We start from the raw sequence: 111,871 nt of genomic DNA on the forward strand, positions 1-111,871 counted from the left end.
TTGATCGGGAATTCTACCGTCTCGCCGGTTTCCGTTTTTTGGGCAAACGCGCTGTGCGCATCGACATTCTCGAGCGGTTGGCCGACCTGATCCGTCCAGCGCTGCAATGGAAACCGGGCGCTCAGGGCGCGCGGCCGGAAGCGGCCTATGATGGCCGCCGCTTCATCACCACCACGGGTATGCTGTCGATCCTCGGGGCGACACAGGACGATATCGAGGAAATTCTCAAGGGGCTGGGCTATCGTGCCGATGCTGTGCCCGCCGAGGAGGCGCAGACCTATATGGCCGGACTTGATGCCGCACAGGTGGAAACCGGCGCTGCGACTGGCACCGGACCTGTGGTGGAAGTCGTGGTCTCACGCACTGCCGCTGACCGTCCGCACAAGCTGACGGCGCCTGCTGCCAAGGACGATGCCGCACAGGCAGAGACGGCATCGCCGGTTGAAGCGACTGCTGCTGATACTTCAAACGAGGTTGCTGCTCAGACAGCTGCACCTGAAGAAACGGCTGAGCCGTCCACGCAAATGGCCGTGGAAGCCCCGGCTGAAGTTTCTGAAACGGCAGCTGCTGATGCGGCTCCGGCTGCAGCGACAGCGGCTGAAGAGCCGAAAGCCGAGGCAGCCGCAGAGACCGGCGCAGAAGTCGAAGCGCCGCGTCCGGTGCTGTTGTGGCGGCCAGGTGGCCGGCAGGACGGCCAGCGCGGTCCACGTCAGGCTCCCGGCGAAGGCCGTGGCCGGCGTGAAGGTGGCAATCGCAATCCCCGCTCCGACACCAAGCCGGTCGGCGAGGCCGGTGCGGAGGCTGACGCGCGGCCCAAAAAGGGCCGTCGCGGCAAGCCGGATCATTCCGGCAAGCCGCCACATGGCAAGGGTGGCCAGGGCAAGGGCGGTCCCGGCAGAGGCGACGACGCCAATCGTGGCAACCGGACGGAACGGCCACCGCAGCGCAAGGAGCGGCCGATTGACCCCGATTCTCCGTTCGCAGCCTTGGCGGCGTTGCGCGACAAACTCAAGAAATAGGCATTACTCTGGTGGATCAGCCGGCGCGACAGCGGATAGACAAATGGCTGTTTTTCGCGCGCGTCGTCAAATCCCGAACCCTGGCGGGCAAGTTTGTCGGCAGCGGCAATGTCAGGGTCAACCGGGAAAAGATCGATCAGGCCAGTTTCCTGGTCAAGCCGGATGATGTGCTGACAATTTCACTGGACCGGCGCATTGTGGTTCTGAAAATTCTGGGCTGTGGCCTTCGTCGCGGCCCGGCACCGGAAGCGCAACTTCTGTATGAGGATGTTACCCCCAAACCCGCCGACCCCGGTCAGGCGCCAACGGTTCCTGCACAGCGAGAGCCTGGCGCGGGTCGGCCGACCAAGCGGGACCGGCGAAAAATAGATCAATTCAACAACCCGGATTCTGACGCATAATTTTGTCTTGACCGGCGCCTGTTTGGGCAAAGTCATGCGCAAATAGGTCCGGCTGCCGCGAGCTTCGTCCCTGATCAACCAGGTGCGGCGCCATGGCGAAACCAGATGTCTTGCAAAGTGCTGGCAAAGCCGGTACCTCACCGCCGTTGTTTGCAGCCGTGTAGCGAGTCTGTCCTGACCCGCTCGGTCGGCTTCAACGCTCGAAAATGACGCATGCGTTTCGGCCAGAATGAAACCGCCCGCCGCGCCATGCATGAAGCTTCAGGAGAGACGTATGACCTATGTGGTGACTGACAATTGCATTCGCTGCAAATACATGGATTGCGTTGAGGTCTGCCCCGTGGATTGCTTCTACGAGGGTGACAACATGCTGGTCATTCATCCTGATGAATGCATCGACTGCGGTGTTTGCGAGCCCGAATGCCCGGCGGAGGCGATCAAGCCGGATACCGAGCCGGGTCTGGAAAAATGGCTCGAGGTCAACACCGAGTATGCCGACAAATGGCCCAATATCACCATCAAGCGTGAGGCCCCGGAAGACGCGAAGAAGTTCGACGGAGAGGCAGGCAAGTTCGAGAAGTACTTCTCGGAGGCTCCCGGCGAAGGCGATTAATCACTACTGCATGTCGCGTTGAAATGAATTCATCTGAACGATAACGCACATGCATTGATTGAGAGCGTTACAGCGGCCTTTGCGCATCCAATTATAGGTGCGGCGCTGGAGCGCGTGCCGATGCCGCAGCAGTTGAGTTTAGCCGGATGACAGGTACGTGCGCATTAATGAACAAGCGTGGTGACTTGCGGACGCCGGATGGAACCCACGGCGTTGCAATGGAAATTGGTGTCGCATCGCAGCAATATGGTGGTTGCGCTGCCGCATGGATCAGCGAGCCATGACGGAGTTTTGCCGCAGGTTCTGCAGCCTCTCGCGCAAATCATTGATTTACCCCATATTTTGTGGTACACATCTTATTACTGACATCTTCAAGGCGCCGTCCGGGCGAAACAAGAAGCAAAAACGGAAGCAAACGTCCCTTACAGCGGTTTCCCTTTCCTTGCAGCGCAACGCTGCCGGATGACCTTAATTCCGCGCGGTGTTCGCCTCTGAAATTTGCCTCGTATTGTTTGAACGGCGTAGTCAGTGCGATTGCCTTCCGGCCTTCGCAGGACCTGTCCGGACAACCCATGTCCGGCTGCCAGTGTCCGTTTCCGTAACAGGGAGTTTTGAAAACGCATGACAACCCAGCAGAAAAAGCCTTCACAGAGACAGGGTTTCAAGACCGGTGAATCGATTGTCTATCCCGCCCACGGCGTCGGACAGATTGTTGCCATCGAAGAGCAGGAAGTTGCGGGCCACAAACTTGAGTTGTTTGTGATTGATTTCGAAAAAGACAAGATGCGCCTCAAGGTGCCGGTCGCCAAGGCGTCAGTCATCGGCATGCGCAAATTGTCCGAAACGGATTTCGTCGAACGCGCGCTGAAAGTGGTTCAGGGCCGCGCCCGGGTCAAGCGGACCATGTGGTCCCGCCGTGCACAGGAATATGATGCGAAGATCAATTCCGGCGATCTGATTTCGATCGCGGAAGTGGTTCGGGATCTGTATCGCGCCGAGAACCAGCCTGAGCAGTCCTATTCGGAGCGTCAGCTTTATGAGGCCGCACTCGACCGGATGGCGCGCGAACTCGCCGCCGTCAACAAGATGTCGGACACCGAGTCGGTGCGCTTGATCGAGGTAAACCTGAACAAGGGTCCCAAGCGCGGCAAAGCCGGTGAAGAAGAAGGCGCGCAGGAAGAAGCCGCCTGATTTCCAATACCCGCTAAGATCTGATCAAGCCCGGGCCGCCTAGCGTGCCCGGGCTTTTTTGCGTTTTTTTTTGCCAGATGCAGGGGTATTTTCAGTGAGGTTCGGTGCTGTGGTCATGGCTGTTCGATTTGTGCGTGCACATGGATCACAGCAAATTTATCCGTCTTGATGAACCAATTGGCGTCTTGGTGCGTAGAGTCAGTGAACACAGCAACAATCTCAGGAGGGTGTCATGGTCACGAAAGCTATCACAGCAAATCGGCAAATGGTTCGTGCCGCCATGGCTGCCCCTTATCTTGAACGCGACCAAGAGCATGATCTGGCTGTGCGCTGGAAAGACAACAAGGACCAGGAGGCGCTCCACCAGATCACCATGGCGCATATGCGGCTGGTGATTTCGATGGCGGCAAAATTCCGCAACTACGGTTTGCCGATGAGCGATCTGATCCAGGAAGGCCATGTAGGACTGCTGGAGGCGGCCGCCAGGTTCGACCCCGAGCGCGAGGTCCGCTTCTCCACCTACGCCACCTGGTGGATCAGGGCATCGGTTCAGGATTATGTCTTGCGCAACTGGTCGATCGTGCGTGGAGGCACCAGTTCTGCGCAGAAGTCGCTGTTTTTCAATTTACGCCGGTTGCGGATGCGGCTGGCGCAAGACGATCCCGATATGACAGAGAGTGCGATCCATACCAAGATCGCCGATACACTTGGCGTTCGCGCCAAGGATGTGGCGGTAATGGACGCGCGGCTGTCCGGGTCGGATTCATCGCTGAACGCACCAATGTCAAACGGCGAGTCGGGCGGGTCCTCGGACCGGATGGACTTTCTCAAAAGCGACGAACCTTTGCCCGATGAGCAGGTTTCAACGATGATTGACGAGGAACGTCGTCATCTCTGGCTCAGCGATGCGCTCGACACCCTCAATCCGCGTGAATTGCGCATCATTCGAGAGCGCCGACTGGCCGAAGATGGAGCGACGCTTGAATCGCTCGGCGCGGTTCTGGGTATTTCCAAGGAGCGGGTGCGCCAGATCGAGAATCGGGCGCTTGAAAAATTGCGGATGGTGCTGACAACACGGACCCCGGAAATCGCCAGTCTCTGATCTGACAGACCTTACTGGTCAGTGATGATCTTGACCTTCTCGCCTGGGGTGAGGTTCGCCCCCTGTGCGATGGCGTTGAGCAACATGAACAGCTCGACCTTGCGTTCAACGCCCCTCATCTGTCCCGCCAATGAGGTGACCGTGTCGCCCTGTTTGATGGTGACGATACGGACGCGCAGGGGCTGAAGCGCCTTGATGTCACGCGCCGACATTTTCTTGAAACTGGCCCGAACGACCGCCGCAGTGGCGTCAAGGTCGGCGCTGTTGCGTGGCGCGGCAGTCAGAAACCGGTAAATCCGGTCTTTCAGGCGAATGACGGTGATGTCGAAGTCCCATTCGTCGGCGCTGGCCCGGGCTGTTACCGCGGGCAGGCCGTTGATGCGGGTTTCCCGGATCGAGTTGGCGTCGAGTCCGGTGACCCAGCCGCTTGCCATGTACTGTTCCAACGACCGGCGGCTATTGTCCGTCACCCCGTCAAAGCGGATCGCCAGGTCATTCGGGCCGGTTGCGACCACTGCTTCGGCAGTGTTGTCTATCCGGAAGCCCTCAGGCACCGAAAAGCGGACGCCCAGCACCGGATGAAGAAATTCGGTGCCGCGGACATATCCTTCATTGGGACTGTCGCCAAACAGCAAGCCGTCGATGCCGTCGAGATAATAGTCGCGGCCGCGGTTTCCGACACCCTCCTGCCCGAACGCCCGGGCATGACTTCTGGCGAGGTCGATCCGCTGCGGCGGATTGGGGTGACTTGCAAGGAAGTCGAGGCTGACATCCGCGCCGGGATCGATCGCGCCAAAGCGCTGGTTGGCATTCATCGATTCGAGGAACCGCGGCGCGGCATAGGGGTCATAGCCGGCTTCACCCAGCATCCGGACACCGATCACGTCGGCCTGAAGCTCCTGGTTGCGGGAGAATGCCGCGAGCGACAATTTGTTGCGCGCGACCGCCTGGCGTCCGGCGATGGAATTGGCAAACAGTTCCTCCGCCACCTGGCCGGCAATCTCGACCTCTTTCTCGCGGCGCTGCCGTTCAAGACCGTGATTGGCGGTGACGTGCGCCATTTCATGCGACAGAACCGCGGCAACCTCGGAGGCGTCATTGGCCAGCGCCAACAGGCCGCGGGTCACATAGAGATAGCCACCGGGCAAGGCAAAGGCGTTGACCGCAGGCGAATTGAGCACTGTGATGCGATAGGCTTGGCTCGGATTTTCCGAGACCAGCGTCAGGGCGCCGACGATGCGGGCCACCAGCCGTTCGGTCTTGGCGTCACGAAATTCACCACCATAACTTGCGATGATGCGCGGGTGCTCATTTGCGCCGATCCGCGTGCGTGGATCGGATGCGCCGGCTTTTTCGGCGGTTTGCGGTGAATTCGAAGGGCTGACGCTTGGCTCATAGACATCGACACCCAGTGTCTGACAGCCGGACAGCACCAAAACGCCACCCAAAACCGCCATGGCGATCGGGAGCATTATCTTGCCTGAGGCTGTCTTTCGGGAATGGGGCGCTGCAATCTTGGCCATGGTCCGGTTATATGCTCGATGGTTATCATGCCGGTACGAAGGCTTGGTGTTTCGCAAGCCGGGCGAAGGCTCACGGTCTATCTGACTTTGCGGCGGTTCTCCAGTGCCAAAAGCTCGCGTCGAAATTGTGGCAAGGCTTCAGTCGCCGGACGTTTTGCCGAGATAGGTCACGAGTTCGGGCAAGTCGAGTCGCTCGAAAAATCCCACCGCCGGCGCGTCAGCGGCGATTCGGCCCCTGGAGATGAACAGGATTTCACCGGCTGCAGCACGAGCCTCGTCGGGGTCGTGGGTAACCATCAGCACAGTTGCGCCGACGTCAGCGCTTATCTCGAGCATCAGGCTCAGCATGTCTGCGGCGAGGCCAGGTCCGAGGCCATCGAAGGGCTCGTCCAGCAGCAGCAATGGCTGGCGGCGGACAAAGGCGCGGGCCAGAGCCACACGCTGCCGCTCACCACCTGACAGCGAACCGGGCATGCGTCGGCCCAACCCGGCGAGGCCGACCCGTTCGAGCGCGGCCTCGACCCTGGTCCAGTCGGAGGCGGAGAGCCGCAAAGCGGGATTGAGCCCCAGTCCGATATTGGTGCGGATGTCGAGATGGGCAAACAGGTTGTTGTCCTGAAAGACCATCGAGACGCCGCGCTCGGAGGGCGGCAGTTGGTTCATCAGCTTGCCGTTGAGCAGGATCTGGCCGCTGCGTGGGGCGAGGAACCCGGCGGCGAGATTGAGCAGGGTCGATTTGCCCGCACCCGACGCGCCAAGAATGGCGGTCACGCTTCCGGCCTGGCGGCTGAAGGTGAATTCGGCGCTGAGTTCGCCGATCCCGTAGGCGACGGCTTCTAAGGCGATTGCGGGCTGTTGTGTCATCGCTGCTGGTTTCCGTTCCAATTGCCGAGCCGGTCGGCGGCAAGCATCAGCCCCATGGTAATTCCGCCCAGAAGCAGAGCCAGTCCGGCGGCATCATCGGTCCGGTAACTGCCCAGTTTTTGATACAGCAACCAAGGCAGGGTGATGATGCGGTCACTGCCAAACAGCGCGATGGCGCCAAGATCGCCCAGAGACAGGGCGATGGCAAAGACAAAACCTGTGGTCAGCGGCAGAGCCATGGCGGGAATGTCGATCTGCCGGAGACGGGAAATACCGGTGATGCCCAGTGAAAGGGCGAGGCGGGAATTGCGCTCCATGGCGCTGCGGTGCGCAGGCTCGATCACCCGCATGACAAAGGGCAGCGCCATCAGCGCATTGACCGTGACAATGACGCACAGCGGCGCCAACAATTGTCCGACACCACCGCCGAGCATCAGGAACCAGCCGGCGCCAAGCACGACGGGGGGAACCAGAAGGGTCAGCGACCCGGCGGCACCCGACAGGCCCGACAACAGGCCCAATGCCGGCGAAGCGAGAACGTTGTCTGCGGAATAGCGCGCCCGGACCAACACGCCGGCCAGCAACACGGCGAGCATTGCCGCTGAAACACCGATCAGCAGACTGGTCGTCGCTGCCCGCCAGAACAGTGGATCGGCAAGAAGGCGGCTCAGGTCGGCTCCAAGTCCGGAGGCAACCACAGCCACCATAGGCGTGCAGACAAACAGGCCCACCAATCCGATCAGAATAGCGTCAGGCAAGGCCCGGAGACCGCCGGGGGCATCGGGGCGGCTGGTGCGGCCGCCGCTGGTGCTCCCAGCCTCGGAGGGCGCAGAGATCAGTTTGAGCCCCAGCATCACCGCGAGGGTCAGGCCGATCTGGATCGCCGCCAGCAACACCGCGCGGCCGGGATCGAAATCGAACCGCAGCGCCTGGTAGATGGCCACTTCCAGGGTGGTGGCGGCCGGACCGCCGCCGAGCACCAGGACGAGGGTGAATGAAGTGGCGCAGAGCATGAACACCAGCCCGGCGGCGCCTGCCGCAGAACGCCGCATGGCCGGCCATTCGATCAGCCGGAACAGGCTGAGACCGCCCATGCCGAGATTGGCGGCGGTCTTCCAGTATTCCGATGGCAACCGCTCGAGCGCCGGCAGAATGAATCGCACAGCCAGCGGCAGATTGAAAAACACATGGGCGAGCAGAATGCCGCTGAGGCCGTAAATCGAGAACGGGGTCTGGACTCCCAAAAACTCCAGACCCTTGTTGACCACGCCATTGCGGCCCCAGACCTCGATCAGACCCAGCGCTGCGACCAGCGGCGGCAGGCCAAGCGGAACAGCAAACAGGCTGACAAGCCAGCGCCGCCCGAGAAATGCGGGGCGGCGGGCCAGGGCCCGGGCCAGCGGGATCGCAATCAGCAGGCTCAGCAAAGTCGACAGGCCGGCCTGCATCAGGGTGAAGCGGGTGATCCGCACCAGATAGTCAGTTTGCGTGGAGGATAGGCCCGTCGCCGCGCCGTGCAGCAAAAGCACGGACACGGGGACGGCCAGGGCCAGGCCGACTGCGAGCAAGGCGGCAAAGCCGCTTGCCCGTGCGGCGCGATGTTCGGCCCTGGTCAGCATCAGGTCAGGTTCACCGGCTCATGGCGCCGAGCCATTCCTCGATCCAGGCGGCGCGATTTTCAGCCACTTCGTCGGAGCTGTAGAGGAATGTCTTTTCAGGCGAGACCAGCTTCGAGAACGCCTCCGGCAGATCCATGCTGACGGGGGCTGCCGGCATCATCCAGTTGTTGGTCGGGATCTCGTTCTGGAAGGCCGGCGTCATCATGAAACTCAAGAATTGGCGTGCCAGATCCTTGTCAGGCGCATTGGCCAGCAAGCCAGCGACCTCGATTTGCAGATAATGGCCTTCGGCAAATTCGGCGGCCTGATAGCGGTCTGTCTCCTCAGCCACCATGTGATAGGCCGGAGATGTTGTGTAGGACAGAACCATTGGCGCTTCGCCCGAGGTGAACAGGCCATAGGATTCCGACCAGCCCGGGGTGACGGTCAGAACCCGCTTGCCCAGCTTCTCCCAGGCTGCCGCGGCATCATCGCCATAGACGGATTTCATCCACAACAGCAGCCCCAGACCAGGGGTCGAGGTGCGTGGGTCCTGAATGACGATCTTTTGTTTGGGATCGCCCTCAACCAGATCATTGAGGCTTTTTGGCGGATTGCTGATTGTCTCGGTGTCGTAGATCACGGCGAAATGGCCGTAATCATAGGGTATGAACACGTCATCGCTATAGCCGCCGGGAACCGAGACGGCGTCCGTGTCTAGGCCATGGGCCTCGAACAGGCCAGTGGCCTTGGCTTCAGTGACCAGATTGGTGTCGAGGCCAAGCACGATGCCGGCTTCGGCGTTTTTGCCCTCGAGCTTGAGGCGGTTTAAAAGTGCAACGCCATCGGCGACGCCGACCCATTTGAGATCGCAATCACAATTGGCTTCAAACGCCGCTTCGATCTTGGGGCCGGGGCCCCATTCGGAGGTGAAGCTGTCATAGGTGTAGATGGTCAGTGTCTTGTCGGCACTGGCTGCAGCATTGGGTAAAAAGGGGAGAATGGCTGCCAGGGCAACGGGAAGATAACGAGATATGCGCATTGTTCGCGCCTCCTTTTGGTCAAAAAAACAGGAATAGGCGCGATGTGCACGTCTAATCCCTCCGCCGGTACAAACCGGATCAGGTTCTTCGGGTTGGCCATCTGGCCTCTCAGCCCGGCGAAAACGCCAGGCACCCCGTTAGAGCGAGACAAGACATAGAATTTCTTCCAGACGCTGGCAAGTGGGCGCAAAGCTGCTATTGGCATGCGCCATGACATCTATTCCAACATTTGCAATCCTGCTTGGCGGGGCGCTCGAAATTGATGACCGCGTCCGCGCGCTGATCAAGGACGCGCGCGCCATCGCAGCTGATGGCGGCATGGCGCATGCCCGGGCGTTGGGGATCACGCCCGAATTGTGGGTCGGCGATTTCGATTCCACTTCGCCCGAGCTGACGGAGGCCTTTGCCGCCACGCCGCGGTTGCCGTTCCCTGCGGAGAAGAATTTCACCGATGGTGAACTTGCCATTGAGCAGGCGATCGAGCGCGGGGCCCGACGGCTGGTGCTGGTCGGCGCTTTTGGCGGTGAGCGCACCGACCATGCGCTGTCTCATTTGCTGCAGGCCGTCACGCTTGCCGAGCGTGGTCTGGATGTGGTGCTGACCTCCGGCATTGAAGAAGCGGTGCCGCTTCTGCCGGGCTCGCTCGACTTCGATCTGCCGGCCGGATCGCTGTTTTCGGTGATCGCGTTCACGGCGCTCAGCGGGCTCAGCCTGACCGGTGTCAAATATCCGCTTGATGCCGCCGACATTGCGTTCGGCGCGTCACGCACCATTTCGAATGTGGCTGAGGGTCGAATGACCGTCAGCCTCCTCTCTGGGCGCGCGCTTGTCGTCGCCCGTCCTCATGATTTTTCCGGAGCCTGACCATGGCGCCTCCCATTCTGAAACTTGACGATATCGCACTCTCCTTTGGTGGAGCGCCGCTGCTTGACGGCGTCCAGATGCAGGTTGAACCGGGAGACAGGATCTGTCTTGTCGGCCGCAATGGCTCGGGCAAATCGACCTTGCTGAAGATTGCCGCTGGCCAGGTCGAGCCGCAATCGGGCGAGATCTTCCGGCATCCGTCCTCGACCATCCGCTATCTGCCGCAGGCGCCGGATTTCGAGGGTTTTACCACCGTTCAGGCCTATGCCGAGGCAGGACTTGGTCCCAATGACGATGTGCACCGGGTCAATTACCTGCTCGAGCATCTCGGTCTTGATGGCGAAGCCGATCCGCAGACATTGTCGGGCGGCGAGGCGCGGCGCGCCGCGCTGGCACGTGTGCTGGCGCCGGAGCCCGACATTCTGCTTCTTGATGAGCCGACCAACCATCTTGACCTGCCGACGATCGAATGGCTGGAAGAAGAACTGTCACGCAGCCGCGGCGCGCTTCTGGTGATCTCGCATGACCGGCGGTTTCTCGAGCGGGTCAGCCGGGCGACGATGTGGCTGGACCGGGGGAAATCGCTGAGGCTCGACCGCGGGTTCGAGCATTTCGAGGCATGGCGCGACCAGACGCTGGAAGCCGAAGAGATCGAGCAGCACAAGCTTGGACGGCAGATCGAGCGGGAAGAACACTGGCTGCGCTATGGCGTCACGGCGCGCCGCAAGCGCAATATGCGGCGGCTGTCCGAGCTCAATACCATGCGCGCCGATCACCGCAGCCACAAGGGTGCGCAAGGCCGGATCAATGCCCAGGTTGCCGAAGGCCGCGATTCGGGCAAGCTGGTGATCGAGGCCGAAGGGATCAGCAAGACCTATGGCGACACGCCGGTGGTGCGCGACTTCTCGATGCGCATCAACCGCGGCGACTGCATCGGCATCGTCGGCCCCAACGGCGCCGGCAAGACCACGCTGCTGAAAATGCTGATCGGCGAGCTGGAGACTGACACCGGCTTTGTGCGGCACGGGTCAAAACTCGACATAGCCGTGCTCGACCAGCGCCGCGAAGTGCTTAACCCGGAGGAAACGCTGGCGCATTACCTCACCGATGGTCGCGGCGACAGCCTGATCATTAATGGCGAGGCCAAGCATGTCACCGGCTACATGAAGGATTTCCTGTTCCAGCCGGAACAGGCGCGAACGCCGATACGCAACCTCTCGGGCGGTGAAAAGGCCCGGCTGGTGCTGGCCCGCATCCTGTCGCAGCCGTCCAATCTACTGATTCTTGATGAGCCGACGAACGACCTCGACATGGAGACGCTGGACCTGTTGCAGGAAGTCGTGACGTCCTATCCCGGTACAGTGATCCTGGTCAGCCATGACCGCGATTTCCTCGACCGCACTGTCACCTCGACACTGGCGCCGGCCAATCCCAAGGATCCCGATGGGCGCTGGATTGCCTATGCCGGAGGCTATTCCGACATGTTGACCCAGCGCAGTGCAGAGGCGCGCGAGAAGAAGGCACGATCAGCCCAGGAAGCGGCAAACCGTCCGGCATCGGCTCCGAAGTCGCAGCCAGCCAACAAGGTTTCCGCAGCCAAGCTCTCCTTCAAGCAGAAATTCGCGCTGGAAACGCTGCCGGTGAAGATCGAGGAAGCGCAAGCCAAGCTGGCGGAAATCGAGGCGGAGATGGCCGATCCGGCGATGTTTGCGAAAAACCCCGACGGCTTCGCCGCCCGCGCCAAGGCCCATGACGCACTCAAGGCCGAGATTGCGAAGATGGAAGGCGAATGGCTGGAGCTCGAGATGCTGCGCGAGGGCATCGAGGGCAGCTGAAGCAGGTATGCGGCTTGAATATGCGTGTTGCGCTCAGATGGTAACATCCGAGCGCAACATCGATCAAATCAAGGCGCTGTTGCTTCAATCTGCCTTTGTCACTGACGCGATGACGAAAGTGTGCAGTTCGTCAGCGCCGTGGTCGCGGACCGAGATGTATTCGCCGGTCTTGAAGATGTGATTGGAAAGCCGGTAGCCGGTCTCGTCGTCAGCCTCGTCGGTGGGATCATAGTCAAAGGCCCAGCCGCCTTTTGGATGGTGGATCAGATAGCCCAGTTCGGAGCGCTCGCCGTCCCAGAAACGCACCACGGTCGATGAAGAAGGTGATTTCTCCCAGGCTGCCTTGTCCAGATGGCCATCTGCGTCGAGCGGCGCATGGATATCGTAGCCACGGTTGACGTTGCCCTCGGGAAATTCCTTGTTGCGGGCCATGACAAGATGGATGTGATATAGCGTCATAATTATCTCCGATTGATGCGACGGGCAATTTCATGTGCATTCTGGCCCGTGAGGGGTGCTAACGCCTTGATCTGACGCAAACCGTCCCGCCCTTGTGGGTTGCGTCCCGGGCCGGATTATGGTGTTGAGAATAATATCGAACCAAGCCGCCGGAATTGCGGCACGTGGAGGGCATATGCAGTTTGAAGGCACGTCGACCTATGTGGCGGAAAAGGATCTCACCGTCGCAGTCAATGCGGCAATCCGGCTTGAACGGCCGTTGCTGGTCAAGGGTGAGCCGGGTACCGGCAAAACCGAACTGGCCCACCAGATTGCCGAATCACTTGGGCTTGATCTGATTGAATGGTCAGTGAAATCGACGACGAAGGCACAGCAGGGCCTTTACGAATATGATGCGGTGAGCCGATTGCGCGACAGCCAGCTCGGCGATGAGCGCGTCAATGACGTGGCCAATTACATTCGTCGCGGCAAGTTGTGGGAAGCCTTTGCGGCCGACAAGAAAACGGTGCTGCTGATTGACGAGATCGACAAGGCGGATATCGAGTTTCCCAACGATCTGCTGCAGGAACTCGATCGTATGGAGTTCTTTGTCTACGAGACTGGCGAAACCATTCAGGCCCGACAGCGGCCAATCGTTATCATCACGTCCAACAATGAGAAGGAGCTGCCCGACGCGTTCCTGCGCCGCTGTTTCTTCCACTATATCCGCTTTCCCGAAATGGCGACCTTGCAGCGTATTGTCGATGTGCATTATCCCGGCATCAAGCAGGCGTTGGTGCGCGAGGCCCTGACCCAGTTTTACGCCATCCGTGAAACAACAGGCCTGAAGAAAAAGCCTTCGACCTCGGAAGCTCTCGACTGGATCAGGCTGCTGGTGTCCGACGATGTCGAGCCGGATACCCTGCGTGGTGACGCCAAAAACGCGTTGCCGAAACTGCATGGAGCGCTGTTGAAAAACGAACAGGATGTGCATCTTTTCGAGCGGCTGGCATTTCTGGCGCGGCAACGCGGTAACTGATGCTGCTGGTAAGCAATTGGCCACCTTTTGCTGCCATATTGCGTTGCATCAACAATGCACAGGGCGTCGGTTTTTGATTTTTCCCAATCTGACATATCAATGGCTCGGGCCAACGATTATCGTGACCGCCGGCGTCGCGTTCTTGTCGCTGTTTTTCTATGATCGCAAGCAATTGCCAGCGCTCAGACTGGCCGGCGCATATTTCTTTGCCGCAATCGGGTATACCCTGATCATGTTGGCCGAGGGCGATTTGCCTCCGGCCTACCGAGCATCAATCCAGCTCTCTTTGTTCACCAGTCATTTTCTGCTGATCTGGGGCGTGGCCTCGCTGTATGGCGTGAAATTTCCACGATTGGCTTTTGGGCTGACCGCCGGCGTCGCGTTCGGCATTATCATCTACACCTATTCGGACCCCTCGCTGTTCTGGCTGCGGTTTACCGCAACCAGCGGATTCGTCGTCCTTGTCGACATTTTTTGCGGTTTGCTGGTCTGGCGGGCCAGAAAATATCGCGTTGACATGACCATTGCCGCGATTCTGATCGCCCAGGCGTCGTTGACGTTCTACCGGATCATCGAGATCAATCTGTCCGGACCCAAGCCGCTGACACTGGATGCCTTCAATGGATCGCAGTTTGCGTCGTCCATGCAGACAGAGAATGCGATTTTTGCGGTTGTTATAGGTGTCGCGCTGTTTGCCCGTTACTCGGTCAAGCTGGTGACGCGTCTGATCCGCCTGGCGGAAACAGATCCATTGACAGGTCTGCTCAATCGCCGCGCCTTCGAGACCAGGGTGCAGCGGTTGCGGGCCGCATCGGCACCGTTTCCGACAGGCCTGATCCTCTGTGATATCGACCACTTCAAGCGGGTCAATGACACCCATGGTCATGACGCCGGGGATGTTGCCTTGAAAGCCGTGGCACAGCTTTTGATGGATGTGTCAGGCGAGACATGTGTCTGCGCACGGCTCGGGGGTGAAGAGTTCTGCATTGTGCTGCCGGAAGCCAACGAAGAAATGACCCGGCTGGCGGCGACAAGACTACGGATCTCGGTCGAATCGCAGCAAATTCCATCCACCGGCGACGATCTGAGACTAACGGCGAGTTTCGGCTACTGCGTGCTCGCGCCCGGTGATGATTTCGGTGTTGCCATGGCTGGAGTGGATGCGGCTGTCTATCAGTCCAAGAATGATGGTCGCAACCGTGTGCGTTTGGCGGAAGCAGGAAAGCCGGATCGGGCGCTTTATGTTGACCAGGCCGAGGCAACCGGGTAAATTCCAGCCATTGTGGTGATTTGGCCGGCCGGCTTGCAGCCACGTTAAACAACTTGCTAAATGGCCGACGGGATTGCTTCCCACCGGACCGGCAGCGTTGTTTTCGCGGCCGGTTTTTTGTTGGAGGTCAGTGCGTCATGCCGATCCGTATCCCCGATGGTCTTCCTGCCCGAAACGCGCTGGTGCGCGAAGGTGTGCAAATCCTCGATGAATCGATTGCCGTGCGGCAGGATATTCGCCCGTTGCACATCGGGCTTTTGAACCTGATGCCCAACAAGATCGCTACGGAAACACAGATTGCCCGACTCATCGGGGCGTCGCCGTTGCAGGTGGAATTGACGTTGGTGCGGATCGGGTCGCACGTCGCCAAAAACACTTCCGAAGAGCATCTGATCAATTTCTATCATACCTGGGACGAGGTGAAGCACCGCAAGTTCGACGGCTTCATCATCACCGGTGCGCCGATCGAAACCCTGCCATTTGAAGATGTGACCTATTGGCCTGAAATGCAGCAAATCCTCGATTGGACAACCACCCATGTGCATTCGAGTTTCTTCGTCTGTTGGGGGGCGATGGCTGCGGCGTGGCATTTTCATCAGGTTCCCAAACAGCCACTGCTGGAGAAGGCCTTCGGGGTCTATCGCCACCGCAATCTCAATCCGGCCTCGCCTTACCTTATGGGGTTCTCCGATGATTTCCAGGTTTCGGTCTCGCGCTGGACCGAGGTGCGGCGGGAAGACCTGACACCGCATTTTGAGGTGCTGATGGAAAGCGAACAGACCGGATTGTGTTTGCTGCACGAGGCTTTCGCCAACCGGCTCTATATCTTTAATCACATCGAATATGATTCAGGCACTCTCGCGGAAGAGTATTTTCGCGACGTGAAGGCAGGAACGCCGGTTGCTCCGCCGCAGAATTACTTTCCCGACAACAATCCGGAGAACAAACCGTCAAATCGCTGGCGCAGCCATGCTTTTTTGTTGTTTGGTAACTGGATCAATCAGGTCTACCAGACCACGCCGTTTGACATTGAGGACATTGGCGAGGATCGGTTGGAGACAAGGGGAGAAAACGGATGAGTGGCACTGTCGAAATCCGGCCGATCACGGCTGCCGATGAACCCGAATGGCGCCGGCTCTGGACGCTTTATCTGGAGTTCTACGAAGCGACTGTCCCCGAAGAAGTCTACCAGACCACGCTGGGCCGCATTGTTGGCGAACATGTTGCCGGGGAGGCGTCATTTTATGAACCGCGCGGATTGCTGGCTCTCAGCGATGGCAAGCCGGTCGGTCTGGTGCACTATATATACCATCGGCATGGCTGGAAGGTGGAATCGGTGTGCTACCTTCAGGATCTCTACGCCGCGCCCGAAGTTCGTGGCACCGGCGTTGGCAGGGCTCTGATCGAGGCTGTCTATGCGCAGGCCGATGCGGATGGCTGTCCTGCGGTTTACTGGATGACGCAGGAGTTCAACGCCGAGGCGCGCAAGCTCTATGACCGGATCGCCACGCTGACGCCATTCGTCAAATACAGCCGTTAGCCAAGATCGTCGCCGGATATTGACCAGATGAGCCAAACTGGCTGTTTTGTCCAAAATGTCCAATTGTGGTTTTGACCATGAGGAGAGCGGCGATGAAAGTCATGTAGGCGAGCGAAGCCAAGAACCGGTTCGGCGAATTGCTGGAAGCGTCGGGCAATGAGCCTGTTGCCATCCGCAAAAATGGTCGTGATATCAGGGTCGTTCTCTCGACTGAAGAGTATGAACGGCTCACCGGCGGCAGTTCGGTCGACCCGAAGGTTCAGACCTCGTTGGAGCGCAGTATGAAGCACTGGAACAGGGTGTACGAAGCATTGGCCAGGTAAGATCATGCGCTATGTAACCCTGCAAGAGGCGCTCCATATCCACGCCGTGTTGTTCAAGGTCTATGGCGGCGCGGCCGGCATTCACGATCGCGGACTTATCGCGGCGGCGCTATTGCGGCCGCAGACGGGCTACTACACAGACTTGATGGAGGAGGCGTCAGCGCTCTGGGAGAGTCTCGCTATGAATCAAGGCTTTGTTGATGGCAACAAGCGCGTGGCATTTGCCTGCATTTTCCTGGATCTCAATGGTTTCGAGCTTACTGCAGGCGAGGAGGAAACGATTAAGTTCATCTGTGGCCGGCTTGAATCCGGAAGCTTCACAAAAGACACGCTTGACGCATGGCTTCGTGCCAATACGGCTCCCTCCTGAACCGGCGATAAAACGAGCCTCCTGTGCCCGGCAAGTGACCGGAGAGCGGCATTCAAATCAATCTGGCGTGTTGGCTGAGAATGTGAGAAAATCCCGTCTCAGGGACAGGATCGGTCAACGGCTTGAAAGCTGCGGGCATGGCTGTACGCGAAGACAGGATATTCGAAAAAGTGGTCGCTGCGGCCGTGGCCGTGGCGATGGTGTTGTTCGGGATCGGGTGGGTGACGCGCGATGATCCGGCGGAAAAGCCCTATATCAAAATCGCCGGCGGCGGCTTCATTTTCAATTACCGCGAGGCGGACGTGTTTTATGGCTTCACCGCGCATGTCCTCAAACCAGTTCCAATCTGGGCCTGGCTGATTGCCGAGTTCGAAGATCCCGGCGGCGGGCCACCGCTCACCGTCGAAACCCGATTGCACGCGCGCAGCGTTCGCTACGGGGTTCGTTCGCCTAGCCTTCGCGGGGTGAAAGCAGGCAAGCCCTATCGGGTCTCCATCCGACTGTATGACCGAACCCGCACAGAGTTATTCTGGAGCGGTGAGCGGGAGTATACAAGCCAGATCGACGATACGGTGGTGCCAGACAAGCCCTTGACCATCGGGCCGGGTTATTTCCCCAATCCGGCATTGAAAGGAAGCTAGAGCGGTTGGCAACCGGTGCACATTGCGTCTAATGTCGGCGCATGTTTCTACCATTTTTTCTAGAACTCAAAGCCGCCAAAGTACCGGTGACGCTGCGCGAATTCCTCACCCTGATCGAAGGGCTTGAGGCCGGGCTGGCGCGCTATGACGTCGAGGCATTCTATTATCTCGCCAGATCTGCTCTGGTGAAGGACGAACGTCATATCGACCGCTTTGATCAGGTGTTTGCGCATCACTTTCGCGGCGTTGAGGCGATTGCCGGCGAGGGTGGTGTGGATGTCCGCAATCTGCCTGAAGAGTGGCTGCGGCGTATGGCCGAGAAACACCTGAGCGCGGACGAGAAAAAGCTGATCGAAAGTCTCGGTGGTTTCGAGAAGCTGATTGAAACGCTCAAGCAGCGGCTTGAGGAGCAGCAGGACCGGCATCAGGGGGGCTCGAAATGGATCGGGACAGCGGGAACATCGCCTTTCGGCGCCTATGGCTACAATCCGGAAGGCGTGCGGATCGGACAGGATGAAAGCCGCCATCGCCGGGCGGTCAAGGTCTGGGACAAGCGTGAGTTCAAGAACCTCGACGACACGGTCGAGCTTGGCACACGCAACATCAAGGTGGCGCTGAGGCGGCTGAGGCGCTGGGTGCGTGAGGGTGCGGCGGAGGAATTCGACCTTCCTGGAACCATTCAGGCAACTGCGGAACATGGCTGGCTGGACGTCAAGACCAGGCCAGAGCGGCGAAATGCTGTCAAGCTGCTGATGTTCTTCGATGTTGGCGGCTCGATGGATGATCACATCAAGGTGGTGGAAGAGCTGTTTTCCGCCGCCCGGGCCGAGTTCAGGCACATGGAGTATTTTTATTTCCACAACTGCCTCTATGAAGGCGTCTGGCGCGACAATCGCCGTCGCCGTCAGGAACTGCTGCCGACCGAGGAGGTCTTGCGTACCTATGGCTCGGACTACCGGGTGATTTTTGTTGGTGATGCGGCCATGAGCCCCTACGAGATTGTCACTGCAGGCGGCTCGGTCGAGCATTGGAATGACGAGCCGGGCCAGGTCTGGCTGTCGCGGATGCTGGATCATTTTCACAAGATTGCCTGGCTCAATCCGACGCCCGAGGCCTACTGGTCACACACCCATTCCACCGCGCTGATCCAGCAATTGTTTGCCGACCGGATGTTTCCGATGACGCTTGCGGGCCTTGAAGCCGCGACGCGGCAACTGACTCGGTAATGTGGGGCCGCACCGCATGGCGACCGGGGCAGGCGCTGTTTCTGGAGCAGACCAATCTTTTGACGGGAGATATGCATGGCAATTGAAGCTTTCGGCCAGACTGCAGATGGCGAGACCGTGCACAGGGTGACTCTTGAGGCTGGCGGACTTACGGCAAGGATCATGACCTGGGGTGCGACGCTGCAGGATCTCAGGCTGGAAGGCTACGCGCAGCCGTTGACACTGGGATTCTCTGATTTTGCGAGTTATCCCGCCTCTCCCTATTTTGGTCAGACAGTCGGCCGGCATGCAAACCGGATTGCCGGCGGGCGGTTCACGCTGGACAATGTCAGCCATCAGCTTGAATGCAACGAGGGCGGAATCACCCACCTGCATGGCGGCAGCGCCGGCATTGCCAAGCGAATCTGGACGCTCGACAGTCATGACACGGATCATGCGATTTTCTCGATTGTCGATCCGGATGGCCAGTCAGGTTACCCGGGCACCGTGAAAATCGAAGCTCGCTATGAGCTGCGTCCCGGAGGCTGCATGGCCATCACCTATACCAGCGTCACCGACCGGCCAACGCTCGCCAACATTGCCCATCACAGCTATTTCAATCTCGATGGCTCCGACAGCATTCTCGACCACGATATGATGATCGCAGCCGATTACTATCTGCCGGTTGATGCAAGGCTGATCCCGACCGGTGAAATCAGGGCGGTCGAAGGCACGGATTATGACTTCCGCGAGCTGCGGCCGATCCGGCGTGAGGGGCCGGACGGGCAAGTGCCCTACGACCATAATTTTTGCATCTCGCCGCAACGTGAGGCTGTCCGCACGATTGCGCTGGTGCGCTCGATGCAGTCAGGTGTCGCCATGGAGCTGCGCTCGACCGAGCCGGGTTTGCAATTCTACAGTGGTTTCAAGATCAACCCGTCGGGGCCCGGGCTGACAGGCAAACCCTATTCAGCCAACGCCGGGTTCTGTCTTGAAACCCAGAGTTGGCCTGACAGCCTGAACCATGAAGGCTTCACCGGCGCCGTGCTTCGGCCCGGCGAGAAACTGGTTCAGCATACCGAACATGTGTTCATGCGCAGCTGAGCGCGAACCAGGGTGGATCGAAGGCTTCAGTCCAGCAACAAACGGTTGATGACGCGCGGTTTGTCGCCCGGGGCCAACCCCGGAGCGATGATCACTGCCTCGCCCTCGCGCGGAATGGTGCCGGAAATGGCGAGGATCAGCGCAGGATGCGTGACCATCAGCAGATTGCCGACTCCGTAAAATTGCTCGATTTCGGTGATCAGTTCCGCTGGGATCTCATTGGGATCGGCGCCGCCGACAATTGAATTGAGGTAGGCTTTGGTCTCGACATCCCTGCGTCCGAAAGCCAGCGTCGCGGTCTCCACTGCACGGCAGAATTCGCCGGAATAGATCGCATCAATGGAGACGGCCCGTGCGGCAAACCGCATGCCGATGCGGCGCGCCTCCTGAATGCCGCGGTCGGTCAGGCTTTTGCGTTTGTCGCAATCACCCATATCCGGTCTGAGCGGTTCGCCGCCGCCGGGTGTGCGCGAATATCCCAGCAGGATCGTATATCCGCCTTGCGCCAGTCGCGCCCAGGCTGCTTCCGTCGCAAAGCTTTTGGTGGGCAGGGCAAGGGCAATGATGGCCAATGCAAGAACTAGGGCCACTGGCCAATCATTTTTGATCAATTTCATCCCTGCAATCTAGTGGTTTTGGCGAGTGATGTAAGGGGGCATCGCAATGTCGGGTGAAACTCTCATGATCGGAATGCTGGCGCTCGGACGTTCGAGCCACGTTATTGCCTTCGGACCCGGAGGCTCCGCGCGAATCGGGCTGATGGCAGACACTGAAGGCTGAGCAGCTTGCCGGACGCAGGCGTCGGCAGATCCACAGCGATTATCTCAAAGACGAAATTTTCGCGGACGGCAATCTGGCCTAATCAATCCGCGCCATCGGCACATGAGCCGTGCCGTGCCTGCCGGATTTCAATCTGGAAGACGTCAATAAAGCAGCCTGACGGCGACCAGGGTGATGGCCGGGAACATGGTCAGGATGGCGACCCGGACAATGTCTGTCAGCACGAAGGGGAAGACGCCGCGATAGGTTGCCGACAGCGGCGTGTCCTTGGCCATGGAATTGATGACGAACAGGTTCATGCCCACCGGTGGTGTTATCAATCCAACCTCCACGACGATCAGCACGATGATGCCGAACCAGAGCGCGAATTCTTCGGGCGTCAGGCCGAAATCCAGCGCCGACATGATCGGGAAGAAGATCGGAACGGTCAGAAGGATCATCGACAGCGAGTCCATGATGCAGCCGAAAATTAGATAGAGCAGCAGCACCGCAATCATCACCAGCCAGGGATTGAAGCCTTGGCTGCCGACATAGGCGGCAGCGGTTTGCGGCAATTGGCTGAGCGCCAGAAAGGCATTGTAAACGCCGGCGCCGAAAACGATGAGGAAGATCATCCCGGTGGCGCTGGCGGTTGCCAGGATCGATGTTTTCAAGGTGGCGCGGCTCAAGCCGCCATTGGCAAAGGCGATCACGCCTGTGCCGAAGGCGCCGACAGCTGCGGCCTCGGTGGGGGTGAAAATGCCGCCATAGATGCCGCCGACCACGGCGATGAAGACAATCAGCACCGGCCACACCGCAATCAGGCTCTTGAAGCGTTCGGAATAGGGCGCACGCTCGCGGTGGCCGGCCGATTCAGGTTTGAGCCGGACATAGATGGCGATGGCGATCATATAGCCAATGGCTGCGAGAATGCCGGGAATGAAGGCGGCAACAAACAGTTTGGCGATGTTCTGCTCGGTCAGGATGGCGTAGATGACGAGGATCACCGAGGGCGGGATCAGAATACCGAGCGTGCCGCCGGCCGCCAGCGCGCCTGTCGCCAGTTCGCCGGAATAGCCGTAGCGCTTGAGTTCGGGCAGGGCGACCTGGCCCATGGTGGCGGCAGTGGCCAGAGACGAGCCGCAAATGGCGCCAAATCCGGCACAAGCGCCGACGGCTGCCATGGCGACGCCGCCTTTCTTGTGCCCCATCCAGGTTTCAGCTGCCTTGAAGAGGGCCTGCGACATGCCCCCCAGGGTGGCGAACTGACCCATCAGCAGGAACAGCGGGATGATCGACAGCGAGTAGCTGGAAAACGTGCCCCAGGTCAGGTTCTTGAGTTGCGCGAAAATCATCAGGAAAGAGCCATTGATGAAATAGCTGCCGCCAATGCCGGCGATCAACATCGCGAGCCCGATCGGGATCCGCAGAAAAATCAGGATCAGCAGCACCGGAAAGGATATCAGCGCGATGTCGATATTGCTCAATGCATGAACTCCCCGTGCGCCTGATCCTGCCCGGTCATAAGCGCCCGAGCGCTCAGGATCACGCACCAGAAACTTATCAAGACAAACCCAAACGCACCGAGCAGGCCTGACGCATAGGCCCACCAGATCGGATACTGGATGATGAAGGTGGTTTCGCCATAGGCCAGCTTGTCCAGCGTTCCGGCCCAGTGCTTCCACGCCAGCAACACGGCAATGGACAACATCAGCAGATCGGCAATCATGTCGATCACCCGGTTGATCCGGTCGCCCATATGCATGGTCAGAATTTCCACCGATGCATGCTGGCGGTTGATCTGCACCCAGGGCAGGAAGGCAAACACTGCGAAGCCGGTGCCGAGTTCGACCAGCTCGAAATCCCCGCGGATCGGCGAAAGCCCGAAGGCCAGCAAAGCCCGGCCGGAGACCGACATCACGGTGGCGAGTATCACCGCAATCAGCGCCAGGCCGCCTAAAATTGCAAGAAAGGCGGCCAGCGTCCGCATCAAGCGGTCAATCCGGTCAAACATGAAAAACCTCCCCGGCGGGGCCGCGAAAAACCCGCAGCAAACATCAATGGCGGGCTTGAAGCGATCTTGCAGAAGCTTTGGTCAGCACCTCGGATAAAGCCGCAGTCCCGTTCCCGGCTCAGTCTAACCGGACCGGCGGTCTGGCGACAGGGCGAATCCAAGCCTATTCCTGCAAGATCAGGACGAGCAAAAAGATGTGATCATCCACGACACCAGAACATGGAGCCGGCGGGGAGAGCCGTTTGGCAGGCCCCGCCGGCAGCTAAAAGCCAGTCGATTTACATCGTGTTCTTGGCAATCAGATCCTTGGCCTTGCCGTAAAGGGCTTCTCCGTCGATGCCCTTTTCCTTCATTTCGGCAAACCAGTTGTCGCGCACCTTCTCGGCGACCGTGCCCCAGCGCGCCACTTCTTCGGCATCCAGAACAACAATCTCGTTGTCGGTGGCTTCGGCGATCTTGCGGCCCGGAGCGTCAAACGAAGCCTGGGTCTTGCCGGCGAAGGCCGAGAAGTCTGCCCCGGTGTTGTCGTCGAGGACCTTCTTGAGGTCATCGGGAAGGCTGTCGTATTTGGCCTGGTTCATGGCCAGTACGAAGGCCGCGGTGTAGAGCGCATGGTCACCGGAGAACTCGGTATGGGTATTGACCAGTTCGGCGATCTTCAGCGCCGGTGTGACTTCCCACGGAATGACGGTGCCGTCGATGACGCCCTTGGACAGGGCTTCCGGGATTGCCGGAACCGGCATACCGACCGGCTCGGCGCCGAGTTCGGAAAGCAGCCCGTTGATGACGCGGGTCGGGCCACGCAGTTTCTTGTTCTGCATGTCTTCGAGCTTGCGGACACCTTCGCCCTTGGCGTGAATGACGCCGGGGCCGTGCACCCAGGTGGCAAGGATCTTGATGCCCTGGAATTCCTGGGCTTCCATGTCGGATTTGAACAAGTCCCAATAGGCGCGCGAGGTGGCCTCGGCATTGGTCATCATGAAGGGAAGTTCGAACACTTCGGCGCGCGGGAAGCGGCCAGGCGTATAGCCGGGAAGGGTCCAGACGATGTCCACCACGCCATCGCGGGCCTGATCCATCAATTGCGGCGGCGTGCCGCCAAGTGACATGGATGAAAAGACTTCGATCTTGATCCGGCCGCCGGATTCGGTGCCGACTTTTTCGGCCCATGGAATCAGCAACTCAGCCGGTACATTTGCCTGCGCGGGCAGGAACTGGTGCATGCGCAGAGTGACTTCCTGTGCGGCGGCGCTGAGCGACGTCGCGCCAACGGCGGACAGTGCAAGAGCTGCCACTGCGGCGGACTTCAGGAAATTGCGTTTTTTCATTGTATCCTCCCAGATAGATTTTTGCGGGTTCGATACCGCGGGTCCCCATGAAACTAGGGGTATTTTTTGTAACTGCCTAGGACCGTTGCGGATCATTGCGCGGATGCGGTCACTAGGGCTCTCCCAAACGGTCTTCAAGGTGTATTCACAAATTAACCGACCGCCCGGTCACTTAATAATTGGAAAAGCCCGGCCCGACAACTGTTTTCTTGCTGGATAAACGAAGGTTGAATGGGCAGCCGGCATCTGATTGCGCGACAAGTGCAAGCAGACTGTGACAATGCGCAGCACCATTCGAGCCAACGACCGCAGGGTGGCGCGCATTTCGTCAGAAATCTCCGCGCCGGATCACTCGCGTTGACGGGCAGCCTGCACTCGCTGGCGCATTATTCAAAGTTTCACAGTTGATCCTTTTGCAAAAAAAGAAAATGATGCGGCGGGGCAGGAGAAGGTATTGCACCCCAGGGAGGTATTTATGACGAATGTTTCGATGACCGTGAACGGGCGATCCGTTTCCGGCCAATGCGAGGACCGGATGCTTCTGGTCCAGTTCATCCGCGAAAATCTCGGTCTGACCGGAACCCATGTCGGGTGCGACACGTCCCAATGCGGCGCCTGCGTCGTTCATGTGGACGGCAAGGCGGTCAAATCCTGCACCATGCTTGCCGCGCAAGCCGATGGATCAGAGGTGTTGACAATTGAAGGTCTGGCATCCGGTGGCGAGTTGCATCCCGTACAGGCGGCGTTTCGTGAGCATCACGGCCTGCAGTGCGGATTTTGTACGCCCGGCATGATCATGTCGGCAGTCGACATGATTTCGCGCCATGGCGGCAAACTCGATGAGAAGACGGTTCGGGCAGAGCTGGAAGGCAATATCTGCCGCTGTACCGGCTACCACAACATCGTCAAGGCCATTCTCGATGCCGCGTCCAAAATGGACGACGGGGCGAGGGTCGCAGCTCAATAGGCATGCCTGAACAGGCAATGGCGAAAGGCGGCGGACTTTGAACAGGCAGACACGGTGTCGGTGATCGGGACGGCGAGGCGGGATGAAAAATCCGGCGTTTCCAGACCTTCGATTTCAGACAACAGCGATCCTGCCCAAACATTTCCCACCGGCTTTTCTCCACACTCAACCGGAGGAGTTTGAGACATGGGATTGGAAGGCATCGGCGCCAGCGTGGCGCGCAAGGAAGACAAGCGGTTTATCACCGGCAAGGGGCGCTACACCGACGACATGGTGGTTCCGGGCATGAAACATGCTCATTTCGTCCGCTCGCCGCATGCGCATGCGAATATCAGGGGGATCGACACATCGGCCGCTATGAAGATGCCGGGGGTCATCGGTATTCTGGCTGGTGACGAACTTGCCACGGACGGCATTGGGTCGCTGATCTGCGGCTGGATGATCCATTCCAAGGACGGCTCGCCGATGAACATGGGTGACTGGCGTCCATTGGCGCAGACCAAGGTGCGCTATGTCGGTGATGCGGTGGCAGTGGTTGTTGCCGACACCAAGGCCCAGGCACGCGACGCTGCCGAGGCGGTGGTTATCGATTACGAAGTGTTGCCAGCGGTCACTGAAGCTGTCGATGCGCTGAAGCCCGGCGCGCCGCTGATCCATGACAATGCGCCTGGAAACCTGATTTACGATTGGGAGATTGGTGACGGCGCCGCAGTCGATGCAGCTATCGCCGGGGCTGCCCATGTGACCCGGCTCGACCTCGTCAACAACCGCCTCGTGCCCAATGCCATGGAGCCGCGCGCTGCGCTTGGTCACTATGACGAGGGTGAAGACCATTACACCTGCTGGACCACATCGCAGAACCCGCATGTGGCGCGGCTGGTGATGAGCGCTTTTTACAATGTTGCGCCGGAAAACAAGCTGCGGGTGATTGCGCCCGATGTCGGCGGCGGTTTCGGCTCGAAGATCTATATCTATCCGGAAGAAATTGTCTGTCTGTGGGCATCCAAAAAAACCGGCGTACCGGTCAAGTGGGTTGCCGACCGGACCGAGAGCTTTCTCACCGACGCGCATGGCCGCGACCATGTGACGACCATCCAGATGGCGTTTGACGCGAACAACAAGATGCTTGCGGTGAAAGCCGACACGGTCGCCAATCTGGGTGCTTACATGTCGCTGTTTTCGTCGGTGGTTCCGACCTTCCTGCATGCGATCCTGTATTCCGGGCAATATGTCATTCCGGCGATCCACTGCAACATGCGCACCGTCTACACCAACACCGCGCCAGTCGATGCCTATCGTGGCGCCGGGCGGCCAGAAACAACCTATGCACTGGAACGGGTTGTGGAGACTGCGGCGCGGGAACTGGGTGTGTCTCCGGCTGAATTGCGCCGTCAAAACTACATCCGCGAGTTCCCCTACCAGACGCCGGTGATCCTTTGCTATGATTCCGGCGACTACGAAGCCTCGCTGGATGCGGCGATGGCTGCCGCGGATTACAACGGCTTTCCCGGCCGCAAGGCGGAAGCCGAAGCGCGCGGCATGAAGCGCGGTATCGGTATAAGCAGTTATATCGAGGCCTGCGGTATCGCGCCGTCGGCAGCGGTGGGATCGCTTGGCGCCGGAGTGGGGCTTTGGGAATCTGCGGAAGTCCGGGTCAATGCGGTCGGAACGATCGAAGTGCTGACCGGGTCGCACAGCCATGGCCAGGGCCATGAAACAACCTTCGCCCAGCTCGTTGCAGAGCGTTTCGGCGTCGGCATCGACAGCGTCTCCATCGTCCATGGTGATACCGACAAGGTGCAGATGGGCATGGGCACCTACGGCTCACGTTCTGGTGCCGTCGGCATGTCGGCGGTGGTCAAGGCGCTCGACAAGGTCGAAGCCAAGGCCAAGAAGATCGCCGCGCATCTGATGGAGGCTGATGAAGCCGACATCGTCATAGAAGGCGGTCAGGTCAAGGTTGCGGGCACCGACAAGTCGCTCGGTTGGCACGAAGTGTCGCTCAGCGCCTACACCGCTCACAACCTGCCGGAGGGCATGGAACCGGGGCTGAAGGAAGGTGCTTTCTTCGATCCGACCAACTTCTCGTTCCCGGCCGGCTGCCACATCTGCGAGGTCGAGGTCGATCCGGAAACGGGCAAGACGGAAATCGTCCAGTTTGTTGCCGCCGATGATTTCGGCAACATCATCAACCCGATGGTTGTCGAGGGGCAGGTGCATGGCGGCGTTGCGCAGGGCATCGGCCAGGCGCTGCTTGAAGGCACGCATTACGATCCGGAAACGGGGCAGTTGCTGACGGCGAGCTACATGGATTACACCATGCCGCGGGCCGACGATCTGCCGGGTTACACCGTCTCCAATACGGTGACGCCTGCGACGTCGAACCCGCTCGGGATCAAGGGCTGCGGCGAGGCAGGCGCCATCGGCGCGCCTCCGGCGGTGATCAACGCCATCACTGACGCAATCGGCAACAATGACCTGACAATGCCTGCGACCCCCGAGCGGGTCTGGGCAGCGCTCCGGTCGGCACAATAGGAAAGGGAGGCAGACATCATGTATGCAACCAATTATCACCGCGCCTCCTCGGTCGAGGACGCAGTCAATCTGGTTTCGGCAAATGACGAAGCCAAGTTCCTGTCGGGAGGGCAGACGCTGCTTCCGACCATGAAGCAACGGCTTGCAGCCCCCTCGGATCTGGTGGATCTCAGGCATGTCGCAGGGATGAAAGGCATCTCGGTGAATGGCAGTTCGATCCGGATCGGCGCTGCAACGACCCACGCGGAAGTGGCGGGCTCTTCGGAGATTGCTGCAGCCTGTCCAGGGCTCAGCCATCTCGCCGCCCATATCGGCGATCCGCATGTGCGGCACATGGGCACCATTGGCGGCTCGATCGCCAACAATGACCCGGCGGCGGATTATCCGGCGGGCTTGCTTGCGCTCAACGCCACAATCGTCACCAACACGCGCTCGATCAGCGCCGATGATTTCTTCACCGGCATGTTCGATACCGCGCTGGACGATGGCGAATTGATCGTTGCGGTCGAAATCACCGCGCCGGCCAAATGCGGTTACGCCAAATTCCCCAACCCGGCCTCGCGCTATGCGATGACCGGCGTCTTTGTCGCCAGACAGGGTGACGGGTCGGTACGGGTGGCTGTCACCGGCGCCGGTTCGGACGGGGTGTTCCGGGAGGCGGACATGGAACAGGCGCTGGCTTCGAACTTTTCGGCAGGGGCGCTTGATGGCGTCACCGTGGACCCCTCCGACCTGATGGCGGATATCCATGCCTCGTCGGTCTACCGCGCCAATCTGGTCAAGGTGATGGCCAAGCGGGCAGTTACCGCGGCGGGCTGACCGGTTCGGTCCCTGTGACGTGAATAGTCATACTGAAAACAGAAAGGGCGGTTCTTCGGATCCGCCCTTGTTTCATTGGCGGATCAGGCCGATTTGCGCAGCAGCGATGCCGCCACTGCCCGGGCGTCTTTATCCGCCGCATAGACGTCTTCGATGGATTGTGCCACGCGGCCGTCATCGAGCCGATCCATCGTGGCGGCGACGATATCGGCCATGCCGAGAAAACCGATCTGCCCGGCGATGAAGGCTTCAAGGGCTGCTTCCTTTGCACCGTTGAGGACTGCACCCTGCAGGCCGCCGCGCTGCATGGCGGTGCGGGCCAGCGTCAGGGCCGGAAAACGCTCCTCATCCGGCGCACTGAAATCGAGCCGGGCGAGTGCTGCGAAATCAAGCCGTTCGACGGGAAGATTGGCGCGGCGGGGATGGGAAATGGCATAGCCGATGGCGTGACGCATATCCGGAACGCCGAGTTGGGCCAGAACCGAACCATCACAATAACCGACCATGGAATGGATGATGGATTGCGGATGAACGATGACTTCGATCTGTTCCGGCTCTATGCCGAACAGGTGACGCGCCTCGATCATCTCCAGAGCCTTGTTGAACATCGATGCGCTGTCGATCGAGATTTTGAGACCCATGGAATAGTTCGGGTGGGCGGCTGCAATTTCGGGCGTTACCGCAGCCATCTGGGCGCGGGTGTAGTTGCGGAAAGGGCCGCCGGATGCGGTCAGAATGATGCGCTGGATGGCGTGGCGCTGGTTTTCCTCAAGTACCTGAAAAATGGCATTGTGCTCGCTGTCGACCGGTAGCAGCTTGCCGCCACCTTTGGTGATTGCAGCGGTAAACAGATCTCCGGCGGAGACCAGGCATTCCTTGTTGGCCAGTCCGATGTCGGCGCCACGCGCCACAGCGGCCAGAGTCGGCGCCAATCCGGCAATGCCGACGATGCCCGCCATCACCAGGTCGGTGTCGCGCTCGCCCGCCTCAACAAGTGCTGCGGGACCGGCACCGACTTCAATGCCAGTTCCGGCAAGCGCCGATTTCAGTTCGTGATAGCGATCGGGATCTGCGGTCACGGCAAAGCCCGCGCCGGTCTGCCGGGCCTGCTGGGCCAGAAGGCCGATATTGCCCATCCCGGTAATGGCGGGCACAGCAAAGGCCTCGCGGCCGCCGAGATGCGACATCACTTCGAGCGTGTTGCAGCCAATGGAGCCGGTAGCGCCGAGAATGGAGATGCGGCGCCGTTCCGTCTGGGGGGGCGATACTGGGAGCGATGCGGGGGCATGGGTCATGGCGACACCTTCATGGGCTCGGGCTGTGCGGTCAAGCTGCGTTCAAAGCCCGGTGCGGCCATTGAGATCAAGGAGTTCGATGAAAAGCGCCGAATGATCAAGATTGCCGCCGTCCAGATCGTCCTGTAGCCGGACGAAGCGGTCGCGAATGGCCTGAACCAGCGGCAGTTGGATACCAAGCTCCTGCGCTTCGGAGAGCACGTTGTTGAGGTCCTTGATCTGTACGGAGACGCGCCCGCGCGACTCGAAGTCACCATTTTGCATGCGTTCGCCATGCAGTTGAAGAATTGTTGAATCGGCGAAGCCGCCGCTCAGTGCTGTCCGGAATGCCGCCAGATCACCGCCACCCGCAGACACCAGAAGCGTGGCCTCCGAGACTGCGCCAATGGCAATGCCGACAATGGCCTGATTGGCGAGCTTGGCGAGTTGACCCGAACCGGAGGGACCGACGCGAACCGGACGTCCCATCGCCTTGAACAGATCAACCGCGTCGTCAAACACCTGCTGGTCACCACCGGCCATGATTGCCAGTGTCCCGGCCTCAGCACCCTTGGTGCCGCCGCTGACCGGCGCGTCGAGGTGGCGGATGCCAAGTTTGGAAAGCCGTGCAGCGTGTGAACGGGCCTCGGACGGACGGATCGAGCTCATGTCGATGAGCGTTGCGCCAGGGCTGATGGCCTTTGCCGCGCCGGTGGTGAACAGAACGTGCTCCACAGTCGCGCCATCGGTCAGCATGGTGATGATGTGAGTTGCGCCGGCAACTGCGTCGGCGGCGCTGCCGGCAATCCTTGCACTTTCGTTAGCCAACGGGGCTGATTTTGATGGATCGCGATTCCAGACCGTGAGCTTGAACCCGGCGCCAAGCAGCCGCCGCGCCATCGGCAGTCCCATAAGTCCGACACCAAGCAATGCAATCGAGGTGGTCATGTCCGGTTTTCTCCCGCGTTCCGATGCCCGGTGCGAAGCCTTACAGAAGCGGAAAGAAAATCGCAATTTTGTGTGATCAGCCTACAGGTAGCAGACCCATGAATTCGTCCTGGTGCCGCTGCAGAGCAGCGCCGCGCATCCAATCGGATGGCGGCGCCGCAACACTCTATAGAATCAGGATTTGCGCAGGCCTGCCTGGTGCAGCAGCGATGTCCAGCTGTTCATCGAAGCGAGGTGGCAGTAGATCGTCGCCAAGGCGTCGGCCTTGCGCAGCTTGAGGAAGTCCTCATCGCTCATGGACAGCAGCTTGGCTTCATCGACCAGATGAAACCCGGTGATGTTGAAACTCTGGCCATCGCCAAGAGTGATCTTGCTGGTTCGCTCGGCCAGAAGGCCACTTTCGGCAATCACCTTCATGATTTGCCGGGTTTTGACAAACATGCCCTGATACTGCTCGCAAAATGCCAGGGCGCTGGTGATGACCTCACCCTGCTTGCCGTCTTCGAACAAAGGTTTGACGTCCGGCTTGGCCTTGGCGCCCAGGCTGACCAGCCGGGCGGGATCATTTTCGATGCACAAGGTGAGCCGTTCGTCGGTTTCGCCGCCCGCAAGAATAAAGGGGTAACGCCTGACATAGGCAGGCACATAATGTGGCTCGGCCCATTTTCCTTTGGCATCTATAAACAGGTTTTCGCCTTCCTTGATTCCGGTCACCACCATGGGCATGAAATCGGGTCCGGAAAACACGATCGGGTAAGAGCGCATTGCCGCCGGCATTTCGGCAGCCATCAAGGGGATGACGATTGCGTTCGCGGCAAAGCCGTAGTCACCGGTCAGCGCAAGTCCGTTCTTGCCGTGGCGTTCCGGACTGACCGCTTCGGGAGCCTTGTAGAAAAGTGGCAGCGTGTTTGGTGAGTTATCCGTTGAACCAGCCAATGATGTGTCCCCTCGCGTGTATCTTTGTTGCGACAGATTTTTGGCGCGTGTGGAAATGTTTTACAAGTGCAATCTGTCCTAATCTTTAATACTGGCGGGGGTAACGCCAAGTCATCACCGGAACGGACAATGCCAAGCCGGCGGCATCTGCCTTAAACCGCTATACTTCTTCTGCAGCCGTCAATAACGTGGCCCGATGTGTGAGTCTGATATCCTTGATAGCCGTTATTCGTGGATGCGGCTTGCCGCAACACTGGCGATCGCGGTTCTTGGCAATGTCGGAATGTGGGCGATCATCGTCATCATGCCGGCGGTGCAGAGCGAGTTCGGAATTGACCGGGCTGATGCCTCCTTGCCCTATACCTTGACCATGGTCGGTTTTGCGCTGGGCAATCTGGTGATCGGCCGTGCCGTTGACCGCTACGGGGTCACCGTGGCGCTGATCGGGTCAGCAATCGCCATGGCCACAGGCTTTGCGCTTGCCGCAGTCAGCAACTCTATTGTGATGCTGTCGGCGATGCAGTTTATCATCGGTTTCGGCTCGGCGGCGGGGTTTGGACCGCTGATTGCGGATATCTCGCACTGGTTTCACCGTCGACGGGGTATTGCCGTGGCGATCACGGCCAGCGGCAACTATTTGTCGGGGGCGATATGGCCGCTCTTGTTGAGCGGGGTGCTGACGGATTATGGCTGGCGCACCGCCTATGTGATTCTGGCGATTGTGCCAGTCGCGCTGATCATTCCGCTGACCTTCCTGCTCAGGCGCCGGGTTCCCGACGATGCCACGGCCCACGCCAACCGATTGTCGCTCGCCAATGCGCAGTCGGTCAGTTTTTCGCCAACTTCGCTGCAATGGATGCTGGTGCTGGCCGGCATCGGATGTTGCGTGGCGATGTCGATGCCGCAGGTGCACATCGTTTCCTATTGCACCGATCTTGGCTATGGCCCGACGGTCGGTGCCGAAATGCTGTCACTGATGCTGATGGGTGGCGTGGTTTCGCGGCTGATCTCCGGGTTGATCGCCGACCGGCTGGGTGGTGTCAAAACCCTGCTGATCGGATCCACCCTGCAATGCATTGCGCTGTTTTTGTATCTGCCCTTTGACGCCATGGTGCCGCTCTATGTCGTCAGTCTGATCTTTGGTCTGTCGCAGGGCGGGATTGTTCCGAGCTATGCCCTGATCGTGCGCGAATATCTGCCGGCCAGGGAAGCCGGGGCCCGGGTCGGCTTCGTCATCATGGCGACCATCATCGGCATGGCGCTGGGTGGCTGGATGTCAGGCTGGATTTACGATTTGACCGGATCCTACCGTGCCGCATTCCTCAACGGCATCGCCTGGAACTTTCTCAACATCGCAATCATGGTGCTGCTTTTGTTCAAGTCGCGGGCACGGCGCGGGCAAGCTGTGCCAGCGTAACGCCAATGTGGACAATTTTCAGAAAGTTGAGCGTCGCCACATAAGTTCGGATTCGGCTTCGTTGATTTCATTGGCAAAAATCGGCGTCGCCACTTTTCGTATTCGGACTCGTCGCCACACAAGTTCGGATTCAGGGTGGCCATCGCCACATGAGTTCGGACTCATAAAAATCGCTCTTGGTGGACGCGCATTCTTACGAGGTTTTTCCTGTACTATTTCGTAACGGCCCAGTTGTCCTGTCAAACAGTGTCCACTTGAAAATGTAGCCTCGGTTCGGATACTAATTTTGCGTGTTCAACCCATCGAGTATGAGCGTGACGGAGGACGGCAGAGACGAACTCGCGCGACGACTATCACGCCTCGCTGAAATCGACGAGGAGCGGAACCGATTAGCTTGCGAAATTGCCGCCCTGTCGGAGCATCGGCCGAGCAAGCCCTATCCCACAGAGTTACAAGGTCTGCCATTGTTTAGCCCGCTGGCAAAACAACGGCCCTGGGTAACACAGCACTCTGATTCATCCGACAAGATCGATCTCTTCCTCGATTTGTTTACAGGAAGGCGTGACGTCTATGCGGTACGATGGGAGAACTCCGACGGTAGTAGGAAGGGATACTCGTTCCACTGTGCCAACTTCTGGAAAAATGGCTGCCAGAAGAAGACAAAGGGAGGCAAATGCAAAGGCTGTCAAATGAGGGAATATATCCCATTCGACGGCCATACCGTACGTAATCATCTGCGCGGGACAGAGAACGACCACCGCGACAAAGAGTTCGTCGCGGGAGCGTACGCGCTACTCATGGATGAGACCTGCAGGTTCGTAGTCGCCGACTTCGACAAAGCGGATTACAAGGAAGATGCCAAGGCTTTCAAAGTGGCATGCACCGCATCTGGTATTCCCACTTATCTCGAACGATCCCGATCAGGGAACGGATGTCATGTGTGGGTATTCTTCACTTCTCCCGTTCCAGCGCGCCACGCCCGACGCATGATGCTGGCAACGCTTACGAAGACCATGGAAGCTAGGCCTGATATCGGGTTCGACTCTTACGACAGATTGATCCCAAACCAGGACAAGATGCCCAAAGGAGGACTGGGCAATCTGATTGGCCTTCCCCTCCAGCAAAGATCGCGCGTCGACGGGAACAGCGTTTTCGTGGATGACGAATGGCAACCGTATGACGACCAATGGGCCATCCTTTCTGGCATCAGAAGGATGACACCGTCTGAGGTAGAGGCGTTGTCAGAGGAAGGTACCGGCGCTGGAGCGGTTTTGGGGTTACAGGTTCCTCAGTCAGAGGAGCATGCCGACGAGCCTTGGAAGATGAAGCCATCGAGGCCTATTACCTCTCCGAGCGCCGTGGGTCTTACTGGCAAAACCATAAAAATGAAGCTTGGCAACCAGCTATACATTGAGCGCAAGGACCTTCCGTCTCCCGCTGCCGCGCAGTTCGCAAGGATAGGGGCATTCCAGAATCCCAAGTTTTACAGCGCTCAGGCAATGGGGCTGTGGACTGGGGAAATCCCTCGGGTCATATCCGCCGCCGAGATTTTTCCCGAGCACATCGGATTACCGCGCGGTTGCTTAGAGGAAGCCCGCGACCTGGCCAAGCTCTACAACGCCGAGATCGACTTTGAGGATTGAATAGCCCCTAGATTTGTAGACGCCTTCTTCCCTAAATTTGAGGCAAGGAGGCCATCATGAGCACAGCCAAATTCAGTGACGATTTTAAACGCGATGCTGTTCATCAGATCGTTGAGCGCGGTTATCCAGTTGCGGAGGTTTCACAGCGGCTGGGCGTCAGCCCGCATTCGCTCTACGCGTGGAAGAAGAGGTTCTCACAGCCATCGGGCGGCGACGACAAAGATGCCGAGATCAGACGGCTGAAACGCGAACTGACCAGGGTCATCGAGGAGCGCGACATCCTAAAAAAAGCCACCGCGTATTTCGCCAGGGATGCAAAGTGAGATACGCGTTCGTGGCCGAGCATCGCCCGCTGTTCTCTGTGCGGGCGATGTGCCGGTGTCTGCGCATCCAACCTAGCGGCTTCTATGCCTGGCTGAAGCACCCGTTGAGCAAACGGGCTCGCGAAGACGTGCGCCAGACCGAGCTCATTCACAAAGCATGGAAGGACAGCGGCAAGGTTTATGGCTATCGCAAACTCCACGATGATCTGCTGGATCAGGGCGAAACGTGCTGTCCGAACCGCGTTGCACGTCTGGCCACACTGGCGGGCATCACAGCGCAGATCGGTTACAAGCGTAGGCCGGGCAGCTACGGCGGCAAACCGTCATTGGTGGTGGACAACACGCTAGACCGGCAGTTCGACGTGGACGTGCCAGACAGGGCCTGGGTCACTGACATCACCTACATCCGTACTCAAGAAGGTTTCGCCTACCTCGCCGTCGTTATCGATCTCTACTCCCGCCGTGTCGTCGGCTGGTCGATGCAAAGCCGCCAGACAACGGATGTTGTCCTGCAAGCATTGCTCATGGCCGTTTGGCGAAGGAAGCCGAAGAACAGGGTGCTGATCCATTCGGACCAGGGCTCGCAGTTCACCAGCATGGACTGGGCTGCGTTTCTGCGCGCCCATAATCTTGAGCACTCAATGAGCCGGCGCGGCAACTGTCACGACAACGCTGTTGCCGAGAGCTTCTTCAACTTGCTCAAGCGCGAGCGGATACGACGACGGACTTACAAAACCCGAACCGAAGCGAGGCAGGATGTGTTCGACTACATCGAGATGTTCTACAATCCCACGCGCAAGCATGTGAGGAACGGGATGCTGTCACCCGTCGAGTTCGAACGGCAGCAGAGAACGAAGACAGAGGGTGTCTAGAAAACTCGGGGCTATTCACTGCTCTCTACTCTTACGTACCCGATATACGTCATTGCTGGCTTTTCAAAGGACTGGAACTTCTTTTCAGAAGAACCGTAGCTGTTAAAAAAGCTTCGAGTACCAGCAGCGCTTACAAACGGGATTGCGACTATTTTGTCATCGCTCCTTGCGTTCACGGCAGCAGCAGCGATCTTTTTTCCTTCGGTGGAATTGATCCAAATTTTTGCGAAAAAGAGCGCTACGAACGAAAGTCCAAAAGTTGGTATCGCGGTAACTACAGCGACGATGAATAGGATACCAAACAGAGACAAGATGTAACCCCAAGAATTTTTGCGCTCACCACACGGATAGGAGGTCTTATTAAGTTAGGCAATACTACTTGCAAAAATCAAAGTTTTTGCAACGGTTTTTCACGGCTTATGATTTCAAGGGCTTGGCTGTCGCAAAATCTTGTCGCAAAATGATTGCCAGATTTCTAGTGATTGGGTGACCACTGGATCGACTAAAGACTTTAAGTTCTCGTGAGCCGAGAGAAATAATCTTATTGAATTAGATGGAGAACCCAGTATGGCGCGCCGTTTGACAACAGATTCCCAAATAGATCAATTCATTTCTAGAGTAATTGGCGAAGCCAACCACCATGCACCTCAAGTTGTAACTGTCATTAAGCCACTCTCGGACGCAGTGCGAAGGCGGCTTAATCTGTTGATTGATCGTGTGGAAGTGTATGAACGAAACGGAAAGCTGGCCCGCACCTGCTGGGTGACAGTTGAGGGAAACCGCTATGTTTTTAGATACGATTATTAAACCTTCAAAATTGAATTGAAGGTTAAAAGCACGCAGGGCGCGGTTAGGTACCAATTCGACAACAACACAACGCAGCCTAACAACCCGCAACAGGTTGCGCTGCTAAAAATACGTTTTGAGCGGTAATCATGAGAAGCGACAGCCATCTCTCAAAAGACTGTTGAAAAAAAGGATGGTTTTTGCGACTCTCAATGGCGAATGAACAGATATTTCTGCTCTTGCCTATATATGCTGTTAATGCAATTTTTGCAGATGTCTGTGGCAGGGGGATGGTGCAATGAATTTAAATTTCGCAGTTGTTGATGTTGAGACTGCCAACGAGAATTTTTCTTCTATATGTTCTATTGGGGTGGCCAAGTTTAGAGCAGGAAAATTGGTTGATGAGCATTATACGCTCGTGAATCCAGAGACTTATTTCTCAAACACTTACATTCATGGCATTGACATCTCGCATGTCGAAGACGCGCCAAAATTGGCCGAAGGTTTGACTATGCTTAGCGCTTGGCTATCAGACGATTACGCACGAACAGTCTGCCACATGCCATTTGATAAGACGGCCACTACGAGAGCGGCAGATAAAGTCAGTATGAATTGGGATCATATAAATTGGCATGACAGCGCGAGAGCGGTAAAGCTTGCTTGGCCAGAGTATAGACAAAGTGGGTATGGTCTCAAAAAAATTGCCAAAGTTCTGGGTATAGAATTTGAGCATCATAATGCGCTTGCCGATGCAAAGGCCGCTGGTGAAGTGTTGCTAGCGGCCGCGAAGATAATAGATGAAAGCAAGGCCAGCCTTTGGGAGCAAATATCGCAGGACAAAGCCACGCGCGCGCGCCTGAATTACCTAAAAAATGTGACTGATAAACCGATTGCAAATCCAGAGGGTGAGTTCTTCGGACAGGGCGTTTGCTTTACTGGCACTCTACCAAATATGACGCGAAAAGAAGCCTCTGCCTTCGCCGCTGCGTTCGGTTTTGATATTCAAGGGTCGGTCAACTCGAAATGTAATATTTTGGTAATTGGTGCAATAGATGAGAGCAAACTTTCTGAAGGAGCAACCAAAACAGGCAAATGGGCAAAGGCAGAAGCGCGAATAGAAAAAGGCGAAGAATTGCGGATAATGAGCCCTAAAGACTTTGAAGCGTTATTTGCCTAGCCAAAATGACGGCTGCCCCACCCGCTACATGTATTCAAAATTTGCTCCAACACTAAGTCGCATAATCGGATTACTGGAACTTGTCGCAAAACCCGTCGATTTTGCAAGCTTTATATGGGCAAGTGATTTCATAGGCTTGGCTATCGCAAAACCTTGTCGCAAATGTCTTTAACATATCTGTTTAGAGACCAAGCTGCCATTCGCTGTAATCATCGTCTAGGTCAGCAATGGGCCGGAAGTGCCAATCATGACCTGGCAACTTCGGGCGGAAAGGCGACATTGGTGGCAGTAGCCAAAACACGGTTTAGCAAATCCCTTATAAATACTCTGTGATGATGGGCTTAGAATTTGGAAGGTCGGTGCGCATGCTACGATGCGATCAGTTTCAGTTTTGCAGCTGGTTCATCATTGATTTACACTGCCATCAACACCTTCTCGGAAAAGGCAGAGAAATCAATGTGGAATACAAATTTGAAAAATGGTGTCATCGACAGTATTCCGCTGATTTACTTTTTTCAAATATTTACGCCAAAGTGTGAACGGCGGTACATCGGCATCGCAACAAGCAAGGTTCGACTGTACCAAGCCTACCGGAACAACGTCCAACGTATTTTTGAGGGTAAGCAAAAGCGAGGGAATGGACCTCTTACGAGAGACGGGCGGCCGCAGAAGCGTAGCAATCTTGAGTATAGGCGTGTGCACTTATTTCTGGCAGTTGCGGTCGAGAACAAGTGGCCAATTATTCATACTGCGATTGAAAATGGTACAAAGGATGAAGTCAAAGCGCGTGAACTTGTCCTCATTGAAGAGCTTAACTCCGACCTCAATTCTAGATTTGGTCAACCACGCCAGGGGTGGTTGATTGAGGAGTATGCCGATTTGAAATCAAAGGTGATTGCGGGGGAGATTTAGGGTAATTACCCACCCCCTTGCCATGCACCACAATGTCTGAATCCATGATGATATGGATCGGACTGATTTGCAGCAGCTGAGCAAGGACGAATTGATCGAGATGGTGCTTCGGCTCCAACGGCCTGCCAAGGATTCTCGGACGTCTTCCAAGCCGCCCTCTACGGACAAGAAAGAGAAACGCGTCAACTCACGACCGGGTGGAGCCAAGCCCGGGCATGAACCCCACAATAGGGTGCTGGCGGATTTTGCCGACATGTTTCGCGATCATGAACCGACCGCCTGCAAGAGATGCGGCCATGCGTTTTCCGGTGATGATACGATGGTGCTGGCCGGGGCCTATGACGAGATCGATATTCCTGCGATCCGTCCTCATGTCACCCGGCATCGGCGTTTTTCCTGTCATTGCCCGCAATGCGGCACGACGACAAAAGCCACCGCACCTGCCGTGGCAACCGCAACGCCGTTCGGGCCAGGCATTCACGCGCTGGCGATCTACCTCAAGAGTTTCCATGCATTGTCTTACGAACGCCTGAGCGGTGTGTTCATGGATATCTTCGGCCTCCATGCGAGCGAGGGCGCGATCATGAACATGTTTGCCCGCTCCCGTCCGAGCTTCCAGGCCACAGCACAGGCCGCCAAGGCCAGCCTTCGAGCCGCCCGCGTTGTCGCCAGCGACGAAACCGGTGTGCGTATTGAGGGCACAAATGCCCAACACTGGGTTTTTCATTGCAAGGATGCCGTTGTCCACCAGCCCGATTACTCCCGTGCAGCACGGGTCGTTCACGAGACCATGGGCGGCCATGTCCCCGAGGTATGGATATCTGATCGGTATTCAGCCCAGCAATCTCACGGCCATCGACATCAAACCTGCCTTGCACATTTGGCGCGTGATACAGCCTTTGCGCTGGAACATGGCGAGGATGATCTCCCTCTTCGCTTCCAGCTTTGGTTTGGCCGTGTGTTTGATTTCGCCAGAGCCATAAGCACATTCGCTGCGTCTACCGTCGCAAGCAAGAAGCGCAAATTCGATAAACAGCTTGCCGGGCTTCTATGCGCCCCGACTTCATGCGACCTGGCCCAAAAGCTCCAGGCCAAGATCGGGCGGGCCCGCGATCAGCTGCTGACGTTTTGCGACTATCCCGGAGAAGTCGATGTCACCAACAACACATCTGAGCGAAAGCTCCGTCCATGGGTCATTCAGAGAAAGGTGACAAACGGATATCGCGCCATGTGGGCCGCCCAAGCCGAGGCGGATGTACGCACAACCGTCGATACCGCCCGCCTTAAAGGCGCAAATCCCTTCCAGGTTATCGCATCCGTCTTGGCGTAGGCCGACATCAAGGCCCGAAATCATAAATTCAGGGGTGGGTAATTACGATTTAGGTGGGACCTTTATTGCGGCGTCGGCAAAATCGAGAAAGTTCCGCAAATCTGCATCAAGGGGCTGTTACGAAGTTTGAACTGCCCCCGGAAAAACTGGGCAGAAGACGGTGGGAATCTTCTGATGTTTCTAGACCATGATAAAGCCTGAAAAACCGATCAAAGTTTGCTTTGACGGGGTGCAATATAGCGTCCAAAATGGGGGCCACCAAGATCGGCTTTGGGCCGGAAGTGCCAATCATGACCTGGCAACTTCGGGCGGGGAGCGGTCGTTCGCTGTGGTGCCCACCAAGGTCTGCAATGTGGATATTTTTGCAGCTCAGATTTTGCCGCAATCGGTCCGAAGTTCCAGATATCCGATTATGCGACTTTAACAGCGAATGACGGCTTGAAGAGCTTTGCGATTCGTGACTCTTTCTTGCGCATCTTTTAGGATGAACGGTATATTTTGCATATTTCGGTGAAACGAATCGACTCTTTTAGACATTGTCATTTCTTGAAGCGCACCCTTGCCATGCTTTTTTTCAGCTAGCTCCGAGAAAATCTTATAAGCTTCATTTATAATCGGATCAGAAAAAACCATTTTACTTGTTAATTCTAGAGGGTCTGCAGAGTAACCCAAGAACGTATACTCTGCTGGCGAGGTTTTTCGAAACAGAAGCGGCATATTTTCGTCGCGTTTGTCAGTGCCCTCTGAATACGGGTCAATCGCTGAGTAGACAGTTTCGCGTTCCGCTTTATTGTTGATTTTTATACCATCAACAATTTCGTCAATTCGCGCAGTTTTATGATTTCCACTCTGATAATACTCCACAATCTGTGTAATGTAACTGGCCAAGGACAAGCGAATATCTTCTAGAGTTGGGACACAAACTGGTTCTTGCTCTGACATAATTCGCCCTTTTGACAAATAAAATTCTAGCTTGAGACCCTAAATTCTAAGTCGAAAAACTAATTATCTCAATGGCGGTTTTGTCCGCACAGCCTCCATTGAAAGTCGCAAAAAACATGGTTTTTGCACCAAGACGCCGCCGTTCTCCGTCGCATCAAAGGCGGATAATCTACCGCTGAAAAAAATCTTTCCGAATATCACTCAGAACTAGGCGTGCCTGTTCCGAGATGTAGGAATCCCCAATCGTTCGAGGGACGCAATAAACATGCTGGCGACCCCTCAATTGCGTATCAACTATAGAGCCAGCTTTTTTGCCCAATGCAATAACTGCTCTTGGCGATATGATTTTTAGTGTTGGCGCAACAATGTATTCCCAAGCAGTTTTACGGACCAGACTTGGTGGAAATTTGTCATCACGGGTGCGGTATGGAACGATATTCATGTATGCAACATCGTCGATCGTTGCGCCTGCTGCGCTTAGAGTTGGCTCTAATATTCTCCAAAGATTCCAACCCTTTACAATTGTAGCAAATTCTTTGTTTATTAATTCGAAATCATCTAAAGCTGATTTTTCAGAACTTCCTCTAAAATCTTTTAGGAGAGGATAGAACAATTCGTCTTCTAATGAGCGCTTCTCATAAGCATCTCCGCCACCTCCTGGGTTAATTCCCAAAAGCAAAATTCCTTTGTTAACCTCATATCCGCTACCAACATATCCAGAGAACATTATAGCGCTATCGGATGTCAGATTTATTGGCCTTAACTGAGCGTCTGTATCACCAAATATTTCGCTGCGAGTGATTTGAGTTAGGTCATGGAAATGTCTCGCCAATGAGCACCTTGAATCAGAAAAATCATTAACAGCATTGTTCATCAATTTCTCTCACACACGTGTTGCATAATACGTCAACTAGAACCGTCTTCAAACGGGGGGGCAATTCCATAAATGTCGGAATTTGTACCCTGACCATCCCTAAAATTTGGTCGCATAATCGGATATCTGGGACTTCGGATCGATTTCGACGAAATATGAGCTGCATAATAATTCCGCATTGCAGCTACCCGCCCAAACTGCCAATCGGGACCCTGGTGCTTTCAGCCCTTTGCGGACTGTGGTGGTCTTCGCGACAAGAGTCTGCTTGGAGCCCTAGTCGGACGTTGCTTCGAGTTTTACGACGACTATTTGTGACACCCAAACAGCCGGTTTAGTTGGGTGCTGATCGACTTCGTAAAAGGTTGACTCTTGACTGCAACAGAATTCTCAAATTTATTTCAGCATGACGCGATATTGTTAGTGACTTGACTTATGTTATCCTACTCATATTATACCCGATAATACAATAAAACGCATTTTATCTGAATATATATTTAGTGTAACATTGATCAATTGAAAATCTGATCACGGTCATAAGAAAGAAAATTATGGTATCTGATGTTTTCATTCAATCTGGCGAGCGTAGAAAAATCAACGCCCGACGACACGAGATAAACAATCTCATTATTGAACCCGGCGGTGAGTTGTATGTTCCAGTAAAGTCAAGGGGATGGCTCCTTCTTAACATTTCAGGCAATGTTCAAATCGGTGGGACGATCACATTTCGTGGATGCATCGCCACCAATGGCGGGCGCTCGATAACTCTGCCTGATGGAAGCGAAGCAACATTCGCGCATCCGCAGACTGCACTAGGGGGGTATGGCGGAGATGGAGGAATCGGCGGCTTTGGGGGTGCAGTTACTGGTGGAAAAGGCGCTGCCGGCACGGTGAATTATGGTGGCGGTGGTGGTGGTGGTGCGTATGCTAGCCATGGCAATCCACCGGCCGCAATAAGTGGAGACAATGCGGTAGAATATCGTGCTGGTAGAAAGCACTCCCCTGGCGGCAATGGAGGGCGCAACAACGCATCTGTACACGGAGGTATGATCTACATCTACGCGCCAACTGGGAATCTCGATGGCAGTGGTGGTCGAATCGACCTTCGTGGCTTCGACGGCGCAAACGGAATAAATGCACCTCAGACTACTGGACAGCAGGGCGGTGGAGGGGGCGGAGCCCCGGGGGGGCACGGCGGCTATTTGATTATCAGAACAGCGACGATTCTGGTTGAACCAGAGTTGCTGCTGGAGCCAGGAAAGGGTGGGCACAATGGCCTGAGAGGCGGCCTTCACCGAGCCAACGGAACAGATGGATATCGCGGCGATGACGGCGAGCAGGGCTTGGTTGACTATTATTAAAAGCACCTAGCTAAATTGCCTTGATAGGAGATTTTGTCGGAGCAGACCTTCGGTGCCGCGCATTTGAATGTATGGAATTTCTAGCTTTTTTCAGCCAACAGCCCAATGTCTGTAAGGTCCGCAGAGCAGACGTCGGGTCTTCGTGCAGCGAACTTCCGCTTCCCGCCCGAACCTACCACGCCTACGCTGGTGATTTCGGCCCATAGCTGCCATCGGTGGAAATCACGTCCAACGGCCGCTCTGAGTCCGTTGCAGATATTTGTTGTGGCTTTAGATGCCTCCGATGCAATCTTCGCACTGGGCGGCAACCGCTAATTGAGCGCACCCGAGTGTCGGCACACGAAGAATTCGGTTATTTTTTTAGAGTGTTGACGCCTGTTTGAAGGGCTAGAATCCATATAGTAAATGCAAGTGAGAGCCACACCGATGGTCGCTTTGAAAGTAGGTAACCCAATGATAGGCTGGACATCTGAAAAGCAGGTGTCCTAGTTTCGATTAGTTCTACAAAGGCGTTGTGAATGTCAGAAACATCAGCAATCCTAACACTCAGTCTAAATACATTTATTCGCTATTATTCATTGGACCCTTCTAAGTTAGTTGGAGAAATCAGCAGAAGGATGCAGAAATCCGGCGGATATGACTTCTACGGAATGCTCTCTGATGCCATCCGCGCAAAAATTCGAGGTGCTACGGAAGATGAAATACAATTCATTTTAGGTCGCTCCAATAACCCGAGTGAGGTTAGCTATAACCGCACCGCTTTTGATGTTTTCATGTCAAAGTTTGGTAAAAAGAGAGGGCTGGCAATATTCGAAAAAAAAGGGAGGATTAAGCTTTGTGATGGTGAGCTAATAATACTTGCGTCTCCACTTTTTTCAATTGAGTCATCATCTGGATTTTCAGTGTACAATGTTTGGGCAACACAAAACCCCGCGCTGGATCGAGTGAGGGCTGGAGTAGGTGTTCATTTGTTGAACAAGGCATTTCAAAAGAGTGCACCTAACTATGACTATAAGATGTTTGATGCCGTTGAAGGTAAGGTATTTTCTACGGTTGGGAATACTATTCCACGTGCAATAGATACTGTCGCTAAAACTATTATCGATCATGCCAAGAATGGTTGAAGGTCGAAAATGAGGAAGACATATATATTTGGCAATGGCCTGGGTATGGCCATTTCTCCTGATGCGTATAACCTCACATCTGCAATGTCCAAGGCATGGGACGAAGGTGCGCTTGCACCCGAGCAGAAAGAGCTTATTTCTGCATGCCTTCCAGATGGCGACACCTGCCCAACGTCTGAAGAACAGCTAGCAACGTTACAGGATACGGTTAGCGCATGCGAAGTGTTGCTTTCCGTTCGGGATACAGGAGCGGGACATTGGCTATCTAGTCAGGGAAGACAGTTTCCAGAGGCCGTCCATAAATTTGCTTATCTGGTGGCGCGCCAAATGTACCTAGCTCAACATTCCACAGGTCAGGAGGAAGGAAATAGATGTGTTTTGCCCGAAGATTTCCTGGACCCTTTGGCCGCCGAAATTAAGAGTAGTCAGTCTCATGTAGCGACATTGAATTATGATGGTCTATTGTCCAGCGCATTAAGAAATAAAAAGATATTAGGTGGTGACGAACCAATTTTATTTGACGGTTTTGTTGATAAAAAATTTGACCGCCAAAATCTGTTTAGAAACAAACGTTTTGGCGCATGGTATCTACATTTACATGGTGGACCGCTATTTGCAGGCAAAGCCAAAGCTAAACCATTTAAGTTGACAGAAGTAACACTTTCAAAAAATCCGAAAACGCTAAAAAACGTTGGTCGACACATCGTGTTGACGCATTACACACACAAACCAAAAATCATTGATTCCTCGGAGGTTCTGAGTATTTATTGGGAGTTCTTAGAAATGGCCGTGGATGAAAGTTTGGAAGTTGTTCTATTCGGCTATTCGGGGAATGATATTCACTTAAATCGGCTAATTTCTCAACTCCGTGGAACGAAGGTCGTAAGGGTTGTTGATTGGCTCGGTGCTGGTAATAAGGCAAGTCGAACAAAGTTCTGGAATGAGCAGCTAGGTGGGGATGTTGAATTACATCTTTTGGAGGATGTCCTGACATTCACAGAATGGTGAAGCTCCCTTATTCGTTTTATGGAGTTGGGGAATCCCAAATACCCATCGCTATGCTTCTTGCAAAGAACGAAGATCGAAACTCTGCAAGGTCATCACAACTGCGCTCAGCCGACGTTTGTACTATATTGGGCAAATGTCCTCTTTCCGCCCTCTGATGACCAATTTACATCTGCCACGCTCGACTAGTCGTTTCAAGGTTCTTCGTTTCAGCCGCTTGATCCGCAATATTGCTGTTCATTAGGCTCGCTCGGACTTGTGCTCCCCACTCCAGGCGACATTCAAGCGTAGGTACGAAGCGTTGAATTTTCACCACTAGCTGCGCTGTTTCTCGTCCAGGATAAGTGTGCCAACAGGCACATTGACGATGGCACACCCAAGAATCATGAGCCACGAATGTAAAGACAACGCCTGATTTGTTGGCTTTTATGATTCTCAGTGAACCTAAAGGGCTTTAAGTTCACATAAAAGGTATGCGTTTTAAGGTCTTGAATTAAAAAACGTTGTTAAAAGTTGTGGCAGAGTTGTGACAACCAGATTTCAAATTTACGATATTAACCATCAAGTCCTTTATAAAGTGGTGATCCCGGAAGGATTCGAACCTTCGACCCCAGGATTAGGAATCCTGTGCTCTATCCCCTGAGCTACGGGACCACGCAAAAGTGTGCATACAGACAATCGGGCGGTTCTTCAACAACAAGAACCGCCCGATTGTGATGTGTTGATGCATTGTGGTGACTTAAGCCGCCAGCGCCTTTTCAGCCAGATTAACCCAATAGGAGATGCCGACCGGAATGGCGTCGTCGTTGAAGTCATAGGCCGGGTGGTGCAGGCCGGCGGTGTCGCCATTGCCCATGAAGATGAAGGCGCCGGGGCGGGCTTCAAGCATGAAGGAGAAATCTTCGCCGCCCATGGTCGGCGGCTGTTTGCGTTCGACCATTCCCGGACCGGCAACGCTTTCGGCGATATCGGCAGCGAAATCGGTTTCGTCGGAATGGTTGAAGGTCACCGGATAGTTTCTCAGATAATTGACCGTGCCTTCCACGCCATGGGCAGCAGCTACGCCCTGGACAATCTCGTTGATCCGGGTTTCAGCCATGTCGCGCATTTCAGCCGACAGCGTGCGCACGGTGCCAGCCAGCTCGACGGTCTCGGGAATGATGTTGTAGGCTGATCCGCCGATGAATTTTGTCACCGAAACCACCACCGCTTCCAGTGGATTGGCGTTGCGCGAGGCAATCGACTGCAGCGAGGAGACAATGGCCGAAGCCGCGACAATCGGATCGATGGTCTGGTGCGGCATCGCGGCATGACCGCCGCGGCCCTTGATGGTGACGTCGAAAATATCGGTCGCCGCCATGATCGGACCCTTGCAGATGGCAAACTGACCCACCGGCAGGCCTGGCAGATTGTGCATGCCAAACACCTTTGTGATGCCAAAGCGCTCCATCATGCCGTCTTCGACCATTTCGCGGCCGCCGGCACCGCCCTCTTCGGCAGGCTGGAAAATCACTGCCACCGAGCCGGTGAAGTTGCGGGTTGCGGCAAGGTGGCGCGCAGCACCGAGCAACATGGCGGTGTGACCATCATGACCGCAGGCGTGCATCTTGCCAGGTGTCTTCGAGGCCCAGGGAGCGCCGGTGATCTCATGGATCGGCAGCGCATCCATGTCGGCGCGCAGGCCGATGGCCGGGCCATTGCCGCCCGGGCGTCCGTGAATGATTCCGACAACGCCGGTGCGGCCGATGCCGGTGACAACTTCATCGCAGCCGAAGGATTTGAGCTTGTCGGCGACGAAGGCTGCCGTGTTGTGCACGTCGTAGAGCAATTCCGGATCAGCGTGAAGTGTGCGGCGCCATGTGGCGACCTCGTCTTTCATGGAAACAACATCGGCGACCAGTTGCATTTTCAACCCCTATGGCTTCGATCTCTTGATATCCGGCAGAGGCATCCATGTGGATATCGCCTTTGCCATCTCTCTGCCATATAGGCTAAGTAGGCGATGATGACGAGGAAAAAGCGTTGTTTCACGCATTGCGAGAATAGGTCTGATCGCCCTCTTGGCGGCGAAAAACTGCTAAAAATACTGGAAAACGGATGTCCGGAATGAGCTTTTTGTTACAGATGCGCAGGATCGGTGCGGCATTTGCCGTTTTGGCGGTGACGCTGCCGTGGGCTGTCGCGGCGATGGCCAATCCCAGCATTGCAGTTGATGCCAGTTCCGGACGTGTGATCGAACATGAGCAGGCCTTCCAACGCTGGTATCCGGCCTCGGTCACGAAAATCATGACGGCCTATCTGGTTTTCTCGGCACTTAGATCCGGTCAGATGACCATGGAAACACCGGTGACCATGTCAGTGCATGCGGCAAAAGAACCGGCGAGCAAGATGTATTTCAAGCCGGGAACGCGGTTCCCTCTGGATTCGGCGCTTAAATATCTGCTGGTCAAATCCGCCAATGATGTGGCCATGGCGATCGCCGAGGCGGTGTCAGGCAGCGAGGAGGCATTTGTCAGAGAGATGAACGCCACCGCGCTCAAGCTCGGGATGACTTCGACGCGCTTTATCAACCCCAATGGCCTGCCCGGCAGCGGGCAATATACAACGGTGCGCGACATGGCGCTGCTGGCCGTTGCGGTTCGCCGCGAGTTTCCGGAATATGCGCATTATTTCGGCTATGAGGGCTTTGTCGCGGGCACGAAGGCCCAGACCAACTACAATTTGCTGATCGGCCGGTTTCCGGGTGCTGATGGCATGAAGACCGGCTTTATCTGTGCGTCCGGATTCAATCAGGTGTCGACAGCAACCCGCAATGGCAAGACAGTGGTCAGTGTCGTGTTCGGTGCGCCATCGCAAGAGTTCAGAGCCGAGGAATCGGCGCGTCTGCTGCACAAGGCACTGACAACGACGGCATGGGGTGGTTCTACGCTGACAAGTCTGACGCCTTATGGGGAAGGGCGCAATGTCGTGGCCGACATCTCGGGCAACATCTGTACCAAGGAAGCCAGGGAGGCGCGCTATGAGGGTAGGGACGTGGAAGGCAAAATGGTGCTCAACTCGCCCTATATTGTTCCCATGACCCGCGAACCACGTTTGGTGCAGGCCCTGACAGGCCTTCCGGCTGGAAGCACAGAGATCGCCTTGTCGCGCATACCGGTTCCCGTTCCACGGCCGGCCCGCGCCAGCGACGAAATCGTCAAGCCGACCATCGCATCCGCTTTCGCCGCACCGGCCAATGCTGCCGAAGCCATGCCGTTGCGCAGCACGGTGCCGATCCCGATACCGCGCCCTGATATCTGATTTTCGAGAGAGCCCGCTGATGACTGAAGAGCCAAACCCCGTGCGGGACTGGAAGGCGCCACAGGGTATTCCCGTGTCGATTCTGACCGGATTCCTCGGGGCCGGGAAAACCACCCTGCTCAACCGTCTCATCGGCGACCCCTGGCTCAGTGACGCGGCCTTGATCATCAATGAATTCGGCGATGTCGGAATTGATCACCTTCTGGTCGAGAGCTCCAGCGACGGGGTGATCGAATTGTCGGACGGATGCCTGTGCTGCACCGTGCGCGGCGAACTGGTCGATACGCTGGCCGATCTGATGGACCGGATGCAGACCGGGCGGATCAGACCGTTTTCCCGGGTCGTCATCGAAACCACCGGCCTGGCCGATCCTGTGCCGGTAATGCAGTCGGTGATCGGCCATCCGGCGCTCGGACAGTCCTACCGGCTTGAAGGCGTCGTCAGCGTGGTCGACGCGGTCAACGGCCTTGCCACGCTGGAGGCGCATGAGGAGGCGCGGCGCCAGGTGGCGGTGGCTGATACTCTTGTGTTGTCCAAGGCCGAGCTCGCGGGTTCCTGCGATGCGCTGCTGGCCCGGCTTGAAGCGCTCAATCCGCTGGCGCGGATCGTCGATGCCGGCGATGCGGAGGTGACTGCAAAAAGCCTGTTCGATACCGGCGCCTATGATCCGGTAGCCCATAGCATCGATGTGGCGCGGTGGATGAGTTCGGCGAGCGAAGATCATGGCCATCACCATCACGGGCATCATCATCACAATGTGAACCGGCATGATGCGCATATCCGCTCGGATTCGCTGGTGTTTGAAAAACCCATCTCGCCGCAATCATTGGCGATGTTTCTCGACCTGTTGCGCTCGGCGCACGGACCCAGCCTGTTGCGGATGAAGGGCATTGTCCGGCTGTCAGACGACCCCACGCGTCCGCTTGTGCTGCATGCGGTGCAAAGCCTGATGTCGGAGCCGGTGCGCTTGCCGGCCTGGCCCAAAGGCGCAGCTCAGGAGACCAGACTGGTGATCATAGCCAAGGACATGCCGGAAGGTTTTATCGCCGAGCTGTTTGGCGCCTTCATCAATGAACCGGGAATCGGCCGCCCGGACCGGGAAGCGCTGACGGAGAACCCGCTGGTTATTCCGGGGATGCCTTCACAGCGATAGATAGATTTTTGCGGCTGAGCGAATCAGGCTTTTTCGATGACAAAGGCGTGGCCGCCGTCGACCGCTTCGTTGCTGATCAGCGGATGGCCGGCTTCCTGGCAGAAATGGGGAATATCGATCACTGCCAGCGGATCCGTGGTCTCGATGCGAATTTTTGCGCCGCTGGCCAGGTCGCGCAGGTGCTTGCGCAGACGCAACACCGGCAACGGGCATTTCAGACCGCGCAGATCGAGCGTATCTCCGTCGCTCAATTCTTGCTCCAGATTTTCCAGAACGGCTTGTTGGGCTGCTCCGCCTGGCTGGGTGTTGCCGCGTTGGCCACTTCTCCAGAGGCTGACGGATTTGGCACCGGGACCGGAATACCGCCGAGAGTTGCTTCTGGCGCAGCTTCTACGGCCGCCGTCTGGGCTGCGGCCTCCGGGGCTGGCGCAGTCAGGGCGGCGACCGGGCCAGGACCTGCGGTCAGAGCCTTGAGCGGATTGCCTGTCGCAAACAGGCTGAGAACCGGAGCAGGGGATTGACCGCCATTGGCGGCGATCCTGGACTGTTTTTCGGCTTCGCGCTCGGCGCGTCGGGCCTCGGCCTCCGCCTTGGCCTCGGTGGCGGCGATCTGCTTGGCTTCAAGACTGTCAAATTTTGCGACCGCCTTGGCAAAGGACTGGTTCCAGTTCTTCTCATAGGCGTTGTAGGCGGACGCGAGCGTGGCCGGCACACGGGCTGGCGGGCAAGCCGCATTTGCCATGAATGCCGCGTTCTCGATTTCCGGCACCTGGTTGAAGACGTACTGACGATCGCACACTTCCACCTTGGGCGGCTGTTTTGTCAGTTCGAAATGGTCGTAGCCCGTTTTCAGCATTTTCCAGAATTCAAAATGCTCGCTGTCGCGGTGTCGCGCCATGTTTTCAGCCGTCATCCGGAACGGCAACGCCTCGACCGTGAAATATTGCTGTCCGCCCTTGAAGGCGTCCCGGGCGAAGCCGTAAATCTCCAGGACCTGCTCGTCGGTCATCGAATAGCAGCCGGCGGACGAGCAGGCGCCATGCACCATCAGATTGGAGCCGGTGCGATTGAACGAGCGGTCATAGCTGTTGGGGTAGCCCATGTTGAAGGACAGATAATAGCTCGAATTCGGGTTCATCTGCGCCGGATAGATCCGGTAGTAACCTTCAGGCGCCTGCCGGTCGCCTTCCCTGAATTTGGGACCGAGTTTGCCGGACCATTTGCAGATTTCGTATGAGGCGATGATATCGAAGCGCCCATTGCCCTTCTGCTTCCAGACCTCGAGAATGCCCTCTTCCTTGAAAATCCGCATCATGATCGGCGACCGCGTGCTCATGTCGTGCGCCTTCATCTTGTTGACAAGCTTGGCAGGCAGCGGATGTTCGACCTTGTTGGAGACGGAATCCAGCGCGTCCTGACAACCGGTCAGGCCCAAAAGCAGGATAGGAAGGAATCGGAGCGTTCGCATCGGTGTCATGGGGTCTCTTAGACTTCGCAATTGCACGTTACCGGGGGTCTCTGGCACTTTCAAGGTGGCATCGGGCCGGGCATTTCAACGCAATATTACTCCAAACACGGTTCATGAAGCCTTAACTATCCTGCCTGTTTGGCCGCAGGAATCTGCTTTGGCGGCTTCTGGTGCATTTGTTCTTTCGAGCGGCGAACATGCACCGTGCCTGAGAGTCACACAAATCCGGACGAAAAACACCTGTGTTTGCGCCGCGGATTTTCCCTATTGGCGTCGGAAATGTGGCCCGAGTACGGCAGCGGCTAACCGATTTGGCGTCCGATCTTGAGGAATTTCTTGCGCCGGTCTGCCCGCAACTCGTCACCGGAGAGGCCTGACATCTCTTCAAGGGCGGCAGCGATGGTGTCTCCGGCCCGGGCAATGGCGCTGGCGTGGTCGCGGTGTGCACCGCCCACCGGTTCGGGAATGATGCCATCGATGATGCCCAATCCACTGAGATCTTCAGCGGTGATTTTCATCGACGTGGCGGCATCGCGCGCCCGTGTCGGATCACGCCACAAAATCGAGGCGGCGCCTTCTGGCGAGATCACCGAATAGATCGAATGCTCAAGCATGTAGACCCGGTTGCCTGTGGCAATCGCGATGGCCCCGCCGGAACCGCCTTCGCCGATGATCACCGAAACAAGCGGAGCGCGCAGATTGAGGCAGGTTTCCGTCGACCGTGCGATGGCTTCGGCCTGGCCACGCTCTTCAGCTCCCACGCCAGGATAGGCGCCGGCGGTGTCGACCAGGGTGATGACCGGGATTTCGAACCGGTCGGCCAGTTCCATGATCCGGATGGCCTTGCGGTAGCCTTCCGGCCGGGCCGAGCCAAAATTATGTTTGATGCGGGTCTTGGTGTCGTGGCCCTTTTCCTGACCGATGACGACGACCGGTTCGCCACGAAAGCGGGCGAATCCGGCCTGAATGGCGGCGTCCTCGGCGAATTTCCGGTCACCGGCAAGCGGTGTGAATTCGTCGAACAGGGTCTTGGCGTAATCGTTGAAATGCGGCCGGTCGGGATGTCTGGCGACCTGGGTTTTCTGCCACGGGTTCAGGCGGCCATAGATTTCAGCCATGGCATCGCGGGCCCTGGTTTCGAGCCGGGCGATCTCATCGCCGGTGTCGATGCTCTCGTCCTCGGTGGCAAGCTTCCTCAATTCAAGGATTTTGCCCTCCAGGTCGGAGATCGGTTTTTCGAAATCAAGGTAATGATGCATTGATTTTGTTTCCACGCCAGCTTCCGCACATTGTGTTGCCGAATTCAGCCAAGTGCGGTCTGTGAGTGTATCACGCATTGGTTTGGTTGGTTTCGGCCCGGCTTAATCGCGACTTTTTGTGGCTTTTGCAAGAGGGTGATGCTGATTGACAAGTTGTCGCAGGCGCTCATCAAGCACATGGGTGTAGATTTGGGTGGTCGAAATGTCGGCGTGTCCGAGCAACTCCTGAACCGCGCGAAGGTCGGCGCCGCCGGCCAGCAAATGGCTGGCAAAGGCGTGGCGCAGCACATGCGGAGATACTTTTGCGACCGGAATGCCGGCCCGACCGGCGACCTCTTTCAACTCACGGGCGAACACCTGGCGCGAGAGATGGCCTTCGGCTGAATTCGCCGGAAACAGATAGCCCGCCTCTTCGGCCGTCTCGCCGATTTCCTGTAACCAGATTTCGAGTGCTGCGCGGGCCGGGCGGGACATCGGAACCATCCGTTCCTTAGCGCCCTTGCCGCGGACAATCAGGAAGCGACCCTCGTCAGCCAGCACACGGTAGGGCAGACCGACTAGTTCGCTGACGCGCATTCCGGTGGCGTAGAGCAATTCCAGAAGCGCGCGAAACCGGATGCGCTGCAGTGTCTCGGCCTTGTCCTGCGCCATTGCAATGTCGGTTTCAGCCTGGGCAAGCAGCCGCGAGACGTCGTCGATGCTGAGCACCTTGGGCAGTGAGCGGCTTTTGCGCGGCGAATCAATCACGCCGGTCGGATCGTCGTCGCGCAGACCTTCGGCATGGAGGAACTTGTAGAATTGTCGCAATGCAGAAAGCCGTCGGGCCTGAGAGGCGGGTGAAAAACCGCGCGCATTGAGATCCCCGAGCAGGCCGCGGATGTCATTGGCCTGAGCTTGTGCCAGCGATGTCCCCAGCGCCTTGAGAACCGAGGACGCGTCATCGAGATCCCGGCGATAGGCGTCCAGCGTGTTGTCGGCGGCGCCGCGCTCCGCGCTCATCATTTCGAGGAAGGCCTCGGCATTGGCGGCGCTCAGATCACGCATGAGCTCAAAGGCTCCTGTCAATTGTTGAGTTTGTCAGTCGGAACGCGCACGGTTACTTCGCGATCGACCGGTTCTACATACAGCACCAATGCGAACATGGCGCCGTATACGATGCCAACGAGCACTGCGCACAGGAACAGGAACCGAAACAGGGATGGCATGAGCACTCCGGTGAACTGGTGAAGGTGCTGTTATGCGGCAGGGCGAACATTGTTTCAAGGTGGATACCGACAGCCGTGTATGCTTGACGCGCCGCCGGACATGGCCAATAGAAGGCCCGGACCATTGGCCTGAGGGCGGGGGAGACAATTGACGGGACCGCAGGCAAGCGCGCAGGAACTGGATATCACGAGAGCGCAGCGTGTGCTCGGCCACCGCAATCTGGTGTTTGTCGGCCTTATGGGGGCTGGCAAATCGGCCATTGGCCGGCTGGTTGCACAGATGCTCGAGATCCCGTTCGTCGATTCGGACCACGAAATCGAGCGGGTGTCACGGATGACAATCCCCGAACTCTTTGAAATTTATGGCGAGCCGGAATTCAGGGCGCTGGAAGCGCGGGTGATCAGGCGTTTACTCAAGACCGGGCCGCGGGTTCTGTCGACCGGCGGAGGAGCGTTCATGAATGAATCGATCCGTGCCAACGTGCTTGCCAATGGCCTGTCGGTCTGGCTGAAGGCGGATCTCGACGTGCTGTGGATGCGGGTCAACAAACGTGGCAGCCGCCCGCTGCTGAAAACCGCCAATCCCAGACAGACGCTCTCGGATCTGCTTGATCAACGCTATCCGGTGTATGAGTTGGCCGACGTGACAGTCCAGTCACGAGACGTTGACAAGGAAACAATCGCCACCGAAACAGTTGCTGCAATTGCCAGCCTGGATGGTGGTCAGGAAACGGTGCCAAACTGATGATCCAAACTCAACCCCGTGAAACCGTGCGTGTCGATCTTGGCGAGCGCAGCTACGACATTGTCATCGGTCCCGGCTTGATAGCCCAGGCCGGAGCAGAAATCGCGGCGCGCAACCCAGGCGTACGCTGCGCGGTGATTACGGATCGCAACGTCGCTGCCACGCATCTTGATGCGCTGCTTGCGAGTTTGGCCGCTGGCGGGGTAGAGGCGGTGCCGCTGGTTCTGGAGCCTGGTGAGAAAACCAAGCGCTTCGAAGAGCTGATTCGCGTCTGTGATCATGTGCTGGGTGCGCGTCTCGAACGCGGCGACGCGGTGGTGGCCCTGGGCGGCGGAGTGATTGGCGATCTCTCCGGTTTTGCGGCGGGCATCGTGCGGCGTGGCATGGGCTTCATTCAGATCCCGACCAGCCTGCTCGCCCAGGTCGATTCCTCTGTGGGTGGCAAGACCGGGATCAACGCCTCGCAAGGAAAGAACCTGATCGGGGTTTTCCATCAACCGGATCTGGTGCTGGCCGACAGCGATGTTCTCGACACGCTGCCGATTCGCGAGTTCCGCGCCGGCTATGCCGAGGTGGCGAAATATGGGCTGATCGACCGTCCGGAGTTTTTTGCCTGGCTTGAGAAAAACTGGCGTGAAGTGTTTTCCGGCGGGCCGGCGCGCATTCAAGCCATCGCCACGGCGTGTCAGGCAAAAGCCGAAGTGGTGGCTGCCGATGAACGAGAGCACGGCGCGCGGGCGCTGCTCAATCTCGGCCACACATTCGGTCATGCGCTGGAAGCAGCGACCGAGTATGATGGCCGGCGTCTGGTGCATGGCGAGGGCGTGGCCATCGGCATGGTGCTGGCGTATGAATTCTCGGCCCGGATGAATCTCGCCAGTCCTGATGATGCGGAGCGGGTCCGGCGCCATTTGGACGAAGTGGGGTTGCCGACCCGGATGTCAGACATTGAAGGTGGGCTGCCGGCAACCGATATACTGATGAAGGCCATTGCGCAGGACAAGAAAGTCAGGCGCGGTGATCTGACCTTCATACTGACGCGTGGAATCGGCCAATCCTTTATTGCCGACAATGTGCCGGTGAATGAAGTGTTCCGATTTCTTGAGGACAAGCGGGCATCATGATGCTGGAAACTATCGTCGCAACAGTGACCGAACACGGCCTCACCATCCTGGCGATCCTGGTGCTGATCGGGCTGTCGGGTTTCTTCTCGGGTTCCGAGACCGCGCTGACCGCGGCATCGCGGGCGCGGATGCATTCGCTCGAGACCAGCGGCGATGAGCGTGCTGCCACGGTCAATACATTGATCCAGCGCAAGGATCGGCTGATCGGAGCGCTGCTGATCGGCAACAATCTGGTCAACATCCTGGCTTCGGCCCTGGCGACGAGCGTGCTTTTGTCTATTTTTGGCGATTCCGGTGTCGCCGTGGCGACATTGACCATGACCCTGCTGCTGGTGATCTTTGCCGAAGTGCTGCCCAAGAGCTGGGCGATCTCGACGCCGGACAGGTTCGCTATGGTCGTGGCGCCGGTGGTCAAGGCTTTCGTTGTTGTCGTCGGCCCGATGTCGAGCTTCATCAACTGGATCGTACGCCACATCATGTCGCTGTTCGGAATCACCTTTGCTTCCGAAACCTCGATGCTCTCGGCGCATGAGGAAATCCGCGGCGCGGTGGACCTGCTTCACCGCGAGGGATCGGTGATCAAGGCGGACCGCGACCGGCTTGGCGGGTTGCTGGACCTGGGTGAACTGGAAGTTTCCGACGTGATGATCCACCGCACTTCTATGCGGATGCTCAATGCCGACGACACGCCAGAGGTCAATGTCCGGGCGGTTCTTGAAAGCCATTATACAAGAATGCCGATCTGGCGAGGGACGACAGACAACATCATCGGCATCATTCATGCCAAGGACGTGTTGCGCGTGCTGGCCGACGTCGCCAACGAACCGCAGCGCATGGACGTCGTCAAGATCGCCCAGAAGCCCTGGTTCGTGCCTGACACCACCAGCGTGCCGGATCAGCTTAACGCGTTTTTGCGCCGCAAGGCCCACATTGCCATCGTGGTGGACGAGTATGGTGAAGTGGAGGGGCTGGTGACGCTTGAGGACATTCTCGAGGAGATTGTCGGTGATATCGCCGATGAGCACGACGCCGAGGTTCAGGGAGTCTGGCAGGAGGCCGACGGCTCGATCGTTGTCGACGGATCAGTGCCAATTCGCGACCTCAACCGGGCGCTGGACTGGTCTCTGCCCGATGACGAGGCGACCACAGTGGCTGGTCTGGTGATTCACGAATCACAGACAATCCCCGAGGAAAAGCAGGCCTTCACTTTTCATGGCAAACGCTTTGTCGTGATGAAACGGGAACGCAACAGAATCACCCGGCTCAGGATAAGGCCGGCGGACAAGGTGTAGCTGCTTCAGCTGTGCTGAATGGTTAAGCCGGCAGGACTACCAGCGGGTTGGTTCGCCCGGCGCGGAGGCTTCGACCGCCATGGCGTGCAATCCGCTGTCAAGTTCATCCTTGAGCAATTCGTTGACGGCGCGATGGCGCTGGATGCGGGACAGGCCGGAAAAGGCCGGTGCGACAATGCGGATCCGGAAATGGGTTTCGCCGGTGCCATCAAAGGACCCGTGCGCGTCGCTATCGGAATTGTGATGGCCGGCATGCAGGTGACTTTCATTGATCACCACGAGCCGTTCGGGTTGAAAACGTGTCGTCAGGGCTGTTTCAATGCGGTTCTGGCGGGACATGAAGGCGCTCCTGGGGGTTCTGTGTCTGTCAGGCATCCACAAAGGGAGACTCGACAGACCATAATCCGGTCACAAAAACCGGCTGTCACGATATGCGTGGTGGCATTCGAAGCCGAGACGGAGTACTCAGCTTGAATCTTTCTTGTCAATCCTTGTTCGTTAAGTGCGGAGCATCATTATCGTCGATATGAAACTGGATTCCAAATATTTTGACAGCATTCGCGTCCGCCGCAAGGGCGCGAAAAAGGCTGAGCCCACCGTGCCTGAGTGTCAGTGGGATGGCTGCGCCAAACCCGGCGCGCATCGCGCCCCCGTGGGCCGCGATGCGGAGGGGCAGTACTTCATGTTCTGCGTCGACCACGCGCGGGAGTACAACAAGGGCTACAATTATTTCTCCGGCCTGTCCGATGGCGAGATCGCCCGTTATCAGAAAGAGGCGCTGACCGGAAACCGGCCAACCTGGAAAATGGGCGTAGACCGGTCGGCCGAAAGCGGCCCGACCCAGTCGACCGCCAAATCGGGATCAGCCAGTTCTCAAGCACGGATGCGCGACCCGCACGGTTTCATCAACGAAACCCGGCCGCACCGGCCGGTGCGTGCACGCAAGGTCAAAACGCTGGAGGCAAAGGCGTTCGATACGCTCAGTCTGGCCGCGAATGCGACATCGACGGAGATCAAGGCGCGCTACAAGGATCTGGTCAAACAACACCACCCGGATGCCAATGGCGGCGACCGCGGCTCAGAGGACAGATTCCGTGCCGTCATCCAGGCCTACCAATTGTTAAAGCAGTCTGGTTTCTGCTAAGCGAACAGTCTAAGCAGGATCGGACAGGAGAGACGGCCCGCGAGCTTTATAGCCAGGCCTTGGAGACATGATGAGCAAGATCGACCTCGACATAACCAACCTCCCAGATACCACCGTCAATGTGCGTGAGGTGTTTGGCATTGATTCGGACATCTCTGTCCCGGCCTACAAGGAGCGCGACTCCTATGTGCCGGACCTCGATCCCGACTATCTGTTTGACCGCGACACCACGCTCGCCATCCTCGCAGGCTTTGCCCACAACCGCCGCGTGATGGTCTCCGGTTATCACGGAACCGGCAAATCGACCCATATCGAGCAGGTTGCGGCGCGGCTCAACTGGCCCTGCGTGCGCGTCAATCTCGACAGCCATGTCAGCCGAATCGATCTCGTCGGCAAGGACGCGATCGTTGTCCGCGACGGGATGCAGATCACCGAATTCAAGGATGGCATTCTGCCCTGGGCGTACCAGCATAATGTTGCGCTGGTGTTTGATGAATATGATGCCGGCCGTCCGGACGTGATGTTCGTGATCCAGCGGGTGCTTGAATCTTCGGGCCGCCTGACGCTGCTTGACCAGAGCCGCGTCATCAGGCCGCATCCGGCGTTCCGCCTGTTCGCCACCGCCAACACGGTTGGCCTTGGCGATACCACCGGGCTTTATCACGGCACCCAGCAGATCAACCAGGCGCAGATGGACCGCTGGTCGATCGTGACCACGCTGAATTACCTGCCGCATGATCATGAGGTCGATATTGTCGCCTCCAAGGTCAAGGATTTCGCCAAGGGCGATGGCCGCGAAACAATTTCGCGCATGGTACGGGTGGCAGACATGACCCGGTCTTCCTTCATCAATGGTGATCTTTCGACGGTGATGAGCCCGCGCACGGTGATCATGTGGGCTGAAAACGCCGTGATCTTTGGCGATGTGGCGATGGCCTTTCGCCTGACCTTCCTCAACAAGTGCGATGAACTGGAACGATCGCTGGTGGCTGAACACTATCAACGGGCGTTTGGCGTCGAGTTGAAGGAAAGTGCCGCCAATATCGTTCTCAGCGCAACCGCCTGACGGATCCTGCCATGGCCGGACGCGGCGACAACACTCGACCAAAGCCAAATGGCACCGTAGACGCTGAGCCGTTCCGCCGGGCGCTGACGGGATGTGTGCGGGCGATTGCCGGCGACCATGAGCTGGAAGTGGTGTTCGGCAATGACAAGCCGGGGATGTCCGGCGACCGGGTTCGGCTTCCGGACCTGCCCAAACGCCCGACCAGCACTGATTTTGCGGTCACTCGCGGTCTTGGTGATTCGATGGCGCTGCGCAAAGCCTGTCACGATGATGCGGTTCATAACCGCATGGCGCCGGAAGGTCCGGATGCCCGTGCCGTCTATGATGCCGTCGAGCAGGCTCGGGTGGAGGCAATTGGTGCACGGCGTATGACCGGCGTTGGCGACAATCTCGCCTCGATGCTCGAAGACAAATACCAGCGGGCCAACTATCAGGGGATTCTGAGCCGCGAGGATGCGCCGCTTGAGGAAGCCGTTGCGTTGATGGTGCGCGAGAAGCTCACCGGCCGCGCCCCGCCAGCATCCTCTGGTCAGGTGGTCGAGCTCTGGCGCGACTTCATCGAGGGCAAGGCCGGCAACGTGCTGGACTCGCTTGAGGGCACGGTAGAGGATCAGCAATCCTTCGCCCGCGTGGTCCGGGAAATGTTGTCGGCCATGGAGATGGCCGAGGATTACGGCGATGACGACAGCGAGCAGGATGATCAGGACGAGGTTTCGGACGAGGATCAGCCGCGCAGCGAGGAAGAGAACGACCAGTCCTCTCAGGAGGATGCCGGCTCAGACGCAGCACCTGCGGATGAAAGCGAAACCTCTGACGAGCAGATGGATACCGGCGAGATGGACGGCGCCGAAGCTGGCGACGATGACACCATCGATGACAGCGACGATGACGCCGACACACCTGGCGAAACCCGCAAGTCGAGCGACCCTTTCGACGATCTGAATGCAAAAATCGACTACAGGGTGTTCACCACCGAGTTCGACGAGGAAATAGCCGCCGAGGAACTGTGCGATGAAGCTGAGCTCGAGCGGCTGCGCGCCTTTCTCGACAAACAGCTGGCGCATTTGCAGGGCGTGGTCGGACGGCTGGCCAACCGGCTGCAGCGCCGGCTGATGGCGCAGCAGAACCGGGCCTGGGATTTCGATCTCGAGGAAGGTTATCTCGACAGCGCACGGCTGACCCGGATGATAATTGATCCGATGCAGCCGCTGTCGTTCAAGATGGAGCGCGACACCAGTTTCCGCGACACCGTGGTGACGTTGCTGATCGACAACTCAGGCTCGATGCGTGGCCGGCCGATCACTGTGGCAGCGACTTGCGCCGACATTCTGGCGCGGACACTCGAGCGCTGTGGCGTCAAGGTGGAATTGCTGGGCTTTACCACCAAGGCCTGGAAGGGCGGTCAGAGCCGCGAAAAATGGCTGACCGGCGGCAAGCCGGCAACGCCGGGCCGACTCAATGATCTGCGCCATATCATCTACAAATCCGCTGATGCGCCCTGGCGCAGGGCGCGGCGCAATCTCGGCCTGATGATGCGCGAAGGCCTGCTCAAGGAAAACATCGACGGCGAAGCGCTGATGTGGGCGCATACGCGGCTGACGCGACGGCCGGAACAGCGCAAGATCCTGATGATGATTTCCGATGGCGCGCCGGTTGATGATTCAACCCTTTCGGTCAATCCGGGCAATTATCTGGAGCGTCATCTGCGCGCGGTGATCGAAGAGATCGAGACCCGCTCGCCGGTTGAACTGCTGGCCATCGGCATTGGCCACGATGTCACGCGCTACTACCGCCGTGCCGTGACGATTGTCGATGCCGAGGAACTGGCCGGCGCGATGACCGAACAACTGGCGAGTTTGTTTGCGGATGAAGGCGGCGATCCCAAATCCCGCGGCGGGCGCAAACGGACGTGACCCTCGCCTGGAGCATGGCCCGGTTCGGGGTGATCGCGGGCACTGTTGCCCTGTTGATAGCATCCACAGTGCTGCCGATTCACGCCGATGATGAAACGCTGCAGATCAGATCACGGTTGATCCCCAATTTCAGGGTCGGGTCCGATCTGACACGATTTGGCGACTTCGAATATGTTGGCGGCATCGAATTGAGTTCATCGAGCCAGTCGCTGGGGGCGATGTCCGCGATCCGGCTGGCTGACGACAGGAGCCGTTTTCTCGGCGTCATGGATACCGGCTTTTGGTATGCCGGACGATTCGAGCGTGACGCAAACGGCGTGTTGATCGGAGTCACGGATTTTTCGGTCTCGCCGATCCTTGGCGCAGACGGTGCCGGGTCCGATGACAAATGGAAGTTTGACGCCGAGGGGCTCGCCCTGCGTGGCGATGAAGCGCTGGTGAGTTTCGAACGGTTAAGCCGGGTGGATATCTATCCGGCCAAGGCTCCGGCTGGTTCCGGACCACTGGGTTCCCTGCCGCTGCAAATTCCGCTTCAAGAGTTTCGCAGCAATCGCGGACTGGAGGCGATCACGGTTGCGCCGGAAGCTTCGCCGCTGGCCGGCTCTGTCATCGCCGTGTCCGAGAAAAGTCTCAACGCCAGCGGTGACATTTATGCGGCGATTCTGAGCGGGCCATCCAAGGGTGTGTTCTTCGTCAAGCGTCATCCGCCCTATGACATCACCGATGGAGATTTTTTGCCCAATGGCGATCTGCTGCTGCTGGAGCGCCGTTTTTCGATTGCCGAAGGCATCGGTATGCGAATTCGCAGGATTGACGGCAGCCGGTTGGGTGTTGGCAATCTGGTTGATGGCCCGGTCATTCTGGAGGCCGATTTCGGCGACCAGATTGATAATATGGAAGGGCTGGATGTGACAACCAATGCCCAGGGCCAGATCTTCGTCACGTTGGTGTCGGACGACAATCATTCGATCCTGCAGCGGAACCTGGTTCTGGAGTTCCGCTACATGGGTGAGACGAAGTAAGTCGATATATCTGAATCAGGCGCGTCGCTGCGGGGCCAGAACAGGCATGAGTGCTCCATAGGGCGCGAGCATGGCCAGTCCGACGATCATCTTGACCCCGAGATCACCCAGAGCCCAAGACAGCCAGCGTGGCGCCTCCACGGCGAACAGGCCAAGCAGCGGCGCAGCTTCGCTGGCGAAGGCGTCGCCGGGGCCGATGATGCCGGCAGCTTGCGAGAAAGCCAGGCTGAAAAAGATGACTGTGTCGAGGCTGGAGCCGATGACGGTGGAGACCAGCGGAGGCAACCACCAGACCCGGTTGCGCAACCGGTCGAAGATCGACACGTCGAGAAGCTGGGCTATCAGGAATGCGGAGCCGGATGCCACTGCAATACGCGGCGTGGCGAGCCAGACCGACAGGGCGACGGCGATGATGAAGCCGGAAAACACCACGATGCGTGCTGTCTGTGGGCCAAACCGGCGGTTTGCCAGGTCGGTCACCAGAAAGGCAATCGGATAGGTGAAGGCGCCCCAGGTCAGCAGGTCGGCCAGATTGAGCCCGCCGAGCGTGAAATCAACCGGGAACTGAACCAGGAAGTTTGACGCGACGACGACAGCGCCCATGATCGCCATGAACGGTATTATGGAAGAGAGCATACGCATTTTTTTATCCTGGGTTGATGCCACCAGTGGAAAACGACGAAGGCGGGCTCAAGGCCCGCCATCATATCCGAGACGCTTTCAGCCTTGATTAGGCCGCAGCTTTTTCTTCGATCTTCTTGGCGATCTGACGCTTGAGCAGACGTGCGCGCATCGACAGTTCAGCATCCTTGGCCTTGACCAGGAATGCGTCGAGGCCGCCACGATGTTCAACCGTGCGCAGAGCGTATGCAGTAATGCGCAAGCGGTAACGCTGGCCGAGAGCATCGGAAATCAGCGTGACATTGCACAGGTTCGGCAGAAACCGGCGACGGGTCCGGTTGTTGGCGTGGCTGACATTGTTTCCGGACTGTACAGCCCGGCCGGTCAATTCACAGCTGCGTGACATTTTGCACCTATTATCTCTTCGCCAGCGGACGGGCCGAGCCGGATTAGAGGCTCACCCAAAGGACCGCAGGCCTTTATCGGAAGTCGCGTGTCTATAATCAGACCAGCGGGCCGCGTCAAGCCGGGAAGCCGGTGAAACGGGGTAATGTGTGGTCCAAGAGCCATCATAACTGATTTTTGTCGCCCCAGGCATGGAAATGTCGCAATCTCCGACAAGCTAGACTCAGGTTGCGCCCCGATGTGGGCGAGAGACTGAGCTGGCGAGGCAGGTCTCTGAGTCCGGATCGAAACGGGGTGAGCGATGGTATCACGTGAACGGTATTGGAGAGTTTCGCATGGGTAACGTCTGTTCCGCGTTTTCAGCCTTTTTCGGGGCGGTACTGTTGGTTTCGGGTTGGCAGACTCATGTCGCCGCGGAGCCGATCAAGGTCCATGCCGATTACTCCGTCACGCTCATCGGGTTCCCGGTGGCCTATGCGAGCTTTGTTACGGAAATCGATGGAGGGTCCTACAAAATCAGCGGAGTCATGCGGACGTCCGCGCTTTCCGACATCATTTCAAAATCTCGTGGTGAAGCCAGCGTGTCGGGTAAGCTGTCAAAGGAAAGATTGCTGGCATCGAGCTTCATGGTTGCCTACTCAAGCGGCAAACATGCGCACCGGACCGAGATTGAATTCAGCAACGGCAATGTGAAGTCCACGACCAATATTCCGAAGAGCAAGAAACCGACATCAGATTGGGTGCCCTTGTCAGCTGCGGACTTGCGTGCGGTACTCGATCCACTCTCCGGCATGGTTCTTCCTGCCGGCTCGAAGGTCTGTCCGCGAAGTCTGCCTATCTTTGACGGGCAATCCCGCGTGACGCTGCATCTGACGCCGAAAGGTGTGAGACCTTACCGGACCAAGGGGTTTGCCGGTGATGCGATGGTCTGCGGGATACGGTTCGAGCCCAAATCCGGATACCGGACAGGATCTTCCGGAATTCGGTATCTGCGCGAGCTCAAGACCATGGAAGTCTGGTTTGCCAAGCATGAGCTTGGCGGTTTTTATGCGCCGGTCTACGCCAAGGTTCCGACAAAGATCGGTCAGGTCATCGTTGCGGCAACCCGGTTTGGCGGCTAAAGCGCTTTCATTGAAGAAATTTTGACACGGCCTGCCGGGCGATTGTGAAGCGGCAGGCAGGGGGCCGGACATTGCGAAACATCCCAACGCTCATCGGCTTTTCAGCCGTGGTGATGTGGTCGGCGCTGGCGGTCCTGACCGCTGCCTCGGGCACAATGCCGCCGTTTCAGCTCTCCGCAATCTGTTTTCTGATCGGATCGTTAATCGGCCTGGCGGCCATGATCCGCAAACCGGCCCGGTTCAAGGCATTCCGGCAGCCCGTCAAGGTCTGGGCGCTCGGGTTGTTTGGCCTGTTTGGCTACCATTTCCTGTATTTCACCGCATTGAGAAACGCGCCTGCCGTGGAAGCCGGGTTGATTGCCTATATGTGGCCTTTGCTGATTGTCGTCGGTTCGGCCCTGCTGCCGGGCGAGCGGCTGGGCTGGCATCACGTGGTCGGCGCGTTGATGGGACTGGCGGGAACCGCGCTGATCCTGATGCGCGGGGCACAAGGCGAATTTGGCGGCGGCAGTCTGCTCGGCTACGGGGCGGCTGCCTTGTGCGCGCTGACATGGTCGGCCTATTCGCTGATTTCTCGGCGCTTCGGCGCGATCTCGACGGATGTCATCGTCGGCTTCTGCATGATCTCGGCAGTGCTTTCGGCCCTGTGTCACCTGCTTCTGGAAACAACCATCTGGCCTGACACTTCTGGTCAGTGGGTTGCGGTGCTCGGCCTTGGCCTCGGACCGGTCGGGCTTGCCTTCTATGCATGGGACTACGGGGTCAAGAAAGGCGACATTCAGGTGTTGGGTGTGGCGAGCTACGCAGCACCCTTGCTGTCGACGCTGATCCTGATCCTGTTTGGCCATGGCCAGGCGAGTGTCAGCATCCTGGTTGCCTGCCTGTTGATCACCGGCGGCGCGTTTCTTGCGGCCAAGGATTTTTTACGGGGGAAAGCAAAACCATGATCGAATTTTTTCAAGCTCTTGAACCACTCGAGATTGGCCTGATCGTCACATCCGCACTCGGTTTTGCTGTTTACCTGGCCATGCTGCATCGCCCGACGTCGCTGATGCGGACTGTAGCCAAAACCTTGGCTGTTGCAGCGCTGGCGGGCCTGACGCTGGCGATGGGCGGGCCGAAGCTGCTGGCGCTGGCACTGATCCTGTCGGCGCTTGGCGATGCGTTTCTGGCCCATGACGGCGATGTGGCGTTTCTCGGCGGGCTTGGCAGTTTCCTCGCCGCCCACATTGCCTATGCGGTGCTGTTTCTCTCGTCAGGTCCCGGGCTTGCAGCCGCGCCGCTTGCCGGATTGCTTGCGGTGGCTGTTTTCGCGTTGGTTATGGGGTTTGTGATGGTGCGCAAGGCCGGGCCGCTGGCGCTGCCGGTGGCGGCCTATGTGCTGGCGATCGCCGTCATGGGGCTTGGCGGGGTCACGCTGGGTGGTCTGGTGCTGGCCGGGGTGGTGCTGTTCATGGCGTCCGACGCCATTCTGGGATCGGAGAAATTTCTCATGCCCGAGGCCAGCCGTTTGCGGCGCCTGACCAGCCCGGCTGTGTGGATATTGTATTACGCCGGTCAGGCCTTGATCACCCTTGGCCTTCTGGCCTGACCGGCGCACCTTTAAATGGTGACGGGCGCCAGTCGGGTGGGGCCATTTCGAAACTGGAAAATTCAAATCCCGGCGCAACCGTGCAACCGACCAGCGTCCACGCCCCGAGCGAGGCGGCGGTTTGCCAGCAGTTTGCCGGCACGACGATCTGCGGTCGCTCGCCGGAGGCGAGGTTCATGCCCAAACGATGGGATTCGGCATTGCAGCCATCGGCTGACAGGGTCAGTGCCAACGGCCCGCCGCCATGCCAATGCCAGATCTCGACAGCGTCGGTGACGCGATGCCAATGCGAGCAGTCGCCGCCTTCCAGCAGGTAATAGATCGCTGTCGAATGGCCACGCTCGCCGCCATCGGTGTCGCGGAAGGTTTCCCGGTACCAGCCGCCTTCAGGATGTTCCCGCATGTCGAGAAGGGCGATGATTTCGCGGGCGGACATCTGCGTGTTCATGATCAGAAATGATCCTTGCGGTGGCGCAGTTCGGCAAAGACCTCGACATCGCTGGCGGCCTCCATGCCGATATGCTGGCGGATTGACGGATCGCCGCAGCGCATGAAGGGGTTCGTGCGCTTTTCAAACCCGATTGTGGTCGGCAAGGTCGGCAGTCCCTTGGCGCGTAAGTCGTTGATGTCTTCCATGCGTTTGCCGAGTTCATCGTTTTCCGGATCGACAGTGACAGCGAAGCGGGCATTCGACTGGGTGTATTCATGACCGCAATAGACCCGTGTCTCATCGGGAAACGCGCCAAGACGGGCAAGCGAGCCGAACATGTCTTCCGGTGAGCCCTCGAACAACCGACCGCAACCGAGCGCGAACAGCGTGTCCCCGGCAAACAACAGACCTTCGTCTGCGATGTAAAAACAGATGTGCCCTGCCGTATGACCCGGTGTGGTGATGACCTTCACCACCCGACCGGCAAACTTGAACGTATCGCCATCGCCGACCGTCTGGGTCAGGCCCGAGATCTTGCCGGCCTCGGCTGCCGGGCCGATGACCTTGGGCGAATAGGCCTCGGCCAGGGCGGCAATGCCTTCGACATGATCGGGGTGATGGTGGGTGATCAGCAGGTCAGTGAGGCGCCAGTTGCGCTGTCTGAGTTCATTGGTGATGACGGTTCCGTCAGGCGCGTCGATGCTGGCGGTTTCACCGGTCAGCGGGTCGTGCAGAATGACACCGAAATTGTCCTGCCTGCAGGTGAATTGTTCGATCATGAGACTTGTCATCAGGTTCTCTCCCGGAGGCTTTGAATCAGTTGGCCGAGCATAGCTTGAGGCGTTCGCTCCGTCACCTCGTTACCAACCACCATGCCAAAACCGCATTCTGCTAGCGCCACCGCTCAAGCTTTTCACCAATCGGACAGAAATATGGTTTTTGCTGCTGTTTGGTCATTGTTGCAGGTGTAAGCTTGTCTGCGAAATACGTTGAAGCAGTCAGGTCCTTTGTCATGCATGCCGATATCGTCGATTTGAGACAGTTCTATCATTCCCGGCTCGGCATGCTCGCCGAACAGTCCGTGGCCATGGCGCTGTCTTCGATATGGGACACGCTGCCCGGCGAAAGATTAATGGGGCTTGGTTATGCGGTGCCCTATCTCGACAGGTTTAGTCCCGATGCCGAACGGACCTTCGCCTTCATGCCTGCGGGCCAGGGCGCGGTGAACTGGCCGGTTGGCGGGCCATCGGCCACGGCTCTGGTGTTTGACGAAGAGCTGCCTTTGCCCGACGCCTCGCTGGACCGCATCCTGATGGTGCATTCGCTGGAATTTGCCGAGAACCCGCGGGAGACGCTGAAGGAACTCTGGCGGGTACTTGCGCCCGGCGGCCGGCTGGTGATCGTCACGCCAAACCGCCGCGGTGTATGGGCACGGTTCGAGCACACACCATTTGGCGCAGGCCGGCCCTATTCTCGCGGACAATTGATAACGATCTTGCGCGAAAGCAATTTCACACCCGGCGCCTTTGCCGAGGGTTTGCTGTTCCCGCCCTCCGAACGTGCGATGATCCTTCGGCTGCGTGGCATTTTTGAACGGCTTGGCCGCAGAATGTGGCCGGTGTTTGCAGGCGTCATCATTGTCGAGGCGCAGAAACGCCTTTACCAAGGACTGCCGGTGGCGGCGCGGGCGTCGCGGCGGGTGTTTGTACCGGTGCTGTCAGCGCAAACCTCCCGCGCGGCTCACCGCCGGGCCAAATCACCCAACTGATCACAACTCTCGACAAGACCGTTGTGAGCGGTTATTTCCGCCTGACCACGCTTGGTTTTTCGTTTGCAAGGAAGCTTCATCATGAGCAGCTCAGAACGTCCCGCCCCGAAACCGGGCGTCATGGAAATCGCGGCCTATGTGCCGGGGCGTGAAACCGCGCATGGCGTGACCAAGGTCCACAAGTTGTCCTCCAATGAATCGCCGCTGGGGCCGAGCCCCATGGTCACGGAAGCGTTCGCCGCGCGCAATGTCGATCTGGCGACCTATCCTGATGGGTCGGCGCACGTGCTCCGCGACGCGATTGCCCGGGCCTATGGGCTTAATCCCGGCAGTATCCTGTGTGGCAACGGCTCGGACGAACTGCTCGGACTGTTGTGCCAGACCTATCTCGCTCCGGGTGATGAGGGCGTGTTCACCGAGCATGGATTTCTGGTCTACAAGATCCAGATCATGGCAGCAGGCGCCACGCCTGTATCGGTTGCCGACGATGGCATGACTGCCGATGTTGATGCGATCCTCGCCGCGGTCACCGGGAAGACCAAGATCGTCTTTCTTGCCAATCCCAACAATCCGACCGGCACTTATATTCCGGTCGATGAGGTTCGGCGGTTGCACGCAGGACTGCCAAGCCATGTCATCCTGGTTCTGGACGCAGCCTATGCGGAATATGTCCGCCGCAATGACTATGAGGCGGGTATCGAGCTGGTTTCGGCCAATACCAATGTGGTGATGACCCGGACGTTCTCGAAAATCCACGGGCTTGCCGGGCTTCGGATTGGCTGGATGTATGCGCATGAAGCGATTGTTGATGCCTGCAACCGGGTGCGCGGACCGTTCAACGTCAATGCGCTTGCGATCATTGCCGGCGCCGCGGCGATCGGCGACCGGGCCCATGTCGAACGTGCCGTTGAGCACAATGAAGCTTGGCTGGACCGTGTCAGCGAGGCGTTGGTGGGCCTGGGCCTGACAGTCACGCCGTCGGTGGGCAATTTCGTGTTGATGCATTTTCCAAAAACCGCGGGCAAGACGGCTGCAGAGGCCGATGAATTTCTTTCCTCACGCGGCTATGTGCTGCGCCGGGTGTCAGGGTACGGCCTGCCGGATGCGCTTCGGATGACAATCGGCAGTGAAGAAGCCAATCTCGGCGTGATAGACGCGCTGAAGGAGTTCATGGCCTGACATCATGAGTAAAGCTTTGTTTGAAAACATCACCCTGATCGGCATTGGCCTCATCGGTTCGTCCATAGCGCGCGTGGTGCGCGCCAAAGGTCTGGCCGAACATGTCACTATCGCGACAAGAAGTGCGGAAACGCTGGAAACTGCGCGGGCGCTTGATCTCGGAGACTCTTATTTCCTCTCGAGCGCGGAAGCTGTCGCCAATGCTGATCTTGTGATCGTCTCGGTACCGGTTGGCGCGTCGGAGTCGGTGGCGCGGGAAATCGGTCCACATCTCAAGCCTGGCGCTATCGTGACCGATGTCGGATCGACCAAGGCGTCGGTGGTCAGGCAGATGCAGCCGCATATGCCTGACAATGTTCATTTTATCGCCGGTCACCCGATTGCGGGTACTGAGCAGAGCGGTCCCGAGGCCGGTTTTGCCGAATTGTTTGATGGCCGTTGGTGCATCCTGACGCCAACGGAAGGCACTGATCAGCAGGCAATCGCGCGACTCACCGGTTTTTGGGAAGCGTGCGGATCCAAGGTCGATCAGATGGACCCCGAGCACCATGATCTGGTGCTGGCGATCGTGTCCCACTTGCCGCACATCATCGCATACAACATTGTTGGCACCGCAGATGATCTGGAAACCGTGACAGAATCCGAAGTGATCAAATATTCTGCGTCGGGCTTTCGCGATTTTACCCGGCTTGCTGCGTCGGATCCGGTGATGTGGCGCGATGTCTGTCTGCACAACAAGGATGCCATTCTGGAAATGCTGGCACGGTTTTCCGAGGACCTGTCCTCGTTGCAGCGCGCTGTCCGCTGGGGCGATGGTGACCAGTTGCTGGAGTTGTTCACCCGCACCCGCGGCATTCGCCGGTCCATCGTTGAAGCCGGTCAGGATACCGAAGCGCCGAACTTCGGCCGCAACGCGCCCAAGTCAGACGTGCCGGGCGCTGCTGAATAACCATCAGAAATCAGGTAATCTGCCGAGCGGAAACATGCCCAGCGAGACCATGTTGTCGTCAAGTGTCAGTGGCAAGGTTATGCCGTCATCGCCGGGGATTGTATCCAGCGCGGAGAGCAACGGTGCGAACTGGCCGAGCGAATTTGCGAGCGCCGGGTCGAAACCCGCTGCAAGCTCGGTGAAGCGTTGCTGGTTGCGCACTGTCAGTTGCAGGGCGCCGGATAACCGGCCATCACTTCCGATCTGGACCGGACCGGAAATTTCCAGGGATGAGGATTTATCAAGTTCGATCGACAGACGATGGATCTGTGTTTCAACAGTACCTATGGGGCCGGTGTAAGGCCTGTCGAGCAGGCCGGACTGGCCGGCAAGGGTCGCTTCGAGCGTGACTTTGTCCGCAATCTGTCCGGCAACGAGACTCGTTTGAAGCAACTCGCCATAGGCCGCGATATCAAGGTCAGTTCCGCTGCGGCGGGCATGGGCGGTGATCCGGTCAGCCTGCAACGAGAATTTCTGCGCCAGCACGATCCCGTCAATATCGAAACTGATGTTGCGGCCATCGAGGGATCCGCGGTTCAGTCCGTGGATGGCTGCATGGACGCTTGCCTGCAGCACCTGCCAGTCGACGTGGGCGTCAACTCCCGGCGCCGAGAATGACAATGGACCGTCGATTTCGGCGACGATATGGCCGGGCTTGTAGAATTGCGCCGCCGAGCGAAATGCACCGGTCGTGGCGGTGACGCCATCGGCGGGATTGGCATAGGACATGGCGTCGCAGAACACGCCAAAGCGGAAGGGATATCCACGGATGTCGGCAGTGACGCAGTCGGCGGTGGCATTTGCGCCGGTCATTTCCGCCAACGCCGTCGGCAGATGATCAATGATCCTGGCGGCGAAGAGGAACCAGCCAACCGTCCAGAGCAGGATTCCGCCGACAATCGCTGTAGCGAGCCAGCCGAATTTTCGCGATGATGATGAGCCAGACGAAGTGGATGGCATTGCGTTCTCCTTGTGCGCCCTGCATGAACAGCCGGAATGACGGCCAAGACGCTGGTGCGAAAGCCGAATCAACTTTGGTCAACCGGGCGCGTGGTCTGAAACTGAATTTTGCTTAGCGGCGTGCAGTCACCGCGCTGGATAACATGGGTTCGGATATGGACGATTTTTGGGTGTTTGGCTACGGATCGCTGATGTGGCGTCCGGGCTTTGACCATGAGGAAACCCGACAGGCGAGACTGTTCGGTCATCACCGGGCGCTGTGCGTGCGTTCCTTTGTGCACCGTGGCACGCCGGAGCGTCCGGGGTTGGTGCTTGGACTTGATCGCGGCGGATCCTGCCACGGGGTTGCCTTCCGGATACGGCCGGAAAACCGCAATGCAGTGCTGGCCTATCTGCGTGAGCGTGAACTGGTGACACAGGTCTATGTCGAGACGAATCGCAAAATTCGGCTTGAGACCGGACATGACGTTCGCGCCGTGACCTATGTGGTCGACCGCTGCCACGACCAATATGCCGGTGCTCTATCGGTTGACGATGCCGTGTTGCGGGTGTCGGGCGCGGTAGGACAATCCGGCCCGAACGAGGATTATGTGGTCAATACGGCCGACCATCTCAAGACACTCGGAATTCACGACCCTCATCTGGAGGGAATCGCCGACCAGATCAGGATTGCTGAGCGGCCGGACCAGTCAGTGCGCGGCCGCGTCTGAAGCCATAGCTTCGAGTTCGGCGAACCTGCGGCGGGCGTCTTCACGCAAGGGAACCTGCGGATTGGCCTTGATCGTTTCGACAAGCAGTTTGTCGCTGGCGGTTTCCATCACGTCCATCAGTTTTTTCATGAACGCGTCCGGACCCATTCCGGGTTCGATCGGCGGCAGGATCTGAACCTTGAAATGTCCGGGAAAACGCAGGAATTTGCGCCGCGGCCAGAACAGACCTGGATGCATGACGACAGGCACCACCGGAACCTTGAGATCGCGGTAAAGCCGGGCAATGCCATATTTGTAGTTCGGCGGTGCGCCGGCCGGGCGGCGGGTGCCTTCCGGATAGATGATCAACTGGCGGCCGCTTTCGATCTCGCGTTTGGTGCGTTCGAGCACTTCGGCCATGACCTTGCCCTTGGCGCCGCGATTGACCGGGACCATCCTCATTCTGAAGATGTACTGGCCGAAAAGCGGAATCCAGCCGAGCTCGCGTTTGACAATGTAGACCGGGTCATCAAGCCATGGCAGCAGCGCATAGGCATCCCAGAACGACTGGTGCTTGGGCGCGAAGATATAGCCACCTTCCGGGATGTTCTCGAGACCCTCGATTTCAAAGGTGGTGCCGACGATTTTATCCTGTAGCCAGTGGTTGGCCAGGGCCCAGTTTTTCGGTACGTTCCAAGCTGTCTTGCGATCCGCCAGGAAATAATAGGGCGAGAACACGATCATGCGTCCGATCAGATTTATGTAGAACGCGATGTTGAAGAGTATGGACCTGAGAACAATCATGGCGGCATCCGGATTTATGGTCGGCTCCGTCAGTGCTTGCGCCGGAACCCTGGACCCCGGTTACACCATTGGTGGGCCGTCGAAAACCTGCCGGTCCGGAAAATAACTGCAAGCCGGATTGTCACCCGATCAATCGTACGACATTCTAGCCGCAACCGGAGTTTTTCCGCCAGCATCGGCGCGAAGGCCGCTTGCTGTTTTGGCGCCGCTCCAGTTGCGCAGCCGGGCAAGCGAATATTTGGCGTATTCGACCATCAAGGTGCGCAATGCGACCGGATCGGTCAGCCAGGTCTCTGTTTTCAGGTCGGAATGGGTGACTGGATAAGCGATGAAAGTCACATCCGGACTCGCCTGCGAAAGTTCCATCAGGCTGCGCGGCATGTGATAATTGTTGGTCACAACCAGGATGCGGCTGTAGCCGCGCTGACGGATCCACCCGGCGGTTTCGTTGGCATTGCCGATGGTGTCGAGCGCTTCATAACCGATGTCGACACAGCAGTTGAATGTCGCCAGTTCGGCTCCGGTGGCGCGACGCAGCGCTGTGCCGGTGGTGGTCGGGTTGACGCCGGAGATCAAAAGCCGGTCGCCGACGCCCTTTTCAAGCAGTTCCAGGGCCTGATCGATTCTCTGATACCCGCCGGTCAGAGCGACGATCGCGTCAACCTCACCCGGGGTTCCTGTCGCCTTGAGCTCGGCGATGGTATCGGTGAAACGGAAAAACCCCATTGCTGCCAAGGCAATGGCAACGATTGCCGTGATGGTGACAATGCGCAGGCCATGGTGACCCACCCGCCGGAGACGGTGAATTGCATCAGTCTTGACGATTGCCGGCTTTACCGGTTCGGGCGGTGCGGTTTCCACGCTCATGACGCATGAATACTCCGAGATTCCGGCGAGGACCAGTCGGATTTGCGGCAAAAACCGGGCAGTCATCCGATTTCTGCCAAGGATGGATCGGCGCGCTGCCGGTCGATCTCCCGAATGGTGCGGATAACGGTCAGCCGGGTGGTGATAGCGGTCATGGCGGAGATCAGTATGATAATGCCAATGATGCCGAAATAACCGGCGCTGCTCAATGTAAACCGTCCAAACAGGGCAGTGACCTGGTCATTGAGCACTGTGGCCATGGTGTTGCTCTGCCACACACCAAGCAAGACATAGGCTGCAGCCGCGGTGCCGCCGCCGACGGCGGCGCCCTTCATGCCGATGAGCAGAAAGCGCTTCTGGAACTCGGAAGCAATGAATCGTGTTTCCGCGCCAACAAAGTGCAGCACTTCAACGATATGGCGGTTGCCATCCATGGCGCCACGGGTCGCAAATATCACCGTCAGCATCGTGGTCGCAAACATCAGCGACAGGATTCCGACGCCGATGAAGACGGTGATTCGCGCCATCGATATCAACCGGCCAGCCCAGGCGCGATGATCATCCAGCGTTGCCGCGGGCACGGCGTCGGCAAGGTTTTGTCGAATGATTGCGAAATCCGGTGGCGCTGTCTCATCGATGGTGACGATGACAAGGCGCGGCACCGGCAACTCGTCCATGTCGAAACCTTCGCCCAGCCATGGTTCGAGAAGTCGGGCCGTCGAGGCCCGATCGACAATTTCTGCGGTCAGCGCGCCGGGAAAGGACAGGACTATGCTGCGCACCTCGGTCAGTGCCGCCTCCATGTCGAGATCATCGACGGGCTTAATCTGGATGGTGATTTCGCGGGAAATGTCGCCCTGCCAGGCCTCGGCTTTTTCCTGCACCATGGTGACTGCACCAAGGGTGATGGCGCACAGGAATGACATGATGGCAATCACCACCATCAACGCGCGTCCAGAGACATTGATTGGCGGTACGATGGGAGCCATTGGCCGCAGGGCAACCAGACGCTCCTTTTTGCCGGTATCGCTTTTGGTCGAAGCGCGCTCAGTCATAAATGTCGAGCCGCCCTTCAGAGAGAATCATCCGGCGTGCGTTGACCCGGTCCATCAGGCTCAGGTCATGGGTGGCGATGACAACGGCTGTGCCGAGCCGGTTGAGTTCGATGAACAGATTGAGCAGGCGTTGTGCCATTGGTGGGTCAACATTGCCGGTGGGTTCGTCTGCAAGCAGGATCTCGGGCTGGTCGATCAGGGCGCGGGCGATGGCCACGCGCTGTTTCTCTCCGCCTGACAGCACAGGTGGCAGCACATTGATGCGCTCACCCAAACCGACCCATTTGAGCAGTTCGATGACGTCCGAGCGGTAGCTCGACTCATCCTTGCCGCGCACCCTGAGCGGCAGGGCGACATTCTCATAGGTGGTCATGTGATCAAGCAGCCGGAAATCCTGGAAGACAATCCCGATTCGCCGCCGCAACAAAGGCAGGTCCTCGCCGGGGATGACTGCAATATCCCGGTCAAACATGCGAATCAGTCCACGTGTCGGCTTAAGCGACATGAACAGAAGACGCATCAACGTCGTCTTGCCTGCGCCTGACGGGCCGGTCAGGAACTGGAAGGATTTTTTCGGGATGTCAAAAGTCAGGTCGCGCAGGACCTCAGGCCCCATACCATAGCGCAGCCCGACGTTTTCAAAATGGATCAACGGTTAATTCCTGTCGCGGTGGCCAATGCGCACAGTCGCCGGGCATGGTTAATGCCGAGTTAAGAAGCCGGACGAACCGACTGTCTACGAGGCCTGTTCGCCAAGCATTAACCATTTCCGTTTACGCATCGGTAAGAGATGTTTCAATGCCTACTGCATGACAGTGGCAGAAAAGGGGTGCCTGATGGGCGTTTCAGGCCGAATGTCACATGCTATCGAGCCAAAGGCCGGCGATTTACTGATGCCGGACCGGAAACGCAAAGCGCACGTGCCCCGTAGACGCGATGTCGAGGATGCCTGCTTTGAAACGGTCGATGGCAGGCGCACCGTGTCTTCCAAACGGTCCAGCGCTGACCCCAGCGGCATTTTCAAATCCAGACTCACAGAATCTTCGGCACTTGGTCCGTTCCCGCGCGATTTCGCACCTGTTGACGGCATTGGCGGCCAAACTGCGGACCGGAGCGAACGGCTTGGCGTGTTCAGCGGCAGTCGATCATCTTCAACAACCGGCCAAGCCAGACATCCAATGGCGACGCCTACCTTCATGCTGACACTGTGCGCAGCCACCGCCGCCATATTCTGGATGGCAGGCGGGCATGCGTTGGTGCAGCAACGTGTTGCCAGTATGCCGGGCGTAACGGCACCGGCGACGGCCGTATCGGTGCGGTCGATCAACGACAGGGCAACGCTGTTACCGGACCCTGTGGTGACATCGGCAGTTGCAGACAAGAAGACCGGCCCTGCCAGTGCAGGATTCACGGCTCCAAAGGCGCGGCCGGCCCGGATTGAGCGTGCCGGCTCCATTTTGATGATACGCCCCAACGGCGGGTAAGTTATTCTGCTTGCACCGGGCACGGATCAAACGGCTTTCATTTGAAAGCAAAGGGCTCTAGGACAGTGCGGCAATGTTGACCGAACTTCTTGGAGAGCGCGAATGCCGGTAGTGCGCGGAAAAATCATCGAGCCCTTGTTCACGCCCGAGGTGATTGCCCAGCGCAATCGCACGATGGCCGTCGAGATCGCCGCCAATCCGAAGAAGGATTTGCTGGTCATTTCCATCCTCAAGGGATCTTTCATTTTTGCCGCGGATCTGATTCGGGCTTTGCACGATGCCGGACTTGAGCCGGAGGTCGAGTTCATTACCCTGTCGAGCTATGGCCGTGGAACCACGAGCCAAGGTGTCAAGATCATCAAGGATATCGACAGCGACGTGAAGGGCCGCGATGTGCTGCTCATCGACGACATACTCGAATCGGGCCGGACCCTGAGGTTTGCACGCGACCTGATGTACGAGCGTGGCGCCAATCATGTCGATATCGCCGTGCTTCTGGACAAGCGGTCGCGCCGCGAGGGCACGCTTGACGCTGATTATGTCGGCTTCGAATGCCCGGACTATTTCGTTGTCGGCTACGGCATGGATGTGGCTTATGCCTTCCGTGAGCTGCCGTTTGTCGGAGTGGTCAAGGGCGACGCCTGAGCCCTGCGTGGTTTTTTGGCCGCATTCGCGCTATATTCAGTCCATGTTGCGGCAAGTTTCAAATCATAGGTTGTTTGAAACGGCTATGTCGCAGTGCGTTACCATCGGTGATGGACAAGCGCGGTAGCCTTATAATGGCGCGCAAGCGCTGGTCCAGATCTCGTCCGATCTGACAGGGCAGGCCCCGGGAGCATGAAAATGTCGAGAATTCTGATTGCCGAAGATGAAGAGTCGCTGCGGCGCTTTGTTGCCCGCGCACTTGTAATAGACGGGCATGAAGTTGTCGAAGCCGGAGACGGTGCTGAAGCGCTGGACTATCTGCAGGCGGAGGGCTTCGATCTGCTGCTGTCCGATATCCGCATGCCGATCATGGACGGTATTGCGCTGGCGACCGCCACTGCGGAACTGGTCCCCCAGATGCCGATCCTGCTGATGACAGGCTTTGCAGAACAGCGCGAGCGAGCCGAACCGCTGATGCGCATTGTGGTGGACGTGGTGGAAAAACCATTCACCCTGCCGCAGATCCGCCAGGCAGTGGCTGATGCGTTGATCAAACAAGCAGCCTGACGCTTCCTTATTTCAAGTCCAGCAACCGTTCCAAGTAACGTTTTTCGAGGTCGGGAGACAATTGATCTCCAAGGCGCTTGCGTATGGCGTCGAGGATTTCCCGGGCACGCTGTATGTCGATCTCGTCAGGGACCTTGACCCGACTGCCGAAATCGGGACCGGTGGTTGAGCGCGGCCGGCCAAGCGGATCGCGGTCATCGGCGGAGCGGTTGCCATTGCGGTCAGGTCCCTGACCCTCGGCTTCGCCTTGCTGGTCGCCCATTGCCTGCATCATCTGGTTCATCATGTCTTCGGCGCCCTGGCGCAACGCCTGAAGGGCGCGGCCCTGATCACCGAGTGCCTGACCGGATTCTCCTTGCTGGAGGTTGCCTGCCGCATCGCCCATGGCTTCGCCGGCTTCTCCAAAGCCTTCCGACGGCTGGATGCCCATTCCTTCGAGATCACTTTGCAATTGTCCGAGTGCGTCACGAAGCTCCTGCTGGCTGCGACCCAGCGCGCCAAGCATGTCCTCGAGTGACTGGGCGCCCTCGCCCTCCTGTCCCTGATCCTGACCGTCTCCGGGCTGCTGCTGGCCCTGTTGCTGCTGGCGGTCGCGACCCTCGCCGGGCTGGCTCTGGCGATCCCGGTCTGCGCGCATGGTCTCGTCCATCAATTGTTGCTGCTTGCGCATCAGTTCGCCGAGCTTGTCCATCTGCTGGCGCATTGGTCCACCTTGCTGCTGGGGACGTTGCTGCCTGCCGGCCTGCATGTTGTTCATCATGCGCTGCAATTCCTGCAGCATCTGCTGGGCCTGGTCGCGGGCGCCGGAACGGGCCAGGTTCTCGATCTGGTCGAGCATGTTGTCGAGGTCGCGCTGGCGCAGCATGTTTTCCGGCATGGCCTGCTGGTTCTGGCCATTCTGGTTGGCCGGGTTCTGGCGGGCCAGTTCTTGCAGGTAGTCCTGCATCGCCTCGCGCAACTCGTCCATCAGTTGGGCGATCTCTTCGTCGCTGGCGCCGTTTTCCAGCGCTTCGGCCAACGCATTCTGGGCATCGCGCAGGCGCCGCTCCGCCAGCGACAGGTCGCCATCCTCAAGCTGCAGGGCGACGCCCCACATGTAGTCGATGGCGGCGCGCAGGTCTTCATCGCTGCGGGCGTTTTCCAGCCGGCCCCGGATTGATTGCAGCAGCAGGTAATGGGTGAGATTGGGAATGGTCTCTTCAGGCGCGATTTTCAGCGCATCGTGCAGATCGAAGACCCGGAGCAGATTGTTGGCGTCCAATGCGAGAACGCCACGCTGCTCGACAACTGCAGCGGCCAAGGGTTCTGAAAACCGCCGTCCGGGAAGAACCGTTTCAAGCGTTTCGCTGCGGCCTTCCTGCCCGGCGCCGTCAGTAGCAACGAGCGTGATCTTGACCTTTTGTCCGGCCAAGGGGTGCTCGGTCAGATCATGGCTCGACACGGCACGGTTGTCCTCGGACGAACGCCTTGGCAGCGACAGCCGGTATTTGGGCGGATCAAACAATGGCCGGGCGTCGGGGGCGGGATCCCCGGCGGGGATGATTTCGGCCTCGGCCCGGGCGATGCCATGATCATCGGACAGCGTATAGTCGAGCTCCAGCGCACCATTGACGGCACGGCGCGGGGTTTCGACAAATGCGGCAACCGGCGGTGCGTCGGGGATCAGGTGAATGGAAAAAGCGGCTGAGGATCTGCCGGCGCTGACCTCGAGCAGGCCATCGGCATCCGGCTTGAACGCCCAGGTCGCCGCACCGACCGGTGTTGTCCTGCCAGTGGCGGCTGTCTCGGATTGCTCGATCTGGCTCAGTGAGGCCTCGTCCGGACCCCAGTTGACCGCTGCATCGGCGTCTGTGCCGCCGCCAACCTGGATGGTGATTTCGCTGCCGTCGATGGCGTCGACAGGAACGCCCGCTTCTCGTTCAAGGCCGGTGAGGAAGATCGGAGCCTGATTGACATAGGGCGGCGGAGTGATCCAGGCGTCGATGCGGACATCCGGTAATTTGTTGTGTGCATGGCTGACAAAGGCATCGCCCGGCCTGCCGGCACTGCCGGAGAAAGAATAGCCGAACGCCACGAACAGCGTGAGCGCAATCGCGACGCGGATGCCCCAGGGGTCGCGCGCGGGCAGGCTCGAGCGGGGAAGCCCGGTTTCAAGCGTTCCGATCTTCTGCGCCATGCGGCGGCGATGCTCTTCCCACAGGGCGCGTGCCAATGGGTCGGTTGCCTCTAACCTGTCGTCCTGGGTGGCGATCGCCTGATTGGCGATGCGGTTTTCCGCTTCCAGCCTTGTGTCGATTTCCGCGCGGCCGGGGGACCGAAAGCGTTTCAATGGCCACAGCGATGCCAGAAACCCAAGGCCAAACAGGCCAAGAAGTGTGAGCCGCAACCAATCCGGGACGATCCTGAACAGCCCGAACCAGGAGAAAGAAAAATACAATGCGGTAAGGCCCAGCAGCGGGGCCGCAAGGGTGACGAGGCGGCCGAGTGAAAGGTTGAACCGCATGCGCAGGCGGCCAAAGGCGACCGAGCGACGGGCATCCTCAGGGCTGTCTGGAGCGGGTCCCTTACTGTCAGGTCTGTCTGCCATCTCGTTTTCCTTCAGCGTCAGAGATGAAGATAGCAGTCTTTGCGGCCAAGGCGAGGCCTGTGATAAAAAAGTGAGTTTGGTAAAATGCCGGAAAAACGGTTCGCCCGGTTCAGTCGAGCCAGGCCGGCAGTGAATCCATGCCGATCAGATCCTCGTAGGAAGGGCGCTCGCGAACAACATGGAAGCGATCGCCGTGGACCAGAACCTCGGGAATAAGCAGCCGGGTGTTGTAGGTTCCCGCCTGCACCGCGCCATAGGCACCGGCCGACCCGACGGCGATCAGATCGCCGGCTTTGGGCTCGGCCATTTCCCGGTCCCTGGCAAGGTAATCGCCGCTTTCACAGACCGGGCCGACGATATCGGCGCGAATGCGCGGGGCGCTGGCAGCTGACAGGCGGACCGGACGGATCTCATGCCAGGCTTCATAGAGCGTCGGCCGAATCAGATCGTTCATTGCCGCATCGACAATGACGAATGTCTTGTCGCCGCCATCCTTGACGTAGATGACTTCGGTGACCAGCACGCCGGCATTGGCGACGATCAAGCGGCCGGGTTCGAGAATCACCTTGCAGCCGAGATCACGCAGCCGGGCCTTGACCATTTGGCCATAAGCATCCGGATCCGGCGGTGGCAGGTTGTCGTCACGGTAGGGCACGCCAAGGCCGCCACCAATGTCGAAATGATCGATTGTGTGGCCATCAGCGCGCAGCGCAGTGATGAGGTCGACCATCAGCTTCAGCGCGTCATCGAAGGGCTGCAGATCGATGATCTGGCTGCCGATATGCATGTCGATGCCGGTGACGCGCACGCCGGGAAGGCTTGCGGCATATTTGTAGACCGCCGGGGCCCGCTTCCAGGAAATGCCGAACTTGTCTTCCTTCTTTCCGGTCGAAATCTTGGCATGGGTCTTGGCGTCGACATCGGGATTGATGCGAAAGGAAATCGGCGCAATCTTGCCCGCTGCCAGCGCCCGGGCGTTGAGCACTTCGAGTTCGGGCTCGGATTCGATGTTGAAGCAATAGATATCGGCGGCCAGGGCCGCGTCCATTTCGCGGACGGTCTTGCCTACGCCCGAGAACATGATCTTCGAGGCCGGAATGCCTGCCGCCAGGGCACGACGCAGCTCACCTTCGGAAACCACGTCAACACCGGATCCAAGGCGCGCCAGTGTCTTGATGACGGCCTGGTTGGAATTGGCCTTCATGGCGTAGCAGACCATCGAATCGATGTCGGAGAATGCGCCGGAAAACACCTTGTAGTGCCGGGCCAGGGTGGCGGTCGAATAGCAATAGAACGGGGTGCCGACCTGGGCTGCAATGTCAGGCAGACTGACGCCTTCAGCGTGTAGAATGCCGTCGCGATATTCAAAATGGTTCACTGGGGGATGCCTATTCGAGAAGACCATCAAGGATGAAACGCCGTTCCCTGACTGGTGCGGGTGAGGCTTCGTCGGCGGTGTTCGCCGGCACAACCGTCACACCAGGGCGCTCAAGCGGACCCTTCTTGCCACAGCCGGTGAGGACTATGCCGAGCAGGGACATTGCGCATATCGTTTTGATCCAGGGACCGGTCGTCATTTGCTGTTCCTCACGATGGCTTGTAATTTTCCAGAGCGCGGTGGCCTACATACAAGTTTTCGGCGCAAAGTGCACCCCGCTTTGTCTGCGGGTTTCAGTTGCGCGCGCGCCACCAGGCAATCTGCTTGCGGACCTGAGAGGGTGCGGTACCGCCAAAACTCTGCCGGCTGGCGACGGAGGCGTCGACGGTCAGAACATCGAAAATGCCTGCGGTGATAGCCGGATTGATGCTCTGCAGGTCACCGAGCGACAATTCGGCCAGCTCACAGCCTTTTTTCTCGGCCATCGCTACCGCATGTCCGGTGGCGTGATGGGCGTCGCGGAACGGAAGGCCTGCCTCGCGCACCAACCAGTCGGCCAGATCAGTGGCTGTCGAATAGCCCGATCCGGCGGCCTTGCGCATCTGGTCGGCCCGGATTTCCATGTCGCGCATCATGCCGGTCATTGCGGCAATCGACAGCTCCAGGCTCTCGGCAGAATCAAAGACCTGTTCCTTGTCTTCCTGCATGTCCTTTGAATAGGCCAGCGGAAGCCCCTTCATGATGGTCAGAAGTGCCACCAGCGAGCCGTTGATGCGTCCGGTCTTGGCGCGCACCAGTTCGGCCGCGTCGGGGTTCTTTTTCTGCGGCATGATCGACGAGCCGGTGGAGAAAGAATCCGAAAGCCGCACAAAGCCGAATTGCGGCGTCGACCAGATGACGATTTCCTCGGCCAGCCGCGACAGATGCACCGCGCAGATTGCGGCAAGCGACAGGAATTCGAGCGCGAAGTCGCGGTCCGACACCGTGTCGATCGAATTGCGGGTGGGCTCGCGGAAACCGAGAGCCTTGGCCGTCATGTCGCGGTCGATGGGAAAACCGGTGCCGGCAAGCGCTGCGGCGCCGATCGGGCTCTCGTCCATATGCTCGATGGCATGGCGCACGCGCTGACGGTCACGGCCGAACATTTCGACATAGGCCATGCAGTGATGGCCGAAGGTGACCGGCTGCGCCGACTGAAGATGGGTAAAACCGGGCATGACGGTGTCTGCATGCAGTTCCGCCTTGTCCAGAAACGCCGTAATCAGCCGGGTCAGAGCTGCCTCGGTGCGGACAAGCTCTTCCTTGACCCAGAGGCGGAAATCGAGTGCGACCTGGTCATTGCGCGAGCGCGCGGTGTGCAACCGTCCGGCGGTCGGGCCGATCAGCTCGGCCAGCCGCGATTCGATATTCATGTGAATATCTTCGAGCTGGCGGGAGAAGACAAAGCGGCCTTCGTCGATCTCTGACAGGATCGTGTTCAATCCGTGAGAAATCTTGTCGCAATCTTCGCTCGAAATTATGCCAGTCTTGGCAAGCATGGCCGCATGTGCGAGGGATCCGCGAATGTCCTGGGTATAGAGCTTGCGGTCGAAATCGATACTGGCGTTGATTTCCTCCATGATGGCATCGGGCCCGGAGGCAAATCGGCCGCCCCACATCTGGTTTGACGCCTGTTTGTCATTATCTGTCGACATGAGCCTGCCTTGGAGTTTGTCATGAGCCAATCGCGCACCCACCTGTCCACCGGCGCCCTCGTCGCAATCGCAATTGCCTTGGGCGTCTTGGTGGGGGCTGCCGGGATATACTGGAAAGCATCACCCTCTGGCAATGCGCCACGGACCGAAAGTCTCGCATCTGCGGCAGAAGTGGAATGCAAGGCGGATCCGGAGATCCTTGCCCGGCTCAAGCCACTGGCAAAGGGAGAGGTGGCTGCGATGGCGATCCGGGAGGTTCCGATCGTGCTTCCGGAGTTGAAATTTACGTCAGCGGATGGCGCCGAGATGAGTCTGGCGGATTTTTCCGGTCAGGCAATGCTGGTCAATCTCTGGGCGACGTGGTGCGCGCCCTGCCGTGCCGAAATGCCGGCCCTGTCGGAATTGCAGTCGGAACTGGGTGATGATGGTTTCAAGGTGCTGGCGATCAATATCGACACTGGCGATGTGGCCAAGCCGAAAGGCTTTCTGGAGGAAATCGGCGTCTCCAATCTCGGGCTCTACCGCGATGAGTCGATGGGAGTGTTCAACACGCTGAAGAAAGAAGGCCTCGCCTTCGGACTGCCGGTGACGCTGATGATCGGCAAGGATGGCTGCATGCTGGGCGCGATGAACGGACCGGCGGAATGGGCCAGCGACGACGCCAAGGCGCTGGCTGCGGCGCTCAAGGCGGGCTGAAATGAGTAGGGCGCAGCCAGGAAATTCCGGCCACGCCCAAGTGATTCTGTTCTGTTTTGGAATTCCAGCCGTCAGTTGAAGGCGCAACCTGGCTTCACGCCGATTTTCTTGAAAATCATGGCTGCGGGGCAGAAGCCGGTAAACGAAGACTGGAGCAGGTTCAGGCCCACGAAGACTGTCAGCAAATGCCAGTAGGGCGAAACATAGACGCCAAGAGCCACGGACACAAGAACCATAAATCCCGCGAATGCAAATATCGTACGATCAAGTCCCATTTTCATATCCTTCGCTACATACCGGGCCCGGCCCGCGCCGTCGGACGTCCGGCGGCTTCACTTGCATCAACATATAGCGCATATGAATTGCATATTCAAGATGTTTTATATTAATGGGGCAAGTTGGATGTCTGCTTTATCGAGGCGCTTAACGAAAATGCCAGCAGTGTCAGCCGCCGATACGGCTTCGCGTGTCAGATTTGCGGCGAATGTGCAGGGTCTTGCTGACCCGTGCCACGGCGTCGCCGTCACCATCAATGATATCGACAGAATAGGCCTGAAGACATTTGGAACCCTCGGCCTCGGTGTTGGCGCGGATGTCATCGAGCATGGCATCAGTGAGCCGGAAACTTGCCGAGACGGTGCCGCGTCCGGGCTTCAAGAACACGATTTCAGCCGACTTGTCCCAGACGGTGTAGCTGCGGTCGAGATTGCGCATCACCATCAACATCCAGAATGGATCGGTCATGGCAAAAAGCGACCCGCCGAAATGGCAGCCGACATAGTTCTTGTTGTAGAATCGTTCCCGCAATTCGGCATCGACGGCACGGAAATCTTCGCTGATGCAGCGAATCCTGATCCCGGCACACAGCAGCGGCGGCCACAGGTTCATCCCGCGGCGGAGGGTATTTGCTTTCATCGAGAATTTTACCGTGTAGGGACGGGAACGTCGCCGCGGTAATCATAAAAGCCGCGACCGGATTTGCGGCCAAGCCAACCGGCTTCGACATATTTGACCAGCAGCGGGCAGGGCCGGTATTTCGAATCCGATAGCCCGTCATGGAGGACCTGCATGATCGACAGGCAGGTGTCGAGCCCGATGAAATCGGCCAGTTGCAGCGGTCCCATCGGATGGTTGGCCCCGAGCTTCATGGCGGTGTCGATGGCTACCACCGACCCGACGCCCTCATAGAGCGTGTAGATTGCCTCGTTGATCATCGGCAGCAGGATGCGGTTGACGATGAAGGCGGGAAAATCCTCGGCGACGGTGATCGTCTTGTCGAGTGTGTCGATGAAGGCGCGGGCGGTCTTGAAGGTGGTGTCTTCGGTGGCGATGCCGCGCACAAGTTCCACCAGTTTCATCACTGGGACCGGATTCATGAAATGAATGCCGATAAAGCGTTCGGGCCGGTCGGTCGCAGAGGCAAGGCGGGTGATCGACAGCGACGAGGTGTTGGTGGCCAGAAGCGCCTCGGGATTGAGAACCGGGCAGAGCTGCTGATAGATCTTGCGCTTGACCGTCTCGTCTTCAGTCGCGGCTTCAATGACCATGTCCATGGCCGCCAGTCCGGACATTTCCGGGGACAGGTGGATTCGGGCCAGTGCTGCTTCGCGCTCTGCTTCCGTGGTCTTGCCGGAGGAGACCTGCCTTGCAAGATTGCCGCTGATGGTGGCGAGCATTGTCTGAAGCTTGTCCGCCGACACGTCATGAACGTAGACATCGTAATCTGCCATGGCGCAGACATGAGCTATGCCGCCACCCATCTGGCCTGCGCCGATAATGCCAACACTCTTGATCTGGTTGCCCATTTGTCCCACCTGACTGAATTTAGGATGCTGCCGTGTGCACTGACATGAGTGTGCCCAGGCTACGAACCTAAATGGCCGGGGTGGAGACGTCCAGCCCGGCCATTGATCTTGCCGTCAAATTCTAGTGGTTCAAAGCGCTTTTTCGAGTTCGGGGAGTGCTTCGAACAGATCCGCGACCAAACCATAGTCGGCGACCTGGAAGATCGGCGCTTCCTCGTCCTTGTTGATGGCGACGATGACCTTGGAGTCCTTCATGCCGGCCAGGTGCTGGATGGCACCTGAAATGCCGCAGGCAATGTAGAGATCCGGGGCAACCACCTTGCCGGTCTGGCCGACCTGCCAGTCATTGGGGGCATAACCCGCATCGACCGCGGCGCGGGATGCGCCAACGGCGGCGCCGAGCTTGTCGGCCACCGGCAGGATGACGCTCTGGAACTTTTCCGATGATCCAAGCGCACGTCCGCCCGAGATGATGATCTTGGCAGAGGTCAGTTCCGGACGATCGCTGGTGGCAATCGCATCCTTGACGAAGGAGGACAGGCCCGGATCGCCGGCAGATGCAATGGTTTCAACCGAGGCTGATCCGCCTTCGCCGGCAGCGGAGAAGGTGGCCGTGCGCACCGTGATGACGCGCTTGGCATCGCTCGACTTGACGGTCTGCAGCGCGTTGCCGGCATAGATCGGACGCTTGAACGTGTCGACCGAGATCACCTCGATGATGTCGGAGATCTGCATGACATCCAGAAGCGCTGCAATCCGCGGCATGACGTTCTTGCCCGACGTTGTCGCAGGCGCCATCAGCGTGTCGTAGTCGCCCGCAAGCGAGACAACCAGAGCGGCCAGCGGTTCGGCAAGCCGGTTGGCGTATTCATCGCCTTCGGCCAGCAGCACCTTGGAGACGCCGTCGAGCTTGGCTGCTGCATCGGCTGCTGGTTTGGCGTCCTTGCCGGCAACAAGCACATGCACGTCGCCGCCAATCTGGGATGCGGCGCTGACGGCCTTGGCGGTCTGATCGGACAGCGAGGCGTGGTCGTGTTCGGCTAGTATGAGAATGGCCATGGTATGATCTTCCTTTCCCGCGCTTACAGCACGCCTGCTTCGTTCTTGAGCTTGTCGACCAGTTCGGCCACCGAAGCGACCTTGACGCCTGCCTTGCGGCCGCCGGGTTCCTCGGTCTTGATCACCTCGAGCCGCGGCGCGGTGTCGACGCCGTAATCAGCCGCCGTCTTCTTGTCGAGCGGCTTCTTCTTGGCCTTCATGATGTTGGGCAAGGAGGCGTAGCGCGGCTCGTTGAGGCGCAGATCGGTGGTGACGATGGCCGGCAGCTTGACCGAAATGGTCTGCAACCCGCCATCGACTTCGCGGGTGACATCGGCAGAACCATCGCCGATTTCGACCTTGGAGGCGAAGGTGGCCTGGCTCCAGCCGAGCAATGCCGAGAGCATCTGGCCGGTCTGGTTGGCGTCATCATCAATCGCCTGCTTGCCGAGGATCACCAGATCCGGATTTTCCTCGGCGGCGATGGCCTTGAGGATCTTGGCAACAGCGAGCGGCTCGACGATGCCGTCGACTTCAACCAGGATTGCCCGGTCGGCGCCCATGGCGAGTGCGGTGCGCAGGGTTTCCTCGGCCTTGGCCGGTCCGATCGACACGGCGATCACTTCGGTGGCCTTGCCGGCTTCCCGCAGGCGCAGCGCTTCCTCGATGGCGATCTCGTCGAACGGATTCATCGACATCTTCACATTGGTCAGATCGACGCCGCTGCCATCGGACTTCACCCGGATCTTGACGTTGTAATCAACCACCCGCTTGACCGGCACGAGAATTTTCATCGGATTGCCCTTCCTCACTTCGATAGGCCTCACAGTGCTTGGCCATGTTCCAATTTGCCCTGAACCCGGAGGTGTCGGGCCGATTATCCGGTGTTTGGCTGTTAACTTGCAGCCCGGATAGCCGATTGCCGACATGGATACGCGATTTCTCTCCGAATTCAATCGCAACCATGCAGGATATTTTGCACCGCGAAATAGATGACGTTTACGTCCCCGTCAATTTTCTGCTGTCGAGACTACCGACCCCACTTGGCGGGCGGGGCTTGAGCGGCAGTTTTTTCTGCAACCGGCTGAGGGGATTTGTGGACCACGGCTTTCGGAGTTTCGATGTTTCTGTCGAAAAGAGGGACGCCCGAGCGCCGGAAGACGAGCACCAGAACCGCACCCGCGACAATGCCGCCGACATGAGCTCCCCAGGACACTTCGCCGCCAATGTCGGTGACGACCATGAAGAACTGAAACACCACCCAGAACAACAACGGAATGTAGGCAGGCAATGGCAGTGGGATGCGGCCGAGCACCAGAACCCAGACCCGAACCCGAGGGTGCAGCATGAGATAGGCTGCAATAACGCCGGCGACTGCGCCGGAAGCGCCGATCAATGGGCCGTTGGACTCCGGCAACAGCAACCCGTGCATGAAAGCACCGGCAGCGGCACACAGGAAATAGAATATAAGAAACCTGATGTGGCCCATGGCATCTTCGACATTGTCGCCGAAAACCCACAAGAAGATCATGTTTGAGCCGAGATGCAGCAGGTTCCCATGCAAGAAGCTGTAGGTGACATAGGTCGCGTCCTCTGGCACCAGGACCATGGATGCGGGAAGCTCGGCAATGTCATTGACCACCGAGGGGATAAAGCCCAGTCCGAGAACGGCGGCATTGGAGAATTCGCTCTCGGCGCCGGCCAGTCCGGTAATAATCCAGACAAGAACGTTGATCGCGATCAGTGACCAGGTGACCCATTGCAGCTTGATATATTTTAGGTCGTTGGAATCATGCAGGGGAATGAACATCGCGAGGTTTCCGTTTTTCCGGGGCGTAGCTCTCAAGCCATGACTGCGGAGCCTAGCGGTTTTTGCCGGGAACCCAAAGCACATCGGCGCGGCCGTGATCATTGACCCATCGGGCGGCGACAAACAGAAAATCCGACAAGCGGTTGGTGAAGCGGATGGCAGCCGGGCTGACACTCTCGCCGTCCTGATCGGCCAGTTCGACCATGCATCGTTCAGCGCGGCGGACCACGGTGCGGCCAAGGTGCAGATAGGCCGCAGCGGCAGTTCCGCCGGGTAGGACAAATGATCGCAGCGGCTCGAGATCGGCGTTGAGGGTGTCGATATCTGCCTCCACCCGGTCAACTTGCGAATCGACAATGCGCAAAGGTTCGTAATCGAGCTTCTTGCCGGTGTCGGGCGTGGCCAGATCGGCGCCCAGATCAAAGCAATCATTCTGGATCCGCATCAGCATGGCGTCGAGGTCGGGCATGGAAGCTGTGTGCAGTCGCACCATGCCGATCACGGCGTTGGCTTCATCGACAGTGCCATAGGCCTCGATGCGGAGATCATATTTCGGGCGCCGCTCGCCTGCGACCAGACCGGTGGTGCCGTCGTCGCCGGTCCGGGTGTAGATCTTGTTGAGTTTGACCATTGCGCAAGCCTTTTGAGCTGAATTGCGAGAGAAATCGCCAATCGGAGGCGGATTGTCTCAGCGGCCGCCGCCGGTGAGCCAGACCGTGGCGACAATCAGCACGACTGCAATGAATTGCAGGAGCACGCGCATCTGCATCAGCTTGTTGGACAGGTTGGCATTGCCGCCACGCGCCATATTGACGAGGCCGCGCACCAGCACAGCGGCCACGGACAGCATGACGATGATCGACAGGACATAGGTAACGGACGACATGGCGGCTTTCCTCAGAACAGTTTCCGCCCTCAAGACGGTTTCCTGTTGGAACATAGGGTGTTTTCCCGCCGAGTCCATTGTCTGCGCTGCGGCGTTTTACCGGATTGTCTCCACTGGTCAGTCCTTGCCGGCCAGCCAGGGGTAGAACAATCGTGCCGGCAAAAGCCTGCGGGCGATGACACCCAGTTTCGCCGCCCGCGTCACCGGGTAGTGATAGCGTGGACGCGGCGCGGTCAGGGCATGGTTCAGGACCTTGTAGACCGCGTCAGGGCCGAGCTTGCCGCTGTCTGACCGTTCTTCCTTTTCAAGACGCCGCAACTGGGCCTGATAGTCCTTTCGGTGGACCGAGTTCTCGATGTCGATGTGACGTTCGAGATGTGGCAGGCAATTGGCCCGGAACTCGCTGGCGATAGCACCGGGTTCAATCAGACTGACGTGAATGCCGGAGTCCTGCAACTCGAGCGCCAGCGTGACCGACAAGCCCTCCAATGCATGTTTGGACGCATTGTAAGCGCCGCGAAACCGCATCGGAACCAGGCCAAGAATGGACGAACATTGCACGATGCGGCCATGACCTTGCGCCCGCATCACCGGAATCACCCTTCGGGTCAGGTCGTGCCAGCCGAAAAAATTGGCCTCGAACTGGGCGCGCAAGGCATCGACAGGCAGGTCTTCGATCGCGCCGACCTGTCCGTAACCACCATTGTTGAACAGAGCATCGCAGCGCCCACCGGTGGCGGTCATGGCCTTCTCGAAGAAATCGGTAATGCTGGCCGGATCGGCGTAATCAAGGTGAAGCGCCTCGATGCCGTCTTCCTTGAGCCTCGAGATGTCACCGGGCGTGCGGGCCGAGGCGATCACCTGCCAGCCTTCCGCCTTGAGCGCACGTGCGCAATAGGCGCCGATTCCGCTTGAGCAACCGGTCACCAGAATCGTCTTTTTTCGGTTTTCACCATTCATTGTGAGACTGGCCCCTGTTCCTATGACGTTTCAAATCCCATAATCAGTCAAGGTTGACAATGGAGGCCAGGTGGACCGGCGCAGCCGGTCGGCGCAGATTGGAAGAACTGGCATGATAGCCGGCAAGATCTAGGAGCAAGCATTGCAACGTATCCGGCCGGTGATCGTGGACGCCGTCACCCATTTCAACAATGACGATGGCTGGGCGATGGCCAGTCATGTGGCGCTGTCCATCATTCTGGCGCTGTTTCCATTCATGATTTTCGGAACGGCGCTGGCAAGTTTTCTTGGTGCCAATGCCTATGCCGAAACCGCTTCTCATCTGATTTTCGATGCCTGGCCAGAATCCATCGCCGAACCGATTTCGCGTGAGGTCGTCAATGTGCTGACTGTGGAGCGTGGCGGCTTGTTGACGGTTTCTGTGCTCGCCGCGGCGTTCTTTTCAGCCAATGGTGTCGGCGCGCTCCGGGTCTCGCTCAACCGCGCCTACCGGGTGACGGAAACCCGCTCGTGGTATGTAACGCGGGCGCAAGATCTGGTTTTTGTCGTGGTCGCAGTGCTGGTGATCATGGCGATCAGTTTCCTGCTGGTGTTGGCGCCATTGGCGCTCAAACTGGCGCGGCAATTCGCTCCATGGATGGAGACGATGATTTCAGCGGTGGACAATTGGCGAATTCTGGTTGCCGTTCTGGTTCTGGTCGGCGGCCTGATCACATCGCATCTCTGGCTGCCCTGTGGCCACCGCAAGCTGATAGAGGTGATGCCGGGAATTGGCGTGACGCTCATTGCATGGATTGCCGGCGCGCTGACATTTGCCAGTTATCTCAACCAATTCGCCACATATGCATCAACCTATGCAGGTCTCGCGTCGATCATGATCGCTCTGGTCTTTCTCTATATCATTGCGGCGATCTTCATTCTGGGTGCGGAAATCAACGCCGCCCTTCTCAAGGCGCGCACCTGTTCTGAAGCGGCACAGGGTCCAGCTCTCTAAAGGTTAATGATTAAGCCAGATTCATGATCGGGCACCGCTGCGGCATTCACCATGTTAGACTTTTTCCAATGCGAAGGCGCAGGTGAAAAGGAGATTGGCTGATGTTTGCTGGTTTGTCTTCGGACATGGTTTTGTATTTTGTCGCACTGTCCATCGCTGCATCCTTCTTTGTCGGCAACGCCATGAACTCGGTGTTGGGAGAACAGGGTTTCGGGGTGTGGGGCAACATGATCGTGCTGCTGGCGGGCTTCTGCGTTGGCTTGAATGTGGTGGATGCCATACCGTTCGGGCGCGTGCCCTCGGCGATGATTATTCCGGCGGCCATCGCGGTGTCGTTCGCGATCCTGTTCATTCTTGCCATTCTCAAGCGGATGGTTCGCCCAACCTGATATCCGCCACGCCGGCCCGGTTCATGACGTCAGCGGGAGTGACCCCCTCGTCCCTGAGCGAAGCGATCGAGGCGGCCCCGTCGCTCTTGGAAAGCTTTCGCCCGGTCGAGTCGAGAACCAGGCTGTGGTGCCGGTATCGCGGAACCGGCAAGCCGAGCAATTGCTGCAGCAACCGATGGACCGAAGTCGCCGCGAACAGGTCCTGTCCGCGAATGACGTCGGTTATGTCCTGGATGGCGTCATCGACAGTGACTGCCAGATGATAGCTTGCCGGAAAATCCCTGCGTGCCAAAGCCACGTCGCCCCAGGCTGCGGGGTCAGCGGCAATCTTGCCGGTTTCGCCAGCGGGGCCCTCCCCATGCTCATCCCATAACAGTGTGGTCCCCAGTCCTTTCAGGGCGGCTTTCATGTCGAGCCGCCACGCATGCGGCGCACCGTCTGCGATCCTCCGGGTTCGTTCGGCGCTGGGCAGGTTGCGGTCATCGCCGGGGTAATGTGCAGCGCCATCGGGATCGCGCGGCCATGACTGACCGGTCGATTCGATTTTTCTGACCTGGGCTTGAGCTTCCGAGCGGCTCATGAAGGCCGGATACAGCAGGTCCAGCTTGCGCAATTCCGTCAACGCTGCTTCGTAGTCGGCAAAATGTTCGGATTGACGCCGGACCGGTGCGGGCCAGCCAATCCCGAGCCATGCAAGATCCTCGAAAATTGCGGCCTCGTATTCGGGCCGGGCTCTGCCAATGTCGATATCTTCGATCCGCAGCAGGAATATGCCGCCAAGATCAGCGGCGTAGCGCCAATTGAGTACCGCTGACCGGACATGCCCGACATGAAGCAGACCGTTCGGGCTGGGCGCGAACCGCACCGTCGGGGTGGGCTGATCCTGGTTTGTGGTGGTGCTGACGTTGGGCATGGTGTTTCATGTCATTTTTCAACGCCCCCGTCACGGGGCAGGCTAGGGCCGGAAAGGCAATTTATGCGTCGAATTGACAGCATGGACGATGTTGCCGAGGGCCTGATGGCATTGGCACAGATCGACGCGCGACTGGCCCGGGCCATTGAACTCGCCGGTCCGGTGCCGTTGCGGCGCAAACCGCCGGGCTATGCCGCGTTGACCGAAATCATCCTGTCGCAAATGGTCTCCAAAGCCAGCGCCAACGCGCTCTGGCGCAAACTGGAACTGGCGGCGGGCGAGATCAGCCCGTCGGCGGTGCTGGAACTGTCGGATGCGCAATTGCGGACAGCGGGGCTGTCGCGGGCCAAGGCCGCAACATTGCGGCGGGTCGGTGAAGCGGTGCTTGGCGGAGAGCTTGATCTTGAGCATCTGTGCGGGCTGGAGGGGCGCGAGGCGATCAAACGCCTGACGGCGATCAAAGGCCTGGGGCCATGGACGGCCGAGGTCTATCTGTTGTTCTGCGCCGGGCATCCGGACATTTTCCCGGCTGGCGATGTGGCGTTGCAAAGTGCTGCGGCGCATATGCTGGGGCTGGAGGTCCGGCCGCAAACGCGCGCACTGGCCGGTCTGGCTGAACACTGGAGTCCGTGGCGCGGTGTGGCGGCAAGGCTGCTCTGGGCTTATTATGCGCAAGTGATGCGCCGCGATGCAGCGCCACTTGGAGACTGACCGGGTCCTGGAACAGGCCAGAATGCCATTTCAAAGACGGCGCTTCACAAGCCTGTCATGTCCAGCATAATATGATTTCCGCAGATGCCGAATCGCAATCGCTCAGGAGAGCAAAGTGACGATTTTTGTATCCCCGCAGTCACTGCCGGCGCTCGTCCTGAACGCTGATTACAGGCCTTTGAGTTACTATCCTTTGTCGCTTTGGTCGTGGCAGGATGCCGTCAAGGCTGTGTTTCTCGACCGTGTGCAGATTGTCGCCGAATATGACCACTCCGTGTCATCACCGACCTTTTCGATGCGGGTGCCGAGCGTGGTCTGTCTGAAAACCTATATCAAACCGTCACGATTCCCGGCATTCACGCGCTTCAACCTGTTTCTGCGCGACCGGTTTGAATGCCAGTATTGCGGATCTCCCAATGAGCTGACATTCGACCACGTCATCCCGCGGCGTTGCGGCGGGGAAACCACATGGGAAAATGTGGTGGCGGCCTGTTCGCCCTGCAATCTGCGTAAAGGCGGGGTGATGCCCAGGCAGGCGGGCATGATCCCGCAGCAAAAGCCGTATCGCCCCAGTGTGCAGGATCTGCACAAGAACGGACGGATGTTTCCGCCAAACCATCTGCATGAGAGCTGGATGGACTATCTTTACTGGGACGTCGAACTGCAGCCCTGACCGGGTTGGTTCAGTGCTTGATCAGCGCGCCACGAATGGCGATTGCGGCAAGAGCGGCACTGGCCAGCACGTTCCAGCCGGCAAAGGAAAGACCGAGCACGCGCAGGGCGGCCGAATCGCACGATGGCGGCTTTTTCGAGCTCAGATCGCCAAGCAGGGAACCGGCATCCTTGGTCACGGCATCGGCGGAGGTGGCGCAGGATGCGGGGCCGTCCCACCAATGCCATTCGACACCGGAGTGGTAGACGCCGAGCACAAGGCCATACAGCATCAGCAACCCGCCGACTGCCAATAGTCCGCGCACAGCCCAGGATGGACCACCTGCCAGCGATATCACCGCTGCGACCAGCATCAAGGGCGCGCCGACATAATAGGGCATGCGTTGTTCGAGGCAGAGGGCGCAGGGGATGTAGCCGCCGATATGCTCGAAGGCGAGCGCCGTGCCGACAACAATCGCCATGGCGACTGCGAGAAACAGCGCTGTCATGGTCCGGGCACGGTTGGTGGAGGAGGTGGTCAGGTCAGAAACTGGCATGGTCAGAACACATATTTGATTGCATAAAATCCACCGACCAACAGCACCATGAACAGGGTGAAAAGAAGGCCGAGATATTTTTCGATGAACAACCGGATAGGCTCGCCGAAGCGGGACAGCAACCAGGTCACAAGGAAGAACCGGAATGCCCGGCCAATGACGCTGACGATGGCGAAGATGACCAGATTGAGGCCGGTGGCGCCGGAAAATATCGTCAGGACCTTGTAGGGAAACGGCGTTATCGCCGCAAACAGCACGCCCCAGCCACCCCAGGTGTTGTACCACTGCGAAATCTTCTCGAACTTGTCGGCGGCGCCATAGGTTTCCAGAAGCCACTTTCCAACGCTCTCGTATAGGAACATGCCGATGGCATAGCCGACGAATGCGCCGATCACCGATGCAACGGTGCAGATCAGCGCAAAGCGGATCCAGTTTCGCGGTTTGGCAAGCGTCATCGGGATGAGCAGCACGTCCGGCGGAATCGGAAAGAACGAGCTTTCCGCGAAGGACACGCCAAAAAGCGCCTTTTCGGCATGACGGGTGCCCGCCAGCGACATGGTCCAGTTGTACAGTTTGCGAAGCATGAAACGCCTTCTTCTCGTCGAGCGGCAACCCGTGGGTCTTAATCGCAAAGCCTTGCCGGGTAAACAGGTCTTGCGGCAGGGTCATTTGATCTTGTATTTTGCAGCCGGGATTGTTGAAAAAGCGTTTGACCGGATCAAATCGCTGACTATAGTCCCGCCGTCTGTACCGGTTCGACCGGCGTGGCGCCCCTTTGGCGGAATTGGTAGACGCGCCGCACTCAAAATGCGGTTCTGCAAGGAGTTCCGGTTCGAGTCCGGAAGGGGGCACCATTTTTTCTTGATGCAGTTTTCAAAAGTCGTGCTTGCAGCTTCGTGCAGTACGCAGCCTGTCTGCGTGAACTGGCTTTAGACCGACATGGATGGTTGCCAGAGAGAGTTCCCGGGGAACTCGCTCATGGCGCAAAAAAACCATCGCCCTCAGATGCTGTTATTCCAATTGTGAGAAGACACGAAGAGCGGTTTCCAGGCAGCAGTTGGCTAATTGAGCAAAACCAATGCTGTAGGTTCCGCGCGCGGTTAACTGCCGCCGTCGGAAAATAGTAAAACCAGTTTCCTCCGACGGCTATTACCTATTCTTTGAAGTGCTTGTCCAGGTACTGAACCCAATGGTCAAAATCGCCTTCAAGGGCATGCAGGTCGCGATTCAATTCGTCCTGAACCCCGGTCCAGGCGTCGCCTTCCTTTTCGGTCAGCTTCTTCGTGAGTTCACCCGATTTGCCGCGAATCGCATCTGCTTTTGCTGACACGTCAGGTGCCGGGGTCTTGGCGCCAAATGTTGTCCGGAGCTTTTCTGCCAATTTTGTTTCGATGGCTTGAATTCTCTGAGCTGCTTCAGAAATATCTTTGCTCTCGCGCATGAGTATGAAATCCTTTGGTTGATTGTATGGATGGGCCATTGGGGCGTTCGCGTGGCAGTTCAGGTGCTGATCCACTGCCAGGCTTGAGCCAGTTGGTCTGAACCGAAGACCTTGATCTCGCCCTTCATCAGAAATCCGATCAGCTTGATGCTTCGGTCGACCCAGGCGGGGCCGCCGACCACTGCCAGCTTTCCGAAATCAGCGCGATGCATGAGGCCATAAGAGGCGTCGTCCCAAGCGGCTTCGAGATCCCAGCCTTCAAATGTCTGATCCATGTAAAAGACGATGTTGAGCTGTCCGTGTGCTTTGAACAATTCCGCCAACTGCGGAATGAGGATGGTCTCATAATCCGTCCTGGTCAATTTGCCGCTGGCATGAATGCCAAGCGTGTCGCCACTGCTTTCATTCATGAAATCAATCATTTGTCTTCTCCGTTTCAAATCTACAGCCTGCTCGGCATCCAGCCTCCTGATCCATGAATTCCCACAAGACTGGAGCTCAAGTCTGGCGAAGATGTGGAAGCATAGCGAGATCCTGTATCTCCGTGTTGATCAACATCAATCCTGAGCCAACCATTGGGGTTTGTGTCCGGGGCGCAGCTTCAGCTGATGCAGAGCCAGGTCTGCGGCAAAAATGCCGAACCTCTTCAATCCGCGCTTCACGCCTGATAGGGATTGAGCAGGTGTACTGCCTTATCGCCCAGCAGGGTCGCTGCGGCAGGGCAAAGCCATTGCGCAAGGATTTCCAATCATGTTGTTGCCTGCGGGAAAATCCCTCGAAGATATATCCTCGCGGTTTTCGTGGGACGTTCCGGAGTTTTTCAACATCGGCAGCGCTGTGTCGGATGACTGGGCGGCGCGCGAGCCCGACCGGATCTGTCTCGAGCATTTCAATCCTGATGGAGAACCGGCGCAGTTGAGCTATGTCGGATTGGCGCGGCGCTCGAATGCGTTTGCCAGAGGCTTGAGATCGCTTGGCGTGAAGTCTGGCGACCGGGTGGCGCTGATGCTGCCGCAGGGGTTTGAGACGGCCATCGCCCATGTGGCGATTTACAAGCTCGGCGCCGTCGCCGTGCCATTGGCACTGTTGTTCGGAGTCGAGGCGGTGGAACACCGGTTGACCGCGTCGGGTGCAGTCGCTCTGGTGACAACAGGGACCGGCCTCGGCAAGGTCGTGGCCATCCGGGAACGTCTGACCGCGCTCGAAACCATCATTGTCACCGACAATGACATTGAGGGCAGCGATGCGGTCAGCTTTGACGCGCTGGAAAACGGCCATTCAGATGCGCCGATCGCGGTTGTAACCCGCGCGGACGATCCGGCGCTGATGATCTTCACCTCCGGAACCACCGGGCCGCCCAAGGGCGCGCTGCACGGTCACCGGGTGCTGATCGGCCATATCCCCGGCGTGCAGACCCATCATGAATTCATGCCGCAGCCGGGGGACAAGCTCTGGACCCCGGCGGACTGGGCCTGGGCTGGCGGCCTGCTCAATGTGCTGTTGCCGGGGCTGCTGCTTGGCGTGCCGGTGGTGTCGTCCAGGGCGCAAAAATTCGATCCGGAACTGGCCTACCGAATCATGGCCGAGATGGATGTGCGCAATGTCTTCATCCCGCCCACCGCGTTGCGAATCATGCGTACGGTGGCGGACCCACTCTCTCGCCATGACCTCCGGCTGCGCACCATCGGTTCCGGGGGCGAAGCCTTGGGCCGCGAAACCTATGATTGGGCACAGCGGGTTCTTGGCCTGACCATCAACGAATTCTATGGCCAGACCGAATGCAATCTGGTGCTGGCATCCTGCGCCCAGCTGGGCGTCAGCCGTGGCGGCGCCATCGGCAAGCCGGTGCCAGGGCACCAGGTTGCCGTCATCGATGATCAGGGCAAGGTCGTGCCGGATGGAATCTCGGGCCAGATTGCGGTCAAACGCCCCGACCCGGTGATGTTCCTGGGTTATTGGCAGAATGAAGCGGCGACTGAGGCGAAATACATCGGTGACTGGATGCTGACCGGGGACCAGGGCGTTCGCGATGCTGACGGCTATTTCTCGTTTTTCGGGCGCGACGACGACGTCATCACCTCGTCGGGATACCGGATCGGACCCGGAGAAATAGAGGATTGCCTGACCGGACATCCGGCGGTGGTGCTTGCGGCGGCAGTCGGCAAGCCGGACGCGATCCGCACCGAAATCGTCAAAGCCTATGTGGTGGTGGCGCCGGGGATCACGGCAGATGCGGAACTGGCGGTGTCGGTCCGCGATTGGGTCAAGACCCGGCTGTCGGCGCATGAATATCCGCGCGAGATCGAATTTGTCGACAGCCTGCCATTGACCACCACCGGCAAGGTGATCCGGCGCGAGCTCAGAGACAGGGCGATTGCCGAAGTCGCTGCAGCAGGAGCATCCGACGCCTGATCAGCGGCGGGCGATGCCGCGGATTTTTTCCCGCAGCAGCCGGGCAATGTTTCGGGTGTTTCGGTAGATGTGGAGTTGGGTCGCAACCTGACGAACATCGCGGTCGTGACTGGGATCAAGGCCGATGACCATGGTGCCCATGCTTTCGCGCTCGGTCCACATGCGGCTCATGACAGGATGATCCGGAACCGCACAGGAGTCGGTGCGCCGGATGTTGAGATCATCCAGATGCCATTCGGTCAGCCTGTCGACCAGAAGTTTGCCGGGAGAATAGCGGGCATAGGTCTCATTGTAGGCTGTTTTCCACGTCCAGGCGTCGCCTGCGGTGACGAACACGATCATGGAGGCAATGGCTTCGCCATCGAGTGCCAGGCTGTGAATGCGCACGCTGTCGGTTTCGGCCAGGCTGTTGATTGCCTCGCGGGCAAAGGCGGCACGGTAGCGATCGGCAACCATGGCCGACTTGCGGCGGCCCTTCCAGCCTGAATCCTCGAGCGTCAGGAATTCCTCGAGGTGGTATCGGATTTCCTCGGGCTGGCGCGCCACAACGTAGCTCACTTCGCCATGCTCGGACAAACGGCGCCATTGCCGGCGCATCTCGTGGCGATGCTTGTTGGAGATGGATTTTGCCAAATATTCGTCGGCGTCCAGGGTGCTTTCGAGAAAGGGGCGTTGTGCCTCGTCGGTGACCGCGACAGAAAGGTTGCGGCTCATCGCGACAGCCCGAAGCAAGGAAGCGACCGGGCCATCCAGCCGCATGTCGGGCAGCACCAGAATGCCGGGCAAGCCAGTTTCGGGCTTTGAAAGCGCTTCAAGCATGTTGTCGAGCGTTTCGGCCGCGTCCTCGCGATCAAGCAGCGGCGTTCCCAGAGGACCGAAGGGATTGGCCCATGCCCGGATGATTGAAGCGCCGACCGAGAAGCCGGGCTTTTCGACGGAGAATGGCAGCATCAGGCGCATGCGCGAATGGGCTTCGGTTTCATCGCGCATCAGCATGAGGCGAACCACCCGGTCCTCAAGCCGTGGCATGGCCGGAGCCAGGAACCGGCCCGAGAAGAAGACGTTCGGCTCCAAGGCCCGGTTGGTCAGAAAATCAAGCTCTTCCTGCAGTTCATAACCGGCGCGCGCCGGATAGATGGCCAGATGCCTGCCTGGCCGCCCAACGGCGATATCGCGGTCGGGAAGCGGGCGGGCGGTCTCGACGTCAGCGAACTCGCCAATCAGCGTATTGGCCTGGCTTGCGACTTCTTCGTGGATGATAGGACTGGAAGCCATGGTCTATCTGACCTCCGTTCCGGAAAACTCGCGGTGCGAAACCGGACCCGCGGCGATGAACATGACGATGCCTAACCGGCGGCGTATGATGACGTGGAGCAGGCTTGCCTCAATCATCATGGCCGCGGCCGTGGCGGTCGCTGCTCCGATCAATCCCCAGGCAGGAATAAGCATGACATTGAGGCCGAGATTGGCGGTCAGCGCAATCGCATAGATCGCGGCACAAATCTTGTGCTCGCCAGCCATGGTCAACAACACCTCGCCCGGGCCAATCATGGCTTTGGCGATAATGCCGCAGAAAAGCACGACCATGATCATGTGGCCTTCCTGAAAGGTCGGACCGAACAGCGACAGCAAAAACGGCCCTGCCAGGATGACCAGACCGCCAACCAGCAGTGAGGGCCAGAAGGTCCATTGCACGGTCTGCCGGGCGAACGCCGCCAAAGCGGTACGATCTGCCCCTGAAACCAGGCCGGAAAACCGCTGGGCAGCGGCTGCCTTGACGGCAAAATAGACAAAGTGCACCAGCGCCATGGTCTTGGCGGCGGCGAAATAGACGGCCACCTTTCCCGGCGGCAGGTAGAAGCCGACGATGATGACGTCAGCATTGGTCAGCATAAAATAGAAGCCTTCGATCAGAAAAATCGGAAAAGCCACCATCAGCCATGTTCTGAAATGAATCTGGATACCGCGAACCGGGAACCGATGCTTGAGCTTGCCGGTGATAACAACAAACTGAATGACCGTCGTCAGATAGGCCGCTGCCAGTGCTGCGAGAATTGCGGTGTTGGCATCGGCCATACGCCCCAGACCAATGGCGCAGGCGACGAAGGACAAGATCAGCAGCGGGCGTATGATGTAGGTCGGGCTCAGCGCATGAACCGGCCAGCCATTGGCCCGCGCTGTGCCGTCCAATACATCGCCCAGGGCGATCATCGGCAGCACAAAGGCGCCAATGAACAGTGGTTGAATGTAATAGGACTGGATGTGGTCACCCAGCAGATAGATCGCCGCGATGCCGGAGGCGGCAATGAGCGTCGCTGACACCATGGCAAAAATCCGGGCGGTCGCGGTCAGGCCCCTGATGGCCTCATCGGCGCCTTCGGTACGGTATTGCGGCAGGAATCGAATGACTGCGGTGTGGAACCCGAGACAGGATAGATTGCCGAGAATGACCACGATGACCCAGACGAAAACGAATACTCCGTATTCGAATTCGCCCATCAGTCGCACCAGGATGATCTGGGACGCAAAGGCGATCGCCGCACTGACAACGCGAATGGAAAAAGCGATGATGGCCATGCGCTGGGCCGCGCTGGTCTCGTCTTTCGCCGCCATCACCGTGGTCAAGCGCGCAAACATCGACATCAGCCACGCAGCGTAGCGCGGCGGCAATATTTTGCCGGCTGTGTCAATCAAAGTCATGGTCAGACTTTTGTCCTGTTGTTGCACAGGTACTTTGCCACGGCGATGTTAAGAAACGGTTTGCCCTTCGACCCGCGGAGGCTGTCTTCTTGACCAAAGGTTGCGTTGATTTGGCCGATGCAAGCAGCCGGGCAGACACAGGCACGGGAAGAAATCAGCGCTTTTGGCCGACTTTACGGGCAGATTTCCCGGAGCGAGGCCGTTGATACAAAAACGGGATCCGCAGATGCGGATCCCGTTCAAATTCAGCAAGTGTGTGATCCAAGCTGTCAGACGTTAGAAAGCGCCATGGCAATGCTTGTACTTCTTGCCCGACCCACATGGGCAGGCCTCGTTCCGGCCAACCTTGCCCCAGGTGGCTTCATCTTCCGGGTCGCGGTCTTCCGGAGCAACGACGGCAGAGGCCAACTGTGCGTCTGCCTGACTGAACTCATCTTCTCCGGTGGAGGCGTCCAGATGGTGGCCTTCAATGCCTTCCGGCAATTCGGGCTCTGGAGTGGTCGCCGCTTCGCGGACAATTTCGACCCGCATCAATTGCGCCATGACGGCCTGGCGCAGATTGGCCAGCAGCGCTTGAAACAGTTCAAACGCTTCGGATTTGTATTCCTGAAGCGGATCACGCTGGGCATAGCCGCGGAAACCGACGACCGAGCGAAGGTGGTCGAGATTGACCAGATGCTCACGCCAGAGATGATCAAGTGTCTGCAGAACAACGGATTTTTCCACATAGGTCATGACCTCAGGTCCGAACCGTTCAGCCCTTTCCTTGGCCAGCTTGTCAGCGGCTTCGGTGATGCGGGTATGAATGTCGTCTTCGGCAATGCCTTCTTCCGCAGCCCACTCTTCGATCGGCAAATCGAGATTGAGATAGGCCTGGACGCCCTTCTTGAGCTCTTCGACATTCCATTGTTCGGCATAGGCGCGCTCCGGAATGTGGAGCTTGACCAGGCCATCGATGACGTCCTGACGCATGTCCTCGATGGTCTCGGAAACGGATTCCGCGTCCATCAATTCCTTGCGTTGCTCGAACACCACCTTGCGCTGGTCGTTCATCACGTCATCGAATTTGAGCAGATTCTTGCGAATGTCGAAGTTGCGCGCTTCAACCTTCTTCTGGGCCCGCTCAAGCGCCTTGTTGATCCATGGATGGATGATCGGCTCGCCGTCCTTGAGGCCCAGCGTCTTGAGCATGCTGTCCATGCGCTCGGAGCCGAAGATGCGCATCAGATCATCCTGCAGCGACAGGAAGAACTTGGAGCGACCCGGATCGCCCTGACGACCCGCGCGGCCGCGCAACTGGTTGTCGATGCGTCGGCTTTCATGACGTTCGGTGGCCAGGATATAGAGGCCGCCGGCTGCGATCGCTTGATCCTTGAGCGCCTTTATCTCGGCCCGAATGATCTTTTCTTTTTCATCGCGCTCGGGACCTTCAGGCATGTCGCCAAGTTCCTGGGCGACGCGCATGTCGGCGTTGCCGCCGAGCTGAATATCGGTGCCACGACCGGCCATGTTGGTGGCGATGGTTACGGCGCCGGGGACCCCGGCTTGGGAGACGATATAGGCTTCCTGCTCGTGGTAACGGGCGTTGAGCACCTTGAAATCCGCTATGTCGGCCTTGCGCAGCAATTCAGCGAGAATTTCGGATTTGTCGATTGACGTGGTACCGACCAGAACCGGTTGATTCTTGGCGCGGGACAGCCTGATGTCGTCGATGATGGCTTGGTATTTTTCCTCGACGGTGCGGTAGACCTCGTCGTCTTCATCAATACGGGCAATTGGCACATTGGTCGGCACTTCAACAACGTCGAGACCGTAGATGTTTCCAAACTCCTCGGCTTCGGTCGAGGCCGTACCGGTCATGCCGGCAAGCTTGGAGTACATGCGGAAATAATTCTGGAATGTGATTGATGCCAGCGTCTGGTTTTCCGGCTGGATCTTGACGCCTTCCTTGGCCTCAAGCGCCTGATGCTGGCCTTCGGAATAGCGGCGTCCGGGCATCATGCGACCGGTGAATTCGTCGATGATGACGATCTCGTCGTCCTTGACGATATAGTCCTTGTCGCGTGTGAAAAGCCGGTGTGCCTTGAGCGCGTTGTTGATGTGGTGAACCACGGAGACGTTCTCGACATCGTAGAGCGATTCGCCCTTGAGCATGTCGGCTTCCGCCAGTATGGCTTCAAGTTTCTCGGTGCCGGTTTCAGTGAAGGTTGCGGACCGCTGCTTCTCGTCGATTTCGTAATCGTCAGGCTCGAGCTTACTGATCAGCTTATCGATGCTGGTGTAGAGATCTGACCGGTCATCAAGTGGGCCGGATATGATCAGCGGCGTGCGGGCTTCATCGACCAGAATGGAATCGACTTCATCGACGATAGCGTAGTGATGGCCGCGCATGACCATCTGGGCGCGTTCATATTTCATGTTGTCGCGGAGATAATCGAAGCCGAGTTCATTGTTGGTGGCATAGGTGATGTCGCACGCATAGGCCTCGCGACGTTCATCGTCGTCCATGCCATGGACGACGATCCCGGTGGTCATGCCCAGAAAACCATATATTCTGGCCATCCACTCGGCGTCGCGACGCGCCAGGTAATCGTTGACGGTGACGACGTGGACGCCCTTGCCGGAGAGCGCATTGAGATAAACGGCAAGGGTGGCAACCAACGTCTTGCCTTCGCCCGTCTTCATTTCGGCGATAGCGTTCTCGTTGAGGATCATGCCGCCGATCAACTGGACATCGAACGGTCGCAGCCCGACGGCGCGGTGGGCCGCCTCTCGCACGGTTGCGAAGGCGGGAACCAGAAGGTCGTCAACCGCGGTGCCTGAAGCTATCTGCTCACGAAACTGTGTCGTGCGGGCAACCAATTCGGCATCGCTCAGCGCGCGGAGTTCGGGCTCCAGAGCATTGATGGCGTCAACTTTTGGCTTATAGGCTCGAATGCGGCGTTCATTTGAAGAGCCGAACAATTTACGGGCGATAGCGCCGAACTTGACCATTACTATGGTCCTTTCTTGAGGCTGCACGGGCGGCAGGGCTGAAAACCGGCGCTGGCCTGCGACCGGAGAGTCGATTGGAAAACGCCATCCCGCCAGCCTTCAATCCATGAAAGCCGTCTGGACGGACGGTTGGCTGACAGATAAGAGGGGGGTCGAACGATGTCAACGGCGGTTAAAGTCCGTCTTAAGGCGGCCAAAATCCATGGGTACTTGGCTAGCCGTCCCAAAAAGCCTCACAATGAAAGGTCTATCCATGCGCCTATCGCAGCTTGCAGCCACACTTCTCCTGAGTTCAATCGCATTCATGCCAGTTCACGGCCTCGCCGCTGATGAGGCCGATCCGGTGGTTGCCACGGTCGCCGGTGTCGAGATCCGCGCGTCTGAACTGAAATTGGCGGAGGGTGATCTTGATCCGCAATTTGCGCAGATGCCGGTTGAACAGCGCCGGGTTGCTGCGCTTGCCGCGGTCATTGATATCAAGACACTTGCCCGCAAGGCTGAAACCGAAAAGCTCGACCAGACGGAAGAATTCAAAACGCTGATGCAGTTCCAGCGCGACCGGGCCTTGCACAATGCCATATTCAAGGCATCCGTTGTTGATCCGGTGACTGACGCCGATATCAAGGCGCGCTATGACAAGGAACTCGCCGCCTCACCACCGGAAGAGGAAGTCAGCGCCCGCCACATCCTTTTGAAAACCGAAGAGGAAGCCAAGGCAGTCATCGCCGAGTTGGATGCGGGTAAGGATTTCGCCGAACTGGCCAAAGAAAAATCGACAGGTCCAAGTGCTGCGCAGGGCGGGGAACTTGGATATTTCACCAAGGGTCGCATGGTTCCGGAATTTGAAGCTGTGGCTTTCACGCTGAAGGCCGGCGAATACGCCAAGGAACCAGTCAAAACCCAGTTTGGCTGGCATGTCATCAAGGTTGAGGACCGTCGCGAAACCGCGCCTCCGGAATTTGATGCTATTTCCGACCAGGTCCGGCAGCTGGTGATGCGTGAGCGTTACGGCGATCTCATCAAGGCAGCGCGTGCCGAAGTCGAGATCGACGTGCTCGATCCTGATCTCAAGACGGCTTACGACACCATCAATCAGCAGAAGTAGCCCAAGCCATTTCTGGCTGACGCCGCCGTTTCAAGGAACCTCCGATGTCCATCGACATATCGCCACTGGCTCCCAAATCCTATGCAGAGCTTCCGCCGATAGCGGGAGTTCGCATCGAAACGGCGGCGGCCGGGATCAAGTACAAGGGTCGGACAGACGTCATGCTGATGGTGTTTGACAAGCCGGCGGCTGTTGCGGGCGTGTTCACCACGTCGAAATGTCCGTCCGCACCGGTTGATTTCTGCCGGACAAATCTCGGTGGAGGTTTGGCGCGGGCACTGGTGGTAAACTCCGGCAACGCCAATGCGTTTACCGGACAAAAAGGCGTTGCTGCCACGTCCCTGACCGCAAAAGCTGCTGCGCAGGCAGCGGGATGCGCCGAGAGCGAAGTGTTTCTGGCTTCCACGGGCGTCATCGGCGAACCTCTGGATGCGAGCAAATTCGCAACGGTTCTCGACAAAATGGCCGTCACAGCAAGTGGCGACCGGTGGATCGACGCGGCGCGGGCGATCATGACCACCGACACCTATCCAAAGGTCGCCACGCGGACAGCGCGGATCGACGGGGTCACGGTGACGCTCAACGGCATGGCCAAGGGCGCCGGGATGATTGCGCCCGACATGGCGACCATGCTGTCTTTCATCGTCACCGATGCGGATATTGAGGCACCGGCGTTGCAGGCCATGCTCAACCGCCATGTCGGCGCGACATTCAACGCAGTTACAATCGACAGTGATACTTCGACCTCTGACACGCTGATGGTTTTTGCCACCGGCGCTGCAGGCGCCAAAGGTGCGGGCGTGATTTCCGCGGCCACGGACCCGCGCGCCCGGAGTTTCGCAAAGGCCCTGGCCGACCTCATGGAAGATCTGGCAATCCAGATCGTGCGCGATGGCGAAGGCGCCCGCAAACAGGTCGAGATCGTGGTTACCGGCGCAGCGTCGGCCAAGGCGGCGGGACGCATCGCCAGGTCGATCGCCAATTCGCCGCTGGTCAAGACGGCGGTGGCCGGCGAGGACGCCAATTGGGGGCGGATTGTCATGGCGGTCGGCAAGGCCGGCGAAAAGGCCGAGCGCGACAAGCTTGCGATCTGGTTTGGCGATGTGCGGGTGGCGGTCGATGGTGAGCGCGATCCGGCCTACAGCGAAGCCGCAGCCTCCGATGTTATGAAGCAGGATGAAATCACCATCAGGGTTGATCTCGGTATCGGTCGCGGCAAGGCCAGGGTTTTCACCTGCGACCTGACCAAGGCCTATGTAGAGATCAATGGTGATTACCGCAGTTGAGCGGTTCTCCGCGTAATTTGAACAAGAGGCGAATTTTGCCAAACCTTGCTATTGTCAGAAGACTTGAAGCCGTTGGATTCCGGGCCTGGCCAGCGGCGTCGATTCAGTATGACGGCAGTTGGCAGATACGGTTGACCGCAGGTCATCCTTCAAAACGGCTCAATTCGGTCAATCCGCTTGATCCGTCAGATCATGACGGCATTGAAATCCGGGTTGAACGCGCTGCCCGCCGTTTTGATTCCTATGACCGGGCGCTGGTGTTCCGGCAAACGCCGTTGGCGCCGCCGCCGCTGGAATCCTATCTGGACAAGCTCGGCTGGCGCCGATTCGATGAAACAATCGTCATGATGAGCGCCATCAACAGCCTCGACATCGATAGTGGTATGGATCACCTGCCTCTGCGTGATGTCGGGCGTTATGTTGACGCTTCCATTGCGGTGCATGGGCGTGATCAATCGCTCAAGCCGGGACTGACCGAGGTTTTGAGCTCGATACGGCCGCCGAGCGGCTTGTTCGTTCTGGAAGGTGAAACGACCGGCCCGCTTTCAACCGCGCTCTGCGTTCATGACAATGACCTTGCCGGATTGTTCGAGCTTGCCACGCGCAAAGACACGCGGCGAGCCGGGCATGGTCGCGAGATCGTAATTGCAGCGCTGCGCTGGGCGCGGCATCGTGGTGCGGAGACGGCATGGCTGCAGGTTGAAAGCGCCAACACCGCTGCCGTTGCGCTCTACAAGGGCCTGGGTTTTGGTGAGGTCTATCGCTACGCCTATCGCCAGAGGCCGGGGTATTAGAGCGATGACACCCAGGAAAATACTGCTGGTCGCCGCCTGCGCCCTGGTCGACGCTGATGGCCGTGTGCTGCTGACGCAACGGCCAGAGGGGAAAAAGCTCGCAGGCCTTTGGGAATTCCCGGGCGGCAAGGTTGAGCCGGGGGAAACGCCGGAAACAGCGCTGATCCGCGAACTCATTGAAGAGGTCGGGGTGACGACGAAGGAAGCGTGCCTCGCACCGCTGACATTTGCGAGCCACAGCTATGATGATTTTCATCTGCTGATGCCGCTTTTCGTCTGCCGCCGCTATGAGGGAACGGCGCGCGGTCTTGAAGGTCAGGCCCTGAAATGGGTACGCCCCAGGGACATGCGAGACTATCCGATGCCACCCGCCGATGAGCCGCTGATCCCCTACCTCATCGACCTGTTGTAAGAATTACGTCTCCAACATACCGCAAAAAAAGCGATTGTTCGTATTAGCGTTAATGAAACTTCAATTCCCTCCACGCAACAATGAAGCGAGTGAAGGACCTGAGCGGGTTCTCAGTGGAGACGTTATGACCAAAGATGATTTCTGGATGACGGTGGCGGACAGAGACGGGGCGGCAACTCAGCCCAAGCGATTCGGCGCCGTTCGTGTGGCGTTGCTTTTCGGTACTGCAGCGATTGCTGTTGCAGCCATTCTCACTCCTATTCTGGCTGATCGCTCTACATCGGCGCGGGTCGCATGGGCGCCAGAGGAATTTGACAACATCACCACAGGGTCGATCCCGCAGCGCTCCCCAATCACAGTCTACACCGTCCGCAAGTCAATATTGCAAGAGAGCCCCGGCTCGCTTTGTATCATTCGAAGCGATGGCAGGAAGACCGGAGATTGCTGATCCGGGTCTTCCTGGTCGCCATAAACTGAATCAGGAACATATTATGAAAATTGCTTTTTTTCAGTTTGTGAAAGATCGATGTGGGGCCACTGCTATAGAATATGCCCTGATCGCGTCCCTGATTTCAGGGGGGCTGATTGCAGGTGGCATGAAACTGGGCAATACCATCAACTCGACAATGGCTGGCCCGGCCCAGCATCTCAAGAACAGCCAAGGCGATTGACCCTGTCAGCGTGGCAGTTTGTGTTCTGGCACTTTTAGCGCGTCAGCCAGACTGGCCTTGGCTGAGCCCGGCTTGAGCGGTTTCTGCTGGTTTTCATGCGGCGCCCACCCGGATAGATGGATGATTGGGAAACTGGCGCGGATGCGCCCATCCGGGTCTGAAAAACGTTCCGCGTAGATCTGTGCAGCACGCATGAAGAGCTTTCGGCTGGCTGGCTTCCGACTCCGGTCCGTCAGCAGCGAAGTCATGCCCATTGCGCGCAGATCTCTCAAGAGTCCGAACATATCCGCATACCTGACTACTATATCGTCGATATCGGTGACCGGTAGCGCAAAGCCTGCGCGCTGCAGCAAGGCTCCATAATCGCGAATATCGGCGAAGGGATGAATCCTGGCATTGGCGCCACCGGTCAATTCGCTTTCGGCCGCCAGCAGGGATTCACGCAATTCGCCCAGCGTGCCTGCGCCAGGTGCTGCGGCAAGCAGCAGGCCGTCGGGTTTGAGCGCGCGTCGCAATTGCACCAGAACACCCGGCGTGTCGTTGGTCAGGTGCAGCGCCAGCGGAGAGATCAGAAGGTCAGCACTTTCCGGCTGTAGCGGCACATGATCGGGATCGGCAAGCGTCAATGCGCGGTTATCAGTGCCGGGCATGGCGCATAGTTCGATGAACCTGAACTCCGCCGTTTTGCCGGTGGCTGTCATTGCATCCGCGACCCGCGACAACCCGCCATGGACCTGGACCGGGTGATCGAAGTAGCGTTCAACCACCGACAGGCGCTCGGCCATGTCATCAGCAACCCTGCGAACCAGGAAATCCGCTCTCGGTACGGGACGGGCGAGCGCACGCAAGCGGCGCTGGCGCATCAGATCGTGGTCAAAAAGGTGATCCATGGTTCAATCCACTGGCTTGGGGCATCGTGCGGCCTGTTTGTCCGACGGCGCTCTAACTCCGGCTCGCTTGTTGGATGGAACGGCGTTAAAGTCAACCAATGTACTCAATGGATGCAATCGGTTATTTGCATGAATTGAAGCTGGCGATCGGGCGCGCCGGGGCGGGCCTAATGCGGCTGGTTTATCCGCCGGTCTGTGCCGGATGTGGCAAAATGACCGACCAACCCGCCGCTTTGTGTCCTGTTTGCTGGGGAACCGTCCGATTTATTGAACGACCATTTTGCGAAATTACAGGTCTGCCTTTCGACCATGACAGGGGTGAGGGCCTGGTGTCACCGCAGGCGATTGCAAATCCTCCGCCCTATTCGAAAGCCAGGGCGACGGTGTTTCATGACGGTGTCGCGCGAAAAATCGTTCATCGATTGAAATACTCCGATCGCGCGGATCTCTCGCCGATGATGGCGGCCTGGATGGTTCGGGCAGGCGGTGATGTGATCGATGACAGCGATGTCATCGTGGCTGTGCCGTTGCATCGGGGCCGGTTGTTTTCACGGCGTTACAACCAGTCCGCAGAACTGGCACGGATACTCGCCCGGCTGTCGGGCAAGCCGTTCCTGCCGGGTGCGATGCGCCGGATCCGCGCCACGCGCCAGCAGGTCGGGTTGGGATTGCGGGCCAGGCAGGACAATGTGCGCGGTGCGTTTTTTGCGGTGCCGGAACAGGCGCATCGTTTCAACGGGCTGAAGGTCTTGCTGGTTGATGATGTACTGACTACCGGTGCCACGGTTGAGGCGGCAACCCGGACGCTGCTCCGCGGCGGCGCAAGACAGGTCAATGTGTTGACCTTTGCCAGGGTTGCAAGCCCGGGTGAGGAAACCCTATATGCCTGAATGGCCACAAAGGCATTCAACAATCGGAGTTCCCCATGACCGACGTGATCCTCTACACCCGACAGTTCTGCGGATTCTGCACTGCGGCCAAAAGGTTGCTCGACGGCAAAGGTGTCGGCTACACTGAGCATGACGCAACTTTCTCGCCTGACATGCGGCAAGAAATGATCGCCAAGGCGAATGGCCGGTCGACGTTTCCGCAGATCTTTATCGGCAGCACACATGTCGGCGGATGCGATGAACTGATGGCGCTGGACCGCGCCGGCAAGCTTGACCCGATGCTGACAGGAGCCTGATGAATGCGTGAGTTGATCGTTGCCGCCATCCAGATGCGCTCAGGCGTTACGCCCGCAGCGAACATTGAGTCGATGGAGGTTCTGGTTCGCCAGGCCGCATCGCGCGGCGCGCGCTATGTTCAGACGCCAGAGATGACAGGCGCTCTGGTGAAGAACCGCGAAGCACTTCGCAAAAGCCTCAGATCTGAAGCTGAAGATCCGGTTCTGCGCGCCGCATCGGCACTCGCCACCGAGCTCGGCATCTATCTGCATATCGGATCGACAGCTGTCCATGCGGGAAATGACATGGCGGCCAATCGTGGCGTGGTGTTTGATCCAAATGGCGCGTCACTTGCCAGCTATGACAAGATCCACATGTTCGACGTCGATCTCGACAATGGTGAAAGCTGGCGGGAAAGTTCTACCTATCAGCCCGGTGAAATGGCTGTGACCGTTGATCTCGACGGCGCCCGGCTGGGAATGGGCATTTGCTATGACGTCCGGTTCCCGCATCTGTTTCGCGATCTGGCGCTGGCTGGCGCGGATATCCTGACCGCTCCCGCTGCCTTCACACGGCAGACAGGCGAGGCACATTGGCATGTGCTGCAACGTGCAAGGGCAATTGAAAACGGCGCCTTCATGATTTCGGCAGCGCAGGGTGGTGTGCATGAGGACGGGCGCGAAACCTACGGCCATTCCCTGATTGTCGATCCATGGGGGCGGGTGATTGCGGAAATGCAAGGCGATGAGCCCGGTATTCTTGTCGCCAGTCTGGCGCTTGATGAGGTGAAGGCCGCGCGCTCGAAAATTCCCAACCTGAAGAACGCTCGCAGCTATCGCATCAATAACGGTGTGCAAACGACAATGGGAGAGCAAGTGGCGTGATCCGGTTTTCCCTGCATTGCGAGAAAGATCACGAGTTTGAGGGATGGTTTTCCTCAAGCGCGGATTATGATGCGCAATGCGATCGGGGACTGGTGGAATGTCCGGTTTGCAGTTCCCGCGAGATCAGCAAGGCGCTGATGGCGCCGGCTGTAGCGGTCTCCCGGGAAACGGCGTCGCGACCATTGGCGATGGATCCGGAAAAACGCGACATGATGCGCAAGTTGCGAGGGATGGTTCAGGCCGTCCGGCAGAACTCGGAAGATGTCGGCGACCGGTTTGCCGACGAAGCACGCAAGATCCACCATGGTGAAACCGAAGCCCGCGGAATCATCGGCAAGGCTTCCAGCGAGGACGCGAAATCGTTGATCGAGGAAGGCATCGAAATTGCGCCGTTGCCGGAATTTCCGGACGATTTGAGCTGACATGCCCGCGCCCGGTTTCCATCTGGCGATATACAATTTCGGCCTGCATGTGGCGGCTTACGGCGCGCCGGAAGTGCAGGGGTTTGCACGCCGCGAACCATTGAATTTCGCGGCGGCTGAAAAAGCCTCGGGTTTTGTCGGACGCTCAGGCTATGACGGCGAACCGGGGCCGGGGAGTTGGGGACTCCAGGTTTTTCCCCGGTTCATCATTGGCAGCGGATTTGACAGCGGGCCCTCATCGTTGTCCTCATGGGATGACGTCGAGAGCCTGATGGCATTTTCCTATGCCGGGGTTCATGCCGAAGCCCTCAGGAATGCCCGCAACTGGAACACCAAGAATGATTGGCCGCCTTTGGTGTTGTGGTGGTTTGAAGCGGGCTGTCGTCCGGACTGGCAGCAGGGTGCGAATAAGCTCGAATGGCTGCACGATCATG

116 protein-coding genes, 2 tRNA genes, 2 pseudogenes and 2 riboswitches (2 of these 122 running past the window's edge) are annotated in these 111,871 nt (G+C 58.2%); of the genes and pseudogenes, 66 read left to right on the forward strand and 54 right to left on the reverse strand.

All coding sequences use genetic code 11. The annotated features are described in order from the left end of the window. The 5 genes from IMCC20628_RS22135 to IMCC20628_RS22155 form a co-directional block, all read left to right on the forward strand. Positions 1–1,019 carry the 3' portion of a helicase-related protein gene (locus IMCC20628_RS22135; RefSeq protein ID WP_047032007.1) on the forward strand. It extends 2,203 nt beyond the left edge of the window, so the window shows 1,019 of its 3,222 coding nt (coding positions 2,204–3,222); its start codon lies off the left edge, out of view; the stop codon is at positions 1,017–1,019. A gap of 11 nt (positions 1,020–1,030) precedes the next feature. Further along, complete coding sequence (locus IMCC20628_RS22140; RefSeq protein ID WP_082128277.1) at positions 1,031–1,420, forward strand: RNA-binding S4 domain-containing protein; 390 nt, start codon at positions 1,031–1,033, stop codon at positions 1,418–1,420. 274 nt (positions 1,421–1,694) lie between these two features. After that, entirely contained in the window at positions 1,695–2,033 is a 339-nt protein-coding gene (gene fdxA / locus IMCC20628_RS22145) for a ferredoxin FdxA (RefSeq protein ID WP_047032009.1), read from the forward strand. A 621-nt stretch (positions 2,034–2,654) separates the two neighbouring features. Further along, complete coding sequence (locus IMCC20628_RS22150) at positions 2,655–3,224, forward strand: CarD family transcriptional regulator (RefSeq protein ID WP_047032010.1); 570 nt, start codon at positions 2,655–2,657, stop codon at positions 3,222–3,224. A gap of 232 nt (positions 3,225–3,456) precedes the next feature. Further along, a complete protein-coding gene (locus tag IMCC20628_RS22155) occupies positions 3,457–4,326 on the forward strand; it encodes an RNA polymerase factor sigma-32 (RefSeq protein WP_047032011.1) in 870 nt (289 codons plus the stop codon). A gap of 11 nt (positions 4,327–4,337) precedes the next feature. Here IMCC20628_RS22155 and IMCC20628_RS22160 read toward each other — a convergent pair whose 3' ends face one another. The 4 genes from IMCC20628_RS22160 to thiB all read right to left on the reverse strand — a co-directional run bounded on the left by IMCC20628_RS22160 (position 4,338) and on the right by thiB (position 9,353). Next, positions 4,338–5,798: a M48 family metalloprotease gene (locus IMCC20628_RS22160; RefSeq protein ID WP_047032881.1), complete on the reverse strand. Its 1,461-nt coding sequence runs from the start codon at positions 5,796–5,798 to the stop codon at positions 4,338–4,340. Between the two features lie 189 nt (positions 5,799–5,987). After that, the gene (locus tag IMCC20628_RS22165) at positions 5,988–6,713 is read right to left on the reverse strand and encodes an ATP-binding cassette domain-containing protein (protein WP_047032012.1); all 726 of its coding nucleotides are present in this window, start codon (positions 6,711–6,713) and stop codon (positions 5,988–5,990) included. Then, a complete protein-coding gene (locus IMCC20628_RS22170) occupies positions 6,710–8,332 on the reverse strand; it encodes a thiamine/thiamine pyrophosphate ABC transporter permease ThiP (protein ID WP_047032013.1) in 1,623 nt (540 codons plus the stop codon). The genes IMCC20628_RS22165 and IMCC20628_RS22170 overlap by 4 nt, the downstream gene beginning before the upstream one ends. Before the next feature lie 10 nt (positions 8,333–8,342). Further along, on the reverse strand, positions 8,343–9,353 hold the full coding sequence (gene thiB, locus IMCC20628_RS22175; RefSeq protein WP_047032014.1) for a thiamine ABC transporter substrate binding subunit: 1,011 nt from the start codon (positions 9,351–9,353) through the stop codon (positions 8,343–8,345). 39 nt (positions 9,354–9,392) lie between these two features. Further along, positions 9,393–9,501, reverse strand: a riboswitch (TPP riboswitch). Between the two features lie 63 nt (positions 9,502–9,564). On the opposite strand from thiB, the gene IMCC20628_RS22180 reads away from it, so the two are divergent. Together IMCC20628_RS22180 and IMCC20628_RS22185 are read left to right on the forward strand one after the other, a co-directional pair. Then, positions 9,565–10,218, forward strand: coding sequence for a thiamine diphosphokinase (locus IMCC20628_RS22180; RefSeq protein WP_047032015.1), 654 nt, complete (start codon positions 9,565–9,567; stop codon positions 10,216–10,218). Between the two features lie 2 nt (positions 10,219–10,220). Continuing rightward, entirely contained in the window at positions 10,221–12,053 is a 1,833-nt protein-coding gene (locus tag IMCC20628_RS22185; protein WP_047032016.1) for an ABC-F family ATP-binding cassette domain-containing protein, read from the forward strand. Between the two features lie 84 nt (positions 12,054–12,137). Here the strand turns inward: IMCC20628_RS22185 and IMCC20628_RS22190 are convergent, their stop codons facing one another. Next, complete coding sequence (locus tag IMCC20628_RS22190; protein ID WP_047032017.1) at positions 12,138–12,512, reverse strand: hypothetical protein; 375 nt, start codon at positions 12,510–12,512, stop codon at positions 12,138–12,140. 175 nt (positions 12,513–12,687) lie between these two features. On the opposite strand from IMCC20628_RS22190, the gene IMCC20628_RS22195 reads away from it, so the two are divergent. The 9 genes and pseudogenes from IMCC20628_RS22195 to IMCC20628_RS22235 all read left to right on the forward strand — a co-directional run bounded on the left by IMCC20628_RS22195 (position 12,688) and on the right by IMCC20628_RS22235 (position 19,983). Next, on the forward strand, positions 12,688–13,530 hold the full coding sequence (locus tag IMCC20628_RS22195; protein ID WP_047032018.1) for a MoxR family ATPase: 843 nt from the start codon (positions 12,688–12,690) through the stop codon (positions 13,528–13,530). Between the two features lie 121 nt (positions 13,531–13,651). Then, positions 13,652–14,800: a GGDEF domain-containing protein gene (locus IMCC20628_RS22200; RefSeq protein ID WP_197078361.1), complete on the forward strand. Its 1,149-nt coding sequence runs from the start codon at positions 13,652–13,654 to the stop codon at positions 14,798–14,800. A gap of 2 nt (positions 14,801–14,802) precedes the next feature. Then, positions 14,803–14,880: riboswitch (SAM riboswitch) on the forward strand. 57 nt (positions 14,881–14,937) lie between these two features. Continuing rightward, positions 14,938–15,879, forward strand: a complete 942-nt coding sequence (gene metA, locus IMCC20628_RS22205; RefSeq protein ID WP_047032020.1) for a homoserine O-succinyltransferase — start codon at positions 14,938–14,940, stop codon at positions 15,877–15,879. Continuing rightward, positions 15,876–16,340: a GNAT family N-acetyltransferase gene (locus tag IMCC20628_RS22210; RefSeq protein ID WP_047032021.1), complete on the forward strand. Its 465-nt coding sequence runs from the start codon at positions 15,876–15,878 to the stop codon at positions 16,338–16,340. Before metA ends, IMCC20628_RS22210 begins: the two co-directional genes overlap by 4 nt. 119 nt (positions 16,341–16,459) lie before the next feature. Continuing rightward, positions 16,460–16,663, forward strand: a pseudogene (locus IMCC20628_RS24840) (type II toxin-antitoxin system prevent-host-death family antitoxin); the annotation flags it as partial. Positions 16,664–16,667: 4 nt separating this feature from the next. Then, complete coding sequence (locus IMCC20628_RS22220; protein ID WP_047032023.1) at positions 16,668–17,033, forward strand: type II toxin-antitoxin system death-on-curing family toxin; 366 nt, start codon at positions 16,668–16,670, stop codon at positions 17,031–17,033. A 137-nt stretch (positions 17,034–17,170) separates the two neighbouring features. Continuing rightward, complete coding sequence (locus tag IMCC20628_RS22225; RefSeq protein WP_047032024.1) at positions 17,171–17,674, forward strand: hypothetical protein; 504 nt, start codon at positions 17,171–17,173, stop codon at positions 17,672–17,674. A 41-nt stretch (positions 17,675–17,715) separates the two neighbouring features. Next, positions 17,716–18,900: a VWA domain-containing protein gene (locus IMCC20628_RS22230; RefSeq protein WP_047032025.1), complete on the forward strand. Its 1,185-nt coding sequence runs from the start codon at positions 17,716–17,718 to the stop codon at positions 18,898–18,900. Between the two features lie 75 nt (positions 18,901–18,975). Continuing rightward, on the forward strand, positions 18,976–19,983 hold the full coding sequence (locus IMCC20628_RS22235) for an aldose epimerase family protein (protein WP_047032026.1): 1,008 nt from the start codon (positions 18,976–18,978) through the stop codon (positions 19,981–19,983). A gap of 26 nt (positions 19,984–20,009) precedes the next feature. On the opposite strand, the gene IMCC20628_RS22240 is transcribed toward IMCC20628_RS22235, so the two are convergent. The 4 genes from IMCC20628_RS22240 to IMCC20628_RS22255 all read right to left on the reverse strand — a co-directional run bounded on the left by IMCC20628_RS22240 (position 20,010) and on the right by IMCC20628_RS22255 (position 24,084). Next, complete coding sequence (locus IMCC20628_RS22240) at positions 20,010–20,573, reverse strand: histidine phosphatase family protein (protein WP_197078362.1); 564 nt, start codon at positions 20,571–20,573, stop codon at positions 20,010–20,012. Between the two features lie 333 nt (positions 20,574–20,906). Further along, the gene (locus IMCC20628_RS22245) at positions 20,907–22,229 is read right to left on the reverse strand and encodes a TRAP transporter large permease (protein ID WP_047032028.1); all 1,323 of its coding nucleotides are present in this window, start codon (positions 22,227–22,229) and stop codon (positions 20,907–20,909) included. After that, the gene (locus IMCC20628_RS22250; protein WP_047032029.1) at positions 22,226–22,756 is read right to left on the reverse strand and encodes a TRAP transporter small permease; all 531 of its coding nucleotides are present in this window, start codon (positions 22,754–22,756) and stop codon (positions 22,226–22,228) included. The genes IMCC20628_RS22245 and IMCC20628_RS22250 overlap by 4 nt, the downstream gene beginning before the upstream one ends. 278 nt (positions 22,757–23,034) lie before the next feature. Continuing rightward, on the reverse strand, positions 23,035–24,084 hold the full coding sequence (locus IMCC20628_RS22255; RefSeq protein ID WP_047032030.1) for a TRAP transporter substrate-binding protein: 1,050 nt from the start codon (positions 24,082–24,084) through the stop codon (positions 23,035–23,037). Positions 24,085–24,559: 475 nt separating this feature from the next. Between IMCC20628_RS22255 and IMCC20628_RS22260 the strand changes: the two genes are divergently transcribed. Next, complete coding sequence (locus tag IMCC20628_RS22260; RefSeq protein ID WP_047032031.1) at positions 24,560–25,051, forward strand: (2Fe-2S)-binding protein; 492 nt, start codon at positions 24,560–24,562, stop codon at positions 25,049–25,051. Here the strand turns inward: IMCC20628_RS22260 and IMCC20628_RS25225 are convergent. After that, entirely contained in the window at positions 25,045–25,200 is a 156-nt protein-coding gene (locus tag IMCC20628_RS25225) for a hypothetical protein (RefSeq protein WP_156174614.1), read from the reverse strand. The genes IMCC20628_RS22260 and IMCC20628_RS25225 overlap by 7 nt on opposite strands. Before the next feature lie 37 nt (positions 25,201–25,237). Between IMCC20628_RS25225 and IMCC20628_RS22265 the strand changes: the two genes are divergently transcribed. Together IMCC20628_RS22265 and IMCC20628_RS22270 are read left to right on the forward strand one after the other, a co-directional pair. After that, complete coding sequence (locus tag IMCC20628_RS22265) at positions 25,238–27,586, forward strand: xanthine dehydrogenase family protein molybdopterin-binding subunit (RefSeq protein ID WP_047032032.1); 2,349 nt, start codon at positions 25,238–25,240, stop codon at positions 27,584–27,586. 18 nt (positions 27,587–27,604) lie between these two features. Continuing rightward, positions 27,605–28,405: a xanthine dehydrogenase family protein subunit M gene (locus IMCC20628_RS22270; RefSeq protein ID WP_047032033.1), complete on the forward strand. Its 801-nt coding sequence runs from the start codon at positions 27,605–27,607 to the stop codon at positions 28,403–28,405. An 83-nt stretch (positions 28,406–28,488) separates the two neighbouring features. Here the strand turns inward: IMCC20628_RS22270 and dxr are convergent, their stop codons facing one another. The 3 genes from dxr to IMCC20628_RS22285 all read right to left on the reverse strand — a co-directional run bounded on the left by dxr (position 28,489) and on the right by IMCC20628_RS22285 (position 31,563). Next, positions 28,489–29,700 (reverse strand): 1-deoxy-D-xylulose-5-phosphate reductoisomerase, encoded by a 1,212-nt coding sequence (dxr, locus tag IMCC20628_RS22275; protein ID WP_047032034.1) that lies wholly within the window; start codon positions 29,698–29,700, stop codon positions 28,489–28,491. Between the two features lie 42 nt (positions 29,701–29,742). Next, the gene (locus tag IMCC20628_RS22280; protein WP_047032035.1) at positions 29,743–30,627 is read right to left on the reverse strand and encodes an NAD(P)-dependent oxidoreductase; all 885 of its coding nucleotides are present in this window, start codon (positions 30,625–30,627) and stop codon (positions 29,743–29,745) included. 174 nt (positions 30,628–30,801) lie between these two features. Continuing rightward, entirely contained in the window at positions 30,802–31,563 is a 762-nt protein-coding gene (locus tag IMCC20628_RS22285; RefSeq protein WP_047032036.1) for a SapC family protein, read from the reverse strand. Positions 31,564–31,759: 196 nt separating this feature from the next. Here IMCC20628_RS22285 and IMCC20628_RS22290 point away from each other — a divergent pair, with 196 nt between their 5' ends. The 6 genes from IMCC20628_RS22290 (at position 31,760) to IMCC20628_RS22325 (ending at position 40,023) form a co-directional block, all read left to right on the forward strand. Then, positions 31,760–32,980: an MFS transporter gene (locus tag IMCC20628_RS22290; protein WP_047032037.1), complete on the forward strand. Its 1,221-nt coding sequence runs from the start codon at positions 31,760–31,762 to the stop codon at positions 32,978–32,980. A gap of 290 nt (positions 32,981–33,270) precedes the next feature. Next, entirely contained in the window at positions 33,271–34,623 is a 1,353-nt protein-coding gene (locus IMCC20628_RS22295) for a hypothetical protein (RefSeq protein WP_156174615.1), read from the forward strand. 56 nt (positions 34,624–34,679) lie between these two features. After that, positions 34,680–35,818 (forward strand): IS3 family transposase gene (locus IMCC20628_RS22305; protein WP_156174386.1). Its coding sequence is split into 2 segments (ribosomal slippage): positions 34,680–34,917 and positions 34,917–35,818, totalling 1,140 coding nucleotides; the frame shifts between segments, so codons are not numbered across the junction. A gap of 1,084 nt (positions 35,819–36,902) precedes the next feature. Then, complete coding sequence (locus tag IMCC20628_RS22315; RefSeq protein ID WP_047032039.1) at positions 36,903–37,781, forward strand: exonuclease domain-containing protein; 879 nt, start codon at positions 36,903–36,905, stop codon at positions 37,779–37,781. Positions 37,782–38,189: 408 nt separating this feature from the next. Then, complete coding sequence (locus IMCC20628_RS22320) at positions 38,190–38,693, forward strand: hypothetical protein (protein ID WP_156174616.1); 504 nt, start codon at positions 38,190–38,192, stop codon at positions 38,691–38,693. A 52-nt stretch (positions 38,694–38,745) separates the two neighbouring features. Then, on the forward strand, positions 38,746–40,023 hold the full coding sequence (locus tag IMCC20628_RS22325; RefSeq protein WP_047028619.1) for an IS66 family transposase: 1,278 nt from the start codon (positions 38,746–38,748) through the stop codon (positions 40,021–40,023). Positions 40,024–40,443: 420 nt separating this feature from the next. Here the strand turns inward: IMCC20628_RS22325 and IMCC20628_RS22335 are convergent, their stop codons facing one another. Both IMCC20628_RS22335 and IMCC20628_RS24850 read right to left on the reverse strand, forming a co-directional pair. After that, positions 40,444–40,965, reverse strand: a complete 522-nt coding sequence (locus IMCC20628_RS22335) for a hypothetical protein (protein ID WP_047032042.1) — start codon at positions 40,963–40,965, stop codon at positions 40,444–40,446. 169 nt (positions 40,966–41,134) lie between these two features. Beyond that, a complete protein-coding gene (locus IMCC20628_RS24850) occupies positions 41,135–41,839 on the reverse strand; it encodes a hypothetical protein (RefSeq protein ID WP_197078364.1) in 705 nt (234 codons plus the stop codon). Positions 41,840–42,387: 548 nt separating this feature from the next. Between IMCC20628_RS24850 and IMCC20628_RS25230 the strand changes: the two genes are divergently transcribed. The 3 genes from IMCC20628_RS25230 (at position 42,388) to IMCC20628_RS22350 (ending at position 45,329) form a co-directional block, all read left to right on the forward strand. Continuing rightward, positions 42,388–43,197: a hypothetical protein gene (locus IMCC20628_RS25230; protein ID WP_156174617.1), complete on the forward strand. Its 810-nt coding sequence runs from the start codon at positions 42,388–42,390 to the stop codon at positions 43,195–43,197. A 518-nt stretch (positions 43,198–43,715) separates the two neighbouring features. Further along, positions 43,716–44,321, forward strand: a complete 606-nt coding sequence (locus tag IMCC20628_RS22345) for a hypothetical protein (protein ID WP_156174618.1) — start codon at positions 43,716–43,718, stop codon at positions 44,319–44,321. 9 nt (positions 44,322–44,330) lie between these two features. Continuing rightward, positions 44,331–45,329, forward strand: a complete 999-nt coding sequence (locus IMCC20628_RS22350; RefSeq protein ID WP_052766591.1) for an SIR2 family protein — start codon at positions 44,331–44,333, stop codon at positions 45,327–45,329. A 575-nt stretch (positions 45,330–45,904) separates the two neighbouring features. Here the strand turns inward: IMCC20628_RS22350 and IMCC20628_RS22355 are convergent. Beyond that, positions 45,905–45,980 (reverse strand) — tRNA-Arg (locus IMCC20628_RS22355). 85 nt (positions 45,981–46,065) lie between these two features. Beyond that, positions 46,066–47,232, reverse strand: coding sequence for a M20 aminoacylase family protein (locus IMCC20628_RS22360; RefSeq protein WP_047032045.1), 1,167 nt, complete (start codon positions 47,230–47,232; stop codon positions 46,066–46,068). Positions 47,233–47,423: 191 nt separating this feature from the next. On the opposite strand from IMCC20628_RS22360, the gene IMCC20628_RS22365 reads away from it, so the two are divergent. Beyond that, a complete protein-coding gene (locus IMCC20628_RS22365; RefSeq protein ID WP_047032046.1) occupies positions 47,424–48,626 on the forward strand; it encodes a D-alanyl-D-alanine carboxypeptidase family protein in 1,203 nt (400 codons plus the stop codon). Between the two features lie 19 nt (positions 48,627–48,645). After that, a complete protein-coding gene (locus IMCC20628_RS22370) occupies positions 48,646–49,779 on the forward strand; it encodes a GTP-binding protein (protein ID WP_047032047.1) in 1,134 nt (377 codons plus the stop codon). A 23-nt stretch (positions 49,780–49,802) separates the two neighbouring features. Here IMCC20628_RS22370 and IMCC20628_RS22375 read toward each other — a convergent pair whose 3' ends face one another. The 5 genes from IMCC20628_RS22375 to IMCC20628_RS22395 form a co-directional block, all read right to left on the reverse strand. Beyond that, complete coding sequence (locus tag IMCC20628_RS22375; RefSeq protein ID WP_047032048.1) at positions 49,803–50,030, reverse strand: sulfurtransferase TusA family protein; 228 nt, start codon at positions 50,028–50,030, stop codon at positions 49,803–49,805. After that, on the reverse strand, positions 50,027–51,256 hold the full coding sequence (locus tag IMCC20628_RS22380) for a murein L,D-transpeptidase family protein (RefSeq protein WP_245307839.1): 1,230 nt from the start codon (positions 51,254–51,256) through the stop codon (positions 50,027–50,029). The genes IMCC20628_RS22375 and IMCC20628_RS22380 overlap by 4 nt, the downstream gene beginning before the upstream one ends. A 293-nt stretch (positions 51,257–51,549) precedes the next feature. Next, entirely contained in the window at positions 51,550–52,506 is a 957-nt protein-coding gene (locus IMCC20628_RS22385; protein ID WP_047032049.1) for an acetyl-CoA carboxylase carboxyltransferase subunit alpha, read from the reverse strand. Positions 52,507–52,608: 102 nt separating this feature from the next. Beyond that, positions 52,609–53,550 (reverse strand): site-specific tyrosine recombinase XerD, encoded by a 942-nt coding sequence (gene xerD, locus IMCC20628_RS22390; protein WP_047032050.1) that lies wholly within the window; start codon positions 53,548–53,550, stop codon positions 52,609–52,611. Positions 53,551–53,567: 17 nt separating this feature from the next. Then, a complete protein-coding gene (locus IMCC20628_RS22395) occupies positions 53,568–53,711 on the reverse strand; it encodes a hypothetical protein (protein WP_047032051.1) in 144 nt (47 codons plus the stop codon). A gap of 148 nt (positions 53,712–53,859) precedes the next feature. On the opposite strand from IMCC20628_RS22395, the gene IMCC20628_RS22400 reads away from it, so the two are divergent. The 3 genes from IMCC20628_RS22400 to IMCC20628_RS22410 are packed head-to-tail and all read left to right on the forward strand — an operon-like array spanning position 53,860 to position 56,872. Next, positions 53,860–54,456, forward strand: coding sequence for a shikimate kinase (locus IMCC20628_RS22400; protein WP_047032052.1), 597 nt, complete (start codon positions 53,860–53,862; stop codon positions 54,454–54,456). Beyond that, entirely contained in the window at positions 54,456–55,580 is a 1,125-nt protein-coding gene (gene aroB / locus IMCC20628_RS22405) for a 3-dehydroquinate synthase (RefSeq protein WP_047032053.1), read from the forward strand. Before IMCC20628_RS22400 ends, aroB begins: the two co-directional genes overlap by 1 nt. Then, complete coding sequence (locus IMCC20628_RS22410) at positions 55,580–56,872, forward strand: HlyC/CorC family transporter (RefSeq protein WP_047032885.1); 1,293 nt, start codon at positions 55,580–55,582, stop codon at positions 56,870–56,872. Before aroB ends, IMCC20628_RS22410 begins: the two co-directional genes overlap by 1 nt. A 36-nt stretch (positions 56,873–56,908) precedes the next feature. Here the strand turns inward: IMCC20628_RS22410 and IMCC20628_RS22415 are convergent, their stop codons facing one another. Further along, positions 56,909–57,211: a BolA family protein gene (locus IMCC20628_RS22415; RefSeq protein WP_047032054.1), complete on the reverse strand. Its 303-nt coding sequence runs from the start codon at positions 57,209–57,211 to the stop codon at positions 56,909–56,911. A gap of 178 nt (positions 57,212–57,389) precedes the next feature. Here IMCC20628_RS22415 and IMCC20628_RS22420 point away from each other — a divergent pair, with 178 nt between their 5' ends. From IMCC20628_RS22420 to IMCC20628_RS22435, 4 genes are all read left to right on the forward strand, one after another. Further along, positions 57,390–58,016 (forward strand): J domain-containing protein, encoded by a 627-nt coding sequence (locus IMCC20628_RS22420; RefSeq protein ID WP_156174703.1) that lies wholly within the window; start codon positions 57,390–57,392, stop codon positions 58,014–58,016. A gap of 70 nt (positions 58,017–58,086) precedes the next feature. Next, positions 58,087–59,082 carry a cobaltochelatase subunit CobS gene (gene cobS, locus IMCC20628_RS22425; RefSeq protein WP_047032056.1) on the forward strand — a complete coding sequence of 332 codons (996 nt, stop codon included), beginning with the start codon at positions 58,087–58,089 and terminating at the stop codon, positions 59,080–59,082. A gap of 11 nt (positions 59,083–59,093) precedes the next feature. After that, complete coding sequence (gene cobT, locus IMCC20628_RS22430) at positions 59,094–60,995, forward strand: cobaltochelatase subunit CobT (RefSeq protein ID WP_047032057.1); 1,902 nt, start codon at positions 59,094–59,096, stop codon at positions 60,993–60,995. Further along, the gene (locus IMCC20628_RS22435) at positions 60,992–62,017 is read left to right on the forward strand and encodes an esterase-like activity of phytase family protein (RefSeq protein ID WP_343123247.1); all 1,026 of its coding nucleotides are present in this window, start codon (positions 60,992–60,994) and stop codon (positions 62,015–62,017) included. Before cobT ends, IMCC20628_RS22435 begins: the two co-directional genes overlap by 4 nt. Before the next feature lie 15 nt (positions 62,018–62,032). Here the strand turns inward: IMCC20628_RS22435 and IMCC20628_RS22440 are convergent, their stop codons facing one another. Both IMCC20628_RS22440 and rpmB read right to left on the reverse strand, forming a co-directional pair. Beyond that, on the reverse strand, positions 62,033–62,659 hold the full coding sequence (locus tag IMCC20628_RS22440) for a queuosine precursor transporter (protein ID WP_047032059.1): 627 nt from the start codon (positions 62,657–62,659) through the stop codon (positions 62,033–62,035). Between the two features lie 88 nt (positions 62,660–62,747). Further along, positions 62,748–63,044 (reverse strand): 50S ribosomal protein L28, encoded by a 297-nt coding sequence (gene rpmB / locus IMCC20628_RS22445; protein WP_047032060.1) that lies wholly within the window; start codon positions 63,042–63,044, stop codon positions 62,748–62,750. Between the two features lie 334 nt (positions 63,045–63,378). On the opposite strand from rpmB, the gene IMCC20628_RS22450 reads away from it, so the two are divergent. The 3 genes from IMCC20628_RS22450 to IMCC20628_RS22460 all read left to right on the forward strand — a co-directional run bounded on the left by IMCC20628_RS22450 (position 63,379) and on the right by IMCC20628_RS22460 (position 65,755). Further along, entirely contained in the window at positions 63,379–64,164 is a 786-nt protein-coding gene (locus IMCC20628_RS22450; protein WP_047032061.1) for a DUF3108 domain-containing protein, read from the forward strand. 71 nt (positions 64,165–64,235) lie between these two features. Further along, the gene (locus IMCC20628_RS22455; RefSeq protein ID WP_047032886.1) at positions 64,236–65,111 is read left to right on the forward strand and encodes an EamA family transporter; all 876 of its coding nucleotides are present in this window, start codon (positions 64,236–64,238) and stop codon (positions 65,109–65,111) included. Continuing rightward, a complete protein-coding gene (locus tag IMCC20628_RS22460) occupies positions 65,108–65,755 on the forward strand; it encodes a lysoplasmalogenase (protein ID WP_047032062.1) in 648 nt (215 codons plus the stop codon). Before IMCC20628_RS22455 ends, IMCC20628_RS22460 begins: the two co-directional genes overlap by 4 nt. Here the strand turns inward: IMCC20628_RS22460 and IMCC20628_RS22465 are convergent. Together IMCC20628_RS22465 and gloB are read right to left on the reverse strand one after the other, a co-directional pair. After that, complete coding sequence (locus IMCC20628_RS22465) at positions 65,733–66,203, reverse strand: cupin domain-containing protein (protein WP_082128278.1); 471 nt, start codon at positions 66,201–66,203, stop codon at positions 65,733–65,735. The genes IMCC20628_RS22460 and IMCC20628_RS22465 overlap by 23 nt on opposite strands. A 2-nt stretch (positions 66,204–66,205) precedes the next feature. Beyond that, a complete protein-coding gene (gloB, locus tag IMCC20628_RS22470; protein ID WP_047032063.1) occupies positions 66,206–66,976 on the reverse strand; it encodes a hydroxyacylglutathione hydrolase in 771 nt (256 codons plus the stop codon). A 221-nt stretch (positions 66,977–67,197) separates the two neighbouring features. Here gloB and IMCC20628_RS22475 point away from each other — a divergent pair, with 221 nt between their 5' ends. From IMCC20628_RS22475 to IMCC20628_RS22485, 3 genes are all read left to right on the forward strand, one after another. Then, a complete protein-coding gene (locus tag IMCC20628_RS22475) occupies positions 67,198–67,953 on the forward strand; it encodes a class I SAM-dependent methyltransferase (protein WP_047032064.1) in 756 nt (251 codons plus the stop codon). Between the two features lie 81 nt (positions 67,954–68,034). Further along, positions 68,035–69,132: a histidinol-phosphate transaminase gene (locus tag IMCC20628_RS22480; protein ID WP_047032065.1), complete on the forward strand. Its 1,098-nt coding sequence runs from the start codon at positions 68,035–68,037 to the stop codon at positions 69,130–69,132. A gap of 4 nt (positions 69,133–69,136) precedes the next feature. Continuing rightward, complete coding sequence (locus IMCC20628_RS22485; RefSeq protein ID WP_047032066.1) at positions 69,137–70,081, forward strand: prephenate/arogenate dehydrogenase family protein; 945 nt, start codon at positions 69,137–69,139, stop codon at positions 70,079–70,081. Positions 70,082–70,084: 3 nt separating this feature from the next. Here the strand turns inward: IMCC20628_RS22485 and IMCC20628_RS22490 are convergent, their stop codons facing one another. Next, a complete protein-coding gene (locus IMCC20628_RS22490) occupies positions 70,085–71,080 on the reverse strand; it encodes a DUF2125 domain-containing protein (RefSeq protein ID WP_047032067.1) in 996 nt (331 codons plus the stop codon). A gap of 155 nt (positions 71,081–71,235) precedes the next feature. Between IMCC20628_RS22490 and IMCC20628_RS22495 the strand changes: the two genes are divergently transcribed. Further along, the gene (locus tag IMCC20628_RS22495) at positions 71,236–71,790 is read left to right on the forward strand and encodes a gamma-glutamylcyclotransferase (protein WP_047032888.1); all 555 of its coding nucleotides are present in this window, start codon (positions 71,236–71,238) and stop codon (positions 71,788–71,790) included. On the opposite strand, the gene IMCC20628_RS22500 is transcribed toward IMCC20628_RS22495, so the two are convergent. From IMCC20628_RS22500 to ftsE, 4 genes are all read right to left on the reverse strand, one after another. Beyond that, the gene (locus IMCC20628_RS22500; protein ID WP_047032068.1) at positions 71,770–72,573 is read right to left on the reverse strand and encodes a 1-acyl-sn-glycerol-3-phosphate acyltransferase; all 804 of its coding nucleotides are present in this window, start codon (positions 72,571–72,573) and stop codon (positions 71,770–71,772) included. The genes IMCC20628_RS22495 and IMCC20628_RS22500 overlap by 21 nt on opposite strands. Before the next feature lie 129 nt (positions 72,574–72,702). Then, positions 72,703–73,440: a YdcF family protein gene (locus tag IMCC20628_RS22505; protein WP_052766637.1), complete on the reverse strand. Its 738-nt coding sequence runs from the start codon at positions 73,438–73,440 to the stop codon at positions 72,703–72,705. A 62-nt stretch (positions 73,441–73,502) separates the two neighbouring features. After that, a complete protein-coding gene (locus IMCC20628_RS22510; protein WP_047032069.1) occupies positions 73,503–74,495 on the reverse strand; it encodes an ABC transporter permease in 993 nt (330 codons plus the stop codon). Then, on the reverse strand, positions 74,488–75,147 hold the full coding sequence (ftsE, locus tag IMCC20628_RS22515) for a cell division ATP-binding protein FtsE (RefSeq protein WP_047032070.1): 660 nt from the start codon (positions 75,145–75,147) through the stop codon (positions 74,488–74,490). The genes IMCC20628_RS22510 and ftsE overlap by 8 nt, the downstream gene beginning before the upstream one ends. Before the next feature lie 526 nt (positions 75,148–75,673). Here ftsE and IMCC20628_RS25235 point away from each other — a divergent pair. The 3 genes from IMCC20628_RS25235 to IMCC20628_RS22530 all read left to right on the forward strand — a co-directional run bounded on the left by IMCC20628_RS25235 (position 75,674) and on the right by IMCC20628_RS22530 (position 77,191). Further along, entirely contained in the window at positions 75,674–75,979 is a 306-nt protein-coding gene (locus IMCC20628_RS25235) for a hypothetical protein (protein ID WP_156174621.1), read from the forward strand. Positions 75,980–76,081: 102 nt separating this feature from the next. Continuing rightward, entirely contained in the window at positions 76,082–76,624 is a 543-nt protein-coding gene (hpt, locus tag IMCC20628_RS22525) for a hypoxanthine phosphoribosyltransferase (RefSeq protein WP_047032072.1), read from the forward strand. A 198-nt stretch (positions 76,625–76,822) separates the two neighbouring features. Further along, entirely contained in the window at positions 76,823–77,191 is a 369-nt protein-coding gene (locus IMCC20628_RS22530) for a response regulator (protein ID WP_047032073.1), read from the forward strand. Positions 77,192–77,198: 7 nt separating this feature from the next. On the opposite strand, the gene IMCC20628_RS22535 is transcribed toward IMCC20628_RS22530, so the two are convergent. From IMCC20628_RS22535 to argH, 4 genes are all read right to left on the reverse strand, one after another. Further along, positions 77,199–79,778 carry a TIGR02302 family protein gene (locus IMCC20628_RS22535; RefSeq protein ID WP_047032074.1) on the reverse strand — a complete coding sequence of 860 codons (2,580 nt, stop codon included), beginning with the start codon at positions 79,776–79,778 and terminating at the stop codon, positions 77,199–77,201. Between the two features lie 109 nt (positions 79,779–79,887). After that, positions 79,888–81,156, reverse strand: coding sequence for a diaminopimelate decarboxylase (gene lysA, locus IMCC20628_RS22540; RefSeq protein WP_047032075.1), 1,269 nt, complete (start codon positions 81,154–81,156; stop codon positions 79,888–79,890). A 10-nt stretch (positions 81,157–81,166) separates the two neighbouring features. Next, positions 81,167–81,355 (reverse strand): lipoprotein, encoded by a 189-nt coding sequence (locus IMCC20628_RS22545; RefSeq protein ID WP_047032076.1) that lies wholly within the window; start codon positions 81,353–81,355, stop codon positions 81,167–81,169. Positions 81,356–81,449: 94 nt separating this feature from the next. Beyond that, on the reverse strand, positions 81,450–82,850 hold the full coding sequence (argH, locus tag IMCC20628_RS22550) for an argininosuccinate lyase (RefSeq protein ID WP_047032077.1): 1,401 nt from the start codon (positions 82,848–82,850) through the stop codon (positions 81,450–81,452). A gap of 21 nt (positions 82,851–82,871) precedes the next feature. Between argH and IMCC20628_RS22555 the strand changes: the two genes are divergently transcribed. Continuing rightward, entirely contained in the window at positions 82,872–83,546 is a 675-nt protein-coding gene (locus IMCC20628_RS22555) for a TlpA disulfide reductase family protein (protein WP_047032078.1), read from the forward strand. Between the two features lie 71 nt (positions 83,547–83,617). On the opposite strand, the gene IMCC20628_RS22560 is transcribed toward IMCC20628_RS22555, so the two are convergent. The 9 genes from IMCC20628_RS22560 to IMCC20628_RS22600 all read right to left on the reverse strand — a co-directional run bounded on the left by IMCC20628_RS22560 (position 83,618) and on the right by IMCC20628_RS22600 (position 90,045). Beyond that, entirely contained in the window at positions 83,618–83,821 is a 204-nt protein-coding gene (locus IMCC20628_RS22560) for a DUF2892 domain-containing protein (RefSeq protein ID WP_047032079.1), read from the reverse strand. Positions 83,822–83,990: 169 nt separating this feature from the next. Beyond that, on the reverse strand, positions 83,991–84,461 hold the full coding sequence (locus tag IMCC20628_RS22565) for a DUF4442 domain-containing protein (RefSeq protein ID WP_047032080.1): 471 nt from the start codon (positions 84,459–84,461) through the stop codon (positions 83,991–83,993). An 8-nt stretch (positions 84,462–84,469) separates the two neighbouring features. Continuing rightward, on the reverse strand, positions 84,470–85,351 hold the full coding sequence (locus tag IMCC20628_RS22570; protein ID WP_047032081.1) for a 3-hydroxybutyryl-CoA dehydrogenase: 882 nt from the start codon (positions 85,349–85,351) through the stop codon (positions 84,470–84,472). Between the two features lie 129 nt (positions 85,352–85,480). Next, positions 85,481–86,410, reverse strand: coding sequence for an electron transfer flavoprotein subunit alpha/FixB family protein (locus IMCC20628_RS22575; RefSeq protein WP_047028565.1), 930 nt, complete (start codon positions 86,408–86,410; stop codon positions 85,481–85,483). Positions 86,411–86,433: 23 nt separating this feature from the next. Next, on the reverse strand, positions 86,434–87,183 hold the full coding sequence (locus tag IMCC20628_RS22580; protein WP_047032082.1) for an electron transfer flavoprotein subunit beta/FixA family protein: 750 nt from the start codon (positions 87,181–87,183) through the stop codon (positions 86,434–86,436). 236 nt (positions 87,184–87,419) lie between these two features. Continuing rightward, positions 87,420–88,199: a rhomboid family intramembrane serine protease gene (locus IMCC20628_RS22585; RefSeq protein WP_047032083.1), complete on the reverse strand. Its 780-nt coding sequence runs from the start codon at positions 88,197–88,199 to the stop codon at positions 87,420–87,422. A 52-nt stretch (positions 88,200–88,251) separates the two neighbouring features. Then, positions 88,252–88,830: a cob(I)yrinic acid a,c-diamide adenosyltransferase gene (locus tag IMCC20628_RS22590; RefSeq protein WP_047032084.1), complete on the reverse strand. Its 579-nt coding sequence runs from the start codon at positions 88,828–88,830 to the stop codon at positions 88,252–88,254. Between the two features lie 57 nt (positions 88,831–88,887). After that, positions 88,888–89,085: a twin transmembrane helix small protein gene (locus tag IMCC20628_RS22595; RefSeq protein ID WP_047032890.1), complete on the reverse strand. Its 198-nt coding sequence runs from the start codon at positions 89,083–89,085 to the stop codon at positions 88,888–88,890. Positions 89,086–89,202: 117 nt separating this feature from the next. Next, positions 89,203–90,045 carry an SDR family oxidoreductase gene (locus IMCC20628_RS22600; protein ID WP_047032085.1) on the reverse strand — a complete coding sequence of 281 codons (843 nt, stop codon included), beginning with the start codon at positions 90,043–90,045 and terminating at the stop codon, positions 89,203–89,205. A 142-nt stretch (positions 90,046–90,187) separates the two neighbouring features. Between IMCC20628_RS22600 and IMCC20628_RS22605 the strand changes: the two genes are divergently transcribed. Further along, the gene (locus IMCC20628_RS22605; RefSeq protein ID WP_047032086.1) at positions 90,188–91,039 is read left to right on the forward strand and encodes a YihY/virulence factor BrkB family protein; all 852 of its coding nucleotides are present in this window, start codon (positions 90,188–90,190) and stop codon (positions 91,037–91,039) included. A gap of 101 nt (positions 91,040–91,140) precedes the next feature. Continuing rightward, positions 91,141–91,428 carry a hypothetical protein gene (locus IMCC20628_RS22610; protein WP_047032087.1) on the forward strand — a complete coding sequence of 96 codons (288 nt, stop codon included), beginning with the start codon at positions 91,141–91,143 and terminating at the stop codon, positions 91,426–91,428. Here the strand turns inward: IMCC20628_RS22610 and gluQRS are convergent. Further along, on the reverse strand, positions 91,403–92,341 hold the full coding sequence (gluQRS, locus tag IMCC20628_RS22615; protein ID WP_047032088.1) for a tRNA glutamyl-Q(34) synthetase GluQRS: 939 nt from the start codon (positions 92,339–92,341) through the stop codon (positions 91,403–91,405). The genes IMCC20628_RS22610 and gluQRS overlap by 26 nt on opposite strands. A 63-nt stretch (positions 92,342–92,404) precedes the next feature. On the opposite strand from gluQRS, the gene IMCC20628_RS22620 reads away from it, so the two are divergent. Together IMCC20628_RS22620 and IMCC20628_RS22625 are read left to right on the forward strand one after the other, a co-directional pair. Next, positions 92,405–93,052, forward strand: coding sequence for a DNA-3-methyladenine glycosylase (locus tag IMCC20628_RS22620; RefSeq protein ID WP_047032089.1), 648 nt, complete (start codon positions 92,405–92,407; stop codon positions 93,050–93,052). A 115-nt stretch (positions 93,053–93,167) separates the two neighbouring features. Continuing rightward, positions 93,168–93,725: an HNH endonuclease gene (locus IMCC20628_RS22625; protein WP_047032090.1), complete on the forward strand. Its 558-nt coding sequence runs from the start codon at positions 93,168–93,170 to the stop codon at positions 93,723–93,725. 10 nt (positions 93,726–93,735) lie between these two features. Here IMCC20628_RS22625 and IMCC20628_RS22630 read toward each other — a convergent pair whose 3' ends face one another. Continuing rightward, positions 93,736–94,260 (reverse strand): disulfide bond formation protein B, encoded by a 525-nt coding sequence (locus IMCC20628_RS22630; RefSeq protein WP_047032091.1) that lies wholly within the window; start codon positions 94,258–94,260, stop codon positions 93,736–93,738. A 2-nt stretch (positions 94,261–94,262) separates the two neighbouring features. Next, positions 94,263–94,844, reverse strand: a complete 582-nt coding sequence (locus IMCC20628_RS22635; RefSeq protein ID WP_047032092.1) for a YqaA family protein — start codon at positions 94,842–94,844, stop codon at positions 94,263–94,265. Positions 94,845–95,029: 185 nt separating this feature from the next. Between IMCC20628_RS22635 and IMCC20628_RS22640 the strand changes: the two genes are divergently transcribed. Continuing rightward, positions 95,030–95,114, forward strand: a tRNA-Leu gene (locus tag IMCC20628_RS22640). Between the two features lie 299 nt (positions 95,115–95,413). Here IMCC20628_RS22640 and IMCC20628_RS22645 read toward each other — a convergent pair. Together IMCC20628_RS22645 and IMCC20628_RS22650 are read right to left on the reverse strand one after the other, a co-directional pair. Next, entirely contained in the window at positions 95,414–95,701 is a 288-nt protein-coding gene (locus tag IMCC20628_RS22645) for a hypothetical protein (RefSeq protein WP_156174622.1), read from the reverse strand. Positions 95,702–95,760: 59 nt separating this feature from the next. Next, positions 95,761–96,123, reverse strand: coding sequence for an STAS/SEC14 domain-containing protein (locus IMCC20628_RS22650; RefSeq protein ID WP_047032094.1), 363 nt, complete (start codon positions 96,121–96,123; stop codon positions 95,761–95,763). Positions 96,124–96,451: 328 nt separating this feature from the next. On the opposite strand from IMCC20628_RS22650, the gene IMCC20628_RS22655 reads away from it, so the two are divergent. After that, positions 96,452–98,113 carry an AMP-binding protein gene (locus IMCC20628_RS22655; protein WP_047032095.1) on the forward strand — a complete coding sequence of 554 codons (1,662 nt, stop codon included), beginning with the start codon at positions 96,452–96,454 and terminating at the stop codon, positions 98,111–98,113. On the opposite strand, the gene IMCC20628_RS22660 is transcribed toward IMCC20628_RS22655, so the two are convergent. The 3 genes from IMCC20628_RS22660 to secA form a co-directional block, all read right to left on the reverse strand. Then, the gene (locus tag IMCC20628_RS22660; protein ID WP_052766592.1) at positions 98,114–99,388 is read right to left on the reverse strand and encodes a GNAT family N-acetyltransferase; all 1,275 of its coding nucleotides are present in this window, start codon (positions 99,386–99,388) and stop codon (positions 98,114–98,116) included. It lies immediately after the preceding gene. Positions 99,389–99,391: 3 nt separating this feature from the next. After that, positions 99,392–100,813: a lipopolysaccharide biosynthesis protein gene (locus IMCC20628_RS22665; RefSeq protein ID WP_047032096.1), complete on the reverse strand. Its 1,422-nt coding sequence runs from the start codon at positions 100,811–100,813 to the stop codon at positions 99,392–99,394. A gap of 276 nt (positions 100,814–101,089) precedes the next feature. Then, positions 101,090–103,807 carry a preprotein translocase subunit SecA gene (secA, locus tag IMCC20628_RS22670; RefSeq protein ID WP_047032097.1) on the reverse strand — a complete coding sequence of 906 codons (2,718 nt, stop codon included), beginning with the start codon at positions 103,805–103,807 and terminating at the stop codon, positions 101,090–101,092. A gap of 253 nt (positions 103,808–104,060) precedes the next feature. On the opposite strand from secA, the gene IMCC20628_RS22675 reads away from it, so the two are divergent. The 6 genes from IMCC20628_RS22675 (at position 104,061) to IMCC20628_RS22700 (ending at position 108,075) form a co-directional block, all read left to right on the forward strand. After that, positions 104,061–104,912: a peptidylprolyl isomerase gene (locus tag IMCC20628_RS22675; RefSeq protein WP_047032098.1), complete on the forward strand. Its 852-nt coding sequence runs from the start codon at positions 104,061–104,063 to the stop codon at positions 104,910–104,912. 44 nt (positions 104,913–104,956) lie between these two features. Next, positions 104,957–106,198: a bifunctional glutamate N-acetyltransferase/amino-acid acetyltransferase ArgJ gene (argJ, locus tag IMCC20628_RS22680; RefSeq protein WP_047032099.1), complete on the forward strand. Its 1,242-nt coding sequence runs from the start codon at positions 104,957–104,959 to the stop codon at positions 106,196–106,198. A gap of 35 nt (positions 106,199–106,233) precedes the next feature. After that, positions 106,234–106,992 (forward strand): GNAT family N-acetyltransferase, encoded by a 759-nt coding sequence (locus tag IMCC20628_RS22685; protein ID WP_052766593.1) that lies wholly within the window; start codon positions 106,234–106,236, stop codon positions 106,990–106,992. Positions 106,993–106,996: 4 nt separating this feature from the next. Beyond that, positions 106,997–107,404 carry an 8-oxo-dGTP diphosphatase MutT gene (gene mutT, locus IMCC20628_RS22690; protein WP_047032101.1) on the forward strand — a complete coding sequence of 136 codons (408 nt, stop codon included), beginning with the start codon at positions 106,997–106,999 and terminating at the stop codon, positions 107,402–107,404. Between the two features lie 124 nt (positions 107,405–107,528). Further along, positions 107,529–107,852, forward strand: a complete 324-nt coding sequence (locus IMCC20628_RS22695) for a hypothetical protein (protein WP_047032102.1) — start codon at positions 107,529–107,531, stop codon at positions 107,850–107,852. Between the two features lie 43 nt (positions 107,853–107,895). Continuing rightward, positions 107,896–108,075: a Flp family type IVb pilin gene (locus IMCC20628_RS22700; protein ID WP_047032103.1), complete on the forward strand. Its 180-nt coding sequence runs from the start codon at positions 107,896–107,898 to the stop codon at positions 108,073–108,075. 5 nt (positions 108,076–108,080) lie between these two features. Here the strand turns inward: IMCC20628_RS22700 and IMCC20628_RS22705 are convergent, their stop codons facing one another. After that, on the reverse strand, positions 108,081–108,965 hold the full coding sequence (locus IMCC20628_RS22705; protein ID WP_047032104.1) for a methyltransferase domain-containing protein: 885 nt from the start codon (positions 108,963–108,965) through the stop codon (positions 108,081–108,083). Positions 108,966–109,135: 170 nt separating this feature from the next. Here IMCC20628_RS22705 and IMCC20628_RS25845 point away from each other — a divergent pair. From IMCC20628_RS25845 to IMCC20628_RS22730, 6 genes and pseudogenes are all read left to right on the forward strand, one after another. Next, positions 109,136–109,267 (forward strand): annotated as a pseudogene (locus IMCC20628_RS25845) (double zinc ribbon domain-containing protein); the annotation flags it as partial. 27 nt (positions 109,268–109,294) lie between these two features. After that, positions 109,295–109,855: a ComF family protein gene (locus tag IMCC20628_RS22710; protein ID WP_245307977.1), complete on the forward strand. Its 561-nt coding sequence runs from the start codon at positions 109,295–109,297 to the stop codon at positions 109,853–109,855. A gap of 35 nt (positions 109,856–109,890) precedes the next feature. After that, positions 109,891–110,151: a glutaredoxin 3 gene (gene grxC, locus IMCC20628_RS22715; RefSeq protein WP_047032106.1), complete on the forward strand. Its 261-nt coding sequence runs from the start codon at positions 109,891–109,893 to the stop codon at positions 110,149–110,151. 3 nt (positions 110,152–110,154) lie between these two features. Then, a complete protein-coding gene (locus tag IMCC20628_RS22720; protein ID WP_047032107.1) occupies positions 110,155–111,015 on the forward strand; it encodes a carbon-nitrogen hydrolase family protein in 861 nt (286 codons plus the stop codon). Beyond that, the gene (locus IMCC20628_RS22725; RefSeq protein ID WP_047032108.1) at positions 111,012–111,437 is read left to right on the forward strand and encodes a DUF1178 family protein; all 426 of its coding nucleotides are present in this window, start codon (positions 111,012–111,014) and stop codon (positions 111,435–111,437) included. The genes IMCC20628_RS22720 and IMCC20628_RS22725 overlap by 4 nt, the downstream gene beginning before the upstream one ends. Before the next feature lies 1 nt (position 111,438). Continuing rightward, a protein-coding gene (locus tag IMCC20628_RS22730) for a DUF3291 domain-containing protein (RefSeq protein ID WP_047032109.1) crosses the window boundary here: on the forward strand, positions 111,439–111,871 show its 5' portion. It continues 152 nt past the right edge of the window; only the first 433 of its 585 coding nucleotides appear in the window; it begins with the start codon at positions 111,439–111,441; its stop codon lies beyond the right edge, outside the window.

Source organism: Hoeflea sp. IMCC20628 (assembly GCF_001011155.1).
Classification (GTDB): domain Bacteria; phylum Pseudomonadota; class Alphaproteobacteria; order Rhizobiales; family Rhizobiaceae; genus Hoeflea.

Excerpts from the sequence above, each read along its gene's own strand:
- IMCC20628_RS22450 (WP_047032061.1), top strand. The coding sequence starts at position 63,379 with ATGGGTAACGTCTGTTCCGCGTTTTCAGCCTTTTTCGGGGCGGTACTG.
- IMCC20628_RS22675 (WP_047032098.1), top strand. The coding sequence starts at position 104,061 with ATGCGCCTATCGCAGCTTGCAGCCACACTTCTCCTGAGTTCAATCGCA.
- IMCC20628_RS22160 (WP_047032881.1), bottom strand. The coding sequence starts at position 5,798 with ATGCTCCCGATCGCCATGGCGGTTTTGGGTGGCGTTTTGGTGCTGTCC.
- argH (WP_047032077.1), bottom strand. The coding sequence starts at position 82,850 with ATGTCGACAGATAATGACAAACAGGCGTCAAACCAGATGTGGGGCGGC.
- secA (WP_047032097.1), bottom strand. The coding sequence starts at position 103,807 with ATGGTCAAGTTCGGCGCTATCGCCCGTAAATTGTTCGGCTCTTCAAAT.
- IMCC20628_RS24850 (WP_197078364.1), bottom strand. The coding sequence starts at position 41,839 with ATGAACAATGCTGTTAATGATTTTTCTGATTCAAGGTGCTCATTGGCG.
- IMCC20628_RS22260 (WP_047032031.1), top strand. The coding sequence starts at position 24,560 with ATGACGAATGTTTCGATGACCGTGAACGGGCGATCCGTTTCCGGCCAA.
- IMCC20628_RS22560 (WP_047032079.1), bottom strand. The coding sequence starts at position 83,821 with ATGGGACTTGATCGTACGATATTTGCATTCGCGGGATTTATGGTTCTT.
- IMCC20628_RS22505 (WP_052766637.1), bottom strand. The coding sequence starts at position 73,440 with ATGAGCGTGGAAACCGCACCGCCCGAACCGGTAAAGCCGGCAATCGTC.
- IMCC20628_RS22565 (WP_047032080.1), bottom strand. The coding sequence starts at position 84,461 with ATGAAAGCAAATACCCTCCGCCGCGGGATGAACCTGTGGCCGCCGCTG.
- IMCC20628_RS22325 (WP_047028619.1), top strand. The coding sequence starts at position 38,746 with ATGGATCGGACTGATTTGCAGCAGCTGAGCAAGGACGAATTGATCGAG.
- IMCC20628_RS22370 (WP_047032047.1), top strand. The coding sequence starts at position 48,646 with ATGACTGAAGAGCCAAACCCCGTGCGGGACTGGAAGGCGCCACAGGGT.
- IMCC20628_RS22290 (WP_047032037.1), top strand. The coding sequence starts at position 31,760 with ATGTGTGAGTCTGATATCCTTGATAGCCGTTATTCGTGGATGCGGCTT.
- IMCC20628_RS22650 (WP_047032094.1), bottom strand. The coding sequence starts at position 96,123 with ATGATTGATTTCATGAATGAAAGCAGTGGCGACACGCTTGGCATTCAT.
- IMCC20628_RS22700 (WP_047032103.1), top strand. The coding sequence starts at position 107,896 with ATGAAAATTGCTTTTTTTCAGTTTGTGAAAGATCGATGTGGGGCCACT.
- gloB (WP_047032063.1), bottom strand. The coding sequence starts at position 66,976 with ATGACAAGTCTCATGATCGAACAATTCACCTGCAGGCAGGACAATTTC.
- IMCC20628_RS22635 (WP_047032092.1), bottom strand. The coding sequence starts at position 94,844 with ATGCTTCGCAAACTGTACAACTGGACCATGTCGCTGGCGGGCACCCGT.
- IMCC20628_RS22315 (WP_047032039.1), top strand. The coding sequence starts at position 36,903 with ATGAATTTAAATTTCGCAGTTGTTGATGTTGAGACTGCCAACGAGAAT.
- IMCC20628_RS22580 (WP_047032082.1), bottom strand. The coding sequence starts at position 87,183 with ATGAAAATTCTCGTGCCGGTCAAGCGGGTGGTTGATTACAACGTCAAG.
- IMCC20628_RS22230 (WP_047032025.1), top strand. The coding sequence starts at position 17,716 with ATGTTTCTACCATTTTTTCTAGAACTCAAAGCCGCCAAAGTACCGGTG.
- IMCC20628_RS22610 (WP_047032087.1), top strand. The coding sequence starts at position 91,141 with ATGTTTGCTGGTTTGTCTTCGGACATGGTTTTGTATTTTGTCGCACTG.
- IMCC20628_RS22360 (WP_047032045.1), bottom strand. The coding sequence starts at position 47,232 with ATGCAACTGGTCGCCGATGTTGTTTCCATGAAAGACGAGGTCGCCACA.
- rpmB (WP_047032060.1), bottom strand. The coding sequence starts at position 63,044 with ATGTCACGCAGCTGTGAATTGACCGGCCGGGCTGTACAGTCCGGAAAC.
- IMCC20628_RS22155 (WP_047032011.1), top strand. The coding sequence starts at position 3,457 with ATGGTCACGAAAGCTATCACAGCAAATCGGCAAATGGTTCGTGCCGCC.
- IMCC20628_RS22170 (WP_047032013.1), bottom strand. The coding sequence starts at position 8,332 with ATGCTGACCAGGGCCGAACATCGCGCCGCACGGGCAAGCGGCTTTGCC.
- IMCC20628_RS22590 (WP_047032084.1), bottom strand. The coding sequence starts at position 88,830 with ATGGTCAAACTCAACAAGATCTACACCCGGACCGGCGACGACGGCACC.
- IMCC20628_RS22575 (WP_047028565.1), bottom strand. The coding sequence starts at position 86,410 with ATGGCCATTCTCATACTAGCCGAACACGACCACGCCTCGCTGTCCGAT.
- IMCC20628_RS22660 (WP_052766592.1), bottom strand. The coding sequence starts at position 99,388 with ATGGCTTCCAGTCCTATCATCCACGAAGAAGTCGCAAGCCAGGCCAAT.
- IMCC20628_RS22225 (WP_047032024.1), top strand. The coding sequence starts at position 17,171 with ATGGCTGTACGCGAAGACAGGATATTCGAAAAAGTGGTCGCTGCGGCC.
- IMCC20628_RS22440 (WP_047032059.1), bottom strand. The coding sequence starts at position 62,659 with ATGCGTATGCTCTCTTCCATAATACCGTTCATGGCGATCATGGGCGCT.
- IMCC20628_RS22500 (WP_047032068.1), bottom strand. The coding sequence starts at position 72,573 with ATGATTGTTCTCAGGTCCATACTCTTCAACATCGCGTTCTACATAAAT.
- IMCC20628_RS22350 (WP_052766591.1), top strand. The coding sequence starts at position 44,331 with ATGAGGAAGACATATATATTTGGCAATGGCCTGGGTATGGCCATTTCT.
- IMCC20628_RS22570 (WP_047032081.1), bottom strand. The coding sequence starts at position 85,351 with ATGGGCAACCAGATCAAGAGTGTTGGCATTATCGGCGCAGGCCAGATG.
- hpt (WP_047032072.1), top strand. The coding sequence starts at position 76,082 with ATGCCGGTAGTGCGCGGAAAAATCATCGAGCCCTTGTTCACGCCCGAG.
- IMCC20628_RS22620 (WP_047032089.1), top strand. The coding sequence starts at position 92,405 with ATGCGTCGAATTGACAGCATGGACGATGTTGCCGAGGGCCTGATGGCA.
- IMCC20628_RS22210 (WP_047032021.1), top strand. The coding sequence starts at position 15,876 with ATGAGTGGCACTGTCGAAATCCGGCCGATCACGGCTGCCGATGAACCC.
- IMCC20628_RS22535 (WP_047032074.1), bottom strand. The coding sequence starts at position 79,778 with ATGGCAGACAGACCTGACAGTAAGGGACCCGCTCCAGACAGCCCTGAG.
- IMCC20628_RS22415 (WP_047032054.1), bottom strand. The coding sequence starts at position 57,211 with ATGTCCCGCCAGAACCGCATTGAAACAGCCCTGACGACACGTTTTCAA.
- IMCC20628_RS22380 (WP_245307839.1), bottom strand. The coding sequence starts at position 51,256 with ATGACACCGATGCGAACGCTCCGATTCCTTCCTATCCTGCTTTTGGGC.
- IMCC20628_RS22235 (WP_047032026.1), top strand. The coding sequence starts at position 18,976 with ATGGCAATTGAAGCTTTCGGCCAGACTGCAGATGGCGAGACCGTGCAC.
- IMCC20628_RS22395 (WP_047032051.1), bottom strand. The coding sequence starts at position 53,711 with ATGCCATCCCTGTTTCGGTTCCTGTTCCTGTGCGCAGTGCTCGTTGGC.
- cobS (WP_047032056.1), top strand. The coding sequence starts at position 58,087 with ATGAGCAAGATCGACCTCGACATAACCAACCTCCCAGATACCACCGTC.
- IMCC20628_RS22490 (WP_047032067.1), bottom strand. The coding sequence starts at position 71,080 with ATGCCATCCACTTCGTCTGGCTCATCATCATCGCGAAAATTCGGCTGG.
- IMCC20628_RS22595 (WP_047032890.1), bottom strand. The coding sequence starts at position 89,085 with ATGTCGTCCGTTACCTATGTCCTGTCGATCATCGTCATGCTGTCCGTG.
- IMCC20628_RS22190 (WP_047032017.1), bottom strand. The coding sequence starts at position 12,512 with ATGACGCTATATCACATCCATCTTGTCATGGCCCGCAACAAGGAATTT.
- IMCC20628_RS22185 (WP_047032016.1), top strand. The coding sequence starts at position 10,221 with ATGGCGCCTCCCATTCTGAAACTTGACGATATCGCACTCTCCTTTGGT.
- cobT (WP_047032057.1), top strand. The coding sequence starts at position 59,094 with ATGGCCGGACGCGGCGACAACACTCGACCAAAGCCAAATGGCACCGTA.
- IMCC20628_RS22480 (WP_047032065.1), top strand. The coding sequence starts at position 68,035 with ATGAGCAGCTCAGAACGTCCCGCCCCGAAACCGGGCGTCATGGAAATC.
- IMCC20628_RS22465 (WP_082128278.1), bottom strand. The coding sequence starts at position 66,203 with ATGAACACGCAGATGTCCGCCCGCGAAATCATCGCCCTTCTCGACATG.
- IMCC20628_RS22265 (WP_047032032.1), top strand. The coding sequence starts at position 25,238 with ATGGGATTGGAAGGCATCGGCGCCAGCGTGGCGCGCAAGGAAGACAAG.
- mutT (WP_047032101.1), top strand. The coding sequence starts at position 106,997 with ATGACACCCAGGAAAATACTGCTGGTCGCCGCCTGCGCCCTGGTCGAC.
- argJ (WP_047032099.1), top strand. The coding sequence starts at position 104,957 with ATGTCCATCGACATATCGCCACTGGCTCCCAAATCCTATGCAGAGCTT.
- thiB (WP_047032014.1), bottom strand. The coding sequence starts at position 9,353 with ATGCGCATATCTCGTTATCTTCCCGTTGCCCTGGCAGCCATTCTCCCC.
- aroB (WP_047032053.1), top strand. The coding sequence starts at position 54,456 with ATGATCCAAACTCAACCCCGTGAAACCGTGCGTGTCGATCTTGGCGAG.
- gluQRS (WP_047032088.1), bottom strand. The coding sequence starts at position 92,341 with ATGCCCAACGTCAGCACCACCACAAACCAGGATCAGCCCACCCCGACG.
- IMCC20628_RS22255 (WP_047032030.1), bottom strand. The coding sequence starts at position 24,084 with ATGAAAAAACGCAATTTCCTGAAGTCCGCCGCAGTGGCAGCTCTTGCA.
- IMCC20628_RS22335 (WP_047032042.1), bottom strand. The coding sequence starts at position 40,965 with ATGTCAGAGCAAGAACCAGTTTGTGTCCCAACTCTAGAAGATATTCGC.
- IMCC20628_RS22665 (WP_047032096.1), bottom strand. The coding sequence starts at position 100,813 with ATGACTTTGATTGACACAGCCGGCAAAATATTGCCGCCGCGCTACGCT.
- IMCC20628_RS25230 (WP_156174617.1), top strand. The coding sequence starts at position 42,388 with ATGGTATCTGATGTTTTCATTCAATCTGGCGAGCGTAGAAAAATCAAC.
- IMCC20628_RS22585 (WP_047032083.1), bottom strand. The coding sequence starts at position 88,199 with ATGTTCATTCCCCTGCATGATTCCAACGACCTAAAATATATCAAGCTG.
- IMCC20628_RS22510 (WP_047032069.1), bottom strand. The coding sequence starts at position 74,495 with ATGACTGAGCGCGCTTCGACCAAAAGCGATACCGGCAAAAAGGAGCGT.
- IMCC20628_RS22165 (WP_047032012.1), bottom strand. The coding sequence starts at position 6,713 with ATGACACAACAGCCCGCAATCGCCTTAGAAGCCGTCGCCTACGGGATC.
- IMCC20628_RS22250 (WP_047032029.1), bottom strand. The coding sequence starts at position 22,756 with ATGTTTGACCGGATTGACCGCTTGATGCGGACGCTGGCCGCCTTTCTT.
- IMCC20628_RS22720 (WP_047032107.1), top strand. The coding sequence starts at position 110,155 with ATGCGTGAGTTGATCGTTGCCGCCATCCAGATGCGCTCAGGCGTTACG.
- xerD (WP_047032050.1), bottom strand. The coding sequence starts at position 53,550 with ATGCGTGATCTGAGCGCCGCCAATGCCGAGGCCTTCCTCGAAATGATG.
- IMCC20628_RS22280 (WP_047032035.1), bottom strand. The coding sequence starts at position 30,627 with ATGACCACCTCGATTGCATTGCTTGGTGTCGGACTTATGGGACTGCCG.
- IMCC20628_RS22195 (WP_047032018.1), top strand. The coding sequence starts at position 12,688 with ATGCAGTTTGAAGGCACGTCGACCTATGTGGCGGAAAAGGATCTCACC.
- IMCC20628_RS22410 (WP_047032885.1), top strand. The coding sequence starts at position 55,580 with ATGCTGGAAACTATCGTCGCAACAGTGACCGAACACGGCCTCACCATC.
- IMCC20628_RS22600 (WP_047032085.1), bottom strand. The coding sequence starts at position 90,045 with ATGAATGGTGAAAACCGAAAAAAGACGATTCTGGTGACCGGTTGCTCA.
- IMCC20628_RS22365 (WP_047032046.1), top strand. The coding sequence starts at position 47,424 with ATGTCCGGAATGAGCTTTTTGTTACAGATGCGCAGGATCGGTGCGGCA.
- IMCC20628_RS22485 (WP_047032066.1), top strand. The coding sequence starts at position 69,137 with ATGAGTAAAGCTTTGTTTGAAAACATCACCCTGATCGGCATTGGCCTC.
- IMCC20628_RS22385 (WP_047032049.1), bottom strand. The coding sequence starts at position 52,506 with ATGCATCATTACCTTGATTTCGAAAAACCGATCTCCGACCTGGAGGGC.
- IMCC20628_RS22220 (WP_047032023.1), top strand. The coding sequence starts at position 16,668 with ATGCGCTATGTAACCCTGCAAGAGGCGCTCCATATCCACGCCGTGTTG.
- IMCC20628_RS22475 (WP_047032064.1), top strand. The coding sequence starts at position 67,198 with ATGCATGCCGATATCGTCGATTTGAGACAGTTCTATCATTCCCGGCTC.
- IMCC20628_RS22270 (WP_047032033.1), top strand. The coding sequence starts at position 27,605 with ATGTATGCAACCAATTATCACCGCGCCTCCTCGGTCGAGGACGCAGTC.
- IMCC20628_RS22695 (WP_047032102.1), top strand. The coding sequence starts at position 107,529 with ATGACCAAAGATGATTTCTGGATGACGGTGGCGGACAGAGACGGGGCG.
- IMCC20628_RS22545 (WP_047032076.1), bottom strand. The coding sequence starts at position 81,355 with ATGACGACCGGTCCCTGGATCAAAACGATATGCGCAATGTCCCTGCTC.
- IMCC20628_RS22555 (WP_047032078.1), top strand. The coding sequence starts at position 82,872 with ATGAGCCAATCGCGCACCCACCTGTCCACCGGCGCCCTCGTCGCAATC.
- IMCC20628_RS22495 (WP_047032888.1), top strand. The coding sequence starts at position 71,236 with ATGGACGATTTTTGGGTGTTTGGCTACGGATCGCTGATGTGGCGTCCG.
- IMCC20628_RS22705 (WP_047032104.1), bottom strand. The coding sequence starts at position 108,965 with ATGGATCACCTTTTTGACCACGATCTGATGCGCCAGCGCCGCTTGCGT.
- IMCC20628_RS22630 (WP_047032091.1), bottom strand. The coding sequence starts at position 94,260 with ATGCCAGTTTCTGACCTGACCACCTCCTCCACCAACCGTGCCCGGACC.
- IMCC20628_RS22345 (WP_156174618.1), top strand. The coding sequence starts at position 43,716 with ATGTCAGAAACATCAGCAATCCTAACACTCAGTCTAAATACATTTATT.
- IMCC20628_RS22655 (WP_047032095.1), top strand. The coding sequence starts at position 96,452 with ATGTTGTTGCCTGCGGGAAAATCCCTCGAAGATATATCCTCGCGGTTT.
- IMCC20628_RS22150 (WP_047032010.1), top strand. The coding sequence starts at position 2,655 with ATGACAACCCAGCAGAAAAAGCCTTCACAGAGACAGGGTTTCAAGACC.
- IMCC20628_RS22460 (WP_047032062.1), top strand. The coding sequence starts at position 65,108 with ATGATCGAATTTTTTCAAGCTCTTGAACCACTCGAGATTGGCCTGATC.
- IMCC20628_RS22645 (WP_156174622.1), bottom strand. The coding sequence starts at position 95,701 with ATGCGCGAGAGCAAAGATATTTCTGAAGCAGCTCAGAGAATTCAAGCC.
- metA (WP_047032020.1), top strand. The coding sequence starts at position 14,938 with ATGCCGATCCGTATCCCCGATGGTCTTCCTGCCCGAAACGCGCTGGTG.
- dxr (WP_047032034.1), bottom strand. The coding sequence starts at position 29,700 with ATGACCCATGCCCCCGCATCGCTCCCAGTATCGCCCCCCCAGACGGAA.
- fdxA (WP_047032009.1), top strand. The coding sequence starts at position 1,695 with ATGACCTATGTGGTGACTGACAATTGCATTCGCTGCAAATACATGGAT.
- IMCC20628_RS25235 (WP_156174621.1), top strand. The coding sequence starts at position 75,674 with ATGGCGACGCCTACCTTCATGCTGACACTGTGCGCAGCCACCGCCGCC.
- grxC (WP_047032106.1), top strand. The coding sequence starts at position 109,891 with ATGACCGACGTGATCCTCTACACCCGACAGTTCTGCGGATTCTGCACT.
- IMCC20628_RS22530 (WP_047032073.1), top strand. The coding sequence starts at position 76,823 with ATGTCGAGAATTCTGATTGCCGAAGATGAAGAGTCGCTGCGGCGCTTT.
- IMCC20628_RS22180 (WP_047032015.1), top strand. The coding sequence starts at position 9,565 with ATGACATCTATTCCAACATTTGCAATCCTGCTTGGCGGGGCGCTCGAA.